At 63.4% G+C, this 115,343-nt stretch carries 102 protein-coding genes and 1 pseudogene (2 of these 103 cut by a window edge); 49 read left to right on the top strand and 54 right to left on the bottom strand.

All coding sequences use genetic code 11. The features are described 5' to 3' along the window. A protein-coding gene (locus tag JLZ96_RS24245) for a GlxA family transcriptional regulator (protein ID WP_201011527.1) crosses the window boundary here: on the bottom strand, positions 1 to 49 show its 5' end (the start). The gene continues 932 nt to the left of window position 1, outside the view; the window shows 49 of its 981 coding nt (coding positions 1–49); it begins with the start codon at positions 47 to 49; its stop codon lies beyond the left edge, outside the window. 122 nt (positions 50 to 171) lie between these two features. Between JLZ96_RS24245 and JLZ96_RS24240 the strand changes: the two genes are divergently transcribed. Then, entirely contained in the window at positions 172 to 810 is a 639-nt protein-coding gene (locus tag JLZ96_RS24240) for an isochorismatase family protein (RefSeq protein ID WP_201011496.1), read from the top strand. Positions 811 to 855: 45 nt separating this feature from the next. On the opposite strand, the gene JLZ96_RS24235 is transcribed toward JLZ96_RS24240, so the two are convergent. After that, a complete protein-coding gene (locus JLZ96_RS24235; RefSeq protein WP_032388556.1) occupies positions 856 to 2,058 on the bottom strand; it encodes a VWA domain-containing protein in 1,203 nt (400 codons plus the stop codon). Between the two features lie 219 nt (positions 2,059 to 2,277). Here JLZ96_RS24235 and JLZ96_RS24230 point away from each other — a divergent pair, with 219 nt between their 5' ends. Genes JLZ96_RS24230 through JLZ96_RS24220 form a run of 3 tightly spaced genes read left to right on the top strand, consistent with a single transcriptional unit; the run spans position 2,278 to position 4,360 of the window. Beyond that, positions 2,278 to 2,697, top strand: coding sequence for an EVE domain-containing protein (locus JLZ96_RS24230; protein ID WP_230591500.1), 420 nt, complete (start codon positions 2,278 to 2,280; stop codon positions 2,695 to 2,697). Positions 2,698 to 2,709: 12 nt separating this feature from the next. Continuing rightward, on the top strand, positions 2,710 to 3,696 hold the full coding sequence (locus JLZ96_RS24225) for an alpha/beta fold hydrolase (protein WP_201011495.1): 987 nt from the start codon (positions 2,710 to 2,712) through the stop codon (positions 3,694 to 3,696). Between the two features lie 7 nt (positions 3,697 to 3,703). Next, positions 3,704 to 4,360, top strand: coding sequence for a nitroreductase family protein (locus JLZ96_RS24220; protein WP_201011494.1), 657 nt, complete (start codon positions 3,704 to 3,706; stop codon positions 4,358 to 4,360). Positions 4,361 to 4,369: 9 nt separating this feature from the next. On the opposite strand, the gene JLZ96_RS24215 is transcribed toward JLZ96_RS24220, so the two are convergent. Further along, on the bottom strand, positions 4,370 to 5,014 hold the full coding sequence (locus tag JLZ96_RS24215) for a response regulator transcription factor (RefSeq protein ID WP_032388499.1): 645 nt from the start codon (positions 5,012 to 5,014) through the stop codon (positions 4,370 to 4,372). After that, the gene (locus JLZ96_RS24210) at positions 5,005 to 6,225 is read right to left on the bottom strand and encodes a sensor histidine kinase (RefSeq protein ID WP_236254233.1); all 1,221 of its coding nucleotides are present in this window, start codon (positions 6,223 to 6,225) and stop codon (positions 5,005 to 5,007) included. Before JLZ96_RS24210 ends, JLZ96_RS24215 begins: the two co-directional genes overlap by 10 nt. 170 nt (positions 6,226 to 6,395) lie before the next feature. On the opposite strand from JLZ96_RS24210, the gene JLZ96_RS24205 reads away from it, so the two are divergent. Continuing rightward, a complete protein-coding gene (locus tag JLZ96_RS24205) occupies positions 6,396 to 7,052 on the top strand; it encodes a DedA family protein (RefSeq protein WP_201011492.1) in 657 nt (218 codons plus the stop codon). Between the two features lie 29 nt (positions 7,053 to 7,081). Here the strand turns inward: JLZ96_RS24205 and JLZ96_RS24200 are convergent, their stop codons facing one another. Continuing rightward, positions 7,082 to 8,149 (bottom strand): ParB/Srx family N-terminal domain-containing protein, encoded by a 1,068-nt coding sequence (locus JLZ96_RS24200; protein WP_201011491.1) that lies wholly within the window; start codon positions 8,147 to 8,149, stop codon positions 7,082 to 7,084. Positions 8,150 to 8,257: 108 nt separating this feature from the next. Further along, positions 8,258 to 8,788, bottom strand: a complete 531-nt coding sequence (locus JLZ96_RS24195) for a GNAT family N-acetyltransferase (protein ID WP_201011490.1) — start codon at positions 8,786 to 8,788, stop codon at positions 8,258 to 8,260. A 116-nt stretch (positions 8,789 to 8,904) separates the two neighbouring features. Here JLZ96_RS24195 and JLZ96_RS24190 point away from each other — a divergent pair, with 116 nt between their 5' ends. Genes JLZ96_RS24190 through JLZ96_RS24175 form a run of 4 tightly spaced genes read left to right on the top strand, consistent with a single transcriptional unit; the run spans position 8,905 to position 12,694 of the window. Then, the gene (locus JLZ96_RS24190) at positions 8,905 to 9,756 is read left to right on the top strand and encodes an ABC transporter permease (RefSeq protein ID WP_374758067.1); all 852 of its coding nucleotides are present in this window, start codon (positions 8,905 to 8,907) and stop codon (positions 9,754 to 9,756) included. Between the two features lie 3 nt (positions 9,757 to 9,759). Further along, the gene (locus JLZ96_RS24185; RefSeq protein WP_094718747.1) at positions 9,760 to 10,479 is read left to right on the top strand and encodes an ABC transporter ATP-binding protein; all 720 of its coding nucleotides are present in this window, start codon (positions 9,760 to 9,762) and stop codon (positions 10,477 to 10,479) included. A 36-nt stretch (positions 10,480 to 10,515) separates the two neighbouring features. Further along, positions 10,516 to 11,562, top strand: coding sequence for an ABC transporter substrate-binding protein (locus JLZ96_RS24180; protein WP_094718748.1), 1,047 nt, complete (start codon positions 10,516 to 10,518; stop codon positions 11,560 to 11,562). 28 nt (positions 11,563 to 11,590) lie between these two features. After that, complete coding sequence (locus JLZ96_RS24175) at positions 11,591 to 12,694, top strand: LLM class flavin-dependent oxidoreductase (RefSeq protein WP_032393124.1); 1,104 nt, start codon at positions 11,591 to 11,593, stop codon at positions 12,692 to 12,694. Between the two features lie 108 nt (positions 12,695 to 12,802). Here JLZ96_RS24175 and ribA read toward each other — a convergent pair whose 3' ends face one another. The 4 genes from ribA to JLZ96_RS24155 all read right to left on the bottom strand — a co-directional run bounded on the left by ribA (position 12,803) and on the right by JLZ96_RS24155 (position 16,478). Then, a complete protein-coding gene (ribA, locus tag JLZ96_RS24170; protein WP_094718750.1) occupies positions 12,803 to 14,029 on the bottom strand; it encodes a GTP cyclohydrolase II in 1,227 nt (408 codons plus the stop codon). Continuing rightward, the gene (locus JLZ96_RS24165) at positions 14,029 to 14,526 is read right to left on the bottom strand and encodes a flavin reductase family protein (protein WP_094718751.1); all 498 of its coding nucleotides are present in this window, start codon (positions 14,524 to 14,526) and stop codon (positions 14,029 to 14,031) included. Before JLZ96_RS24165 ends, ribA begins: the two co-directional genes overlap by 1 nt. Then, a complete protein-coding gene (locus JLZ96_RS24160) occupies positions 14,523 to 15,029 on the bottom strand; it encodes an NADPH-dependent FMN reductase (protein WP_201011488.1) in 507 nt (168 codons plus the stop codon). Before JLZ96_RS24160 ends, JLZ96_RS24165 begins: the two co-directional genes overlap by 4 nt. Positions 15,030 to 15,185: 156 nt before the next feature. Next, on the bottom strand, positions 15,186 to 16,478 hold the full coding sequence (locus JLZ96_RS24155; RefSeq protein WP_201011487.1) for an NtaA/DmoA family FMN-dependent monooxygenase: 1,293 nt from the start codon (positions 16,476 to 16,478) through the stop codon (positions 15,186 to 15,188). Between the two features lie 417 nt (positions 16,479 to 16,895). Between JLZ96_RS24155 and JLZ96_RS24150 the strand changes: the two genes are divergently transcribed. The 12 genes from JLZ96_RS24150 (at position 16,896) to JLZ96_RS24100 (ending at position 32,312) form a co-directional block, all read left to right on the top strand. Beyond that, positions 16,896 to 17,723, top strand: coding sequence for an ABC transporter ATP-binding protein (locus JLZ96_RS24150; protein ID WP_032384811.1), 828 nt, complete (start codon positions 16,896 to 16,898; stop codon positions 17,721 to 17,723). Next, a complete protein-coding gene (locus JLZ96_RS24145) occupies positions 17,720 to 18,763 on the top strand; it encodes an ABC transporter permease (RefSeq protein WP_032384812.1) in 1,044 nt (347 codons plus the stop codon). Before JLZ96_RS24150 ends, JLZ96_RS24145 begins: the two co-directional genes overlap by 4 nt. Then, complete coding sequence (locus JLZ96_RS24140; RefSeq protein WP_032388509.1) at positions 18,763 to 19,644, top strand: ABC transporter permease; 882 nt, start codon at positions 18,763 to 18,765, stop codon at positions 19,642 to 19,644. The genes JLZ96_RS24145 and JLZ96_RS24140 overlap by 1 nt, the downstream gene beginning before the upstream one ends. 122 nt (positions 19,645 to 19,766) lie before the next feature. Then, entirely contained in the window at positions 19,767 to 21,425 is a 1,659-nt protein-coding gene (locus JLZ96_RS24135; RefSeq protein ID WP_201011486.1) for an ABC transporter substrate-binding protein, read from the top strand. A gap of 184 nt (positions 21,426 to 21,609) precedes the next feature. Next, positions 21,610 to 22,917: an NtaA/DmoA family FMN-dependent monooxygenase gene (locus tag JLZ96_RS24130; RefSeq protein WP_201011485.1), complete on the top strand. Its 1,308-nt coding sequence runs from the start codon at positions 21,610 to 21,612 to the stop codon at positions 22,915 to 22,917. A gap of 32 nt (positions 22,918 to 22,949) precedes the next feature. Further along, the gene (locus tag JLZ96_RS24125; protein ID WP_201011484.1) at positions 22,950 to 24,263 is read left to right on the top strand and encodes an NtaA/DmoA family FMN-dependent monooxygenase; all 1,314 of its coding nucleotides are present in this window, start codon (positions 22,950 to 22,952) and stop codon (positions 24,261 to 24,263) included. A gap of 29 nt (positions 24,264 to 24,292) precedes the next feature. After that, entirely contained in the window at positions 24,293 to 25,582 is a 1,290-nt protein-coding gene (locus tag JLZ96_RS24120) for an NtaA/DmoA family FMN-dependent monooxygenase (RefSeq protein WP_201011483.1), read from the top strand. A 59-nt stretch (positions 25,583 to 25,641) separates the two neighbouring features. Continuing rightward, the gene (locus JLZ96_RS24115; protein WP_201011482.1) at positions 25,642 to 27,102 is read left to right on the top strand and encodes an MFS transporter; all 1,461 of its coding nucleotides are present in this window, start codon (positions 25,642 to 25,644) and stop codon (positions 27,100 to 27,102) included. After that, positions 27,099 to 28,388: an NtaA/DmoA family FMN-dependent monooxygenase gene (locus tag JLZ96_RS24110; RefSeq protein WP_094718756.1), complete on the top strand. Its 1,290-nt coding sequence runs from the start codon at positions 27,099 to 27,101 to the stop codon at positions 28,386 to 28,388. The genes JLZ96_RS24115 and JLZ96_RS24110 overlap by 4 nt, the downstream gene beginning before the upstream one ends. Then, the gene (locus tag JLZ96_RS25080) at positions 28,388 to 29,818 is read left to right on the top strand and encodes an MFS transporter (protein WP_236254232.1); all 1,431 of its coding nucleotides are present in this window, start codon (positions 28,388 to 28,390) and stop codon (positions 29,816 to 29,818) included. Before JLZ96_RS24110 ends, JLZ96_RS25080 begins: the two co-directional genes overlap by 1 nt. Continuing rightward, positions 29,716 to 30,987, top strand: a complete 1,272-nt coding sequence (locus JLZ96_RS24105; RefSeq protein ID WP_236254231.1) for an NtaA/DmoA family FMN-dependent monooxygenase — start codon at positions 29,716 to 29,718, stop codon at positions 30,985 to 30,987. Before JLZ96_RS25080 ends, JLZ96_RS24105 begins: the two co-directional genes overlap by 103 nt. Then, positions 30,984 to 32,312, top strand: coding sequence for an NtaA/DmoA family FMN-dependent monooxygenase (locus tag JLZ96_RS24100; protein WP_201011481.1), 1,329 nt, complete (start codon positions 30,984 to 30,986; stop codon positions 32,310 to 32,312). The genes JLZ96_RS24105 and JLZ96_RS24100 overlap by 4 nt, the downstream gene beginning before the upstream one ends. 24 nt (positions 32,313 to 32,336) lie before the next feature. On the opposite strand, the gene JLZ96_RS24095 is transcribed toward JLZ96_RS24100, so the two are convergent. Next, positions 32,337 to 33,188 (bottom strand): GntR family transcriptional regulator, encoded by an 852-nt coding sequence (locus JLZ96_RS24095; RefSeq protein WP_032384821.1) that lies wholly within the window; start codon positions 33,186 to 33,188, stop codon positions 32,337 to 32,339. Positions 33,189 to 33,468: 280 nt separating this feature from the next. On the opposite strand from JLZ96_RS24095, the gene JLZ96_RS24090 reads away from it, so the two are divergent. Then, complete coding sequence (locus JLZ96_RS24090; RefSeq protein WP_201011480.1) at positions 33,469 to 34,386, top strand: ABC transporter ATP-binding protein; 918 nt, start codon at positions 33,469 to 33,471, stop codon at positions 34,384 to 34,386. 121 nt (positions 34,387 to 34,507) lie between these two features. Here the strand turns inward: JLZ96_RS24090 and JLZ96_RS24085 are convergent, their stop codons facing one another. Genes JLZ96_RS24085 through JLZ96_RS24075 form a run of 3 tightly spaced genes read right to left on the bottom strand, consistent with a single transcriptional unit; the run spans position 34,508 to position 36,916 of the window. Further along, complete coding sequence (locus JLZ96_RS24085) at positions 34,508 to 35,407, bottom strand: dioxygenase (RefSeq protein ID WP_201011479.1); 900 nt, start codon at positions 35,405 to 35,407, stop codon at positions 34,508 to 34,510. Position 35,408: 1 nt separating this feature from the next. After that, the gene (locus tag JLZ96_RS24080; protein WP_201011525.1) at positions 35,409 to 36,479 is read right to left on the bottom strand and encodes a maleylacetate reductase; all 1,071 of its coding nucleotides are present in this window, start codon (positions 36,477 to 36,479) and stop codon (positions 35,409 to 35,411) included. 35 nt (positions 36,480 to 36,514) lie between these two features. After that, complete coding sequence (locus JLZ96_RS24075; protein ID WP_201011478.1) at positions 36,515 to 36,916, bottom strand: nuclear transport factor 2 family protein; 402 nt, start codon at positions 36,914 to 36,916, stop codon at positions 36,515 to 36,517. 382 nt (positions 36,917 to 37,298) lie between these two features. On the opposite strand from JLZ96_RS24075, the gene JLZ96_RS24070 reads away from it, so the two are divergent. From JLZ96_RS24070 to JLZ96_RS24050, 5 genes are all read left to right on the top strand, one after another. Continuing rightward, positions 37,299 to 38,384: an ABC transporter permease gene (locus tag JLZ96_RS24070; RefSeq protein WP_201011477.1), complete on the top strand. Its 1,086-nt coding sequence runs from the start codon at positions 37,299 to 37,301 to the stop codon at positions 38,382 to 38,384. Positions 38,385 to 38,451: 67 nt separating this feature from the next. Then, the gene (locus tag JLZ96_RS24065) at positions 38,452 to 39,537 is read left to right on the top strand and encodes an ABC transporter substrate-binding protein (RefSeq protein ID WP_201011476.1); all 1,086 of its coding nucleotides are present in this window, start codon (positions 38,452 to 38,454) and stop codon (positions 39,535 to 39,537) included. 41 nt (positions 39,538 to 39,578) lie between these two features. Then, positions 39,579 to 42,089: an ATP-binding cassette domain-containing protein gene (locus tag JLZ96_RS24060; protein WP_201011475.1), complete on the top strand. Its 2,511-nt coding sequence runs from the start codon at positions 39,579 to 39,581 to the stop codon at positions 42,087 to 42,089. 36 nt (positions 42,090 to 42,125) lie between these two features. Further along, positions 42,126 to 43,100 (top strand): zinc-binding dehydrogenase, encoded by a 975-nt coding sequence (locus JLZ96_RS24055; RefSeq protein WP_094718766.1) that lies wholly within the window; start codon positions 42,126 to 42,128, stop codon positions 43,098 to 43,100. A 34-nt stretch (positions 43,101 to 43,134) separates the two neighbouring features. Beyond that, a complete protein-coding gene (locus tag JLZ96_RS24050) occupies positions 43,135 to 43,905 on the top strand; it encodes an SDR family NAD(P)-dependent oxidoreductase (protein ID WP_201011474.1) in 771 nt (256 codons plus the stop codon). A gap of 7 nt (positions 43,906 to 43,912) precedes the next feature. On the opposite strand, the gene JLZ96_RS24045 is transcribed toward JLZ96_RS24050, so the two are convergent. Next, on the bottom strand, positions 43,913 to 44,635 hold the full coding sequence (locus tag JLZ96_RS24045; RefSeq protein ID WP_201011473.1) for a helix-turn-helix domain-containing protein: 723 nt from the start codon (positions 44,633 to 44,635) through the stop codon (positions 43,913 to 43,915). A 229-nt stretch (positions 44,636 to 44,864) separates the two neighbouring features. Here JLZ96_RS24045 and JLZ96_RS24040 point away from each other — a divergent pair, with 229 nt between their 5' ends. The 5 genes from JLZ96_RS24040 to JLZ96_RS24020 are packed head-to-tail and all read left to right on the top strand — an operon-like array spanning position 44,865 to position 49,832. Continuing rightward, positions 44,865 to 45,929: a zinc-binding dehydrogenase gene (locus JLZ96_RS24040; protein ID WP_201011472.1), complete on the top strand. Its 1,065-nt coding sequence runs from the start codon at positions 44,865 to 44,867 to the stop codon at positions 45,927 to 45,929. Continuing rightward, positions 45,926 to 47,011, top strand: a complete 1,086-nt coding sequence (locus tag JLZ96_RS24035) for an SDR family oxidoreductase (protein ID WP_201011471.1) — start codon at positions 45,926 to 45,928, stop codon at positions 47,009 to 47,011. Before JLZ96_RS24040 ends, JLZ96_RS24035 begins: the two co-directional genes overlap by 4 nt. Continuing rightward, positions 47,008 to 47,781: an SDR family NAD(P)-dependent oxidoreductase gene (locus tag JLZ96_RS24030; RefSeq protein ID WP_201011470.1), complete on the top strand. Its 774-nt coding sequence runs from the start codon at positions 47,008 to 47,010 to the stop codon at positions 47,779 to 47,781. The genes JLZ96_RS24035 and JLZ96_RS24030 overlap by 4 nt, the downstream gene beginning before the upstream one ends. Positions 47,782 to 47,830: 49 nt before the next feature. Then, positions 47,831 to 48,904 (top strand): 2,3-butanediol dehydrogenase, encoded by a 1,074-nt coding sequence (locus JLZ96_RS24025; protein ID WP_032384831.1) that lies wholly within the window; start codon positions 47,831 to 47,833, stop codon positions 48,902 to 48,904. 49 nt (positions 48,905 to 48,953) lie between these two features. Then, positions 48,954 to 49,832 (top strand): NAD(P)-dependent oxidoreductase, encoded by an 879-nt coding sequence (locus tag JLZ96_RS24020; protein WP_201011469.1) that lies wholly within the window; start codon positions 48,954 to 48,956, stop codon positions 49,830 to 49,832. A gap of 3 nt (positions 49,833 to 49,835) precedes the next feature. Here the strand turns inward: JLZ96_RS24020 and JLZ96_RS24015 are convergent, their stop codons facing one another. Genes JLZ96_RS24015 through JLZ96_RS24000 form a run of 4 tightly spaced genes read right to left on the bottom strand, consistent with a single transcriptional unit; the run spans position 49,836 to position 53,833 of the window. Then, positions 49,836 to 50,969: a serine hydrolase gene (locus JLZ96_RS24015; RefSeq protein WP_201011468.1), complete on the bottom strand. Its 1,134-nt coding sequence runs from the start codon at positions 50,967 to 50,969 to the stop codon at positions 49,836 to 49,838. Then, the gene (locus tag JLZ96_RS24010; RefSeq protein WP_201011467.1) at positions 50,959 to 51,585 is read right to left on the bottom strand and encodes a TetR/AcrR family transcriptional regulator; all 627 of its coding nucleotides are present in this window, start codon (positions 51,583 to 51,585) and stop codon (positions 50,959 to 50,961) included. The genes JLZ96_RS24015 and JLZ96_RS24010 overlap by 11 nt, the downstream gene beginning before the upstream one ends. After that, positions 51,582 to 53,144, bottom strand: coding sequence for a class I adenylate-forming enzyme family protein (locus tag JLZ96_RS24005; protein WP_201011466.1), 1,563 nt, complete (start codon positions 53,142 to 53,144; stop codon positions 51,582 to 51,584). Before JLZ96_RS24005 ends, JLZ96_RS24010 begins: the two co-directional genes overlap by 4 nt. A gap of 26 nt (positions 53,145 to 53,170) precedes the next feature. After that, on the bottom strand, positions 53,171 to 53,833 hold the full coding sequence (locus JLZ96_RS24000) for a nitroreductase family protein (RefSeq protein WP_201011465.1): 663 nt from the start codon (positions 53,831 to 53,833) through the stop codon (positions 53,171 to 53,173). Between the two features lie 176 nt (positions 53,834 to 54,009). Here JLZ96_RS24000 and JLZ96_RS23995 point away from each other — a divergent pair, with 176 nt between their 5' ends. Further along, a complete protein-coding gene (locus JLZ96_RS23995) occupies positions 54,010 to 55,935 on the top strand; it encodes an NAD(P)/FAD-dependent oxidoreductase (RefSeq protein WP_236254230.1) in 1,926 nt (641 codons plus the stop codon). 9 nt (positions 55,936 to 55,944) lie between these two features. Here the strand turns inward: JLZ96_RS23995 and JLZ96_RS23990 are convergent, their stop codons facing one another. Then, complete coding sequence (locus tag JLZ96_RS23990; protein WP_201011464.1) at positions 55,945 to 56,616, bottom strand: hypothetical protein; 672 nt, start codon at positions 56,614 to 56,616, stop codon at positions 55,945 to 55,947. Between the two features lie 263 nt (positions 56,617 to 56,879). On the opposite strand from JLZ96_RS23990, the gene JLZ96_RS23985 reads away from it, so the two are divergent. Together JLZ96_RS23985 and JLZ96_RS23980 are read left to right on the top strand one after the other, a co-directional pair. Beyond that, positions 56,880 to 57,404 carry a hypothetical protein gene (locus JLZ96_RS23985; protein WP_236254229.1) on the top strand — a complete coding sequence of 175 codons (525 nt, stop codon included), beginning with the start codon at positions 56,880 to 56,882 and terminating at the stop codon, positions 57,402 to 57,404. A gap of 23 nt (positions 57,405 to 57,427) precedes the next feature. Next, on the top strand, positions 57,428 to 57,943 hold the full coding sequence (locus JLZ96_RS23980) for a hypothetical protein (protein WP_236254228.1): 516 nt from the start codon (positions 57,428 to 57,430) through the stop codon (positions 57,941 to 57,943). A gap of 187 nt (positions 57,944 to 58,130) precedes the next feature. Here JLZ96_RS23980 and JLZ96_RS23975 read toward each other — a convergent pair whose 3' ends face one another. After that, the gene (locus JLZ96_RS23975; protein ID WP_201011463.1) at positions 58,131 to 59,312 is read right to left on the bottom strand and encodes a hypothetical protein; all 1,182 of its coding nucleotides are present in this window, start codon (positions 59,310 to 59,312) and stop codon (positions 58,131 to 58,133) included. A 176-nt stretch (positions 59,313 to 59,488) separates the two neighbouring features. Then, positions 59,489 to 60,262, bottom strand: coding sequence for a hypothetical protein (locus JLZ96_RS23970; protein ID WP_201011462.1), 774 nt, complete (start codon positions 60,260 to 60,262; stop codon positions 59,489 to 59,491). A 606-nt stretch (positions 60,263 to 60,868) separates the two neighbouring features. Between JLZ96_RS23970 and JLZ96_RS23965 the strand changes: the two genes are divergently transcribed. Next, a complete protein-coding gene (locus JLZ96_RS23965) occupies positions 60,869 to 61,681 on the top strand; it encodes a hypothetical protein (RefSeq protein ID WP_201011461.1) in 813 nt (270 codons plus the stop codon). Further along, positions 61,678 to 63,810 carry a DNA methyltransferase gene (locus JLZ96_RS23960; RefSeq protein ID WP_201011460.1) on the top strand — a complete coding sequence of 711 codons (2,133 nt, stop codon included), beginning with the start codon at positions 61,678 to 61,680 and terminating at the stop codon, positions 63,808 to 63,810. The genes JLZ96_RS23965 and JLZ96_RS23960 overlap by 4 nt, the downstream gene beginning before the upstream one ends. Positions 63,811 to 64,964: 1,154 nt before the next feature. Here JLZ96_RS23960 and JLZ96_RS23955 read toward each other — a convergent pair. Then, positions 64,965 to 65,767, bottom strand: a pseudogene (locus tag JLZ96_RS23955) (ATP-binding protein). 1,370 nt (positions 65,768 to 67,137) lie between these two features. On the opposite strand from JLZ96_RS23955, the gene JLZ96_RS23950 reads away from it, so the two are divergent. Both JLZ96_RS23950 and JLZ96_RS23945 read left to right on the top strand, forming a co-directional pair. After that, entirely contained in the window at positions 67,138 to 67,980 is an 843-nt protein-coding gene (locus JLZ96_RS23950; RefSeq protein ID WP_201011459.1) for a bis-aminopropyl spermidine synthase family protein, read from the top strand. Continuing rightward, positions 67,973 to 68,527: a hypothetical protein gene (locus tag JLZ96_RS23945; RefSeq protein ID WP_201011458.1), complete on the top strand. Its 555-nt coding sequence runs from the start codon at positions 67,973 to 67,975 to the stop codon at positions 68,525 to 68,527. Before JLZ96_RS23950 ends, JLZ96_RS23945 begins: the two co-directional genes overlap by 8 nt. Here JLZ96_RS23945 and JLZ96_RS23940 read toward each other — a convergent pair. Continuing rightward, positions 68,524 to 69,186 (bottom strand): hypothetical protein, encoded by a 663-nt coding sequence (locus JLZ96_RS23940; protein WP_201011457.1) that lies wholly within the window; start codon positions 69,184 to 69,186, stop codon positions 68,524 to 68,526. The genes JLZ96_RS23945 and JLZ96_RS23940 overlap by 4 nt on opposite strands. Beyond that, positions 69,183 to 69,983 (bottom strand): ImmA/IrrE family metallo-endopeptidase, encoded by an 801-nt coding sequence (locus JLZ96_RS23935; protein ID WP_201011456.1) that lies wholly within the window; start codon positions 69,981 to 69,983, stop codon positions 69,183 to 69,185. The genes JLZ96_RS23940 and JLZ96_RS23935 overlap by 4 nt, the downstream gene beginning before the upstream one ends. A gap of 308 nt (positions 69,984 to 70,291) precedes the next feature. On the opposite strand from JLZ96_RS23935, the gene JLZ96_RS23930 reads away from it, so the two are divergent. Continuing rightward, positions 70,292 to 71,002 (top strand): hypothetical protein, encoded by a 711-nt coding sequence (locus JLZ96_RS23930; protein ID WP_201011455.1) that lies wholly within the window; start codon positions 70,292 to 70,294, stop codon positions 71,000 to 71,002. Between the two features lie 164 nt (positions 71,003 to 71,166). Here JLZ96_RS23930 and JLZ96_RS23925 read toward each other — a convergent pair whose 3' ends face one another. From JLZ96_RS23925 to JLZ96_RS23835, 19 genes are all read right to left on the bottom strand, one after another. Next, positions 71,167 to 71,544 carry a DUF6941 family protein gene (locus tag JLZ96_RS23925; RefSeq protein WP_201011454.1) on the bottom strand — a complete coding sequence of 126 codons (378 nt, stop codon included), beginning with the start codon at positions 71,542 to 71,544 and terminating at the stop codon, positions 71,167 to 71,169. A 61-nt stretch (positions 71,545 to 71,605) separates the two neighbouring features. After that, entirely contained in the window at positions 71,606 to 72,916 is a 1,311-nt protein-coding gene (gene codB, locus JLZ96_RS23920; protein WP_201011453.1) for a cytosine permease, read from the bottom strand. Next, positions 72,913 to 73,377: a nucleoside deaminase gene (locus JLZ96_RS23915; RefSeq protein WP_236254227.1), complete on the bottom strand. Its 465-nt coding sequence runs from the start codon at positions 73,375 to 73,377 to the stop codon at positions 72,913 to 72,915. Before JLZ96_RS23915 ends, codB begins: the two co-directional genes overlap by 4 nt. An 87-nt stretch (positions 73,378 to 73,464) precedes the next feature. Beyond that, positions 73,465 to 74,301 (bottom strand): SDR family oxidoreductase, encoded by an 837-nt coding sequence (locus JLZ96_RS23910; RefSeq protein WP_201011451.1) that lies wholly within the window; start codon positions 74,299 to 74,301, stop codon positions 73,465 to 73,467. A 9-nt stretch (positions 74,302 to 74,310) separates the two neighbouring features. Continuing rightward, positions 74,311 to 76,242, bottom strand: coding sequence for a hydantoinase B/oxoprolinase family protein (locus JLZ96_RS23905; RefSeq protein WP_201011450.1), 1,932 nt, complete (start codon positions 76,240 to 76,242; stop codon positions 74,311 to 74,313). After that, positions 76,242 to 78,341 (bottom strand): hydantoinase/oxoprolinase family protein, encoded by a 2,100-nt coding sequence (locus JLZ96_RS23900; RefSeq protein WP_048320133.1) that lies wholly within the window; start codon positions 78,339 to 78,341, stop codon positions 76,242 to 76,244. The genes JLZ96_RS23905 and JLZ96_RS23900 overlap by 1 nt, the downstream gene beginning before the upstream one ends. A gap of 249 nt (positions 78,342 to 78,590) precedes the next feature. Beyond that, complete coding sequence (locus tag JLZ96_RS23895) at positions 78,591 to 79,253, bottom strand: carbon monoxide dehydrogenase subunit G (RefSeq protein ID WP_032399123.1); 663 nt, start codon at positions 79,251 to 79,253, stop codon at positions 78,591 to 78,593. Then, complete coding sequence (cutA, locus tag JLZ96_RS23890) at positions 79,250 to 81,730, bottom strand: aerobic carbon-monoxide dehydrogenase large subunit (protein ID WP_201011449.1); 2,481 nt, start codon at positions 81,728 to 81,730, stop codon at positions 79,250 to 79,252. The genes JLZ96_RS23895 and cutA overlap by 4 nt, the downstream gene beginning before the upstream one ends. Then, positions 81,727 to 82,365 (bottom strand): (2Fe-2S)-binding protein, encoded by a 639-nt coding sequence (locus JLZ96_RS23885; protein WP_027497753.1) that lies wholly within the window; start codon positions 82,363 to 82,365, stop codon positions 81,727 to 81,729. The genes cutA and JLZ96_RS23885 overlap by 4 nt, the downstream gene beginning before the upstream one ends. Next, on the bottom strand, positions 82,365 to 83,279 hold the full coding sequence (locus tag JLZ96_RS23880; protein WP_201011448.1) for a xanthine dehydrogenase family protein subunit M: 915 nt from the start codon (positions 83,277 to 83,279) through the stop codon (positions 82,365 to 82,367). Before JLZ96_RS23880 ends, JLZ96_RS23885 begins: the two co-directional genes overlap by 1 nt. An 80-nt stretch (positions 83,280 to 83,359) precedes the next feature. Then, on the bottom strand, positions 83,360 to 84,820 hold the full coding sequence (locus JLZ96_RS23875; protein WP_045840797.1) for a uracil-xanthine permease family protein: 1,461 nt from the start codon (positions 84,818 to 84,820) through the stop codon (positions 83,360 to 83,362). A 129-nt stretch (positions 84,821 to 84,949) separates the two neighbouring features. Further along, a complete protein-coding gene (locus JLZ96_RS23870) occupies positions 84,950 to 86,554 on the bottom strand; it encodes a helix-turn-helix domain-containing protein (protein WP_236254226.1) in 1,605 nt (534 codons plus the stop codon). Between the two features lie 56 nt (positions 86,555 to 86,610). Beyond that, a complete protein-coding gene (locus JLZ96_RS23865) occupies positions 86,611 to 87,753 on the bottom strand; it encodes an XdhC family protein (RefSeq protein WP_201011446.1) in 1,143 nt (380 codons plus the stop codon). A 141-nt stretch (positions 87,754 to 87,894) separates the two neighbouring features. Beyond that, the gene (locus tag JLZ96_RS23860; RefSeq protein ID WP_201011445.1) at positions 87,895 to 89,271 is read right to left on the bottom strand and encodes an amidase; all 1,377 of its coding nucleotides are present in this window, start codon (positions 89,269 to 89,271) and stop codon (positions 87,895 to 87,897) included. 21 nt (positions 89,272 to 89,292) lie between these two features. Further along, a complete protein-coding gene (locus tag JLZ96_RS23855; protein ID WP_201011444.1) occupies positions 89,293 to 91,011 on the bottom strand; it encodes a PucR family transcriptional regulator in 1,719 nt (572 codons plus the stop codon). 42 nt (positions 91,012 to 91,053) lie between these two features. Beyond that, the gene (locus JLZ96_RS23850) at positions 91,054 to 92,502 is read right to left on the bottom strand and encodes an amidase (RefSeq protein WP_032384967.1); all 1,449 of its coding nucleotides are present in this window, start codon (positions 92,500 to 92,502) and stop codon (positions 91,054 to 91,056) included. 103 nt (positions 92,503 to 92,605) lie between these two features. Next, the gene (locus tag JLZ96_RS23845) at positions 92,606 to 93,712 is read right to left on the bottom strand and encodes a ring-opening amidohydrolase (RefSeq protein ID WP_032375321.1); all 1,107 of its coding nucleotides are present in this window, start codon (positions 93,710 to 93,712) and stop codon (positions 92,606 to 92,608) included. 78 nt (positions 93,713 to 93,790) lie between these two features. Then, on the bottom strand, positions 93,791 to 95,371 hold the full coding sequence (locus JLZ96_RS23840) for a carboxyl transferase domain-containing protein (RefSeq protein ID WP_201011443.1): 1,581 nt from the start codon (positions 95,369 to 95,371) through the stop codon (positions 93,791 to 93,793). Further along, on the bottom strand, positions 95,368 to 96,540 hold the full coding sequence (locus JLZ96_RS23835) for a CaiB/BaiF CoA-transferase family protein (protein WP_201011442.1): 1,173 nt from the start codon (positions 96,538 to 96,540) through the stop codon (positions 95,368 to 95,370). Before JLZ96_RS23835 ends, JLZ96_RS23840 begins: the two co-directional genes overlap by 4 nt. Positions 96,541 to 96,743: 203 nt before the next feature. On the opposite strand from JLZ96_RS23835, the gene upp reads away from it, so the two are divergent. Further along, positions 96,744 to 97,367, top strand: coding sequence for a uracil phosphoribosyltransferase (gene upp, locus JLZ96_RS23830; RefSeq protein WP_201011441.1), 624 nt, complete (start codon positions 96,744 to 96,746; stop codon positions 97,365 to 97,367). A gap of 145 nt (positions 97,368 to 97,512) precedes the next feature. On the opposite strand, the gene JLZ96_RS23825 is transcribed toward upp, so the two are convergent. Further along, the gene (locus JLZ96_RS23825; protein WP_201011440.1) at positions 97,513 to 97,773 is read right to left on the bottom strand and encodes a helix-turn-helix domain-containing protein; all 261 of its coding nucleotides are present in this window, start codon (positions 97,771 to 97,773) and stop codon (positions 97,513 to 97,515) included. A gap of 296 nt (positions 97,774 to 98,069) precedes the next feature. Here JLZ96_RS23825 and JLZ96_RS23820 point away from each other — a divergent pair, with 296 nt between their 5' ends. Continuing rightward, entirely contained in the window at positions 98,070 to 99,815 is a 1,746-nt protein-coding gene (locus JLZ96_RS23820; protein ID WP_201011439.1) for a TerD family protein, read from the top strand. Positions 99,816 to 99,945: 130 nt separating this feature from the next. Beyond that, positions 99,946 to 100,233, top strand: coding sequence for a hypothetical protein (locus JLZ96_RS23815; RefSeq protein WP_057474857.1), 288 nt, complete (start codon positions 99,946 to 99,948; stop codon positions 100,231 to 100,233). Positions 100,234 to 100,235: 2 nt separating this feature from the next. Here JLZ96_RS23815 and JLZ96_RS23810 read toward each other — a convergent pair whose 3' ends face one another. Further along, positions 100,236 to 101,861: a long-chain fatty acid--CoA ligase gene (locus tag JLZ96_RS23810; protein ID WP_167325976.1), complete on the bottom strand. Its 1,626-nt coding sequence runs from the start codon at positions 101,859 to 101,861 to the stop codon at positions 100,236 to 100,238. Positions 101,862 to 101,967: 106 nt separating this feature from the next. Here JLZ96_RS23810 and JLZ96_RS23805 point away from each other — a divergent pair, with 106 nt between their 5' ends. Continuing rightward, positions 101,968 to 102,366: a PPOX class F420-dependent oxidoreductase gene (locus JLZ96_RS23805; RefSeq protein WP_167325977.1), complete on the top strand. Its 399-nt coding sequence runs from the start codon at positions 101,968 to 101,970 to the stop codon at positions 102,364 to 102,366. A gap of 7 nt (positions 102,367 to 102,373) precedes the next feature. On the opposite strand, the gene JLZ96_RS23800 is transcribed toward JLZ96_RS23805, so the two are convergent. From JLZ96_RS23800 to JLZ96_RS23785, 4 genes are all read right to left on the bottom strand, one after another. After that, the gene (locus tag JLZ96_RS23800; RefSeq protein ID WP_201011438.1) at positions 102,374 to 103,429 is read right to left on the bottom strand and encodes an alpha/beta hydrolase; all 1,056 of its coding nucleotides are present in this window, start codon (positions 103,427 to 103,429) and stop codon (positions 102,374 to 102,376) included. A 69-nt stretch (positions 103,430 to 103,498) separates the two neighbouring features. Next, a complete protein-coding gene (locus JLZ96_RS23795) occupies positions 103,499 to 104,383 on the bottom strand; it encodes a hypothetical protein (RefSeq protein WP_201011437.1) in 885 nt (294 codons plus the stop codon). Between the two features lie 71 nt (positions 104,384 to 104,454). Further along, positions 104,455 to 105,810, bottom strand: a complete 1,356-nt coding sequence (locus JLZ96_RS23790; RefSeq protein ID WP_201011436.1) for an L-fuculokinase — start codon at positions 105,808 to 105,810, stop codon at positions 104,455 to 104,457. 10 nt (positions 105,811 to 105,820) lie between these two features. Further along, complete coding sequence (locus JLZ96_RS23785; RefSeq protein ID WP_032384887.1) at positions 105,821 to 106,825, bottom strand: LacI family DNA-binding transcriptional regulator; 1,005 nt, start codon at positions 106,823 to 106,825, stop codon at positions 105,821 to 105,823. Positions 106,826 to 106,899: 74 nt separating this feature from the next. Between JLZ96_RS23785 and JLZ96_RS23780 the strand changes: the two genes are divergently transcribed. Continuing rightward, the gene (locus tag JLZ96_RS23780) at positions 106,900 to 107,472 is read left to right on the top strand and encodes an AAA family ATPase (RefSeq protein ID WP_201011435.1); all 573 of its coding nucleotides are present in this window, start codon (positions 106,900 to 106,902) and stop codon (positions 107,470 to 107,472) included. On the opposite strand, the gene JLZ96_RS23775 is transcribed toward JLZ96_RS23780, so the two are convergent. Together JLZ96_RS23775 and JLZ96_RS23770 are read right to left on the bottom strand one after the other, a co-directional pair. Then, complete coding sequence (locus tag JLZ96_RS23775) at positions 107,465 to 108,472, bottom strand: LacI family DNA-binding transcriptional regulator (RefSeq protein WP_048319986.1); 1,008 nt, start codon at positions 108,470 to 108,472, stop codon at positions 107,465 to 107,467. The two genes, JLZ96_RS23780 and JLZ96_RS23775, sit on opposite strands and share 8 nt — an antisense overlap. 30 nt (positions 108,473 to 108,502) lie before the next feature. Beyond that, the gene (locus JLZ96_RS23770; protein ID WP_201011434.1) at positions 108,503 to 109,225 is read right to left on the bottom strand and encodes an SDR family oxidoreductase; all 723 of its coding nucleotides are present in this window, start codon (positions 109,223 to 109,225) and stop codon (positions 108,503 to 108,505) included. A 406-nt stretch (positions 109,226 to 109,631) separates the two neighbouring features. Between JLZ96_RS23770 and JLZ96_RS23765 the strand changes: the two genes are divergently transcribed. The 4 genes from JLZ96_RS23765 (at position 109,632) to JLZ96_RS23750 (ending at position 114,113) form a co-directional block, all read left to right on the top strand. Continuing rightward, complete coding sequence (locus JLZ96_RS23765; protein WP_032364377.1) at positions 109,632 to 110,411, top strand: ATP-binding cassette domain-containing protein; 780 nt, start codon at positions 109,632 to 109,634, stop codon at positions 110,409 to 110,411. Beyond that, positions 110,408 to 111,505 (top strand): ABC transporter permease, encoded by a 1,098-nt coding sequence (locus JLZ96_RS23760; protein ID WP_032364378.1) that lies wholly within the window; start codon positions 110,408 to 110,410, stop codon positions 111,503 to 111,505. Before JLZ96_RS23765 ends, JLZ96_RS23760 begins: the two co-directional genes overlap by 4 nt. A gap of 54 nt (positions 111,506 to 111,559) precedes the next feature. Beyond that, positions 111,560 to 112,531, top strand: coding sequence for an ABC transporter substrate-binding protein (locus JLZ96_RS23755; protein WP_032364379.1), 972 nt, complete (start codon positions 111,560 to 111,562; stop codon positions 112,529 to 112,531). Positions 112,532 to 112,634: 103 nt separating this feature from the next. Beyond that, a complete protein-coding gene (locus tag JLZ96_RS23750; RefSeq protein WP_201011433.1) occupies positions 112,635 to 114,113 on the top strand; it encodes a mannitol dehydrogenase family protein in 1,479 nt (492 codons plus the stop codon). Here the strand turns inward: JLZ96_RS23750 and JLZ96_RS23745 are convergent. Together JLZ96_RS23745 and JLZ96_RS23740 are read right to left on the bottom strand one after the other, a co-directional pair. After that, positions 114,101 to 114,892: an acyl-CoA thioesterase II gene (locus tag JLZ96_RS23745; protein WP_057474863.1), complete on the bottom strand. Its 792-nt coding sequence runs from the start codon at positions 114,890 to 114,892 to the stop codon at positions 114,101 to 114,103. The two genes, JLZ96_RS23750 and JLZ96_RS23745, sit on opposite strands and share 13 nt — an antisense overlap. Before the next feature lie 54 nt (positions 114,893 to 114,946). After that, positions 114,947 to 115,343, bottom strand: partial view of an MFS transporter gene (locus JLZ96_RS23740; protein ID WP_032368944.1) — the 3' end only. 893 nt of this gene lie beyond the right edge of the window; only the last 397 of its 1,290 coding nucleotides appear in the window; the start codon falls outside the window, past its right edge — the gene reads right to left on this strand; the stop codon is at positions 114,947 to 114,949.

Here is a 115,343-nt window from a genome sequence, read left to right as displayed (position 1 = left end):
CGAGGTGGAACATGGTGATGCCGTCGAACACGTACAGCGCGATGCGCATGAATCTCCGATCGATGAATTGGCGCAATTTCATCGAAAGTATGCATCCGTGCCACTCGTGAACGCAAGGTCGGTGCCGAAGTATGGGTATCGACCGAGTACGCCACCTGAAGGAGAACGTCCATGACCGCACCGCGTAGAGCCCTCATCGTCATCGATGTACAGCAGGAATACTTCGAGGGAGTGCTGAAGATCCAGTACCCGCCTCGCGACGAGTCGTTGGCCAACATCGTTCGTACCATCGAAGCGGCTGTGACGCAGGATGTTCCGGTGGCCATCGTGCAGCACGAGATGCCCGAAGGCTCGCCGGCATTCGTCAAGGGAACCCCGACGTACGAGCTTCATCCCGACATTCAGGCCGTCGTGCAGCCGTCCTTCGAGCGAGTCGAGAAGCAGTACAGCAGCGTCTTCGCTGGCACCGACGTGGCGAAGTGGTTGCAGGGCAACAATGTCGACACCGTCACGATCGTCGGATACATGACCAACAACTGCGATCTCGCCACCAGCGCCGACGCCGAAGCACTAAACCTGACCGTCGAGATCCTGTCCGACGCCACTGGCTCGATCAACCTTTCGAACGAGGCGGGGACAGTCTCAGCCGAACAACTCCACAAGGCGCTGATGGTGCTTTACCAGTCCAATTTCGCAGCGGTGGCGACGACCGACCAGTGGATCGACGCGGTCAAGAACGGAAACGGCCTCACGGCAAACAATCTGGTGGTCTCGGCTGCGCAGGGCAACGACGCGGTCGGTACCGCCTGAGCCCACGACAGGCGGTCTGACTTCTATCAGGTCGGGTGTCCGTCGTCAGTCGATTATCTTCGCCGCCCGGGCTGCACGTATCCAATCCGGGAATTCGCTGAGGATTCGTTCGTACAGCTCGGCGTCGGAGACTTTGTCGATGTCGTCGAGCGCGAAGAACCCGGCGTTGTCGATGAGCCGGCCTTCCATGGTGTCCAGCTTTTCGAGAACGCCGTAGTTCGCTTTGCCGACACCGATGAACTGCCAAAAGATGGGCGCGCTCGACGCCGTCCGCATGAAGCTCGCGATCGGCCCGCGTTTGGTGAAGCCACCGTCGGTGAAGAACAGCACCAACGTGGGCTGACGCGAGGCCACCGTGGACAGGATCTGATTCATGATCGGCAGTTCGTCGTTGGTGCCGCCGATCGACGAGTAGTCGATTCCGCCATGGTGGCCGTACAGGTGGAGGTAGGTGTCGGCCCAGGAATCGGTGCCTGCGACGGTGATGACTGGTAGCTGCGCGTACCACGAGCCGTAGAGGTAGGGTTCGAGCTCGCCGTCGTCGTCGAGCTGGGTCGCAACCGGAACCATTCGTTCGACGACTCTGTGCACTACGCGCGTCGAGTACTGCTTGCTCATGCTGCCGGTTTTGTCGATGACAAGAATGATCCGAGCCCGCAGTCCCACGGCATTCTTCGTCAGCAACACCTTGTGTACATGTTTCTTGCGGAGATCGAGCTTCTCGCGTTTGACCATCGAGAGCTTTTCCTCGCCCGCTACGGAACGCACTGTCGGGGTATCGTTGTCCTCGACGTCGACACCGTGTTCGCGGACGAGATCGGCAAAGCCCGCGTCCCAGCCGGCGCTCACATTGCGCACCTTCCAGTCGCCGCCGCGGCGATAAATTTCGACCAGAACTGCTGCAGTTTCCGTCGTCAAACCCGATGCTGGACTGACGATGTCGCTCGACCTTACGGTCATTCCGGCGCGAGTCGACAGTGCGCTGTCCGACGCAACCGCGACGACGATGGCGTCGACGTCGGTAGGCACGAGACGCAGGTCGATGCTCAACGAACGCGTCGATGACAGCCGAACCGCGCCCTCGGGCGACGATGGCTGATTGAAGAACACGAAGTCGTCGTCGCTGCGTACTTTTCGACCCGTGTTCACTTGGAACGCAAGTAGGTCGACACCGTTGGCGTCGTCGACGGTGACCTCGAACGCTCGTGCCTCGATCAGGGCATTCCCGCCTCGGGTCAGGGTCGTCATGGTGTCCTTTCGGTGTCGCTGGAACACATGAGGCCAGAGTAATGGCGGCACGAAATGGTGCACGAGCTGGTGCGAAAGCCGCCGCCTGAATGGATGACCGACCGGCGTCGCCGGCGAGTGGGAGATCCCAACGAGCTGCCATCCACACCAGGTGGGTTGGTAATTGTCCCTGCGCAGGGCAACGACGCTGTCGCCCAGTTTGTCATTACGATGGCGAGTGTGACGGCACGGGCGATAACGGACCAGACGCTCGGCGCATGGGTGATCAAGTGCAATCCGCACAAGACCGACCTTGCACCGATGGTCGAAGCTGCACGTGCGCACGAGAATTGGTGCGTCGCGAACAACTATCGAACTCGTCTGATGGCACCTGGGCAACCTGTGTTGTTCTGGGTCAGCAGCCACCCGCGACGCGGGATCTGGGGTGCGGGTCGATTGACCGGCACCCCGGTCCCCGGCTCCCAGTGGAAGGTCTCGACGAACATCACGCTGTTCGATGAGCCGGTCCTCGCATCGGATCTGCATGCCGTTGCGGAACTGTCGATGCTCGAGGTGTTCCGGTCGCCGCAGCAGTCCAATCCCTCATGGGTCGACGCGTCCGCATGGGCAGTGATCCGACAGATGCTGCCTCTCGAATGATGTGATGGCGCTATGACACCGGAGGACGAACCGACACTGCACGGAATGCTGGATGTCGGGGACGGGCAGCGCGTCTACTGGGAGCAATGGGGTCCGTCCGACGGCGTCCCGGCGGTGTACCTGCACGGCGGACCGGGCGGGACCCTGAACTCCAGTCAGTTTCGTCGCCACTTCGACCTGTCCCGTGTTCGCGCAATCGGATTCGAGCAGCGCGGGTGCGGACGGTCGACCCCGCACGCGTCGGATCCCTCGACGTCGTTGACTACCAACACCACTGCGCATCTGATCGCCGATATCGAAGCGCTGCGTGTGCTCCTCGGCGTCGAGGCGTGGATCGTCAACGGCGCGTCCTGGGGATCCACTCTTGCTCTTGCCTACGCTCTCGCGCATCCGACGAGGGTTCTCGGCATGGTGCTCGTGTCGGTGACGACGACCAGCCGCGCGGAGGTCGTTTGGATCACCGAGGGCGTCGGTGCGGTCTTCCCGGAGGCGTGGGATCGGTTCGCCACCTTCGCCGAGCAGGCCGGCGTTGGCTATCGACGCGGTGAGGGCCGCACAGTCGACGCGTACGACCGCCTGTTCAATTCGGCCGATTTACATCTGCGGGACAAAGCATCTCGCGAGTGGGCACTGTGGGAAGACGTGCACATCTCGATCGGTACCGATGGCGTTCGGCGCAATCCGCGGTGGGACGACGACCGGTTCCGACTCGCCTTCGTGCGGCTGACCGCGCACTACTGGTCGCACGACGGGTTCTGTGATCCGCCTCTGCTCGATCGTGCCGACGGTCTGCGAGATGTTCCGGGCGTCCTGATCCATGGCCGAAAGGACGTTTCCGGACCGGCTGTCACGCCGTGGCATCTACACCGACGTTGGCCCGGGTCGACACTCGTCATCGATGAGGGCGACGGGCATGGGGGACTGTCCATGGCGGCGCGCTGGGACGCTGCGAACGAAGAATTGACCGACCGGGCCCTGCAGAGGCCGAATGGTGCATGATCGAAGGGTGACTTCTTTCCCGATCGTTGATCTGACTCCCGACGAGCTGCTGACTACGACGCGTACGGTCCGCAAGCGCCTGGACCTGACGCGGCCGGTGCCAATGGAGCTGATCAAGGAATGTCTCGAGATCGCGCTGCAGGCCCCGTCCGGCTCGAACAAGCAGGGGTGGCAGTGGATCGTCGTCACCGATCCTGATCTTCGTGCCCGCATCGGTGCGATCTACGGCGAACTGTTCGCCGAGTACCAGGCATCGAAGCAATCCGCTTCGGCCTTTTTCGCGGACGATCCCGAACGCGCATCGGTTCAGAAGCGCGTCGGCGACAGTGCCGGTTGGCTCGGCGAGCACATGGGTGAAGTTCCCGTGCTGCTGATTCCGTGCATCAAGGCAGGGAAGACTCTTCCAGCCGGCAATCAGGCCGGTTTATGGGGCTCGTTGTTGCCTGCGGTGTGGAACTACGCGCTGGCTGCTCGGGCGCGTGGACTCGGAACAGCGTGGACGACAATCCATCTCGCGAAGGAAGCCGAGATCTCCGAACTGCTCGGCATTCCCGAAGGCTTCCATCAAGGCGCACTGATTCCGACTGCCTACTACACGGGGGAGACCTTCAAGGTCGCGCCCAGGGATCCGATCGAGACAGTGCTGCACGTCGATCGGTGGTAGTCGGCCCGGCTAGGTGCGCAGGTAGGCCACCACCGCCATCACGCGTCGGCTCATACCAGTCGAGTTCGCCAATCCGAGTTTGTCGAACACGGCGTTGATGTGTTTCTCGACCGAGCTCACCGAAATGAACAGACCAGCGGCGATTCTGGCGTTCGTGAGACCTTGCGCCATCAGCTCGAGCACATCGCGCTCGCGCGGCGTCAGTCGTTCGAGGGGATTGGATCGGGTGGTGCGAGACAACAGCTGGCGCACCACCTCCGGGTCGAAGGCAGTCCCGCCGCCGGCAACTCTGTCGAGGGCGTCCAGGAACTCGTCGACCTGCGCGACTCGGTCCTTCAGCAGGTACCCGACCTTGCCTCCTGGCCCACTGATCAGCTCTGCCGCGTAGCGGTTTTCGACGTACTGGGAGAGCACGAGCACTGCCACCTCCGGCCATCGACTGCGAATGGTCAATGCTGCCCGCAGCCCCTCGTCGCTGTTGCCTGGAGGCATCCGAACGTCGGTGACGACGATGTCGGGATGATCCAGTTCCACGGCAGCCAGGAGCGCGTCGGCGTCGCCCACGGACGCGATCACGTCATGGCCTTCGTCGACCAGCAGACGGACCAGGCCCTCACGCAGCAACGTCGAGTCCTCCGCGACGATCACGCGCATGGGATGCTCGCAGTCACAACGGTCGGGCCGCCGACCGGGCTGTCCACGGTGAGGGTGCCATCCATGGCAGCGACGCGGCGGGCCAGTCCGGACAATCCGGTGCCGGACGGATCGGCGCCACCGGACCCGTCGTCGGTGATGGTTGCCAGTACGCGATCGAACTTTTGTTGAGTGACGTCGACCTCCAACGATCTCGGGGAGGCATGCTTGGCTGCGTTGGTCACCGCCTCCGAGATGACGAAGTAGACGGCTGTTTCCACAGCGGGGCGCAACCTCTCTGTCAGTTCGTACGAGAGTCGAACGGGCACACCGGACCGCTCGGCCAGCGCCTCGAGAGCTGGGCGCAGGCCGTCCTTGTCGAGTGCGATCGGATACACCCGGTTGGCAACCTCGCGCAGCTCGTCTATCGCTCCCTGCGAGGCGACCTGGGCTTGGCGGAGGAGTTCGTGCACCTTGTCGGGATCTTCAGCGCGGCGAGCCCGGCCGACGAGCATTCCCAAAGCAACCAGGTGCTGTTGCACGCCGTCGTGCAGGTCACGCTCGATGCGTCGGCGTTCGTCGTCGATAGCGTCCACGACATGATCGCGGGTGCTCGTCAGCTCGGCAACCCGGTGGTGCAGCAACCGATCCGACTGCCGGCCGAGTACCTGGATGATGAACCAGCGATCGAGATATCCCACCCCCGCCACTCCGACTGCCGCGACGAAAATCAGCAGGACTCCGGGTAGTGCGGCTGTGGCGATGAGTCCGCCGTCGACGCGGTTCGAGTCCTCGATCAAGCCCCAGTCGCCGCTGACAGTCCATGCCGAGACCATCGATCCGGCGACGACGAGACACAGCGTCAGGAGGAGAATCACGCCGAGCCCGAGCAGCCCGATAGGCCAACGAATTCCGAGATACCAGCGGCAGCGACGAGGGGCCGCCGCATCCGTGGAGAACGCGCCGTGAAAGCGTGTGATCCGCCGGATCTCGAAGTCGGACAGCATCAATGCAGTCTCGTCTACGGCCGTCCGTATTGGGTCTCCCCACCGGCCGAGGAGACGCACCAGTGCTAGGGCGAGTAAAGCCGCCACGGAGAACAACAGAGCCGCGATCGCGGTGAAGATTCCGAGCAGAACTCCGGAAAGTGCCGTGAGCCAGCGCCGTAGAAGTGAGCCGATCGACGCGCGATCAGCCTGCTCGGGTGAGTAGACGTCACGGTTGGCCAGCACACGAGCAGCGTATCCGAGCAAGTGGCCGCTGACACTGCGGTAAACCACACACATCCGTGCAGATAGCCCCGCGGCAGGCGACGGTTTTCCTCGATGTCCCGCATCCACATAGTTCGTAGCGTTTTCCGTGTCCTTCACGACCGGAAACATAGACGAACAAGGGAATTGCCATGTCCAACATATTGATTGCTACAGCAGCAGAAACCAGCACTCTCGACGGACTGGCCGGGTGGGCGGTCGGCGTCATGGATGCCCTTGGCGGCCCCGGCGCAGCGGTCGTCGTCGGTGCCGACAATCTGTTCCCGCCGATCCCGAGCGAACTCGTTCTCCCACTTGCCGGGTTCTCGGCCAGTCAGGGAGCGTTCTCTTTCGGTGCTGCGCTCTTCTGGACGACGCTCGGCTCGGTACTGGGCGCGGTCATCGTCTACGCGGTGGGTGCGCTCATCGGACGCGAGCGCACACGGGCATTGGTAGCGCGAATTCCCCTGATCAAGGCCAGCGACTTCGACCGCTCGGAGGCATGGTTCGCCAAGCACGGCTCGAAGGCAGTTCTGCTCGGCCGAATGATCCCGCTCTTTCGTAGCTTCATCTCCCTGCCGGCCGGGATCGAGCGGATGGGAATGGCGAAGTTCCTTCTACTCACCACCATTGGGAGTCTCATCTGGAACACCATTTTCGTCACCGCGGGATACAAGCTAGGCGAGAACTGGCACCTGGTCGACTCGTACGCCGAGATCCTGCAGAAAATCGTTATCGTGACGGTCGCCATGGCTTTCGTCGTCTTCGTGGCCCTGCGATTGCGGTCTCGCCGCCAGGCTGGTGTGTGACAACGCCGGCCCGGCGACCTGACATGCACCTATCGGGGCAGCCCCATTTTGTATTGCAAGGCGTAGGCCAGTTTGCCGGGCTTGTCGCCCGAGTACGGTTCCGAAAGCTTTCCGAATTCGCCCTTACCAGCAGCCTTGCCGTCGTTCCAGGAAGCCAGTGCGCCGAGTTCCGCTGCGGTGCGGCCGCTGTCGATGACTGTGTCTTTCGGGGCCGCCACCTGAGCGCGCGAGACCGATTCGACGGTGCTCAGGTAGCTCGCCAGGTTGTTGCTGTCCCAGCCGCTGATGTCGACTTCCGCCGAGTCGCGAACCCATGCACCCCAATAGAATTCCTGGAACGGGATCGTGCCGGGTGTGAAGCCGATATCGCGAGCGAAGTACATCAGGCTGCGGTACTTGTCGTTCTGGAACTTGGCGAGGCCGACTCCCGACGGAAGCTGCTCCACCGGAACCTCGTTGCCGTCGACGTCGTAGTTCCACACCCACTTCTCGGCCTTCATCCGTGCCCAGAAATCCGCCGGGCTCAGATCGCTGAGATTGGCCACCACCCGCAGACGAAGATGCAGATTCGGTCCACCGTCGGCCGTTTCGTAGAACGAGGTGAGCGTGTGGTGTCCGTCGGTCAGGTACGGCACGCCGCCCGGTCCGATGACGACTGTCTTCATGGGCGCGATCGTGTCGGGTGTTTCCTGGCCGACGGCAACGGTGCAGGTGAACGACGACGGATTGTCCAGTCGTGCATCGGGTAACGCGGAGGCGGCCTCTTCCTGCCCGTTGGCCTCGCACCAGTCGTCGAATTTCTTGTTGATCTCGTCCTTGCCGAGTGTGTATCGACCGAGCTTGTAGTACACCTCGTCGTATCCGAGTGAGGGTTGCGTCGCGCGGACATCACCGATCGGCAGATCGAGAAGCTCACCCGCTTCGGCACATCGGTAGCCGAGGCCCGAGGACGATCCACTGGGAAGCAGGTCCGCAACCTGACACAGCGGCGACGCCGTCCGTGCCGGGACGGCAGTGGCAACGCCGCCCATCGACGTGGAGACGATCGAGATCAAAGCGAGCGTGCCCAGTAGAGCAGCTCTGCGACGCGATGCCATTCGTGAAACTCCCAGAGTTCGGAAAGTGAAGTTTTCCGAGACTGTCGCACCGCGGTCACCGGCCGGTGTCGGGGAACCGACGGGGAGGTGAACGTCGCGTGATGTGCGTCAGCGATCCTCGCGCAACAGTGCGTAGACGAGCGTGTCGGTCCACTCGCCCTTGCACCACCAGTTTTGGCGGAAGTGCGCTTCCTGACGCATCCCGACCCGGGCGGCCAACCGGGCCGACGCGTCGTTGCGTCCATCCATCTGTGCGCTGACCCGGTGGATCTGGGGCAGTGAGAACACGTGCTCGATCAACGCATCGACCGCCTCGGTCGCGTAACCACGACCGGCCACGGCAGGGGAGAACGTCCAGCCGAGTTCGACGAGTGCCGGCGAACCGTCAACGAGCCATGCTTCGACGTTGCCCACCACCGTCCCGTCGTGTTCGACGACCATCGCGAGCGCCTGGGTGTGCAGCCCGCTTCGCTTCATCCGTTTGCTCACCGCCGCAACAGCATCGGCGTGCGTCCACGCTTCGTGCAGGAGGTAGCGGCACACTTCCGGGTCGCTGTAGTAGGCGGGAATCCGGTCTGCGTCGTCGGGTTCGTACAGACGCAGCGTCAGGCGTTCGGTGTGAATGGGCTCGACGTTCATGACAGCGATTCTGCCCGACCTAGATTCACGCTGATTCGAACCCTGTTCTCGGACCCGCATCGTGACGGAGGGTGGTGAATTGAACCTGCTCCTCATTAACCGGAAGGCACGTGAACATGGTCGTCACGTCGTACGCCCCACCCGCTGGGCCCGTGCACATGCGCGTCAGCGACGCCGGCCCCGCACCCGCGTCACCGAAGCAGTCTGTGTGGCAGCGCTACCGATGGACCGTCGTCCGCAGTCTGTCGCCCCTCGCGCTCCTCGTTCTGTGGCAGATCGCCAGCGCTGCCGGAGTTCTCTCCGAGCGAGTGCTGCCCGCACCATCCTTGGTCTTCGACGCGGGTGTGCAGTTGCTGCGCAACGGTCAGCTGGTCGAGGCACTCGCCGTCTCCGGCACCCGTGTTGTTCAGGGACTCGTGCTGGGCGGGGTGATCGGGGTGGTGCTCGGCGCGCTCGTCGGACTGTCGAAGCTCGCCGAAGCAACCGTCGATCCACCGTTGCAGATGCTGCGTGCACTGCCGCACCTCGGACTCATCCCGCTGTTCATCCTGTGGTTCGGGATCGGCGAGACTCCCAAAATTCTGCTCATCGCTCTGGGAGTTGCATTTCCGCTGTACCTCAACACGTACTCGGCCATCCGTCAGATCGATCGCGACTTCCTCGACACCGCCGTCGTACTGGGTTTCTCGTGGCGTCAACGCTTCACCACGATCATCCTGCCCAGCATTGCTCCACAGCTGCTGGTGGGATTGCGACAGTCGTTGGCTATCGCCTGGCTGTCCTTGATCGTGGCCGAGCAGATCAACGGCGAATCAGGACTGGGCCACATCATCAACGATGCCCGAGACTTTCTGCGCTTGGACACCATCATCTTCGGACTGGTCGTCTACGCGCTGATGGGAATCGGCACCGACGGAATCGTACGAATCCTCGAAAAGCGTGCCCTCCGTTATCGATTGGATGCGTGATTCATGACTACGACGACGACTTCCGTCGCCACCCTGCACGGCATCGACAAGTTCTACGGATTCAGCCACGTGCTGAAGGGTGTCGACCTGTCCATCGAGCGCGGCGAAATCGTCTCGCTGGTCGGACGTTCCGGCTCCGGAAAGTCGACCATCCTGCGTGTCCTGGCCGGACTGTCCACGGACCACACAGGAGAGCGGCACGTCGCCGGGCATCCTGCGGTCGCGTTCCAGGAACCACGCCTGTTTCCGTGGCGGTCGGTTCGCCAGAACGTGTCCTACGGTCTGAACACCGCAGGGGTCACCGGCACCGAGGCATCGACTGCTGCGGACGCGACGCTCGACGAGGTGGGGCTGGCCGAGAAGCGAGACGCATGGCCACTCACGTTGTCCGGTGGGCAAGCTCAGCGCGCTGCGCTGGCGCGGGCATTGGTGGGGGAGCCCGAACTGCTGCTCCTCGACGAACCGTTCGGAGCGCTCGACGCACTCACACGACTGACCATGCAGTCACTTCTGCTCGACCTGTGGGGACGGCACCGCTTCGGCATCCTCCTGGTCACGCACGATGTCGACGAGGCGATCGCGCTGGCCGATCGGGTTGTAGTGCTCGAGAACGGCGCAGTCTCGGACACCGTCACCGTCGATCTGCCCCGCCCCCGCGATCGCGGAACGCCGGGCTTTTCCCGCCTTCGCACCCATCTGCTCGGAGCTCTCGGAGTTCACTGACCGTCCAATTCGGCAAATGACAAGGATCTTTCACACATGTCGTCACATGCTCGTCCTCGATCTCTGCGCGCACTCGGTGTGCTCACTGCCCTGTCCTTGACGGTCGTCGGACTCACCGGTTGCGTCTCGCGTGGTAGCGATACCACCAACACCCAAGCCCCGGAATTGGTCTCGAACGACCAACTCGCCACGGTCACCCTCGATGTCGGCGACCAGAAGGGTGGCACCGAAGCCCTACTGCGCGCATCGGGTGAGCTGGACTCCGCTCCCTACGATGTTGCGTTCTCCACCTTCACTTCCGGCCCGCCTCAGGTGGAGGCGGCAACGGCCGGCCAGATCGACTTCGCGGTCACCGGCAACACGCCCCCCGTCTTCGGGGTTGCAGCAAATGCACGCATCAAGGTCGTCTCCGCCTACACCAACGATGCGAGCGGCGATCAGATTCTCGTGCCACCGGATTCGACTCTGGCGTCGTTCGCCGACCTGCGCGGTAAGAAGATCGCGGTGGGCAAGGGAAGTTCGGCGCACGGACACGTGCTGCTGCAGTTACAGAAGGCCGGCTTGACCACCGACGACGTTCAGCTGGTGTTCCTTCAGCCTGCCGATGCGCTGACGGCATTCACCTCGGGCGAGGTCGATGCCTGGGCGATCTGGGATCCGTTCACCGCCATCGCGCAGGTGCAGAACGGCTCGAAGACGCTGACCACTGCCGAGGGTGTGGCCAACGGTTATGGCTTCGGTATCGCGTCTCAGCAGGCTCTGGACGATCCCGCGAAGAACACTGCGCTGCAGGACTTCGTGGTTCGTCTGGCCAAGGCGTCCGCATGGGCGGACGCACACCCGGCAGAGTGGGCGTCGGCGTACTCGACGGCCGTCGGCATCGACCCGGCCGCGGGTGAATTGGCGCAGGGGCGAAGCCAGCGACCCGCAATTGCTCTGGACGACAACGTGATCGAATCCGAGCAGACGCTCTTCGATGTATTCGTCGAGAGCGGAAGCATCCCTGGCGGCAACACGTTCGCAGACTTCGTCGACACGCGTTACAACGACGCCATCGCCGCCGCGACCGCCTCCACCAACTGATCACCCACCACGTCGTAGGAGTTCACTCGTGACCGCACGCATTTTCTGGTTCCTCCCCACCGCTGGCGACGGCCGCTCCATCGTCGGTGCATCTCACGCGTCGGCCAACATCGTCGAACCTGCCGGGTTCCGTCGTCCGTCGCTGCGGTACCTCACGGAGGTGGCTCAGGCCGCGGACCGCCTCGGCTACGAGGGAGTGTTGACACCGACCGGAACCTGGTGCGAGGACGCCTGGTTGACCACCGCCGCGCTACTGCAGAGCACCCGACGGTTGAAGTTCCTTGTCGCCTTCCGTCCCGGCCTCACGCCGCCCACGTTGGCGGCGCAACAGGCAGCGACGCTGCAGCGGTTCTCGGAAGGTCGGGTGCTGTTCAACATCGTCACCGGGGGCGACGACGTCGAGCAGCGTCGTTTCGGGGATTGGATCGATCACGATCGGCGATACGCCCGCACCGACGAATTCCTCGGACTGGTGCATCGGATCTGGACGGAGACGTCGGTCGATCACGAAGGCGAATTCTTCAAGGTGGCCGATGCGCGTGTTTCGGAGGCACCGGACCCGTTGCCCGAGTTCTGGTTCGGCGGCTCGTCGGATCCCGCACTCGCCGTCGCCGCCAAGCATGTCCAGACGTATCTGACGTGGGGTGAGCCTCCTGCCGACGCCCGCGCCAAGATCGAGAAGGTGCAGGCGCTCGCGGACGCCGAGGGCCGCAAGCTCACCTATGGCATTCGCCTGCACACCATCAGCCGCGACACCTCCGAAGAGGCCTGGGCCGTCGCACAAAAGTTGCTCGACGAGCTTCCCGAGGAACAGGTGTCTGCGGCGCACGCGCTGCACTCGTCGTCGCAGTCCGAGGGACAGCGCCGGATGGCCGCATTGCACGGGGGCAGCAAGGATTCGCTCGAGATCTACCCGAACCTCTGGGCCGGAGTCGGTCTCGTTCGAGGCGGTGCCGGCACCGCGCTGGTTGGTTCGCACGAGGAAGTTGCCAACCTGATCGGGGAGTACCACGACGCCGGATTCGACGAGTTCATTCTGTCCGGCTACCCGCACCTCGAGGAGTCCTACCACTTCGCCGAAGGTGTTCGACCCATCCTCGACGCGCGAGGAATCACGGTCCCCGCACGCTAGGGCACGTGGGATCGAACCACCGGGTGTGCTGGTTATGGGAAATCTGTCCAGTAGAGCTTGTGAAAAATGGATGATAGAAGGCTACGATGGCCTCGATCGCTCGGCCGTTCACCAACCCTGAGCCACGCTGTGCGGCAAAAAATGTCCCATCTGGGAGCGCTTGGTCTCGAGGTAGTGGATGTTGGCCTGCGCGGCACCCACGACGATAGGCAACCGTGAACTGACGTCGACGCCGTGCGCTTCCAGGCCACGAATCTTGTCGGGGTTGTTGGTCAACAAACGAACCGTGGTCAGACCCAGGTCTTTCAAAATAGCAGCGGCACCACCGTACTCACGTCCGTCGGCCGGTTCGTCGAGTTCGAGGTTGGCCTGCACGGTGTCGAAGCCCTCGTCCTGCAGGCGATAGGCCGCGAGCTTCTTCAGCAAACCGATTCCGCGGCCCTCGTGACCACGCATGTACACGAGTACACCGCCGTCGGCCGCGATCCGTTCGAGTGCGGTGTTCAGCTGTGGACCGCATTCGCACCGCTGCGACAGAAACGATTCTCCGGTCAGGCACTCCGAGTGCACGCGAACCATGGCGTTGTCTCGGACGTCACCCGACACCAGCGCAACGTGTTCGGCCCCGGTCTTGTGATCGAGGTAGCCGAACATCTTGAAATCGCCGTGCGGGGTCGCGAGGACTGTCTCCACCATTCGCTCGACCCGAGCGGGACCGGCCACCGGTGCCGGATCGCGAAGCTGCCGATAGGCGATGAGTTCCTCGATGGTGAGCACCGGAAGCTGCATCCGCGCACCGAGATTCTCGATCTCGTGGAACTGCATCATCGAACCGTCGTCGGCAACCAGCTCGGCGATGACGCCGACAGCGGGAAGTCCGGCGAGGGCACACAGGTCGACGGCTGCTTCGGTATGACCCGGCCGCTCCAGGACACCGCCGGGTCGCGCACGCAGGGGAAGCACGTGGCCGGGACGGATGATGTCGGTGGCGACGGAACCGGGATGGGCGAGTACCTGCAGTGTCCGGGCGCGATCCGCAGCGCTGATACCGGTGGTGATGCCCACAGCTGCATCGACGGTGACGGTGTACGCGGTCCTCTTCGGATCCTGATTGTTCGACACCATCGGCGGTAGTTCGAGAGCGTCCGCCCTGGCGTCGCTCATCGGAGCGCACAGCAGCCCCGAGGTGTTGCGGACCGTCCATGCCGTCCATGCGGGAGTGATCCGGTCGGCCGCCATGATGACGTCGCCCTCGTTCTCCCGATCGGCGGAATCGGTGACGAACACCGGCTTTCCGGCGCGGAGCGCTTCGAGCGCATTTTCGACGGCGCTCATCAGAGATCAACCGCCAACCGACGAAACTTACTGCCATGAAACACGATCGGGGCAACACCGTCCTTGACCTCGAGTTCGTTGATGCGCAGCAGGACGATGTCGTGATCACCGGCCGTGACCTGTTCGGTGACACTGGCATCCAGCCACATGCTCGCACCGTCGATGAAGACTGCACCGTCCTCGGTGGTGGTGGTCGTCAATCCTTCGAATCGGTTGCCCGTCTTCGCGGCGAGTGTGCGAGCCGCGACGTCGTGCAGTTCGCCGAGCACACTGATGCCGATTCGTGAGGCTGCAGCGAATTTCGGCCACGTGGTCGAGGTGTCCTGAACGCAGAAGGCGACGAGGGGCGGGTCGATCGACACTGCAACGAAACTGCTTGCGGCCATGCCGATCTTGACTCCGTCGATCTCGGCGCAGACGGCGACGACCCCACTGGGGAACTGTCCGAACGCGTTTCGCAGCACGGACTGGTCGAGGCTGGTGGTGCTCAGGGTCATGATGCATCCGTTCGTGTTCGAGCCGCGGCGAGTATGGTCTCGCCCCAGCGGGTGACGTAGTCGGCGATCCGAGTATCGGTGGTGTACGTCGAATCGATGAGGTACAGGCCAGGGGCCGGGGCGACCGCCCCGAGTTCGACGAGAACGTGCTTCAGAAACAGATCCGGTGCCATTGCGTGCGCCGGACCACCGCCGAGCATGAGCGGTACGGCGACGACATTCTTCAGTCCGGTATCGCCGGCGAATTGATCGAGGAACAACTTCAAGACGCCGGTGTAGGTGGCCTTGAACGTCGGGCTTGCGAAGACGACGAAATCGGACGACGCAACGGTCCCGACTGCGGCCTGCACGGCCGAGTCGCCCCAGCCGAGCAGTCCGGCACCGAGCGTGATCACGTCGATCGTCTCACCGGGCTCACCGGTCAGTGCGGTGGCGAGGACTCGCGCGGCGTCGAGTGTCCGCGACTCCGGCTTCGGATTGCCCGCTACAACAGTAATTTTCATTCGTTGGCGCTTTCTACGAGGCGATGGCACCAGCCAACACGAGGAGCGTGACGGCCGTGAGACTCGAACGTTGCGCGGCCATTGCGCTGGTTCCGGCGGATGCGTCAGGGGTTCTGAACTGGGGCACTATCGAATTTCTGGTGATACAACGCCGGTTCAGAAGGCGGCGAGGTTCTCGCGGAACGTGGTTCGGGAGTAGCCGTCGCGAATTGCTCCACGCCGACGCAGCGCGGGTGCGAGTCCGTCGGCGATCTCGGAGATCACTTTGCGGGTGACGGGGGAGGCGATGAGGAACCCGTCGCCGCCGACGAACTCCATTGCCTCGTCCATCTTCTGCGCGACGGTCTCGGTCGTTCCGACGAGTTCCATCGACTCGACCGTCGGATAGTTGGCGATGATCTCGCGCAGCGTCTTACCCGATTTGGCCATGTCCTCGAGGGTGCTCTTGTGGCCGTTGTATTTGGTCAGGTCGGGAACCGGGGCGTCGATGTCGAATTGCGAGAAGTCGGTGCTGCTGAGATACGACATTGCGGCCAGGACACCGTCGATGTTGTTCTTCTGCACCTCACGCATCCGGTCGCGCTTGACGATGGCTTCCTCGTCGGTGTCGGCCATGATGGGACTGACGAGGAAGAGCACCTTCACGTCGTCGGGCTTGCGGCCGTAGTCGACCAGCCGCCGGCTGATGTCCTCGCGGTATTCCTTCATCGCGTCCAGTCCGCGAACATTGGCGATGATGGTGTCTGCGTGTTTGGCCCCGAACGCGCGCCCGGCGGGGGAGCCGCCGGCCTGACAGATGACCGGCCGACCCTGGGGACCGCGGGGAATGTTCAACGGTCCACGGGACGCGTAGTACTTGCCCTCGAATTCGATCTTGTGGATCTTCTCGTGATCCGCGAAAACACCTGACGCCGGGTCTAGAACCAGCGCGTCCTCGTCCCACGAATCCCACAGTTGCGATACGACGTCGACCCATTCGTCGGCCATCTCGTAGCGAAGGTCGTGTTCGATCTGTTTGGGCAGTCCGTAGTTCTGTGCGGCACCGTCGGCGCTTGCGGTGACGAGGTTGATTCCGACCCGGCCCTCGGTGACGTGATCGAGCGTGGACATCAGGCGGGCGGCAAGGAACGGCGGATAGAAAGTGGTTGCGACAGTGGCGATTATGCCGATTCGCTCGGTGGCGTCGGCCATCAGTGGAACGAGTGGCATGGGATCGAAACGCACGGTGGTTCCGCGACGAACCGAGCTCTCGAACGTTCCGCGATACACGTCGGATAGCACCGAGGAATCCTCGAGCATGATGTAGTCGAATCCGGCGCGCTCCAGGCTTTTTGCCGCGTCGACGAACAGATCGGGGCGGCCGATGTCCGACGCGACGTTTCCGGACCACGGTTGGTTCCAGCCGTAGACACCGAATCCTGTGGTGAAGAACCAGCCGAGATGCATCATGCTGCAACGCCTTTCGTCGGCGATGACGTCGAATGCCGATGTGGCCGAGGTACGTCGGTGCGAGCGCGTTCGTACATGTCACTCCTGTCGTGATGGTGGGCAATGCAGCGATTGCAGATAGGTGAAGCCTGCTGCAACTGCATTACCGAACATGGCGCAGGAGTAAATGAGCTATTACGCCGCAGACAAGGCCTGCTGGAGCGCCTGTAGAGCCGGATAACGCCGCCCACGTCGGCAGCGGTAGCTGATCGAGACCTACGTCACTGTGGCGTTTAGCCCCATTCCATGCCCTTTGAGCTGCATGTTTGCTCGGCGTAATACTTCAGTTACGCCGAGGGTCGCTTTCAGTAACGCGTCGCGAGAAAGCTGTGCAGTCAAGCAGCAGATCTGCTGGAGACAACCGCCTGGAGGATCTTGATGAGTGGCAATTCGCGCACAGCGTACGCCGAGATCGACGTCGAACAGCTGGGCAAGACTTTCGTTCGCTCGGGATCCGGCACACCGGCTGTCGACGACATCAGCATGAAAATCACGTCGAGCTCGGCCGTCGGCATCGTCGGTGAGTCCGGCTCCGGGAAATCGACGTTGGTCCGGATGATGTGCGGCCTGTTGTCGCCGACTACAGGGTCGGTGTCGTACAACGGCACCGAACTGAACGGGGTGTTGTCCTCACGGGCAGGGCGACGCGATTTCAGATCCAAGGTGCAATACGTCGCGCAGGACACGACGTCGTCGTTCGATCCGCGTCGAACGTTGCGTGACGCCGTGCGGTTGCCCGCCATGCGTCTGCTGGGGATGAATGCCAAGACCGCCGATGCCCGCGTGGACGAGACGCTCGCGTCGCTCGAGCTGGACCCGGCGATGGCCGATCGGTTCCCCACCGAGGTGTCGGGCGGACAACGGCAACGCTTCTCGATCGCACGAGCTCTGGTCGTCGAACCTCGCATTCTGTTGTGCGACGAAGTGGTGTCCGCCTTGGACGTCTCCGTTCAAGGAGCAATTCTGAACATGCTGCGGCAGTACTGCATCGACTCGGACTGCGGCCTGGTGTTCGTTTCCCACGGGTTGCCGGCCACCGCATTCATCGCGAGTGAACTCGTTGTCATGAGAAACGGTGTGATCGTGGAACAGGGCACAACAGACGATGTGGTCGAACGGCCCCAGGATCCCTATACCGTCGAACTGCTCGACGCGTATCGCGGGGACGAACAGGTCGAGCAACTCGCCGTGGCGGCTGCGCGATGACGGGCTTTCTCGGACGTAACCGGTGGTGGATAGGCCGGATCGCCGTCCTGCCAGTGCACCTGTTGGTGTTCGCTGTTGCGGCCTTCTTCCTGGTGCGAGCCATCCCGGGCGATCCTGCACGTGAGGTTGTCGGTCCCGAGGCCACCGAGGCGGACTATCTGGCAACGAAAGCGGAACTCGGTCTGGACGGAAGTTTGTGGTCGCAGTTGATGACCTATCTGGGAAATCTTCTCCACTTCGATCTGGGCAACGCGATCATGACCGGCAGACCGGTCACGACCGACATCGCAGACCGGCTGCCCGGCACGGTGGAACTGGCGGGAATTGCCTTCACCGTTCTCATCACCGTGACGCTCGCCCTGTCAGCGGTGGTGGTCGCCAAGCCCCGGTCGGTCGCGGCGCGAGTGGTGCGTTGGTACGGCCAAGCTGCCGGTGCGGTCCCCGAATTCGTCGTCGGTGTGGTCGGGATCTTCCTGTTCTACGCCACCCTGCAGGTGGTGCCGGCACCCTCGGGCCGGATCAGGGCAGGGCTCACCGAACCCGAGCCGATCACGTCCTTCCCTCTGCTCGACGCCCTTCTTCGCGGTGACTCCGTCGTCGTGTCCTCGATGTTCTCGCATCTGCTTCTTCCCATCGGAGTACTCGTCGTGTCGGTGACGCCGATTCTGCTCAAGCAGCTGCTGACTGCACTCGATTCCAGCCTGACCGCGCAGCCGACACTGTTCAAGGTCGCCACCGGATCGGCACGAAAGTACATCTACGCCAGCGCATATCGCCGCGCGCTGCCTCCCACCGTCGCATTGTTCGGCCTGGTGTTCGGGTCGCTCCTCGGCGGCGCGGTCATCCTCGAGACCCTCTTCGGCCTCGGCGGAATGGGGCGGTACGCAGTGGAGGCAGTGGCTGCGACGGATCTCATTGCGCTGCAGGGCTTTCTGCTCGTGGTCGCGGCGATCTCACTGCTCGTCTTCCTGTGCGTCGACCTGATCAACATGTTGCTCGATCCCCGGCGCAAGCCGGGTCGAGCAGGAGGTGGTTCCTGATGGTTGCCCTGATACCGAAGAAAGCCGGCACAGACTCGGCGACGCCGTCGAAGCGGCGACGCCCGGCCGCGATCGGCACGGTTGCGCTGGCGGTGCCGTTGGCGTTGATTCTGCTCGTCACGTTGATCGGCCCGTGGATCGTGCCGTTCGATCCGACCAAAGTTGTGGGCGCGCCGTCGCTGTCGCCGGATTCACAGTTCTTACTGGGAACCGATTCCAACGGTCTCGATGTCTTCTCGCGGACCATTGCCGGCGCACGAATCGACGTCACCATCGCTCTCGCAGTGACCATTGCTGCCACGATGGGAGGCATCCTGATCGGGTTGATAATTGGGATGAACGAGGCGGGCCGCGGTCTCGGCGGCTTCCTGGCCCGCGCCGCCGCTCGTTTCCTGGACCTGCTCGAAGCCGTCCCGACGGTGATTGTCGCCCTGGTGGTGGTCTCGTTCTTCGGGACGTCGTCGATCACGATGATCTTCACGTTGTCGATCATTCTCGCGCCGATTCAAGCCCGGCTCGTCCGCACCGAGGTGCTCCGAGTGCGCGGCGACGCATACCTCGACGCGGCTCGTCAGGCGGGACTGTCCGAGACACAACTGGTGTTCCGTCACGTCCTGCCCAACTCGTCGGTTCCAGCGCTGCAGAACGCATCGGTGGTGTTCGGCATGACGATCATCCTCACTGCGGCACTCGGCTTCCTCGGTGTCGGACTGCCGCCGCCCACCCCGGAATGGGGCTCGATGATCACCCGCGGCGCAGGCGACGCCGCGATCGGCAAGTTGTGGTCGGCGGGCGCACCTGCCCTCGCCCTGTGCCTGACAGTGGCCTCCGTTGCCGTCGTCGGCCGCCGACTGACCAAGGGCACCCGCCGCTCTCACTGACAGCCGTAACGGACAGCGACGTCCGCATATCTCTCTCGTCCACGACCTCCCGCGATCGAAGCCGTCGGCTCGACCGGTGATGACACCTGCATTCGTGCACTCAGCAAGGAGAACGAACCCACGTGAAAATCTCTCATCGATTGTCGGTCGGAATCCGATGGACAGTGCCGTTGCTCGTCGGCGCGCTCGCGCTCAGCGCGTGCTCGGACGGTGGCGGCAGCCAGGCCTCGGCATCGACCTCGGGCGAGATCGTCGTCGTCACCCCAGATCAGGCGTCGAATGTGGTGCGCGACTACGGCTACACCGCCGGCACCGACAATCAGGACGTCACCAACAACATGCACGCCCAGTTGATCCGTAAGCCGTACGTGGAGGAAGACGGCTCGGATGCGCTCGTGCAGGATTACTACAATTTCGAGCCGTACCTCGCGGACAGTTACGAGGTGAGCCCGGATCAGCTCGTCTACACGTTCCATCTGCGTCAGGGAGTGATGAGCGAGCACGGAAACGAGCTCGATGCCGACGACGTTCTGTGGTCCTTCGAGCGTAAGTTCGCGACCCCGGGCGGCGGTATGGCCGGCTACTTCAAGCCGATGTTGGTCGACCCGGCGACCCAGTTGAAGAAGATCGATCCGTACACGGTCAGCTTCACGGTCGAGAAGGCCGGTTACGGTTTGACCCTGCTGGCCAACCTTGCCGAGAACATCGGATCGATCTACGACAGCAACTATCTGATCGAGAATTCCACTCCCGAGGATCCGTACGCGGTCGCGTGGGGTGCGGCAGACATGATGCGCGGCAACTTCGGTTACGGCGCATACATGTTGGAGTCGGTGACGCCGGGTCAGGAAATCGTCATGCGAGCGAACCCCAACTTCGTTCTGGGTGAACCCGAGATCAAGCGCATGATTCGGCGTGTGGTGGCCGACCCGGCGACCAGAGCCAACATGGTCACGCGCGGCGACGCGGATGTGGCACTGGCGCTGCGCTCTTCGGATCAGGCGACCCTGGAGAGCAACGACGCCGTGACCGTCCCGACGACGACGTCCAATCAATACTTGCTGTTCTCGATGAACACCACCACTGCTCCGTTCGCCGATGCGCGTGTGCGTCAGGCGATGGCCTACGCGATCCCGTACGACCAGATCATGTCCGACGTGTTCTTCGGCCGGGCGTACAAGTACAACCACGTTCTCGACGACAAGGCACCGAACTGGGACGGCAGCGACCTTCCGAAGTTCGACAGCGACCCGGAACGTGCGAAGTCGCTGTTGGCCGAGGCTGGACTACCAGACGGCCTTGCCTTCACCCTCAGTGTCAACAATCAGCTTCCGGCCGCTCAGGACACCGCGATCCAGATTCAGTCGTTCGCCTCCGAAGCCGGCATCGATGTGACGATTGCGGAACTACCTGCAGCGCAACTCAATGCCGACACGCTCGACGGTAAGGTGCAGGCCAGCTTGAGTATCGGCGCATCGGTCACGATGACTCCGCCGTACTCACTCCAGTTGCTCACTCAGCCCGGTGGCGGTTCCAATGTCGCTCTCTGGAACGACCCCGAGTTCCTCGGAATGGTGCAGCAGGGTCTCGACGCAGGCGACGCCCTGAGCCCCGAGGCCGGCGTGTTCTGGAACGAGGCAGAGCTCCGCATGACCGAGCAGGCCCCGTACATCTTCATCGCCCGAGTACGGCCGTCGGTGGCGCTGAAGGCGGGCATCGACGGCTTCGTGCAGCGCACCGACTTCCGAATCGACTACTCGAATCTGACCCTCGGCACCTAGAAATCGTTGCACCGTAGGTAGTTCGGTCGGCGGTCATATCCCGATCGCCGACCGAGCTACCGGGACCGATGCAGCGAAACGGCGGCGAAATCAGACGGCTACCGAGAACGCGGTTCGTCGAAACATGAACACGGTGTAGTCGACCACGACGCAACGCGGACGAATTATCAGCGAGGACTTTCACATGACAGACAACAGATTTCATCTCGGTTGGTTCGGCAGCTTCGTGCCGACGACCTGGAACACCGCATTCGAGGGCAGCGACAGTGGAGACTGGCTCAACGGAGACTTCTACGTCGACTTCGCCAAGACGCTCGAGCGCGCGTGCTTCGACTTCCTGCTGTTGGAAGACTCGTCGATGGTCTCGGATACCTACGGCGGAAGTTCGGAAGCGACCTTGAAGACCGGCGGTTGGGCGCCCAAGGGTGATCCGATTGCTCTGGCTCCCCTGCTCACTCGCGCGACGAGCCGATTGGGCGTCGCGCTGACGGCGTCCACGTCGTTCTACCCGCCCTACATGCTCGCTCGGTCCATTTCGTCACTCGATCACCTGTCTTCGGGGCGAATCGGCTGGAACGTGGTGACCTCGAGCGAGGATCGAGCCGCGCAGAACTTCGGAATGGACGCACTCCCGCCGCACGACGAGCGGTATGCACGAGCAGACGAGTACGTGCAGTTGGTCGAGCAGCTCTGGGATTCGTGGGACGCGGACGCGGTGGTGATGGATCGCGAGACGTCGACGTACGTGGACCACACCAAGGTCCACACCATCGACTTCCAGGGCAAGTACTACTCCTCGCGTGGTCCGCTCAACACCATGCCGTCACCGCAGGGCCGGCCGGTCATCACGCAAGCCGGGGGCTCACCCGCAGGCCGCGACTTCGCGGCCAAACACGCCGACATGATCATGGCCCTTCCCAAAGGCGTTGCCGCGATGAAGGAGTACCGGGCCGACATCAGGCGTCGCATGGAGCTGCACGGGCGGGACCCCGACTCGGCGAAGGTGATGTACGTGGTCTCACCCATTCTCGGTGAGACACACGAGGATGCACTGGCCCGCCAGGAGCGCAAAGCCGATGCGGTGCGCGCCAACCCGGCGGGTGTCCTCATCGGTTGGTCGGCGAGCATGGAGATCGACTTCTCGACGTTCGACCTGGACAAGCCGATGCCCGACGACGTACACACCAACGGGCACCAGTCCACGCTGGAGAACTTCCGCAACTGGGCCGATGGCCGAACACTGCGCGAGGCATGTGTCGCGTACCGAACCGAGTCCATGGAACTGGTCGGGACCCCGGATGCCGTTGCCGCGCAGATGGGTGACGCCATGGCCGAGGTCGGCGGCGACGGGTTCCTGATCTGGAGCCAGCCGCACAACCGGCGCTACATCGGCGAGATCGCCGACGGCCTCGTTCCGGCCCTGCAACGACGCGGGCTGATGCGCACCGAGTACACCGGCGAATATCTGCGCGATCACCTGCTCGAGTTCTGAGCACCCATAGCTCCCACGACTGGAGAAACGTCATGACTGCCAAAAAATTTCACCTGGGATGGTTTCTCGGGGCCGGTTTCGGTGTCCAGTCCTGGAACCAACCATGGTCCGGTACCGGCGCCACCGACTGGATGATGCCCGATCAGTACGTCGACCTGGCCTCCTCGCTCGAGCGGGCCTGCTTCGACTTCCTCATCATGGAGGATTCGGTTCAGGTCTCCGATACCTACAAGGGCTCCATGGAGTACTACCTGGCGACGGCTACCGCTGCGCCCAAACATGATCCAGCGGTTCTGGCGGGCATCCTGTCCTACACCACCAAGCACCTCGGTATCGTGCCGACGCTCACCACGACGTTCTACCACCCGTACACGGTCGCCCGGTTGATGTCGACACTCGACCACATCGCTGCCGGGCGAATCGGCTGGAACATCGTCACCGGCAGCAACACTCGTGCCGCGCAGAATTACGGCTTCGACATGCCCGAGCACGATCTTCGGTACGACATGGCCGACGAGTTCGTCGAGCTCGCCTGCAAGCTCTGGGACTCCTGGGAAGACGGTGCGGTGCATGCGGACACCTCGGCAGGCGGCATCTACGCCGACCACGAGAAGGTCAATCGTATCGACTTCGAGGGCAAGTTCTTCAAGTCCCGTGGTCCGCTGAACACCATTCCGAGCCCGCAGCGTCGGCCGGTGTTCCTCCAGGCCGGGGGATCGGACAAGGGTAAGGAGTTCGCAGCCAAACACGCGGACGCGATCATCTCCAATCCTCATGGCACCGAGAAGATGCGGCGCTACCGCGAGGACATTCGCCAGGGAGCGATCGAGGCGGGTCGAAATCCCGACGACGTCAAGGTCATGTACCTCATTTCCCCGATCCTGGGGGAGACGACGGCGGAGGCCAAGGCCAAGCAGCAACGTCGGGCAGATGCGGCATCGAAGAACATCGACGGCCTGCTCGCCGGACGCTCACACCTGTCCGGCATCGATCTGAGCCAGTTCGATCTCGACGCGCCGTTGCCGGCCGATCTCGAGAGCAACGGACATCGCAGCAGTTTCGCCGAGTTCAGGGGAGACGGCACCCAGACTCTGCGGGACCGCATCACCGCCCACAGTGCCATCGACACACTGGAATTCGTCGGAACCCCCGACGACGTCGCAGACATGATGGACGGCGTCATGCAGGAGGTCGGCGGCGACGGCTTCCTGATCGCGGGCGCACCCATGAATCGCCGTTACGTCGCGGAGATCACCGACGGACTCGTACCTGCGCTCAAGCGTCGCGGACTGACCCGAACGTCGTACGAGCACACACACTTCCGCGAGAACCTTCGCGCCTTCTAGTCACACTTCGGATCTGGAAAGAGGAAGCTATGTTCCACCTTGGTTGGTTCTTGAGCTGGCAGGTCCAGTCGTGGAACCAGATGTGGTCGGGTGAGGGCGGCACCGAATGGAACCACCCCGAGCTGTACATCGACATGACGCGGTCACTCGAACGCGCCGGATTCGACTACATCATGTTCGAGGACGGCGCGTTCGTCCCCGACTCGTTCGGTGGATCCTCGAAGTGGTGGCTCGCCAACGCCCGGTCGGTACCCAAGCAGGACCCGAATTCGCTGCTGCCCATTCTGAGTCAGCACACCGAGCGTCTGGGCTTGATCGCCACGATGACCACCTCGTTCCATCCGCCATACATGGCGGCACGAACCTCGGCCACTCTGGACCATCTCAGTAACGGCCGGGCAGGCGTCAATCTGGTCACCTCGCACAATGTTCGGACGGCACAGAACTTCGGCTACGAGGAGATGTTCGAGCACGATCACCGCTACGAGATGGCCGACGAATGGATCGAACTCGTCAAGCAGTTGTGGTCGTCGTGGGAACCGGACTCGGTTCGGCTCGACCGCGAGGCGGGTGTCTTCGCCGACTTCACGAAGGTGCACAACATCGACTTCGAGGGCAAGTATCACTCCTCCCGCGGTCCACTGAACACCACACCGACTCCCCAAGGCCGACCGGTGATCTGCCAGGCCGGTGGGTCGCCTGCGGGCCGCGGGTTCGCGGCGAAACATGCCGAGACGATTCTCGCTCAGGTCGAGAGTGTCGAGGCCATGAAGGCGTACCGCGACGACGTCCGCGCTCGGATGGTCATCGAGAGGCGGGACCCCGATTCGTGCAAGATCATGTTCATCGTCAACCCGGTCCTGGGTGAAACCGACCGCGAAGCGCAGGACAAGCACGAGCGAACACTGGCCGGCTTTCGGAACGATATCGATGTCAACCTCGCGTCGATGTCGTACGCGAGTGGTATCGACTTCTCGAAGTTCGATCTCGACGCCCCGATTCCTGCAGTCGAAACCAACGCCGGTAGGGCCACGATGGCATTGATCGGTGCCAACACGGCCGGGATGACGCTTCGAGAGGCGGCCAGCTCGGACATCAGGAAGTCTGTTCCCCTGATCGGTACCGCCGACGCAGTCGCCGAACAGATGGGCGACATCGCCGCGGAGGTCGGCGGCGACGGATTCCTCATCGCCGGCAACGTACATCGCCGCTACATCAGCGAAATCACGGACGGTCTCGCGCCCGAACTGCGCAAGCGCGGTCTCATTCGAGACGGATACGCACACACGCTGTTCCGCGACAACCTGATGGACTTCTGATCGTCACGTCGACGACAGACGCCTCCACGGAGATACGACCGAACTCCTACCCGTGGCGCGTGCTGTCGGTCACCGGACTGGGCATGAGCATCACGTTCGTGTCGGTCTCGATGCTCCCCGTGGCGCTGCCGGACATGAGCGACGGACTGGGAGCTACTGCAGCGCAGACAGATTGGTTCATGCTCGCCTATCTGCTCACCACGGCAGTGTTCATTCTGGTCCTCGGCAAGGTTGCCGACCTCGTCGGAAGGCGTCCCGTCTATCTGCTCGGGTTGGCCTGCCTGACGGTCAGTGCCGCCGCCATCACAGCCGCAGGCGACCCGACCCTGGTCATCGTCCTGCGCGTCGTGCAGGGCGTGGGCGCTGCTGCGGTGATCACCAACACCACCGCCCTGCTCGTCGAGGCGTTCGAGCCGCGAATGCTCTCGATCGGCATCGGCTGGAACATCACCATCATGTCGCTGGCGATATCCGTCGGCCCACTGCTGGGCGGTGTGCTGACCGAAACAGTCGGCTGGCGCGGAGTATTCGGTGTGGTGGTTCCCCTCGGAGTGGCCGGAACCGTGTGGGCTGCGATCACGCTGCGCCGGACGGCGCGTCCGGCACGCGGGGTGCCCTTCGACTACGCGGGCGCGGCCGGCTCGATGGTGATTCTCGGTGGACTCGTCTACGGGGTGAATCGCGGAGGCAGCGTCGGATTCGGCGACTGGGCGTCCGTGATCCCGTTGGTCGGTGTTGTTCTCGCCCTTCCTGTGTTCTGGTGGTGGGAGAAGCGCGCTGCCGATCCGATCGTGGATCCAGCGTTGCTGATCGATCGCTTTCGGGGCAGCGCGTACACGGCGTCGTTCCTGGTCACCATGGCCGAAGGTGCCGTCGCAGTGACGATGTCGCTGTACCTGCAGAGCGTCGAGGGCCAGAGCCCCATCCGTGCGGGCCTGCAGATCACTGCCCTCGCGGTGGGGACCACTGTGATGTCGCCGATAGCGGGGATGCTGGCGACCCGGGTGTCGACGCGAGTGCTGACGACGGTCTCGACACTCGGCACCGCTCTGGTTCTGACGGTGCTCGCGGTGCACATCGCCGGCCCGGCGCGCGGCGTACCCCTCGTGGTGATCCTGTTCCTCCTGGGGATCAGTGGCGGACTCTTCAAGACCGCGAACGCGTCGGCCATCAACGTGGGTGTGGCCGAGAACCGCTCGGGGATGGCCAACGGTCTTCGAGTGTCTCTCGACAACACCGCCGTCACGCTCAGTACCGCGCTGGCCCTCGTGCTGGTGGTCTCCGCATTGCCGCCTGCCTTGCGCGAGCTGGTGTATTCCGGCGGCGCACAGAGTGTGTCGCCCAGCGAGTCCGATTCCTTGGCAATGGGATTCACGGTGGCCGTGGCTGCGATGGCGGTGGCCGCTCTGGTCGCCAGCGTGCCGTCGGGGTGGCGCGGCGTGCACCCGAACGAACCTGCCGAGCTTTCTCGGCCGCACAGAAGTACCCGATCCGTATCGAGAACAAGGAGCACGGCATGACCAAATTTCATCTGGGGTGGTTCACCAACTTCTCCAACCCGCCGTGGAATTCGGCCTGGGCGGGCGACGAAGGACGCACCTGGGCCAACGGAGAATTGCACGTGGATTTCGCACGGTCGCTCGAACGTGCCTGCTTCGACTACATCATGCTCGAGGATTCCTCGATGGTGTCCGACGCCTACGAGCAGTCCTCGAGGGTGGACCTCAAGTACGGCCTGTACGCACCCAAGCACGACCCGGTCACCCTCGTGCCGATGCTGACGGCCGCGACGAAGCACATCGGCGTCATCGCTACCTGCTCCACGTCCTTCTACCCGCCCTGGCTGCTGGCTCGACGGTTCTCGACGCTCGATCACCTGAGCAGAGGCCGCGTCGGCTGGAACGTGGTGACCTCCAGTGAGGATCGCGCGGCCCAGAACTACGGGATGGACAAACTCGCCGAGCACGACCAACGGTACGAGCGGGCAGACGAATTCGTCGACGTGGTCAAGCAGTTGTGGGCGTCGTGGGACGACGACGCCATGGTGCTCGACCGGGACAACGGCACTTACGTCGACCACACCAAGGTGCACGTCACGGACTTTCGCGGTAAGTACCACGCGTCGCGTGGGCCGCTGAACGTTCCGCGGTCGCCGCAGGGCGAGCCGGTGATCTGTCAGGCCGGTGGATCGCCGCGTGGGCGTGAGTTCGCGGCGCGCAACGCCGAGACGATTCTCAGCGCCGCGAAGGACCCGGCCGCGATGAAGGCATTCCGCGACGACATCAGGATGCGGATGGAGAAGGCCGGTCGGGATCCGGACAGCTGCAAGATCATGTTCATCACGCAGCCGGTGTTGGCCGATACCGAATCCGATGCCCGCGCCAAGGTGGAGCGGATGTCCGCCGACGTCGATTCGCGCATCGAGTCTGCGCTGGGCCACATCTCGGCGTTGACCGAGATAGATCTGTCGACGTACGAGCTGGACGAGGAGTTCCCCGAACTGTCCACCAACGGGCACCGGACGACCCTCGGCGACTTCCTGTCCTACGGAAACACACCGCGCACAGCGGCACTGGGTTGGACCATGAAGAACGTCCACTACGTCGGCACTCCCGATTCCGTCGCGGAACAGATGGGCGAGACGATGGACTTCGTCGGTGGCGACGGATTCCTGATCACGGGCAACATCGGTCGCCGCTACGTCGGTGAGATCACCGAAGGCCTCGTCCCTGCACTGCAACGACGTGGCCTGGTCCGCACCGAATACGAGCACGACATGTTTCGTGAGAATCTCATGTCCTTCTGATGCGGTTGCTGCGCAGAGATTCGGTGGTGCCGGGGCCGGTGTATGCGTTGGCGTTCGTCAACGTGTGCATCGGGCTCGGGTACGGCGTTGTGGCACCGGTCATTCCGGTGTTCGCCAGAGATTTCGGAGTAACGGATCTCGCTGCCTCGTCGGTGGTGAGTATCTATGCTTTCACCCGCGTGCTGGCGTCGTTCGGAGCATCGCGACTGCTGCTGCGGTTCGACGAACGGACGATTCTCACCGCCGGCCTGTTGATGGCGGCGACGTCCTCCCTGGCGGCGGCCTTCGCTCCGACGTTTCTCTCGCTTCTACTGCTCCGAGCAGTCGGGGGTGTCGGGACCGCAATGTTCACCGTTGCCGGCCAGCAACTGCTCTTTCGCTACAGCACTCCGGACACCGGAGGCAGAACTGCGTCGGTCTTCCAGTCCGGCTTCCTCATCGGGGGAGTGCTGGGACCGGTCATCGGCGGCGCGGTTGCCCTCGTCTCGTTGCGGGCCCCGTTCCTCACCCACGCTGTGACGCTCGTCGTCGGGGTTGCCGTGGTCTGGTTCGCGTTCCGGTCCAGCGACAGGACGGACGTCGCGAACGGAGTCGTGCACGATACGAGTACCCGGCCGGAACCGATGACGCTGCGAGCCGCGCTCGGTGAACGGGGATTTCGGGCCTCGATCGCGTCGAACTTCGCCAACGGCTGGGTGGGCAACGGGGTGCGGTTCACCCTCGTTCCGTTGTTCGTCGCGACGGTGATCGGCGGCAGCCCGTTCGTGTCAGGTCTCGTACTCGTGGTCGGGGCCGTTGTTCAGATCGTGGTCGTCAAGCCTGCGGGTCGGCTCGTCGACAGCTGGGGTCGACGACCGATGCTGGCGTTCGGGTCGGGATCGATACTGCTCGGCATCGTGGTCCTCGCCATCGTTCCCACGTTGCCGATTCTGGTGCTGACGATGGTGCTCTGGGGCGTGGGTGGCACCTGTGCGATGGTCGCCAGTGCGGCCACCGTCGGTGACGTACTGGCCGGACGCGGAGGAAGCCCTATCGCCGTGTACCAGGTCACCTTCGACGTGGGCACCATGCTCGGCCCACTGGTCGCCGGAGCCGTCGCCGCCCAGGCGTCCTACTCGCTCGCCTTCACCGCCAGCATTCCCGTTGCGGCACTGGCAGTTCTACTCGCACTTCGACCCTGGCGGACCGTGGCGATGTCGACTCCCGAATCGAAGGTGGTCGTCACCGAGGAATCCGCCGTACCCACACCGACCATTCACGACCACCACTATGGAAAAGAGGACCGATGTCACAACCGTTCACACTCGGCTGGTTCACCAATTACCTCGTGCCCGACTGGACCGGTCCCTTCGCCGGGACCGGCGGAACAGACTGGGCCGACGGCACTTTCGCTGTCGACACCGTCCGGGCGTTCGAGCGAGCAGGAATAGACTTCGTGATGCTCGAAGATTCGACGGCATTGACCGACATCTTCGGGGGCACGTTCGAGTCCGAGCTCAAGTGGACACCACGCGCGCCGAAGCACGACCCGATGGCGTTGGCTTCGCGTCTGGCGTTCGAGACCGACAGAATCGGCATTGTCGTCACCGCGTCCACCAGCTTCTATCCGCCCTTCCTGCTCACCCGTTTGCTGTCGACCCTCGACCATCTCAGTCGTGGCCGCATGGGGTGGAACATCGTGACCTCCACGGGCGATCGCGCCGCACAGAACTTCGGCCGAGACACGTTGCCGACGCACGATGCCCGATACGAGATCGCCGAGGAATTCGTCGACGTCGCAAACCAATTGTGGGCATCCTGGGACGCCGATGCCGCGTCACCGATCGTTCCCGGTCTCGAGTCGTACGTCGACCACACCAAGGTCAGAACTATCGACCATGTGGGAGAACATTTCTCGGTGCGTGGTCCGCTCAATACGCTCCCGAGCCCACAGGGCAAGCCAGTGTTGTGCCAGGCGGGTGCATCGAAGTCCGGTATCGATCTCGCTGCTCGCGTAGCCGATCTGGTGGTCGCTGCGCCCAAGGGCCGGGATGCGATGCGCGAGTACCGCAAGACCGTGCGGGCGCGCGCGGAAGAATTCGGGCGCAACCCCGACGACATCAAGGTCCTCTACATGGTGACGCCCATTCTGGGGGAGACCGAGGACGACGCCAAGCGCAAGGCCGAGCGCTACTACGAGCCGACCGACGCGGCGATCGCTCGCCGCCTGATCATGTTGTCCGGAGACATCGACTTCTCGACTCTCGATGTGGATCAGCCGATTCCGGACGATCTGAAGACCGAGGGGAGCACCAGTATCTTGGACAATCTTCGTAAGTGGGCAGCCGGACGCAGCATTCGGGAAACCGTCGCCACTGAACGGACCGAATCGTTGCGGTTGGTCGGCACTCCTGCCAGCGTGGCGGACGAGATGGAGAGCGTGATCGACGAGGTCGGCGGCGACGGCTTCCTGTTCTTCGGTGGTGGCGGCGGGGTACTGAACCGCCGGTACGTCGACGACGTGTGCGATGGGCTGATGCCCGAGCTCTCGCGCCGTGGTGTCGCCGGCACCGGGTACCGGGGTCGCAACCTCCGTGAGCACCTGGCAGGTGCACGATGAGCACACCACGCATGCATCTGGGGTGGTTCACCAGCTTCCGCCCGCCGGTGTGGAGTTCGCACTGGACCGGGTCGGATTCCGATACGTGGGCCGACGGGCGGTTCCACGTCGATATGGCCAGGGCGCTCGAACGCGCGGGATTCGACTATCTGATGCTCGAGGACTCCTCGATGGTCTCGGATATCTACGGCGGCACGACCGAATTCGACTTGGCCAAGGCGCAATACGCACCCAAGCACGATCCCGTTGCCCTGGTGCCGATGTTGGCCGCCGCCACGTCTCGACTCGGGATCATCACGACGATGTCGACCAGCTTCTATCCGCCGTACCTGCTGGCGCGGGTGGTCTCGACCCTCGATCACATGTCTCACGGACGGGTCGGATGGAACGTGGTGACCTCGAGCGAGGACCGCGCCGCACAGAACTTCGGCATGGATGCTCTACCGCCCCATGACGAACGGTACGAGCGGGCAGAGGAGTTCGTCGAGGCCGTGGATGCGCTGTGGAACTCGTGGGAACCGGACGCCCTGGTGATGGATGCCGCGTCGAACACGTACGTCGATCACACGAAGGTGCACGACGCCAACTACGTGGGCAAGTTCCATCGCACCCGCGGCCCGCTCAACACGCTCCCGATGCCGCAGGGCAGGCCGGTCATCTGCCAGGCCGGCGGATCGCCGCGCGGACGCGCCTTCGCCGCCCGCAATGCCGACACCATCATCTGTCAGGCTCAGGGGCTCGAGGCGATGAAGGCCTATCGCGACAACGTTCGAGCCATGGCCTCGGACGCAGGCCGCGATCCGGATTCGATCAAGATTCTCTACATCGTGTCCCCGGTTCTCGGTGAGACCGACACCGAGGCGCGCGAACTCGACGCACGGTCACGTGAAGCAACCGATGCGCGGGTGCATGCTGCACTGGCGCACATTTCTGCGGTGACGGGTAACGACCTGTCGACCATGGACATCGATGCCCCGCCGCCTGAGCTCACCACCAATGGTCACCGTACGACCCTCGCGGACTTCCTCGCCGGGTCCGGTAGCAGCAAGACCAACGACGACGGCACTCCGAAGACGCTGCGACAGTTGGCTGCTACGTGGTCGATCACGTCGGTCCCTTTGGTGGGGACACCCGATACCGTCGCCGAGCAGATGGAGGATGTCATCGATGCGGTCGGTGGAGACGGCTTTCTGATGACCGGGAAGCTCGGACGCCGCTACTACACCGAGGTCACCGACGGGCTGATACCGGCGCTGCGTCGGCGTGGCCTGGTTCGCAGCGGCTATGCGCACGAACAGTTGCGAGACAACCTGCTGGACTTCTGAACTACCACCGTCGCGGCGGTCACCTCAGCCCAGGGCCGAGGTGGCCGCCGTTTCGGTCGATCCGATGATGGCGACACGGTCTGCCCGAAAGTGCGTGAAGCTCAGTTCGGACGGGCGACCATCGGTGTCGCGAGTGATCAACTCGCGCAGCAATACCGGCGCACCCACCTGCATGTCCAGCAGTTCGGCCGCCCGTTCCTGGCAGGAGATCGCTTCGACGACCGAGCTGCTCCCGCCGTAGGTGGTGCCGAAGATTCGTCGATGAGCGACGGCGATTGGCGGATACTCCGAGTGGTTGCTCTCGATGCGTTCGGTGAATTCGTCGATCTCGAAATCCGTGATGCAGTAGCCGACACGCAGATACAGAGGCTTTCCACCCATGCGGCCGATCTGCTCGAGGAGAATCACCGAATCGACCTCGGTGCCGATGAATTCTTGAATGACGGTGGGCGCGGCAATACGTCTGCACTCCAACGTTTCGACCGTCAAGCGGCCCTCGTCCGGCATTCCGGCCCAGGCCCTCGGCCCCACCTCGCCTTCTCGCACCGCCACGATGTCGTGGGCGATCGACGTACCGGCACGGCGCGCGCGGAGCACGACACCATCGTCTGCGAGCATCTGAAGTGCTTTTCGCACAGCGTTTCTCGTTGCGCCGAGCGACTGGATGAGATGCTGCTCGGACAGAATCTCGTCGTGGGGCATCGTGCCTCGGCGGATCCCCGACCTGATCAGCTCGTACACGCGGCGGGGTGAGGTGACGAACTTCTCGGAGCGGTTCGTCTGGGCGCGGAGATATCGTGCTCGTTGTTCGTCGGCTTGTCTGCGTAGATGAGCTGCGACAGAACCGGATTCGTCATCGAAGAAGGGGCGGGTCATTTGTCATCGCCTTTCGGGGATGCGCATGGGAGAGCCGAGGTGGCCGCGACGTCGAGATCACCAGTGATGACTGCGAGCATATCGGACATCGGTGCTGGTTTCGCTGCCTGCGCTGCGGCCTTAACCAAGAAACTTATGAAGAAATCCCTGCTCAGGCCGCTGTGAGGGCGGCGCATGGGCTGCGTAATGTGCTGTTTACCGTCGACGAGGCTCTGGGAAACACCGAACCGCGACCATGGACACCGTCCTCGAATCGACAGCGTATCGGCAGGAGTTATCTATGACGACAACCGCAGAGCCAGAATCGCTTTCGCTCACCCATCGCGATCATGACACCGATGACTACTCGCCGGTAACCGGCCGACCGGTCCTCGATGTCCAAGACCTCACCGTGACGTACGGAACCGGTGACTCGGCTGTGGTCGCGGTGGACAAGGCATCGTTCGAGATCGCACCCGGTGAGAGGGTGGCGCTGGTGGGCGAGTCGGGCTCGGGTAAGTCGACGCTGGCCATGACAATCGCGGGTTTGATCGATGTATCCGCGGGTGCCACCATCGAATCGACGCTCCTCGAATTCGAGGGAAAGCCGGCGCAGCCGTCGACCGGCCGCAGTGTGCCGCGCAGAACCGACGGCATCGCGATGGTGTTCCAGGATGCGATGACTGCGCTGGATCCCGTATGGACCATCGGGGGACAGTTCAAGCACGTCCTCGCCGGAGTGGGCGTCACCCGGAAACGCGAACGAGTGGGCCTGACCGAGCACTGGCTGAACAAAGTCGGGCTTTCCGATACCCGTCGCGTGATGCGCAGTCGGCCCTACGAGCTGTCCGGCGGTATGCGCCAGCGAGTGATGACGGCCCTGGCGCTGTGCGGATCACCCCGACTGCTCATTGCCGACGAACCGACCAGTGCACTCGACGCGTCGCTGGCCCGCGGAACGATGGAATTGCTGCAGAACCTGACCCAGGAGCAGGGGACTGCACTGCTCATCGTCAGTCACGACATCAAGCTGTGTCTCGAATTCTCCGACACCATGTTGGTGATGTACCGCGGTGAGCTGGTGGAGCAGAAGGCGTCCGCCGACATAGCAACGACCGCGACGCATCCGTACACCAAGGGACTGCTGGGTTGTGTGCCCACGCTCGCGAATCGCTCGGCGACGAGGCTTCCCGTGCTCCGGGATTTCATTCCTGCCTGAGCCCCGTGGGGATCAGTTCCACGGCGCGCGCTGCTCGACAGCACAAATCCGTGTGCTGTGCCGGTTCAGCAGGAGCTGTCTCCCCACGGAGCGGCGAGCGCCGCCCGGGTTGGCGTGGCCTTTACAGCTCCGGCGCGAGAACAATGTCGAATTCGACCCTCGACCAGGTGTTTTCGCCTAGTTCACGACCGTCGGGAGTGGGGGTGCCCGCAGGCAGTTCCACGAAGTCCTTGATGAGCGAGTCCTTGACCCCGAACACCGAATCGCGATCGAGCAGTTCGTCGCCGCGCACGAAGATGTGGGTGATCAGAGTCCGTTTGCCGTCGGCGGTGACCATGAAGTGCAGGTGCGATGCCCGCATCGGTGAGCGTCCGGCGGCGTCTAGCATCCGTCCGACGGGGCCGTCGAAGGGAATCGGGTACGGGGTCGGAGTGAGGCCCCAGAACGCGAACTTCCCGTTGTCGTCCGAGAACAGGTGACCGCGAGCGGCGACCCGTCCGTCGGAGTACTGGACGTCGTAGAAACCGTCGTCGTCGGCTTCCCACACCTCGATCCGGGCATTCGCAATGGGTTCACCTGCGATATCGGTGACCGTCCCCTCGACCCAACACGCCTGGCCGGGTGCGCCCTGGGAGATGTCTCCGCCCGACTCGATGGCGGGGGCGTCGTCGACGAAGAACGGACCGAACACCGTCGACTCCGTTTCACCGGCGATCGCTTCGTTGTTGACGGTCACGGTCTGCATCGAGGCACCGAAAACATCGGACAGCAGGATGAATTCCTGACGCCGGTCATCTGTGATGTGACCGACTTCGGTGAGGAACTCGATGGCCTTGGCCCACTCGTCCTCCGTCAGTCGGACTTCTCGAATGAACGCATGGAGATGCTCGGTCAACCCGGTGAGGAGTTCTCGCAATCGCGGATCGGGGGTGTCGGCGAAGCTGGCGACGACCTTGTCGGTCAGCGCACGCTCTCGGCCGCTCTGCTCGGAGGAGACGTCGGCGCGGTTGCCGATACCCATGTCAGCGGTCCTCGTTCTCGGAAGTCGTTCCTGCCCAAGCATTACGGAGCAAAACCATGAGCGATTCAGCAGTGACGGGCCGCGGATTGGACGCGGGAGCTGCTTCGAGAACGAGCGCAACGGCCTCCTCGAGATCGGACTCCTTCAGACCGTAGTCGCGCAGCGCGGTCGGTGCCTCGAGTTCGGTGCGGAGCGACCACAGTCCCTCCACCGCAGTGGAGGTCCCGAAAGCAGCCGCGATGCGTTGCTCGGCGGCGGGCGCGTACGGAGCGTTGTACTCGAGTACGTGGGGCAGCACGATCGCATGCGTCTGGGCATGCGGCATGTTGTACGTGCCACCGAGAACATGGCAGATCTTGTGATGCAATCCGGACCCCGCGGACGCGAAGGCGACCGCGGAAAGGTAAGCGCCGTACAGGGTTTGCTCATGGCCGGATTGGCTGGCGGAATCTCGCTTGATGTCTCGAAGTCCGCTGGAGAGAGCCGTGATGGCCTCCACTGCGAGAGTCGAATTGATCGGATCCGCCCGAGGAGCCCACATCGAGTCGACGGAATGCGCCAGGGCGTTGAGTCCGGACGCCACACTCAATTCCACCGGAAGGGTCAGCAGCGAGAGCACGTCGTAGATCACGGTGGTCGGGAGCACTCGCGCGTCGACGCCGGTGGTCTTGCGCGACGCCTCGGTCAGTCCCCACACATTCGTGGCCTCCGAGCCCGCGTACGTGGTGGGAATGGCGACGATGGGAATGCCACTGGTCAGGGCGACGGCTTTCGCCAGACCGGTGGTCGAACCGCCGCCGACGGAGACCAGCAGATCCACCTCGTGTTCGCGGGCTGCAGCGCGTGCTTTCTCCGCTGTCTCGATCGGAACATGCTGTACCACTTCGGAGTACATCAGGCGAGGCTCGATCTCGCTGCACACCGATGTTGCCAGCTCGGTTTCGGCGGGGCCTGCGATCACCATGACCGACGTCGCGCCGAGTCGACCGACCTCGGCAGCGAGGTTGGATGCGGCCTTACCTGCTCCGAACAGAACGCGTTGTGCGAGTGTGTCGTGCTCGAATTCGAGCATCCGTGCCTCCGGTGTGTCGGTGAGTCGAGTGTGCGTCAGTGCGCGGGGCGCGGAGTGGGCTGGTAGGCGAGCAGCAGCCACTGGTCGTTCTCCTTGACCCACACCGCAATCGAGTTGTTCACCAGCTCTTTTTCTTTGCCGTTGGCGGTGATGCTCGCGTTCATTTCGCCGACGACGACTGCGGTGTCGCCCGAGACGAGAATGTCGTCGGTGGGGTGATCGATGCGGTGGTAGACGTAGAAGCCCAAGGTGACCTTGTTCAGGTACGAGTCGATCGTGTCGCGGCTGCCGTCGGAGTGGGTGTACACGAGGTTCGGGTGGCAGCAGCTCACGAAGGCGTCGAGATCGCCGTCGACGATTGCCGCGTAGCGCTTGTTCTCGAGCTCGGAGATCGTGGCCTTGATGGCGTCGATATCGAGTTCCTGTGCCTGTGTCATGGATTCTCCTGGAAAGTCGAGCGGCCGCAGGTGTGCCGGTAAGTGATGACGGTAGGGAGCTGAATGGCAAGTGTCAACTGTCACAGAACACTCTCTACTTCGCCCGATCAGCGTTCGCATGGCCTCGGCGGCCACTTGCGGGCATGGTTCGAGTTTCAGTATCCGCAGTTGAGAGACCCCTTATGACCCCTGAAAGTGGCGTAGCGCATGAGCTGCTTGACAAAGTGACCCACTGCACAGTTCAATCAGGACAGGACATTCATGCAGCAGTGGTGGACATTCTGACGCGATGTGCCGCGTGCGACGCGCACAGCTGACTTTTTCGCTGCAGAACCTGCCGCCGGCTCCACCACCCTCATCGCCCGATCAACGGAGAACTCTCGTGACATCACATGGTCAATCGGTTGGAGGACCGGCTCCCTCGACGGGCGTCGAGCCCACTCCAGGAAGCGAACGATCGTCGGCAGGCGTAGTGGGGACGGCCCTGAGCGGACGAGCTCGAGGCGCTGTCGCCATCGGAATTGCCACCGTAGTTCTGTTCCTGATCAGCGCCCTGCTCGCGCCGCAGAGCGTCAGCAGTGGCGCGATATCGGCGATGTTGCCGTTCGCGGCGATCCTCGCGGTCGTCGCGATCGGACAGACCCTGGTCGTGCAACAGGGCGGTATCGATCTTTCGGTACCGGGCGTGTTCTCACTGTCGGTCGTCGTGGTCACCAAGCTCGCCAGTAGCGGTACGACCGGTGCCATCGTCATGGCCGTGATCGCAGCACTGCTCATCTCCGCAGTGGCCGGAGCGGTCTCGGGCTTCGTCGTCGCGCGATTGAATGTTGCTCCGATCGTCGCGACTCTGGGTATGAATGCACTGCTCATCGGCGCGACCTGGGCGGTCTCCGAGGGCGCCGCACGTCGTACCCCGACCGGACTGTCCGATGTCATCGGATCGACGGTGTTCGGAGTCCCGGTGACCGTCGTCGTCGCGGTCGTCCTGACGATCATCGTCGGGGTCGTCGTACGCCTCACCCCGACCGGACGCATCTTCGAGGCCGTCGGAGCCAATCCGCGGGTGGCCGTCGCGGCAGGCATCGCACCGCTGCGCTACACGTTGAGCGCGTATTCCGTGGCTGCCGTGCTCTACGCCGTCGCAGGCGTGTTGTTGACCGGCATCGTCAACACTCCTGGAATCAGCGAGGGCAACACCTACCTTCTGCCGTCGGTGGCCGCAGTGGTTCTCGGTGGCACATCGCTGCTCGGCGGTAAGGGCAGTGTGCTCGCCTCGTTGATCGCCGCAGTCTTCTTCACCCAGGTCGACCGTTTGGCGTCGACTCTGGGACTCGCGTACGGCTGGCAGATCCTCATTCAGGCTCTCGCGCTCGGCCTCGGTGTGGCCTTCCACAGCGGTTTCCGGCCCGGACGCACCCGTCGCACGGCTGCCGTCGAGGAACCCGGGAAGCCGGTCGAGGTGTCATGACCGCCGGCACACGGCACCTGCCCCGCCACGACATTCGTTCTTCCCCCTTGACTCGAGGACACCATCGATGAAGCTCAAGACCTACACCCTGCGGATGATGACGCTGTTGCCTGTCGCCGCCCTGATCGCGGGCTGCTCGGTGGGCGGCTTCGAGACCGTCTCCAGCAGCGAGCCGCGGCCGGACTGGTGCGGCCCCAACCCTGCCGTCATCGGATTCGCCGACGGCAGCGGTGGAAACAGTTGGAAGCGAACCAACTTCGCCGAACTGCAGGACGAACTCGCCAAGTGCTCGTCCGTCACGGACTTCATCACCACCGATGCCCAGGGTGACACGCAGAAGGCGATCGCCGACATCAAGAGCCTCGGCGCTCAGGGCGTCGACGGAATGCTCGTGTTCCCCGACTCGGGCAAGGCCGTTCTTCCGGCGCTGCGCTACGAGTACAAGGCCGGCGTCGCCGTCGTTCCGTACCGAATTTCTCCCGGTGGCTCCGAGGGCTCGGAGTACACCACCTTCGTGGCCGCGGACTTCGGCGCGATCGGCCGCCTGTATGCCGAGTGGCTGGTGAAGTCGCTGCCCAACGGTGAGGGCAACGTTCTGTTCCTCGGCGGACCGCCCGCGAACTCTCAGGATCTCGCGGAATACGAAGGCATGCAGGCAGTCCTGGCCGATCATCCGGGTATCAAATTAATCGGCGACCAGCCGTTCACCGTCACCAACTGGACGCCCGCGGAAACCCAGCAGGCCACCTCGACGATGCTGTCGCGCTTCCCGCAGATCGATGCGGTCATGACGGACTTCGCCGCGACCAGCATCATGACGGCATTTCAGCAGGCCGGCCGTCCGCTTCCGCTGATCGCCTCGGCCGATTCCAACGGATTGTCCTGCCAGTACGAGCAATTGAAGGACGCCAATCCGGGGTTCGAGCTGTTCACGGTCACCTCGCAGACCTACATGGTCCGGTTGGCCGTCCAGCATGTCGTGGCCGAGGCCACCGGAGGCGTTGCACCCGAGTCGAAAGTCGATGTGCCGGTTGCCTTCGAGGATTCGATCAGTGGTGCACCGAGCGCACCGATCTGCGAGCCGAATCTGCCCGAGGACGCGCTCCTGTCGAGCACGCTCGATCCGCAGCGCATCGGAGAGGTACTGCAATGACACGTCCGATCACACCGCAGCCAGTGCTGTCAGGAGCTTCGATGAACGAGAGATCCACGTCCACAGCCACTCTCGCCGAGCCGTACCTTCAGGTCCGCGGAATCGGCATGACGTTCGGCCCGGTGACCGCACTGGCCGGTGTCGACATCGACATCAGGCCGGGGCAGGTGCACGCGCTGCTGGGGGAGAACGGCGCAGGCAAGTCCACGCTGATGTCGATCATCTCCGGAACACTGAGCCCGACATCGGGATCGGTGGTCGTCGCGGGCGACGAGCGGACCGGCCTGACGCCTGCCGACGCCCTCGCACTCGGCATCTCCATCGTCCATCAGACTCCCGCGTTGTTGCCGGACCTGACGGTCGCCGAGAATCTCGTTCTCGCCATTCCCCGCCATCTGCACCCCTCGGTCTTCGAGATGGGGCCGTGGGTCACCGAGAAGCTGGCGGTGGTGGGATGCACGGTCCACCCGGACACCAAGTGCGCCGACCTCCCCATCGCTGAGCGTCAACTGATCGAGATCGCCAAGGCACTCGCGATCGACACCAAGGTGCTCATTCTCGACGAGCCGACGGCACCACTGGTGCAGGACAAAGTGGATCTGCTCTTCGAGCAGGTTCGTCGGTTCGCTGCAGCCGGGGTTGCGGTTGTCTACATCACCCACCGCATTCCCGAGGTCCGGGAGCTGGCGGACACGATGACCATTCTTCGCGACGGCCGGGTGCGAGGCTCCTACGATCCGCAGTCGCTCACCGACGACGAGATCATCACGCTCATCGCAGGCCGCGACGTCGACGCCGTGTTCCCGCCCAAGGGCACCGGCCCGAGTGCGGAGGGCCTCGTCGTCGAGAATCTGTCGAGCCCCGATTTCGAGGACATCTCGTTCACGGTCGGTGCGGGAGAGATCGTCGGTCTCGCCGGTGTCGCGGGCAACGGCCAGGTCGCGTTGCTCCGTGCCCTGGCCGGTCTCTCCGAATCCACCGGCACCGTTCGGTTGGGCGGTGATCGGTTGACGCTGAAGTCGTCCGCCGACGCACACCGCGCCGGAATCGCGTTCATGCCTGCCGATCGCGCAGGAGAAGGCGTATTGCCGGAATTCTCGATCCGGGAGAATTCCGCCCTTGGCGCGTTCGGGCGATTCGTGTCCAACGGCATCATCGACAAGAGCCGCGAAAGTCGACTCACGACGGCGATGGCCAAGGCCCTGACCGTCAAGGCACCGAGCGTCGAGACCTCGGTGGGGAACCTCTCCGGAGGCAACCAGCAGAAGGTGGTACTGGCCCGAGCGTTGCTGTCCGAGCCCACGCTCATTCTGGCCGAGGAGCCGACGCAGGGCGTCGACGCCGGGGCCCGCGCCGAGATCTATTCGCAGCTACGAGCGGCCGCGGACGACGGTATGGCGATTGTCGTCCTGTCCTCCGACGCCGTCGAACTCGAGGGATTGTGCGACCGGGTTCTGGTCGTCTCCCGCGGTGCCGTCGTCGAGTCCCTCAGTGGTGACGCGGTGACCGAGCACAACATGATGCAAGCCATGGTGTCGGCCACCGGACACCGAAGTGCTGCGGCGGCAACGGGAGTCGGGGCGGTGGACAAGCCTCCGAGCAAAATCGCTCGATCACTGCCCGCGTACACATTGCTCGGGGCCATCGTGCTGCTGTCCCTGATCGCCACGACGCAGAACGCACGATTCCTCGGTGAAGCCAACCTCGTATCGGTACTGCTCACCACCACGGCACTCGGTTTCATCGCGCTCGGCCAGATGCTGGTGGTGATGACCGGCGGCATCGATCTGTCGGTGGGTCCTCTCACCGGGCTGGTGTTGGTGATCATGTCGTTCTTCTGGTTCGACGGGGCGTCGGTGGGGAGTCTGGTGGCCGGTGTTGCGGTCGCCGTCGCCGCCGCGATCATCGTCGGCGCAATCAACGGCGGATTGATCCGCGGCCTCGGCTTCACTGCTGTGGCAGCGACACTGGTGACCTACATCGGAATTCAGGGAATCTCGCTGCTGCTCCGACCCGAGATCGACGGATACGTCGACTTCGCCATTCTCGATGTCATCAACTACAGCGTCGGTCCGGTTCCCGTGGCCTTCGTGGTCGCTGTACTCGCTGCCGTGGCGCTCGGTGCCGTTCTGCGCTTCGCTCGGCCCGGAATAGCGCTTCGCGCTTCGGGATCGGACAGCGTCATCGCCGAAAAGATGGGCGTCCGCACCGGCCTCACCGTCACCGCGGCCTACATCGGCTGCTCGTTGATGACGATGCTGGGCGGCATCATGCTGGTCGGTCAGGTGGGGGTCGGTGACCCGAACCAGGGGATCGGTTTCACTCTGTCGGCCATCACCGCGGTCGTCGTGGCCGGAACGCTGCTGCGCGGCGGTAGCGGTTCGCCGATCGCAGTACTGCTCGGAGCGCTTCTGCTGCAGGTGATTCTGGCCCTGGCCAACTTCCTGCGCCTCGATACGGCCTGGCAGTACTGGCTGCAGGGTGCCATCGTTATCGTGGCCGCCGTCCTGTACATCGCTCTGCAGCAGCGCAATTCGGCCCGCAAGCACTGACCGTCCGCACAAGCACGTCACACAGAGGAGACAGCAGTGAAAGCACTCAGATTCGTCGCAGAGAACAAGGCCGAGGTTGCCGACCTCGACATCCCGACCATCGCGGCGGACGAGGTTCTGATCGCCGCACGGTCGGTCGGCGTCTGCCATTCCGATATCGAACTGCTCGAGGGCCGCTACATCATCCCGTTCGAGTACCCGATCATCCCCGGCCACGAGTGGTCCGGTGAGGTGGCGAAGGTGGGTGCCGACGTCGACGGCTTTCAGGTGGGCGACCGTGTCGTCGGAGAATGCGTCATCGGCGAGGACCATTTCGGGTTCTCCATCAGCGGCGCAGCGGCGGAGTTCTTCGTCGTCAAACCCGCATGGCTGCACAAGCTTCCCGACGAGGTCTCGTTCACCAGCGGCGCACTCGTCGAACCGTTCAGCTGCGGTTACTACGGGTTGATGCGCGCCGGAAACGTCAACGCGAGCGACGTACTCGTCGTGCTCGGAGCCGGACCGATCGGGCTCGGGGTGGTTGCCGGTGGCGCCGCGCTCGGGGCGACGACCATCGTGGTCGAACCTTCCGAGGGCCGCCGGCAGGCGGCGTTGAAACTCGGTGCTGCACATGCGGTCACCCCGGACGAGGTGGACGAACTGCTCGGCAAGGTGAGCAGCGGCCGAGGTGCCGATGTCGTCGTCGAGGCAACGGGCCGTCCTGAGGTGATGGCCAGTGCACTCGAACTCGCTGGGCATCGCGCCCGAGTGGTGTACATCGGTATCGACGTCGGACGATCGGCACCGGCGAAACTGGGGCTCATCCAGTCCAAGGAACTCGACATCCGCGGCGCGATCGGCTCGCCGGGCGTGTGGCCGGCGACGCTGCGTTTCATCGCCAGGAGCGGGCTCGATCTCGGTGGACTGGTGACCCGTGAAATCGCGGCCGACGATGCCGTGACCGCTCTCGACGAGGCACAGAAGCCGGCCGAGAACATCAAGGTGCACATCACCTTCGACGCAACTCTCTGAAATCCCGAAACCCATACGACACCGAGGACCTTTCATGTCTCGTCTGACCGACAAAGTCGCCATCGTCACCGGATCCGGCAAGGGGATGGGGCGTGCCATGGCAACGCTGTTCGCTGCGCAAGGAGCCGCTGTCGCCGTCACCGACGTCTCCGAGAAGGACGGAGTGGAGACCGTCCGACTGATCGAGGAACAGGGCGGCCGGGCGGCGTTCTGGCGATTGGATGTCAGTGACGAAGCCGAGGTGTCCTCGGTGTTCGAGCAGGTGTCCGAGGAGTTCGGGAAGCTCGACATCCTCGTCAACAACGCCGGCATCTCCGGTGTCGACAAGCCCACCCACGAGGTCACCGAGGCAGAGTGGGACGCAGTCTTCGCGGTCGATGTGAAGGGTGTCTTCTTCTGCACCAAGCATGCGATCGGGCACCTACGGGCCAACGGCGGCGGCAGCATCGTCAACATCTCGTCGATCTACGGACTCGTCGGATCGCACGAGATGGCCCCGTATCACGCCGCCAAAGGCGCGGTCACGATCATGACGAAGAAGGACGCGGTGACGTACGGACGCGACGGCATCAGGGTGAACTCCGTCCACCCCGGCACCATCCTGACTCCGTTCGTGCGTGAACTGGCTGAACGTAGCGAGGGTGGACTGCGCGGCTACCTCGACATCATGGAGCCCAAGCATCCGATCGGTCACGTCGGTGAGCCGGAGGACGTCGCCAACGCCGTGCTGTTCCTGGCGAGCGACGAGGCCCGCTTCGTGCACGGCGCGGCACTGGTGGTCGACGGCGGTTACACGGCGGTGTGAGACCGCATCATTTCTGCCGACCGACCACGAACCAGATTGCGACACAGGTCTCGTCGTGCGGGTTGCTCAGTCGATGCGGAATGGACGAGTCGAAATGGAGACTGTCACCCGGGCCGAGCACCTGCCGGGCGAAGGCCACCTGAATCTCCAATCGTCCGGACAGGATGTGGATGTACTCCTTGCCGCCGTGGTTCATCAGATTGTCTGCGGGGCAGGATTCGGTTCCGGCCGGGTAGGTGACTCGGAGGAACTCCACGTCCGGGTCGTCGTCCGGCGTCAGGCGTTCCCAACGCACACCTCCGAGATACAACTCGGGTCGTTCGTCGGCCCGCTGCAGGCCGGGAAGCGCTCCCACCTCCGGGAGCGGCTGAACCGAGGACGCTCGCGCACTGCCGTTCGCGTGGGCTACCTCGGTTCGGTCCGTGAGCTTCGGCCGAGTCGACGGTGTGGGCCGCGGGGATTCGAGGTCATGCGGTGCTACGTCCTCGGCCATCAGAGAGTCGAGCGAGAGACCCAACTCGGTGACCATGGCGTACAGCGTGCCCACCGAGGGTGCCGTCCGTCCGAGCTCGACCTGAGAGATGAAGCTGGGGGACAGATGAACTCGACGTGCCATCTCCCGCAACGACATGTTCGCCTTCTCGCGCGCTCCACGCAGTCGCAAGCCCATTTGCGCGTTCATCTGAACGGCTGTTTCGGCCGATTCGACCTCGACGCTCTCTTCGGTCATTCTTCCGTCGCCTCCCACCTCTGCATTCAACGTCGCCCCCCTGATACCGGGTGTACGCACCCACTGGACGGACCGTAGTGCATCGATTGTCTCATTGCTCGGTCATTCCGCTGTTCCACGTTCTCGCACAGGTTTTCGTGCCGTAACCGCTTTGCGCTGAACATGTGCAGTGTTACTCTACACTTAAGAAGTAGCGTGCATCACATTCGAAATTCGTCCAGGAGGAATTGTGCCCGACACCATGCAAGCGGCCGTGTACCACGGCGCGCGCGACATCCGCGTCGAGGAGGTTCCGGTTCCGCGACGCGCGTCGGGTGAAGCGCTCGTCCGTGTTCTGCGCTCGGGTATCTGCGGCACCGACGCCTCGGAATGGGTGGCCGGACCCAAGACCTTCCCGGTGCTGCGGCGGCACCCCAACAGTGGACATCAGGGCCCGTTGATCCTCGGCCACGAATTCGTCGGCGAGGTGGTCGAAGCAGACCCCGACTCCGAGAACAAGATCGGAGATCTGGTGGCTACCGGGGCCGGAATCTGGTGTGGCACATGCCGACGATGCAAAGAAGGCCGCACCAACCAGTGCGCGACCTACAAGACCCTCGGACTCAACGTCGACGGCGGCATGGCGGAGTTCGCGAGCGTCCCGTCGAAGACGCTGCGAGCGTTGCCCGAAGGACTGTCCGTCGACTACGCCGGACTCGCCCAGCCCTTGGCCGTCGGAATTCATGCTGCGCGGCGCTCGGGTGCCCGTGACGGTGACAACGTCGTCGTCATCGGTGCCGGTGCCATCGGTTCGTTCGTCCTCGCCGGCCTGAAGCACCTGGTGGATGTCGATGTCACCGTCGTCGACTTCCCGGGGAAGCGGCTCGATCGTGCGACGCGCCTCGGAGCGCACCGCACGCTGACTCCGTCCGAGGACCTCGGCGCGCAGATCATCGAGGCACTGGGCGGAAAGAAGCCGGACGTCGTCATCGAAGCAAGTGGAGCGCCCGGCCAATTGGTCTCGGCGCTGACCATGGTGGCCGATGGCGGCCGCGTACTCGCAGTAGGAATTCCCAAAGAGAAACCGGAGCTGGACGTGCATTCGCTCGTTTTCCGAGAGATCACTCTCGAGACCACCCTCGCGCACGTGTGCGACACCGATCTACCTGCCGCACTGGACATTCTGAACACCGGACCGCTCGGCCAGGAGCTGGCCGAAGCGCCCGTGGGGCTGGCAGATCTGCCCGCGGCGCTGGAGCGGCTCTCGACCGGCAAGGTCGAAGGCAAGGTCCTCATCGATCCGGCGCTCCGATGAGCGCGCCCAGTAAGGCGGCGCTCGTCATCGGCGCCACCGGGATTGCCGGCCAGACGATCTCGCGTCAGCTCGTCGACGCAGGATGGACCACCTACGGTCTGGCCCGCGGCACGACCAATCCGGTCGAGGGCGTGGTGCCGGTCTCGGCGAATCTGCTCGATCCGGAGTCGTTGGCTGCAGCACTCGACGGCGTCGACCCGGAGATCGTGCTCATCACGGCCTGGATGAAGCAGGACTCGGAGGCCGAGAACATCGAGGTCAACGGCAGCATCATCCGCAACGTCCTCGGTGCGATGAAGGGCAAGTCCGCGCTGCGTCACGTCGCGCTGATGACCGGCCTGAAGCACTATCTCGGCCCATTCGACGATTACGCGACCGGTGTCATGGCCGAAACTCCGTTCCACGAGAGCGAACCCAGGCTGCCGAACCCGAACTTCTACTACACCCAAGAGGACGAACTGTTCTCGGCGTCGGAAGCGCAGGGGTTCACCTGGAGTGTGCACCGAGCGCATACCGTCTTCGGTTACGCGGTGGGGAACGCGATGAACATGGCTCTCACGCTGGGCGTGTACGCCGAGATCTGCCGCGAGACCGGTGCGCCGTTCGTGTTCCCCGGTTCGGATACCCAGTGGAACGGCTTGACCGACATCACCGATGCGGACCTGCTCGCCGAGCAGATGATTTGGGCGGCAACACATGTCGAGGGTGAGAACGAAGCCTTCAACATCGCGAACGGTGACGTGTTCCGATGGCGCTGGATGTGGCCACAGATCGCGGAGGCGTTCGGCGTCGAACCTGTCGGTTTCGCCGATGCCCCCAAGCCGCTCGCCGAACGAATGGGTGATGCCCCGAAGGTGTGGGCCGAGATCGCGGCGAAGCACGATCTGGTCGAAGCAGATGTCGATCGTCTGGCGTCCTGGTGGCATACGGACGGCGACCTGGGCCGCGACATCGAATGCTTGACCGATATGACGAAGAGCCGCAAGGCCGGTTTCCTCGGGTTCCGATCCACGTTCGAGAGTTTCATGGACAAGACCGAGAGTTACCGCGCGGCCGGAATTCTCCCAAGGAGTCAGCGATGAACGAACAGTCTCAGTTCACGAACAAGGGTGCGATCGTCACCGGCGCCGGCAGCGGCATCGGCCGGGCAGTGGCGCATCGGCTGGCGTCGTTGGGTGCCCGAGTGCTCGCCGTCGACATGAACATGGCGGCCGCAGAGCGCACGGCTGCGGAGTCGGAGGGCGAGATCCATCCGTTCGCCGCCGATGTGTCCGTTCACGATCAGGTGAAGGCGTATGCGGACGCCGCGACCTCGCTGATCGGCGAACCGCGACTGTTCTTCAACAACGCCGGGGTCGAGGGAGTGCACAAGTCCATCGTCGATACCACCGAGAGCGAATGGCGATCGGTGGTGGACGTCAACCTCAACGGAATGTTCTTCGGGCTCAAGAACGTGCTCCCGCTGCTGCAGCGGTCCGGGGGTGGAGCGGTGGTCAACACCGGTTCGATTCTCAGCCTCAAGGGCGCTCCTGATCGCTCCGACTACGTGGTGACCAAGCACGCCGTTCTGGGGCTGACGCGCAGTGCTGCAGCCGAATCCGCGGCCCACGGCATTCGGGTGAACTGCATCTGCCCCGGACCGGTCGACACTCCGTTGATGTCGAGGTCCGAAAGTCTGGTCAACCCGGACGATCCGAACTTCGAGCGCGACCGGTTCATCGAAGGCACACCGCTTCGGCGGTACGGATCTCCCGAGGAGATCGCCGAGCTGGTGGTCTTCCTGCTGCGCGAGGACGTCGGCTATCAGACCGGTTCCGCGGTCACCATCGACGGCGGAATCACCGCGGTCTGACGCAGGACCTCGCCCCTTCACACAGATTTTTCGACTTCAGGAGAAAGCTATGCGCGCTGCGGTATTTCACGACCGACACGATGTACGGGTAGAAGACGTTCCGGCCCCGAAGGTGGGCCCGGGCGAGGTTCTGCTTCGACCGTTCTTCTGCGGCATCTGCGGAACGGACCTGCACGAGTACGCCTTCGGTCCGATCGTCATTCCGACCGAACCCCACGCACTCACCGGTGCGAAAGCGCCGCAGGTGTTCGGACACGAATTCTCGGCGCGCGTAGTCGAGATCGGCTCCGACGTCGAGTCGGTCGCGGTGGGCGATCGCGTGTCGGTGATGCCGCTCGTCACCTGCGGTAAGTGCTACTACTGCCGACGCGGACTGAACCATCTGTGTGTGATCATGGCCTGCACCGGTCTGAGCTGGGGCGGCGGCGGAATCTCCGAACTGGTTGCGGTGCAGGAACAACAGGTGTCGGTGCTACCGGACAGCGTCAGTGATGTCCAGGGCGCGCTGATCGAGCCGGCAGCGGTGGCCGCCTACGGCGTCGACTGCACCGGGTTGCGCGCCGGGGACACCATTCTCATCACCGGTGCGGGACCGATCGGTGCCCTGTCCGCTCTGTACGCGCATGCGTCGGGCGCGGCAAAGATCATCGTCTCGGAGCCGAATGCCAAGCGCCGCGCGCTGATCGAGGCATTCGGTATCGCAGAGGTACTGGATCCGACGGTGCAGGACGTGCCCGCCGCCGTTCGCGCCCTCACCGGCGGTATCGGAGTCGACGCCGCAGCGGAATGCTCGGGTCACCAGCACGGATTGACGGCCGCACTCGACAGCGTCCGCTCCGGAGGAACCGTCGCGCAGGTCGGTCTGCACGTCAAGCCCGCGACAATCGATCCCATGGCCATGTCCAACAAGGACCTGACTCTGGTGGGCACCTGGTGCTACCCGGTATACGACTGGCCGCGCATCATCGCGCTGGTCGCCTCCGGACGCTACCCGGTGGAGAAAGTGGTCAGCGAGATCATCGACGTCGAGAACATCGTCGCCGACGGATTCGAGCGGCTGCTGGATCCGAACGGTGACGCGCAGAAGCTTCTGGTGCGAGTCGGCGACGCACCGACGTCCTGATCGACACCGAAGAGCACACTTTATGGCCCGCCCCACGCTAGGAGAGACAATGCACATCGGATTCGCCGGAGTCGGCCGCATGGGTACCCACATGGTGCGCCGCTTCCTCGAGGCGGGCCACACGGTCACCGCCTACGACCTGTACCTGACGCCCGATACCGCGCCGGCCGAACTGGTCGATCTGGGAATGACGATCACCACGACGCCCGCCGATCTGGCGCGAGCCGAGATTTCCTTCAGCATGTTGCCCGACGCGGCAGCAACCGAGGAGGTGCTGTTCGGTGAGCACGGAATTGCGACAGCCGGTGCGGCCGAGCACCTTCATGTGGTGATGGGAACGGTAGGACCGACCGCCGTGCGCGAGTTCGCCGAGCGCGCAGCAGGATCGGGCACCGCGGTGGTCGACGCCCCGGTATCGGGCAGTGTGAGCCTGGCCGAGACCGGGCAGATCACGACGATGGTCGGGTGCAACGACGAACAGTTCACCTACCTGAAGCCGATCCTCGAGGCCGTGACGCGCGCGCAGTTCCACACCGGTGCGGCCGGTACTGCTTCGGTGGCCAAGCTTGCCGTCAATTCGGTTCTCGCTGCATTGAACCAGGCCGTTGCCGAAGCACTGATTCTCGGTGAGTCGGCTGGTTTGGCACCGGCCGCCCTGTACGAGGTGTTGGGTTCGAGCGCGGTGGCTGCGCCGTACGTCGGCTACAAGAAGGAACACTTCCTCGACCCGTCCGCGGCTGGTGTGGCATTTCCGTTGTCGCTCTTGCACAAGGACGTGGGCCTCGGCCTCGCGGTGGCCCGCGACCACGCCCTCGATCTACCTCAGGCCACGACCGTCGGGAACGTTCTCGACCGGGCGCTGGACTCAGGACTCGGGGCCAAGGACATGGCTGCGGTGCTCGAGTTCTTGACGCCGTCCGAGCGCTGACCGTCAGACCATTACCTCGTATACCGCCCGAACGTACTGCTCCGCCCGGTCCGAGCCGATGATTCCGGGCCCCATTCGGTTCATGACGTAGGAGATGGTCAGCTTCGACTCCGGGTGCAGAACGGTGAGCGATCCGCCCCAACCTCCCCAGAAGCAGATCTTGCCGTCGGGGATATAGGGAATCGATTCGTGCTGTGGGAGGGCATAGCCCAGGCCGAAGCGCAACGGAATGCCCAGGGCCAGATCGATTCCGTTGGACTGCTCCTCGAAGATCGTGTCGATCGTCTCCGGGCTGAGCAGCCGTACGCCGTCCACGGTGCCGCCGCGGGAGATGACCGACACGATTCTCGCGACCGATCGTGCGTTGCCGTGCCCGTTGAGTGCACCCATGTCCGCGGCACGCCATGCCGGGGTATTCGCGGACGAGGCCTGCACCAACGGTCCGAGAAAGGTCTTGCGACGCACCATCGTCGGATCGGGCACGGCATCATCGGTCGGCGGGGGCGGCGGAACCACATCGGCGATCCGGGCCCAGTCGCTATCGGCGGCACCGATCTGGAAGTCGGCTCCGAGAGGACCGGCAATCTCGTCGGCGACGAACTGCCGCAACGGCTTTCCGGTGACGCGGCGGACGACTTCGCCGATCAGGTGGCCCTGACTGGCCGCGTGATACCCCGATGTGGTGCGCGAATCCCACCATGGAGCCTGCTCGGCCAGACGTGAGGTCGAGAGTTCCCAGTCGTAGAGGTCCTCTTCGCTGAACGGTCTGTCCCATCCCGAGACTCCGGAGGTGTGCGACAGCAGGTTCCGGACCGCGATGTTCTGCTTGCCTGCGGCTGCGAACTCGGGCCAGTAGGTCGCGACCGGCGCATCGGGATCGAGCACACCACGGTCGATCAGCATCAGCGCGGCCAGGCAGGTCACCATTTTCGTGGTCGACCACACGTTGGTGATCGTGTCCAACTCCCACGGTGAGCGGCGCTCGGTGTCGCGATAGCCGCCCCAGAGGTCGACAGCGGTATGGCCGTCGATGTCGACCACAATCGACGCGCCGAGTTCGGCTCCGCTCTCGACGTTGGCGGCGAGTGCGTCGCGCACCGCCGCGAATTCGGGGTCGCAGTGACCGTCAATTGTCATGTGATGCCCCCAGAATGCGGTGAACGGCCAATTCGACGTAGTTGTCGGCAACGTCCTCGATGCTCAGCTCGCCGCCGTCGTGGAACCAGTTGCTGATGCCGTTGAGCATGTCGGTCAGCGCGAACGACGCCAGACGCGCATCCGGGACGGTGAATTCACCGCTGCGCATTCCGGCGGTGATCACGTCGCGGACGCGTCGTTGATACTGGCGGCGGTAGTCCTCGATGACAGTGCGGTGCTCGGGGGTGAGTGAGGCCAACTCGTGCAGACCGACGATGTACTCCACCCGTCGCCGGTTCAGATGCACCAAGTGGGCACGCACCAGAGATGACAGGCGTTCGGTCGGGGTTCCGGCCGCGTCGAGCAGCGGTAGGTTCTCCTCGGCCGGTTCCTGCGTGACCGTCAGGCAGATCGCGAAGAGGATGTCTTCCTTGGACGGGAAGTGGTGGTAGAGGCTGGCACCCTTGATGCCAACGGCGTCGGCGATGTCGCGCATGCCGACGTTCGAGTAGCCCTCGCGCGCAAAGATATTGGCGGCATTGGCGACGATGTCGTCTCGGCGTTGCCGGGTACGTATCTGCCGAGGGAGTGGAGTCGCAGCATCGGGTTGAGTCATACAGTCTCCTCGACCGCCGCCAGCAGTCGCAGCTCACGCTTGAGGATCTTGCCCTGCGGGTCGACGGGCAGTTCGGCCACGATGTGTACCGACTTCGGGGCCTTGTACGACGCCAACTCGGTGCGGCAGTACTCGATGATCGCGGCCGGGTCGGCGGTCACTCCGTCGCGTGCAATGACGAAGGCCGTGACGGCCTCGGACCAGTACGGGTCGGGAACTCCGACGACGGCGGCACGCAGCACGTCCGGGTGAGTGTGAATGGTGCGTTCCACTTCCTGCGACGACACGTTCATCCCTCCCGATTTGATCATGTCCTTCATCCGATCGTAGAAGAACAAGTTGCCGTCGGTGTCGATGCGCACCATGTCGCCGGTATGCACCCACCCGTCTCGGAACACCTCGGCGGTGCGTTCGGGGTCCTTGAAGTAACCGAGCATCACCGACGGAGTGCGACAGAGCAATTCACCGATCTCGCTCTCGTTTCCCGCGGGGTCGACGACCTTGATCTCGAGGTGCGTGACGGGCTTGCCGATCCACGACGCGTCGCCGTCGGGAATGTCGTCGAGGGTCGTGAACCAGCCGACCGAGCCGAGCTGCGAGAGTTCCGACTGTCCCCAGTAGGTGCCCCAGATGGCCTCGGGTGCCGCGGCGGCCCAGGCGCTGATCGTGTGCGGTGACACCTGGCCACCGTAGGTGAGGCAGCGCCGAACCTGGCTCACGGTCTCGGGTCCGAACTGCTGATCACGGGCCAAGGCCAAATAGAACGTCGGCGTCTGCGCGATGACGGAGATCTTCTCGGCGGCGATGATGCGAAGCGACTGAGTCGGATCCACTGTTGCGGGCAGCACGAGGGTGGCACCCATCAACGTCAAGGTCGTCATCGAGCCGAGTCCGGCGATGGTGTGGAAGGGCATGACGAACAGCCAGGTGTCCTCCGGTCCGGTGCGCAGGCCCCAGCTCCATGCGGGCGCGGTGGAGATGAGGAAGTTGCGGTGCGGAATCATCACGCCCTTCGGAGCCGCTTCGGTTCCCGAGGTGTAGATGACCATCGCGACGTCGTTCTCGTCCATCTCGACGTCCGGCTCGGTGGACGGGGTGTTCGCGGTCAGTGCGGCGTATTCGGGGCCGAACGTCACCAGGGTGGTGGTGTCCGGCTTCACCGAGGAGATGATCTCGGCGTAGGCCGGGTCGGCCACCACCACAGTCGGTTCCGCGTGTTCGAGTTGGTGCTTCACCTCGGCCGCGCGATACATCACGTTGATGCCGGTGAAGGCTGCGCCCGCTTTGAGGGTTCCGTAGTACGCCACCACCACATCGACACTGTTACGAGCCATCGATGCGACGCGGTCACCCGAGCGCACCCCGAGATCGACCAGCAGATTGGCGAACTGGTTTGCCCGCGAGTCGAGTTCGCCGTACGTGGTGACCTCGCGAGTGCCGTCCGCCGCGTAGCTGATGAACGCAACCTTGTTCGGCTGAGTCCGCGCATGGCGACGAAGCTGATCGCCGATGGTGGCGCGGCCGATGGGGGAGCGGTGGTGGATGGCGGTACCGGGCACGGCGGACTCCTTCAGATGCTGTGGTTTTACAGTGCAGGCGAGAGGGCAGCGGAGTCGAACATCGGCTGCGAGAACGTCTCTGCCGCAACGATCTGCTCCACCGGATCACGGGTGAGCCTGCGCGGGAACGACTTCTCGGGATACCCGACCGCGATGTGTGCGGCGGTGATGTAGTCGTCCGGGATGCCGAGCAGTTCGCGAATGGCGGGTTCCTCGTGGCACAGCAACGTCGTCACCGCGGTTGCGACGCCCTGATCGCGCAGGCTCAGGCACAGGTTCTGGACCGTCGGGTAGATGGATGCGCCGCCGACGACGGAGAGCCGGCCGAGTTCGTGATCGGTGGGGTGCAGTCCGTCCAGCGCGGCGCAGACCACCACGATGGCGGGTACCTCGGCGAGGTGGCGGGCAAAGTAGTCGGCGTCCTGCACGGTCTTGGGCAGTGCTCCGACGGCGACCGTTCCTCCGGTGATGCCGGCGAAGTAGGCGTCCCACATCGGGAGGTAGAGGTCGGCGAGGGCCTGCTTGCGGGCGGCGTCGCGCACGACGATCCACCGCACGGGCTGACGGTTGCCGCCCTGCGGGCCGAAGCGGGCGACGTCGAACGCGGCCTTGAACACCTCGTCGGGAACAGGATCGCTGAGGTACCGCCTGCAGGTGCCGGTGGTGCGCATCGCCTCGGTGAGTTCCATGGGTGTTTCCCTTCGCCTGTCCGCTGTTAGGTAGTGCCATGAAGCATCATGTGGCGTGGGCCACATTGTCAAGGGTTGAAGTGCAGTGAATCTTGAGATCGCGAAACCCTTGCGGCAAATTACCTAACCGTGGTTAGTTGAGCTGTCGGAGTTGGTTGAAGCAGTAGGAGGTACCGGTGTCCACAGGCGCAGCAACGGCAGCGGAGACCGTGGGCCGGATCGATCGAGACCGGCTCTCGCGCGCTCTCACCGCATCCAACCTGCCCACGCTGGTGGCGGTGCTCTATCAGTTGACCGGCGATCCCACGTGGCTCGCAGATCCGTATCGCCCCACGCGTAGTCGAGGCATGGACAACAACGACACAGGCGGATTCGACGACGCAGTTGCCGACCGCATCCGTTCCGCAGCGCTCGACGCGATCTGCGCGTTCCACGAGGGTGCGCCCATGGCGGTGCCGTCACCCGATTCGGAGCACCTGGTCGAGATGATCAGCGTGGCCGTCGGTGAGCAGGTTCCTCCCGAGTTCGGCGTCATGGTCGCCGAGGATATGGGCTTCACCGCCTCGGGCACTCCGGTGGCCGCGCCGAACGATCTGTCGGTCATCGTGATCGGTGCCGGCGTCTCCGGAATGCTCGCCGCCATCAAGCTGCGCGAGGCGGGCATCAGTCATGTAGTGCTGGAGAAGAACTCCGACGTGGGCGGTGGTTGGTTCGAGAACACCTACCCCGGTGCGGGCGTCGACACGCCCAGTCACCTGTACTCCTACTCTTTCGCGCCGCGGGCGTGGAGCACCCACTTCGGCAAGCGCGACGAGGTGTGGCAGTACCTCAGCGATGTCGCCTCCGAACACGATCTGCGGCAACGTATTCGATTCGACACCGAGGTGGCGACCGCCGAGTACGACGCGCAGCGACAGGGCTGGACCGTCACGACGGTCGACGGCGAAACGCTGACCGCCGATGTGGTGATCACCGCTACCGGTCAGCTCAATCGGCCGAAGGTGCCGAATATCCCTGGCCTGGAGTCGTTCGACGGCCCGATCTTCCACACCGCGAACTGGCCGGCCGATCTGGATTTGACCGGTAAGCGCGTCGCCATCGTCGGTACCGGGGCCAGCGCCATGCAGGTGCTGCCGGCCATCGCGTCGACGGTGGGGCACGCGACGGTCTTCCAACGCTCACCTCAGTGGGTTGCGTCGAGTGACGTCTATTTCACCGAGATGAGCGACGACGCCAACTACCTCATGAATGTCGTTCCGCTGTATCGACTCTGGTACCGAACGCGGTTGGCCTGGAACTTCAACGATCGTGTGCACAGCTCGCTGCAGGTCGATCCCGAATGGGAGCATCCGCAGCGCTCGATCAACCCGATGAACGACGCGCATCGACGCGTCTTCACCCGCTACATAGAAGCCGAGCTCGAGGGTCGCCCCGACCTGATCGAGAAGTCGCTTCCCGATTACCCGCCCTTCGGGAAGCGGATGCTTCTCGACAACGGCTGGTACGCCGCGCTCAAGCGCGACAACGTCACGCTCATCGCCGACGCCGTCGCGTCTATAACCTCGAATTCAGTTGTTGCGCGGGATGGTTCGGAGACCGAGGTCGATGTGGTGATCCTCGCGACGGGGTTCGAGACCCACAAGCTGTTGACGCCGATCGACGTGCGCGGACGATCGGGGGAGTCCATCCGCGATATCTGGGGCCCGGAGGATGCGCACGCGTATCTCGGCATCACCGTCCCGGACTTCCCGAACTTCCTCATCACCTGCGGCCCCGGAACGGTACTGGGCCACGGCGGCAGCTACATCACCATCGCCGAATGCCAGGTGCGCTACATCGTCGATGTGCTGATCGACATGGTGGACAAGAGAATCGGAGCCATCGAGTGCAAAGCCGACGTGGAGGCGGAGTACGTCCGCAAGCACGACGAGGCGCACGCGAAGATGATCTGGTCGCACGGCGGCATGGACAACTGGTACCGCAACGACGCCGGACGCGTGGTCTCGACGTTGCCGTGGCGCATCGTCGACTACTGGGAAATGACGCGGCGGGCCGATCTGGACGACTTCGTCACCGAGCCCCGTCGGAACCAGCTCGCGTGAAAGCCGTTCTCAGAACGCGATGTTGACGTCGCGGGAAATAACGAAGCCGTGGTCGCCGCTGTAGCAGGCAATGCCGCCCTCGGTGGAGCGGCAGAAGGTGCCGGTCACGCCGATGACCTGGCCGTACTCGAGTACTCGAGGCTCTCCGCTGCTCGGATCTCCTACGAAGATGCCTTGGTTGGTGCAGATCTGTTCGACGGTGTCGTCTTGGTTGATCTTCACCCCGTAGGTGTTGTTCGCAGCGTTGGCGCACTCGCGTCCGGTGTTTCCCGGCACCGAGTAGCGCACCTGACAGCCCACGATGGTTCCGGGTGCGTTGAATGAGTTGAAGCCGCAGAACACGTTGCCGCTGGGGGACTGGAAGAAGTATTGGCCGCCGGGTTGTTCGTAATCGCGGGCATCGACGTTGACATCGTCGTGGTTCGGGGCAGGTGGCACAGCGGGGATGCCTTCCTCGACGGGTATGGCTGGCACTGGGGCAGCGTCGGGGATCTCTCCCGTGGGGCCGGGGCCGCTGCCGCCGTCGGAGTCGGTGTAGCCGTTGGCCGACGGAGCTGCGGCTGCACTGGTAGTGGGCGGTGACGCGGTTCCTGTGGGTTCCTCGGATCCGCAAGCGATGGCTGCGAAACCGGTAGCGGCGATCAGTGCGCACGTGGCCACGACTCTGCGGACTCGACTCATATTGTTCGTCCTCACCGGCGTCTGCACAGTGCATCACCTCTGATCAGAGAATCGAACGGGCCAAGTGGTCTGTTAACGTCTTTCGTGTCACGACCCCGTCACGAATCGGTATACGAGTGGTCCTTTTGTCGTGATTGCTGCGAGGGTGGGTCGGGAAACGAACCCAGAAGCGCTCGATGCTTCAGGTTCGACCTCGAGTGCTTGGTCCGGTGTCGCAAGCGAACCCGGTATTCCATTGTGCGACGTATCGGAAGGCGTGCTGTATGCGAAAGACGTTGCGGCGAGCGGTTGTATCGATCGCACTGACCGTTCCCTCGATTCTTGGCATCGGCGCAGGAACGGCTGCGGCAGCGCCGCAGACCACGCTGCTCCAGATTCCGGTGGTCACCGGTTTCCAGATCGCACCGGGAGCAGTGCCCGGTGGGCTGTTCCAGACAATTCCGATGAAGGCCACGGTCGGTACCGAGCCGGGTGTTCTGCTGTTGTCCGCGGCGAACATCGCACCGTATGCAGACCAGTATCCGTACCGAAGTCTCGGTGTGACCTGGCGGAACTGGGACATCGGGTTTCGTGGAACCGTGGGACTGAGGCACTGGCAGGAGAACCCCAACCCGGGCCCGCCGAACGACCTGCCACCACTACAAGGCGAGCAGTACCCGCTCGAAGTCGCTCTACCCACGGGGAGTGGGTGGGTCGAAATCACGGTGACGCACTACCGCGATTACTACGACGGCGAGCCCTACGCCGACACGCTGATCCCGGGCAAAGGCCTGATCTACGTGCCCTGATCGTCCACCCGAAAGGAAACTCGATGCGGAAATCGATCCGATGCGGAGTCGCCGCCCTGGCGCTGTCCGTCCCCCTGGCCTTCGGCGTAGGTGCCGGAACTGCAACCGCTGCGCCGCAAGAGTCGGTACTTCAGGTGCCTGTCGTCACCGGGCCGGAATCTGTCCCCGCGGGCGTTCCCGGTGGACTTATTCAGACAATTCCGATTCGCGCGGTGGTCGGAGAGAAGCCGGGTGAGGTGCGGTTCTCGGCCGCCGACATCCGGCCGTACTACTACCAGTTCGCTTACCGGCACCTGACGGTCAACTGGCGCAACCTATCCAGCGGTGAGGCTGGCTCCGCCGGCTTGCGACACTGGAACGACGAGATCGATCGGACTCAGCCGGCCAATCAGGGTGGTCCGCAGGCCTACCGCCTGCCGACCGAGGTAACGGCTCGAACGGGTGCGGGTCCGGTGTTCGTGACGGTCACCCATGACCGAGAGAATCCTGATGCGTCTAATGCCCTCATCCCCGGTCTGGGAGTGGTGCTCGTTCCGTGATTCGTATCGACGCTCAGCCGGCACACTGATACAGACGTTAACCGCCCGAATAGGCTGTGCGGCAACCGAATTGGACCGGTCTGGTGCGCGACATGATGTTGGTTAAGCCGTCGCCAGTTGCGCTCTCGGATAGTTTCGACGCTGTTGTTGTCCATCAACAACGCGTCGACGGTTTGGTTCTGGAGTTTCAGTGTCCGAAGAACTCTTCCTTGAGTCGGGCATGTAGGTCAGCCACGGTGACGGAGTACGTGGCTGATGCGTGGTGCAAGGTCTCCAGCGCGGCGCGGTAGGGGTCGGAGTCCTGCGCACTGTAGAGCGCCGGTATCGCCATGTGTCGCGGGCTTGTCGGATAGTCGTAGGGGTTCCCCGGCGTTGTCGAAAGAGAGCTTCGTCCGACGAAACTGGCAGAGCTAAAGACGATTTCGTCGCCGCCTTCCTGGTCGGGCGAATCCAGCTGGGCGAACGCCAGACCGATATTGGATATCTCGTCGAACGGCGCGGGCATCGCGCGGCCTTCGCGAAGTGCGGCAAAAGCGGGACTCACCCACGATGCGGTAGACAGACGAGCGTGGTCGGTGGCTGCTTCGGCGCACCACACGGCAATGGAGCGCGCGGTAGTCTCCGATGCTTCGAGAATGTCGACGATCAGATCCCTGTCGAGCCGAACCAGGCCCTGGCCACCGTTGTAGGTCGAGACCTGCGGGATCGGGTCACCACCCCACTCGGCCGCGCGGCGTTCTGCGGCGCGGGCGTCGAGTTCGCTGCGCTCGATCAACCGACCGGGCTCACTGTCACTGGCGAATTGCCAGATGAATGCGGGACGGTCGTCGTCCGGCTCGGGTTCCGGGGGAGGTTCGGTGTCAGGGGGGACTCCGTAACCGGGCATGTTCCAGCGAACGGCGGGGCGTGGTTCCACGCCGTCGTCCGGCCACAAGCGGACGCGCCACTCGTCACCGGGCGTCATACTGCCCGGCCAGCCGTAGTTCACGAAATTGCGACCTGCGATCTGCACCAGGTACCGGCCGGGCGGGACGGAACAATCGACGGAACTCATCGGAGTCGAGTCGATCTGCAATACGCCATCAGGTCCGATTTCGATCCGTTCTTCGCAGACCTGCTGCCAGCCGGCCTCGTCGCCGTGCGGGCGGGTACCGAACACTTCGATGTCGATGGGCATCTCGAAGTTGTTCTGGTGTGGACTGAGCACCACTACCGTCGAACCGTCACCGGCACTGGGTTGAATGGCCATTGCCCGCTCCAGAAGTGCCATTTCACTCGGATCGGCCTCGCCGCCACGGAGATAGAACTGACCGTCATCCATGGCCAGCACCACATGCTGGGTATTGGCTGGCTTGTCGGGAGCATCCACCCCTGCACAGTGCCATAGGCCGCACCCGCCGAGAACGGTTTTGTCTGACGAGCCGTGTGTCGGCCTCTCTTCACGTAGCCGACGACCGAGGTCGTCCTACTGCGCTGAGAGACTCGCGCACCTACGTTGGGAAAAAGATTGCCCCGGTCGAGGGTCATCGATCCGGGCACGGCCGTTCAGAACAATGTGGGTGCGGTGTATCGCCCGTGTCGTGCTTCGCTCAATCGGGCGCTCCACCGCTGCACGAGCCACATTTCGACGAGCTCAGGGCTGGTGCCGATGTCGGTGGCCCATGCGGTGATGAGTTCGACGTAGCGGTCGTAGCGGCGACGAGTGAATCCGGTGACGGACGGGTCTTCGAGCCATCCTTCGTGGATGAGTGTCGAGACTCCGTATTGGTCGATCAGCTGCGCCGGGCCGCCGTAGACCGACGCCTTCACCGCCCATAGGAACGTGGCCATCAGAGATGTTCCGACGCCTGGTGCGTCGGGCCAGCCGGACCAGGTCGAGCTCGGATGCTCGGGCACTACGCGGTTGCGGACACAGCTGTCGAGCACAGCGAGAGTCTTGGCGACCGGGTTCTCGTCGGGACGGCTGAGGTGAGGGTTCATGACGTCGGGAAAACGACGCTTGGATCTGCGGTGTTTGTGGCTGCCCTGCCAGGCCGCGCAGAGAAACAGCAGTCCGAGCGAATAGTGTTCGCCTACAGCCAGATCGGTGCCGATTCGGAGATCGTTGCGCTGCACGGTGGCGCCGCCGTACTCGACAATTTCGCCGTCGAGGTTGCGGCCGCGGAGCCGAAGATCATGACCGGCTCGGTCGAGGTGGCCGTTCCACCAATCCAGGTCGACCTCCACGCCGTCGTCGAGGACATGCAGGTCGTAGCTGCGGTGCTGACACCACTGCACACAGGCCGTGGGCGGCGGGAACCCCTCGTCGAGTCGTGACATATCGCCATCGAAGCATTGGGTACCGACAGACTTCGCCACCCAGAATGTCGAGGCACTTCGCTCTTTTTCGTGAAGCCCAAGAGCCTTCGTTTTGGCCCCGATGCCACTGCTTGAGGACGACGACCGCGGCTTGGCTCTCATGCCGTTGCCCGGCAGGCACCCCGCCGCGCTAATTAAGGCGGCATCGGCGCCAACAATTTGATGTCGGGGCGAATAGGAGATTGGCTTTGGTTGGGTCCCGCAGCTGCGAAACCAGCTCCCGACCGGACCTCCCTATGGCCCTTGGGACATTTCTTGGGTCTACTGCCACCGTGATCGGCGGACGAACATCCCGCAAGCGCACTGGGTCCGTTGGCAGCGCAAACGAGTCCGACTGTTGTATCGAGTGCAACCTTCGGCACTAATCGGGCGCGCCGGAGACGGGCTAACATTCATGGGGAAACCCACTAACGGCCCTATGGCTGCGGTCTTAAGGCCGGGGTCGTTCCCCGCTGGTCTGGTTGTACCGTGAGCCGGGTTGGGCAGCAAGGGTTAGAGCAATATGCTTGCAGGGCTGTTTAGCGACACCGCCAAGTTCGACCGCTACCACCAAACTACGACCAAGGGATGCTGACCACGTTGAGTGATCCAGTCCATAGCACTGCCGTCGATGCCTTCCTCTCTTGCACCTTGGCGATGCGTAACGCGGTCCTGATCGATAGGGTGAGCGCTTCGGACAAGGAGTTTCACTTTCAAAACTGGGTTGGTGACCGACTCACGGAAGCTGGGCTCGCCCACGACTCAATCGGCCGAAACAGTTACCCGGACTACACCTTGGTCCACCATCCCGAAGGCTACGAAGTCAAAGGGTTGCAGTGGCCGGGCCGGGAATCGAACTACGACAGCAACAGTCGTGTACCGACTGGCGAGCACAACGGTCGTCAGGTGTTCTACGTCTTCGGTCGTTACCCGGCTGGCACCTCCGAGCGGGAGTATCCCGTAGTCGATCTCGTGATTTGTCATGGCGATTTCCTTAACGCCGACCACACCTACGTCCACAAGAACAAGAACTTCCGTGGGTTCGGTAGTTATGGAGACCTGATGGTCAGAGACCGCAAGATGTATGTCGCACCCACACCGTTTGCGCTCGCCGAAGGCACAACTGGCCAGGCGACATTGATCGTGCCAGCTGGCTTTGCTTCTGACAGCCGCCTGGAGCAGGTAGGTCATTTGGTGCGGACGGAGACTGAGAAGGTCGTTACGGGCTACACCTTCGACCTCCGCGCTAACACCCTGACACCTGAGACCATGCCTAATCCCTCAGCCGGCAAGCAGCACGTCTTCGTTGCCTACCGGCGGAACGGCATGGGCAGTGGCGAGGTAAGGATGCGCGACCTACCCGCGAGCGACGCTGTCGCTGTGGAGACCGAGTCTGAATGACCCTGTTCGATCTGGCACCTAAGGCTGGGACCCTGACGGGCCAAGCCGTCGCCGATGTCTCTGCGCTTGAAGTGGACTTTCCAGCAGATGTGTTGAGCGCGGTCGCTGAGCAGGAATCGTGGCGCAAGGAGGTTCACCGGCCAGCTACTGCTACTCACAAGTGGTGGGCTAAAAGACTAGGCAGTGTCTTTCGGGGCATCCTTACCTCCGCAGTCTCAACGGATCGAGCGTCTAGCCTCGCGGCGTACGAAGCCTCGACCGCCCTGCAGGGGCTCACAGTTTTCGACCCCTTCGCCGGATCAGGGACGACCATAGTCGAGACCCTCAAGCTGGGTGGTCGAGCGATCGGATGGGACATCAATCCAGTCGCAACGTTAGTCCAGCGGCAGGCCGTTCAGAGGTGGGATCTAGCCGAGCTTCAGAGGGGATATGACCAGATCGAAGCTAATTGCCGGGCTGAAATAGATCGTGTCCACAGAACAAGCTCGGGGGAAACGGTCCTGTACTACTTTTGGGTTGCTGTCGCTGACTGTCTAGACTGCGGTGCCACGACGCGACTCTTTTCGCGTCATGTCTTCTCCCAGAACGCGTATCCAGGCAAGGTTCCCAAAGCCCGGATCGTATGTCCCAAGTGTTTGGACGTTTTCGAGGGTCGGTACGACTTCGTCACCGCGACGTGCGCTAACGGTCACTGCTTCACCAACGTCGGTGCGGTATCGGCTAGTACAGTCACGTGCGAAAACGGACACTCGAAAAAGGTCATTGAGTCACTCCGGTCACAGCCCCCACGTCGCGAAATGTTCGCGAAAATTGTGCTGGGGGCGGACGGAAAGAAGCGGTACGAGGGCATCGACGACTTCGACCGTTCGCTCTACGCAGAGACCTCCAGCCTGCTTGACGTCGGCGCAGCACGCCTCGTGCGGCCGTACGGGCGGCTTGAAACCGGTGAGAACACCAAGCAGGCAATTCGGTGGAACTACCGCACCTGGGATCAATTTTTCAACGACCGGCAGCTGTACTCGTTGGGTCTGCTGGGGGCGAGTATTCGGGACCTCGACGTCCGAGGTCCCGAGCGTGAAGCCCTTGCGGCATTGTTCTCGGGGGTACTGGAGTTCAACAACGTCTTTTGCTCGTTCAAGGGGGAGGGCACTGGTGCGGTCCGTCACATGTTTAGTAATCACGTGCTGAAGCCAGAACGCACCCCGCTTGAGGCTCACCCTTGGGGAACGCCGTCGTCGTCGGGGTCTTTCTCGACGCTGTTCAAGAGTCGTATCCAGCGTGCTCATGGGTACAAAGTTGGACCGACCGACCAGGTCCTGGTCAATGGGAAAGTTGCCAAAACCGGCAACATCTCGCAGCCCCTAGAGGCAAAGCTCAAGTCATCGTGGGGCGAAGGGCTCGGCGACGGTGAGGTCTACCTGACCACAGGAAACTCGGCCAAAACGGATCTTCCTGACGGAAGCGTCGATCTTGTCGTAACCGATCCGCCATACATGGACAACGTCCACTACTCCGAGCTTGCGGACTTCTTTCATGCCTGGCTAACTCAGCTCAGGCCCTTCTCTGAGTATCCGCACACATCGGAGTCGACCCGCGCGCAGGGCGAGGTGCAGAGCGCGTCGCCCGAGGAGTTTCAAATCGCGATTCAAAATGTATGGACTGAATGCGCAAGAGTTCTAAAACAGTCCGGCTTACTCGCGTTCACGTTCCACCAGGCCAGACTTTCTGGTTGGGTTGCGCTGGTTGAGGCCCTAGCCAACGCGGGGCTGACCGTGACCGCTGTCCAGCCAATTAAAGGCGAGATGAGCACGAGCGTAACTAAGGGCGGGAAGGAACCATCGAACCTGGACTCGATCATTGTCTGCCGGAAGCGGGCACTAGGGGCCGGACGCGTCGACGCTGCGCGGGCAGCTGACCTAGCCCTAGAGACGTTGGTCTACCTCGCGAGCCGAGGGCTGAAGGTGGGCGCGGGCGACGTGCGCTCGGTTGTGAGGGGGTCCGTACTCGCTGAGTACACCTCCGACCCGGCTGGGACAGACCTTGACAAGCTGGCCGCGCAGGCGGACGAGCTCGCTACGGCCCGAATTGCAGCGTTTGCGGAACAGTCTGCTACCGGGCGAGCGCTGTAACTGGGCTCCATCGTAGGGATTGGATCAATCGGTCAGGGAATGTCGGGCCATCAAAGCGTTTGTGTACGGGGCTCGTGTATTGCGTCCAACGCGATGGGTGTCTAGTGCCTGGGCCGACATGGGCGACGTGGGAATGACCCGCGTTGGATAGCCCTGTGAGGGTGGAGTTCACAACGTCGGCCCAGTGCCGTACTCGCCAACCGGATGGCGCGTTGGTGCCCCACGCTGCGACTGCTACCGACGACCCGTCGGCCGCAGCTTTGATACGCCGGGAAAGGTCCTCGGTGTCGACAGTGCCAGTCAAGTGCCCAAGCTCCTCCGACGATCGACTCTGTACCTCGATGAGGTTGCAGATTGTGACAGTTCGCGCGTTAAGCGCGTCCCGCAGTATCGCGAGGTTTGCCCAGGACCTAGTCAGAGAGGGGTCCCTCATGGGTGGGTTGCAGAGGATGGCGACAAGGTCCGCATTTTTGCAGCGGTCGATCAGTTCGAGCATTATTTTGACTTCTCAATCGGTTGTGTGGATACGAGGGACCAGACGTGAGCAATCGACGGGGCTCGGCTGCGATCGGGTAACAAACCGCCATGCGTTAGTCCGTGTGGGCCGGCTCGCATGCTGTAATTGCCGGCGGTCTCACCGGACAGCTGTCTTATACCGCGGTTCGCTCCGAGCGCGCACCATGGTGCGGACTTGCCGCGGTGATCCGGGATCGGAGGTCTGTGGACGAGGGGCGACGTGCACAGGTATCCGTGTCCCGAAAGCTACGACAGGAATTTGGGATCGTGCTGGCGTGCCAAGATTTCATCCACTGACCGCCTGCCACGAGACGCTTTCGCGTACCGGGTCGGATCCGAGTCGGCATTCTTGTCCATTTTGGGAGGGTACAACTGGGGCTCGTTCTCGTTTACTTGCGGAGTACTTAGCGGCCAGCGCAGGGTATTCGGTTGGGGCGTTCATCTCAGCTGTCGACCGGAGTGGTGCGTTTGGTCATTGCCGAGCTTGAAATGGGTGAGTAGGGGCTACAGACAATCGTCGAGGGTAGTTGTGCCTAGGGCACACCTACGGCTCGCGGTGGACCAAATTGGTCCACGTGACGGCGCTCATCGAAAATGCTCAACTTCGCTCAGCGAAAGTGCTCACCCGGTAGCGGTGATCACTGTAGCGGTTGACGGGTTCCGGTGACGGCTTTGCGGAGTTTCTCCGAGCGTGCGTTGTGGTCTCGCAGGCGGTAGGAGTCGCCGTCGAGGTTGTGCACGACGGAGCGATGAAGGAGCCGGCCGAGCACTGCCGCTGCGATAGCGTTGCCACCGAGTACTTCACCCCACGGTCCGACACCGCGGTCGATGGTCATCACGATCAGTGTCTCCCTATACCGTTGCGAGACAACCTGAGACGGTGCCGACTCAGCCTCATCGGGCAATGGAACACAGCCGAGCAGCAGTGTCGGGCCTGGCGTAGAACCGCATCGTCGTCGACCACCGACTCTCCAGCGCAGCTCGATGGCAGCGGGCAGCGAGATCGGCCGCGGTAGTGAAATACGTCCGGTATCCGGCATGCGGCGCGGCTCACGCGAGCCCGACGGGCCGATGCAATTTTCCCGACCCCGGGCGGGCCAATGAGCAGCACCTTCGTGCGGTATCCAGGTATCGGCAGGTCGCGAACTCATCGATGAGCTCGCGGTCGACACCCGCGGCGGCGTGCTGGTCGAAATCCTCCGCAGTCGCCGGCGTCGCCAAGCCTCCGAACCGGAACTGCACGGTCAACGGTCGTGCTTCGTTGGCCTCGACTTCGATCGAGAGCGCCGATACCACGCCGCGGTCATCGGCATTGCCTCCGCTGCTGCTTGGTCGAGGACCGAGGGCTCGCTTCGGCTGTATGGTGCAGTTGTAGGCCCGCGAGATGGGCACCCAGACGCTGGTAGAGACTGGCTGCTTCTGCCGTGTTCAGTGCCGCTATCCGGTCGCCGGCTTTTTGTCGTCCATTAGAGGGTGTTGCTTCTGCGGGAGGCGCGTTGATAGACCGAAAGGGCCGTAGAGCACCGTCCGTGCGCCGGTGACTCGGTTGTATGCATCCCGATTTCGGTTTTGACGTGTTGGGAGGCCGGTGTTGATCCTGTTGGCGTTCGGAGTTTCTCTGCGGCAGCGAGGGCGTCGGGTCCGAGCCTCCGGGGAGTCCTATGGCGCATCAGTTCGCTGGAACGTTGGCTTGCTCAAGGGAGTGGCACGTGGTTCTCGCCCCGAACCTGACGCAAACGCATGACGTCGACGGACTCGACCCATCTGTTGAGGCATCGGGCGAGTCAGCCGTGTGTGGCGCTCCAATCAAATGGCGATGGTCTGCCACCCGGAGTCCGGTCGCAGCACGGCCAGTTTCGCCGACGTTGCCAGATTGCACGGCGTCCCTGTGGCGATCTGTCCGCACCAACCGCAAAGGTGGGTGGACAAGTCCATCCACCCTGCCGCGCGGCGGTGGTGTATCGACATCGTCGCAACCACGGACACGTCTGCGCCCTCGAACAACTAGCAACGGCGGGTGCGAACACTGGCCGGTCGCACCGCCGCAAAGAACTGGACCCAACCCGGACCCTGCTCCTTCGATGCCGGAAAGGACTTGAGCGGTTCTGGAGAAGACAAGTGAAACTTTATTCGGAATTGGTTGAGCGTCACGCATGCGCTGATGACGCTCCACAAGAGGTGCGTTGAACTTACACGAGAGATGTGGCTGAAACACCATTGGGTAAACCTACGGTCCGCGTCGCCGTCGTGATTGGGGTCCAGAGCCAATCCGCATGTTTATGGTGATTGCGTCGGCACAGGGGACAGCTTCCCTACAGTTGGGACCATCGCTAGGCAGTTCGCAGCGAACTAAGATTCCGGATGTTGAGAACACGACGCGAGCCCTGACCTGCCCACCGTAACTCAACATTCGAGGCCCTTAACCGGCGGAAGGTAATGCCCTTGAGTAAACCAGCACCTGGGCAGGTTTCTACCCACGTCGCTTTCGTCAACGGCTGCCTCTCCCGAGCGATCGTCGGTTGGCGCGTTTCGTCGCCCAAGGAAGCGAACGTGGCCGGGCCATCCGGCCGTCACGAACGAGTAGATCCACTGTTCGAGCACGGCGGCACAGTCCTTTCTGATGACCCAAGTCATGTACGACTTCGGTGGCGAACCGGCTTCCCGGTGGTCCAGTTGAATGACGATCTGGAGCGTCCTGCTTCCAGATGTCGTCAAACCGACTACGGTGGACCTCACGTGCAGAGCGCCCAGCCGTTGCATTGGATGGCGAGCTTGAACTGAGCTGGAAAATAGAGAGCATGGTGGACGTTTATGCATAACGAGATCGACTTAAAAGCTGCTATAAACGCGATTTCAGACGTAATCCAAAATCGACCCCGGCCAATCCGTGAATTTGATCAGATTTACATGAAGGCTGGAGACATGGTCATGCAGAGCGAGTTCGTTGCCAGCTGGGCCAATGGGAGGAAACTTGCCTTCCTAGGCGATGGTGATGCTGTTAGCGTCTGTGTTGCTTATTTAAGGGCACGAGAAATAATTGGGTACGGCCCGTCTGAGATCAAGGTATTCGACTTCGACGAGCGAATTGTCGGTGCAGTGAACCGCTTTGCAGAAAGGGAGGGTTTAACAGCGCTATCGGCCACCTTATATAACTGTATCGACCCATTCGAGAGTGTGGGTGAGTTCGATTGCTTCTACACTAATCCCCCCTGGGGTGCGAGCAATGGCGGTGCAAGTGTCAACGCGTTTGTGCAGCGCGGTATCGAATCAATAAATTATGAAGGCCACGGATTGGTGGTGATCGCTGATGACCCTGGTCTGAAATGGCCGAAGGTTGTCTTATCCAACGTGCAGAAGTATGCTGCTGAAAGAGGATTCTACGTGAGCAGAATGGCTCCAGAGCTCCACTCGTATCACTTAGATGATAACCCAACTCTTAAATCCTGCAATCTGGTCTTGTCTTCCGTCCCCGGGAATGAGGACAGATCCGCGTCAAGCGTAAAGCTGGTATCTGCTGAAAGGCTCAAGAATTTCTACGGACGGTCGGCGGAGCCGCGTGTTCGATATGTGAAGGAAAAGTCTAGGGTGGACTATGGCAAGGCTCATGATTCCGAGTACGCATTCGTAGGTTTCGAGGAGGAAAATAATGTTTGACCAGGGCGATCATGTTCTTTACATGAAAGTGGGTATACACGCAAAGGAAACGTTGGCGGATATAATTGAGCGTAAAAGGCGAGAGATCGACGATGCTGGGATGGCAATGTGGGGATATGGCGGTAATACATGTCACCCCGCAACTATGGTGCAACCTTTTGCGCACGCTGCATTAAGCGCGGGTAAGCCGGTAGTTCTAGCCATGCAACCTATTAATTCGAAGCATTTTGCTGACCCTATCAGGGCTGAGATGTACTCACGCGACGGAACTATTTGGGACAAGATCCCACCTTCCATAAATGTTCTGGGCTCCCGTTATGCCCTGTGTCTATCGTCTCTTGAAATGGTAGACGCCGAGTTGGATCTCGGTGAAACTCAGGTTGCAGTGGGGAACAGTTCTGGACGGTCAGGAGATAGATACATACAGGGCCGCGTGGACAAGGCGTGCCTGACTATCGACCCAACCTCGTTTGAGGCTAGCAAAATTGTAAAAATTGGCTTTGCGGCGAAATTGACTGAGCCGTTCGCTGTTTTCTTAAAGTCTTAGGGAAAATGGGCACCGTCCACAAGCAAGTTTGGCGAGTGTGCCCTGAGGTGTTCAATATATGACTTTAGTGCAGGTGCTGGTTCTGCGGTAGTTTCCGGACTCCAGCACGAAAAGCATATCGAGATTGCTTTGTCGACTTGATCCTCGTTGCAAATCGCTTGTCGCAAATCCTCGACATTTGACAACCCGGCCATTTTAAGAATTACTTGCTCAAGGCAGGCGACTCGATCGATGAGTTTTTGCAACTCTACTACTCGATGCTGTATGTCGGATGCCTTCTGGATGGCGCGCTTATCACCGGTGAGAAGTAGTGGAAGCTCTCGGTGAATTACTATCGCACACAATAAGCTTTCCCCGGTGTCAAGCCCCGATCCGTACGTGTTCGCAGCCTCCTCAATAAGGTCCGCTGTCTGGATCTCGGCCTCAGTGGGTTCCAAAGTCGCCACCGATGATAGGAATACTCCAGCGTTTTCCTTTGCAAAATCTTTATTTTTCACCCGGGCACCCCGAGAAATAGCCTTGGGGACAACCCACTTGGCCGCGCCCAGGACGCCCAGCCGGTGAACGTCCGTGCCGAGCACGTTCGCTAAGTCTTTCAATATACCGTACGAGGCAAGTTTAATTATCACGTCGTTGTCGACAACGGCCTGCAGTTTCACTGAATTACGCCAAGTACGGTTGCAAGAAATTCTGCTCGATCGTCGTCGATGGCACCGAGGTCAAATTGAGCTTGAGCTAGTGGGTTGATTATTTGGTCACCTACGTCGAACTCGGAATGTTGACGTGGAAGCATCTTCAATGCTGAGTAACTTTCTTTCCATTTTTGGTTTTTAAAGGCTGTGCATAACGCTACGACTCCTGAGTCAACACCGGGAACGGGGTGGTCCATTAACGATCTCGCCAGCATCGTACCGTTGTATTCGGGTAACTGAGGAATGAAGTCGGGTCGTTCCGAGCCGGTCAGCAACTGTAAGGCATATCGGTCGGCTTCCCTTTCCTCGTGGTCGGGATTGTCGACGTCGGTCGGATCAACGATATCGAACAATGCACCAGATTCCTCTAGGTGTCCAAGTGCTATGTGCCCCAATTCGTGCGCGACAGTAAAAGAAATCTTTGCAGGATATTTGGAATATAGCCCAATTATAATGCAGTAACGGTTGTCGAGTCTTACTGACATCGCGTGCATTGACTTTTTTGCAAGAGGGAATATTTTGGTGCTGAGAACTGGAATTCCTATCGCCCAGCATGTACTAATAAGTTCTGATATCCCCACGCTTTGACTCGATGAAAGAATCGCCTCTCGCAACTCAAGAGCAGACGCGGGTATAGGCCAGAAATTCCCAGGTGTGGCCGATATGGCCGTTCTGCCGACGGCCATGCCGAACCCTGTCAATACTTGCTGCTCGGCTTCGGTGACCGTTCCAAGATTCTTGAAGCGAGCCTCGTCCCGCCACACGAACTTCAGTGGATCATCTGACAAAGGGCCTGGCGAGATGCCTAAACGACGGGCTACTGTATAACGCAGCTCGGCCCGAGCGGATGCGGAATGTTCTGCTTCGTCGCTCCACCAGGTTGGCCAGATCGCGTCTACGGCAGATCGAGTTAGCCCAGCATCGCTGAGCTGCTGCCGGATTCGATTTTCGGAGCTGGCGGTCGTTGACCTCACCCCTCTAGCTGGAACGGTGCGCTGATCCGTCTTGACGTGGCGTTCACGTCCGTAATGTAGCGTACTGCAGCGGTCTGCTAGTGCGAAAGGGGTAGGTTGTGAACGTGCCGTCTTGTTTCTGTTGGTCTAAATTTGGTGCTGAGTCTGGTGAGCAGGTCTCCGCGATTCGATCGCGCAAGGAAGCTGAGCGTGTACTCAACGGCGGAATATTCCTTTGGGGTATAGGCAACAGCATCCGGCCGTCCCTCGATGTTTTGCTCCGGCAAGTTGAATCGCCGGAAGTCCTCTTCAGTCCGATGTTGTCTGCGCCGGCGAAACGGGACGTCGATCCAGGTCGGGTAGTCGCTTGGGCCCAAGCTCGCGGAATCGACGGTAACAATTATGAGCTTCCGGAATATTCGATCGTGACTAGTAGAATGTTCGACGCGAAGAAGGCTCACTATGCTCTGGTTTGTCAGAGCGCTGAAAGTCTATTCGGGCGATGCTCGGAGGTGGGGCTTAGTTACGCTAATCTATACAACCTGTCCAGCGGTAACAAGTTGGGTTCGTCCCAGGTGACCTCCGTTGTCGGATACAAAGACGGTCATATTGCCGGCCGCGAATACCAAGTCGCGTTTCGCGCGAGCTTGGTATTCCCCTATTTCCTGTCGCTGAGTCAACCGATAGATGTTCCGCCCGAGTTTAGTTTGGGTGACGTGGCTGAGTCGGAGGCCACTTCGAAGGTTGCAAATCTGCGAGAGTATTGTTTAGGGAAATTGAGCACAGCCAGTTCAGGTCAGCACGAGCAGCAGCTGTCGTTGATCGACTGACAAGGACCGCATTTTCAGATAACCGGGATAGATCCGCAATGTCTATATCTAGCAGCACGGATCTGACACGGCAACGACAAGTCGATGGTTTCAAGGTTGATGATGGTTTCAAACTTAATTTGGAGCCGGCGCGGGTTTGTATCGGTTAGCGGTGTGATTTTCTCCTAGCCGAATGCGATACGAAGCCCGACGCTCGCGGTGGCCCCACCGGCGCTGAGGATGAAGTTGTGTCGTCCTTCGTTGCGGAAGACCATCTGCATCGGCAGGAACCAGAATCGATTCTCGCCTGTGAAGCCGGCACCGGGGATCTGCAGGCCACGTTGATTGACGATGTGTTCGCCGTTCGCGTCGAGCACCTCGAGCGTCGCAGGGAAGTCCTTGCCGATGTCGTCGGGTCCCGTCTGCAACAGCGCGACCAGACGGCATTCGAGCATGCGGGTGTCGCGAGGAACGGTGCAGGTATCCCAGACGCCGCCGAGAATGTCGAGCATGTCTTCGCTGACTCGCGCGTACTCGGCGAAGAACAGCCCGGTGATGATCATCGGCTTTGGCCACCTCTTTCGACCAACACTGGCGTCGGGGTTGACAGTCGTGTCGACAACCCTAAGCGGCCAGGGAGCCATCTGCTGACGCAGCGCCGCGTCGATGCAGAACAACCGTCAGTGCGATGGCGACGATGATGCCGATCAAGGGCGGAATTCCGATCTCGAGTTCCCCGGACAACCATGCGAGGAATGCGGCAAAGGCGTAGACCGCGAGATGCCGCCAGTGCACGAGCGGGGGAGTGTGTCCTTCAGGGATGCCCTGACGCCAGCGGCACAGGAAGTCTCCGATGAGAACACCGCCCAACGGAGGAATGAAGGTGCCGAGCAGGCTCAGGTAGTCGACCAGATGGTTGTGCACACCGACGAGCGCGAGCAGGGTCCCGATGACACAGCCGCCGATGATGAACGGTGCCTTGCGGGGATGCCGAAACATTTCTGCGCCGGCGACGCCGAAGGCATATGCGGTGTCGGCGTTGCTCTTCCACAGGTTGCCGAATAGCAGGATCAAGCCCCAGCCGACGAGTCCCAGGTTGTAGAGAACCAGAACGAAGTCGCCCTCACCGAAGGTGATCGCTCCGATCGCCCCGAAGAGAATCATCATTCCGTTGCCGACGAGAAACCCGATGATGCACGCCCACGCTGCTTGCGACCCGGATCGCGCGAACCGAGTCCAGTTGGGTGCCTGTGTCCCCGCGGAAACGAAGGTGCCGACGACCGTCGTGATGGCGAGGGTGACCGTCATGGTCGTCGTGGGTGCGATGGAGGTCAGACCGGAGAACCCACCGACCTCGTCGAGAGATCTAGAGACCACCCAACACGCCAGGGCGATGATCAACGGCGTCGACACGACCGAGACCCAATACATCCCGCGGTATCCGTAGCACGCAGTGATGCACATCAGAATGCTCGCGCCGATCATCACGGCCGCCCGCGCGGCATACGACTCCCAGCCCAACGCCTGCGAGGTGAGCTCACCGATGGTGCCGATGATGACGCCGTACCAACCCACCTGAGTGCCACCGAGGAGCAACGACGCGAGCTCCGACCCGCGAGTGCCGAAGCTGTACCGAGCCATGAGTACGGTCGTCAAACCTGTACGCGCTCCGGCGAATCCCATCATGGCCACGTACGCGCCCAGGATTGCCGATCCGGCGGCGATGACCACGATGAGTGTCCAGAAACTGAACGCCGTGCCGAGTGCGGCACCGGCCAACATCGTCGGTGTGAAGATCGTGAAGCCCAACAGCACGATGGCCAACGAGAAGAACGGCTTACGGGCACTGTGGGGCACGGGCGTGACGGGATAATCCAGGTCGACCGGTTCGTCGGCCTTCTGTGCGGTGGACTCGTGATCGGCTCGGTTGCTCATGCCTCCTCGCCGATGTCTTCGAGCCACAGGCCTGGTCGCTCGTCCAACATGCGTTCCATGAGCTGCAGACAGGCGGGGTCGTCCACGACGTCGAGCTGTACCCCATGCTTCCGCAACAAGCTTTCCGACATCTCGAACGAGCGGTTCTCACCGATGACAATTCGCGGAATCTCGTACAGCAGCGCGGTTCCCGCACACATGAAACACGGGGACAACGTGGTGTACAGGACGGACTTGCGGTACACCGACGCCGGCAGCCGTCCCGCTCGCTCGATACAGTCGGTCTCTCCATGACGGATTGCGCTGTCCATCTGGACCCGGCGGTTCCGTCCCACCGCCAGTACTTCACCGTCGTGGATGAGTGCCGCGCCGATCGGAACGCCGCCTTCCTCCCAGCCGATCTGGGCCTGCTCGATGGCGAGGCCGAGAAAGTACTCATCGGTGCGTGCGGTGTCGGTCACGGTTCCTCCTAGGCGTCTACGAACTGTGAACATTGTGCGCGTCGACAGTCGATCACGCGGCGCAAGATTGCCGAGGGGCGATGCGTCCTAGCGAATCAGAGCGCGCATCGGCGTCGGCGACCTGCCCAGCAGAGCAGCGGTGACAACCCCGCTGGCGAGAAAATCGCGGTCGTTGTAGTACTCGAACATCGCCGAGAGACGCTGTTGTGCATCGGTCCCCAATCCGGTGCTGTGAAGGTTCATCCACTCGTCGACACCGATGGACTCCACCGACACCGCCCGACCCGTCATCGTCTCGACCAAACGAACCGTGTCTCGGACGCTCAGTATCTCCGGTCCGCCGAGTTCGTAGGACGATCCGTGGTGAATGTCCGCACCCTCGACCAGAATCCGGGCTGCCACCTCGGCCACATCGTCGAGGCTGACGAACGAGAACTTACTGTCCAGGCTGTACGGCACAGCAAGATCGCTACTGCTCCCGTCCAGAACCGCCTCGAAGTTCTGCGCATAGGCGCAGGGCTGCAGGATGGTCCAGTGCATTCCGTGCGCACTGCAGAAGGCACGAAGGTCCTCCTCGCTGCGGGCCTTGTCCATGTGATGCGGCATCCGCGGGCTGTAGGGCCAGGCCACCGAGTGATAGACGACGTGGTCCACTCCGGCGGACGCCGCCGCGTCCAGCGCCCGCAAGACTAGAGCCGGTTCGTCCGGATGCACATTGGGCGCAATGAAATACACCCCACGGCACCCGGTGAAGGCCTCGACAAGGCCTGCACCGGTCTCCAGGTCCACCGGATAGTCCTGCGCTGAACGGCTCAGCCGCCGCACCAGCGCAATGCCGTCGAGTGCATCTGCGACGGCTCGTCCGGTCTTGCCCGTGGCACCGACGATCGCGATGTCGGTGCCACGGGAAACATCAAGCGCCATCAGTGAATCTCAGCGATCGATGAAGTCGTACTCGGCGAACTTCGCGCCACCGGAGAGGCGTTCGTAACCGGGCCCACGATCGAAGAACGGCTCATCGAGGCCGCGTGCATTGCGCATCTCCGCGCGGAGCTTCTCCGATGCCTCGACATCCGCGGTCGCTGTGCCGTCGGCAATCACGACGCCGTAGTCCGTGGCCGCGAACTCGCGAGAGACTTTGCCCCACAGCACGTCCTGCTCGACGGATTCGATGGGACGCTCGAGCGGATCGCCCCAGCCGCCGCCACCCGTCGTGCGGATACGGATGGTGTCGCCCGCCAGGATCGGCTCGGCATCGGTCAACGCGTCGAATTCACGCTCGTTGGGCTGACCCGGATTCAGCGTCACCGAGAACGATCCGCCGGCCTTGCCGCCCTTGACACCCCAGCACGCGAGAATCGAACGGTCGGCGATGGACATGAAATGCGCATCCTTGAGCATCCGGATGTGCTTCTCGTAACCGAGGCCGCCGCGGTAGCGTCCGGCACCGCCGGAATCCTTGGCGAGACCCAGCTTTTCGACGATGAATGGGAATCGGCTCTCGGTGAACTCGGTGGGCAGGTTCCGCGAATCGGGCACGACGTGGATGGTGTCCTCACCGTCCGCGTAATGCCGTCCACCGGAGCCGCCGCCGAGCACCTCACGCATGAGGTACGAGTTGCCGTCGAAGTCGTCGCCGTAGACGCCCGTGTAGCGGATGGTCTCCTGATCGGCAGGCATGTTGCCGTCCACAGCCTTTGCCACCACACCGGCGAGCACACCGAGCAGACGCAGGATGACGAACGTCCGCGCGTTGGTCGGAGCCGGGAAGATCGGGGTGATGAGCGTGCCCTTTTCGGGGAACTTCATCTCGATCAGCGGGATGACACCCTCGTTGACGTCGAGCTCGGCCATGCGCTCGGGGGAGTCCGCGAGGTTGCGCAACACCGGCGCAAGCCATTTGGCCAGGAAGTTGCCGTCCGCGTAATCACCGCAGTGGTTGATCGGGCCCTTGGCCTGCGGCCCGGTGCCGGTGAAGTCGAGAATGAGACGCTCGCCGCGCTCGTCCTCGGGGCCGGTCTTGGTCAACGTAATGCGCTGAACGTGCAACATCGGCTCGTCGACGCCGTCGTGCTCGGCGTAGTCCTCCCAGGTGTATTCACCCTTCGGGATCTTGCTCAGGATCTCGCGACGGTAGATCTCGGTGGTGGCATCCATCATCGAGTCGAAGCACGCCTCGACGGTGTCGATGCCGTAGCGCTCGTACAGCTCCGTCATCCGCCGCGCACCCATGAGGCACGCCGAGCACTCGGCGTCGAGATCGGCGGCCAACGCGTCGGGCATGCGCGAGTTGCGCGTCATGATCGTCAACGCAGCCTGGTTGGGTACGCCCTGATCCCACAGCTTGATCGGCGGAACCATCAGGCCCTCTTCGTACACGGTGGTCGCACCGGACGGCATGGAGCCGGGGCAGCAGCCGCCGATGTCGTCGTGATGGCCGAAGGCCTGGACGAAGGCAACGACCGACGGCTCGGTGTCGCCGGGCTTGGTAGCGAACACCGGCACCGTGACGCAGAGATCGGGCAGGTGGCCGATGCCACCCTCGGAGAGGTAGACGTCGTTGTGGAAGTAGACGTCACCCGGCTTCATGGTCCCGAGCGGGAAGTCGCGGGCAACCGGATGCACCAGCGCGGAGTACGACCGGCCGGTGAGCTTGCGCAGATTGCGGTCGTGGATTCCGGCGCGGAAATCGTGGGCGTCACGAATCATCGGGGATCGCGACGTCCGCGAAATAGCCGTCTCCACTTCCATTTCGACGCTGGCGAGGTAGCCGGCCACGATCTCGACGAGAACGGGATCAGGCGCAGGCGCGTCGACCGGAGAGAGCCGGTAGGGCTTGTTGTTCACCATGTCGATGACGGTCATCAGTTCGCTCCGTTCGAGTCGAGAGTGCGGGTGATGCGGACGTTGCCGAACGTGTCGATGCGGGCGGAGAAGCCCGGATCGATCGGCACGGTGGAGCTGAATTCTTCGATGACGGCCGGTCCGGTGATCGTGTCACCGGCACCGAGATCCGCACGGCTGTAGATCGCAGTCTCGTGCCAGCCGTCGAAGTACGCCTGACGCGTTCCGGTGCGGGCACTTTCGGCTCCGGTGCCGGCGGCGATCTCCGACAGTACGGGGCGCTTGATGGGGCCGATACCGCTGACCCGCAGGTTGACCCACTCGACGAACTGACTCTGATCGCCGCGGAAGTCGTAGCCGTACAGCTCACGGTGCGCTTCGTGGAAGGCCTCGGCGGCCTGATCGATGCTCGCCTGGGTGATCTCGCCGTCGGCGATCGGGACACGCACCTCGAAGGCCTGACCGAAGTAGCGCAGGTCGGCCGAGCGTGCGTAGCGACGATCCTCGGCAGCGAAGCCTTCACCGGCGAGTGCCTCGTCGGCCCGAGATGCCAGCACTGCCAGCTCCGACTCCAGATCCTCGGCACGTAGACGGTCATGGCGGCTGACGTGCGTCTGCACGTAGTCGTTGCGCACATCGACGGTCAGCAAACCGAAGGCGGACACGTTGCCCGGGTTGAGCGGTACCAGAACATCTTTCAGACCCAGGATGTCCACCAGGCGGCAGGCGAGCAACGACCCGGAGCCGCCGAACGTGACGAGCGTGAAGTCGCGAACGTCGAGGCCACGCTTGACCGAGATCTGCCGCAGCGCATTCGCCTGGTTCCAGGCCGACACCTCGAGGATGCCGGTACCGCAGGCCTCGACCTCGAGCGAGAGCTGATGCGCGAGGTCTTCGATGCCCTTGCGCGCCAGGTCGGTATCGAGGGGGATCTCGCCGCCGAGCAGGTGGGGAGGAATGCGGCCGAGCAGGACGTGGGCATCGGTGATGGTGGGAGCGGAGCCGCCGTTGCCGTAACACATGGGACCGGGATCGGCTCCGGCAGAATGCGGCCCGACGCGCAGCGTGCCCTCGGGTGTCATCCAAGCGATCGAGCCGCCGCCCGCGCCGACGGTGACGACGTCGATCATCGGGATCTTCGACGGGTAGTTGCCGACGCGTCCCTCGGTGGTGAGCGCGGGCTCGCCGCGGACCACGACGGTCACGTCGGTGGAGGTGCCGCCGCCGTCGCAGGTCAACACCTGTTCGACGCCTGCAGCGCTGGCCACCAGGGCCGCACCCAGCGCGCCGGCGGCCGGCCCGGAGAGCACGGTGGTGATGGGCTGGTGCACAACCTCTTTGGCGGACAGGACGCCGCCGTTGGACTTCATCACGTAGAACGGCACGTCGCGTGCGTCACCGGATTCGGTGGCGAACTCCCGCAGCCGGTTCGCGATGTTGTTGACGTAGCTGCGAATGTTCGGCTTGACGGCCGCGTCGACCAATGTGGTGATGGCGCGCTCGAATTCGCGGTACTCACGCAGTACTTCGGTGGAGATGGAGACCGTCGCCTCGGGGTATTCCTCGAGAAGGATGTCGCGGACACGCTGTTCGTGGTCCGGGTTGGCGTAGGAGTGCACTAGGCAGACGCCGAGGGTCTTGACGCCCTCGGCCTTGAAGAATGCTGCGGCTGCGCGTACGTCGTCGTCGTTGAGGGGGCGGATCTCGTTGCCGTCGAACGAGAGCCGGCCGCGGATGGTGCGCACGCGGTGCGCGGGCACGATGCGATCGGGCTTGACCCAGAAGTAGGAGTTGCCGTAGCCGTCGGGTACCGACTGCCGCGCGATCTCGAGTACATGCTCGTAGCCCTCGGTGGTGATGAACCCCAGGTTCTCCACCTTGCCTTCGAGCAGCTTGTTGGTTGCGACGGTGGTGCCGTGGCTGACGGCGCTGAGCGAATCGCCGGATACGCCGAGCTGGCGAAGTACCTTGTCGATGCCGGTCAGGAATCCCTCCGCCGGATCACTCGGCGTCGACGGAGTCTTGGTGGTCACCATGGCTCCCGACTCCTCGTCCACTGCCACGACGTCGGTGAATGTGCCACCGGTGTCGATACCGACCCGAATCTTTCGTGGTTCCACGCTTCCTCCTCGATATGGTTCGTAGGCCACGCGTCCGTTGATCGGATCGGCGGGTACCTGACGTGTACTCACATTCGACCCGTTCTGCGTCTCAGTATCTTTGGCACAAGGTGCCAAACTCCGGCCGAGCATTTGAGCTCCGCGCGCCCTGCACCGGCGTCGAATTGGCAGTACTTGCAACGACAAAGGCCGCTCACCCCCGATTGCTGGGGATGAGCGGCCTTTGTCGCGAGCCGCGACGGTGCGAAGCTACCGGTGACAGGACGAGCGCGTGAGCAGTCCGCCCAACACGACTCCGGCCAGTGCGAAGCCTGCGCCGGCTGCGGCGGCCAGCAGTGTGCCGCGGACGGACTGCGCAGCGACGGGTGCGCCGGCACTCACAGCGCGTCCGGCCGCGACAGGCAGAGCAGTGGGGGTGCTGCCGGAATCGCTGGCTGATACCTCCGCGGGCGCAGCAGCGGCCTCCGGCACCCCGTTGGCGATGACGCCATCGAGACCGTTGAAGAACACTCCGGCCATCTTCTTTGCGACGCCGGTGATCATGCGCTGACCGACCCCGCCGACCATGCCGCCGACCACGGCATCGGCGTCGTAGCTGAGCATCGTGCCGCCGCCTTCGGTGGGCTCGAGCTTGATGGTGACGTCGGCGCGCACCGTGCCCGGTGCGCCGGCACCGGAGGCGGTCATGACGAACGACTCGGGCCGATTCTGCTGCGAGAGCACCACTTCACCGTCGTACGTGCCCTTGATGGCCGCGACGCCTGCGGTGATCGAAAGCTTGTAGTGATCGTCGCTCAACTGCTCGAGCGATTGCACTCCGGGGATGGTCGCGGCCAGTACTCGGCCGTCCTGCATGCTGTCGTACACCTCGGCGGGAGGTGCGGCCAGCGTGGCGGTTCCTGCGATTCTCATGAAATCTCCTCGGTTGTCTGAGCGACCGCGTGGGTCAGCCGCAGCTCGTACAGGTCGGACGGTGAAATGGGCATCGAGGTGATCGAAAAGCCTTCGGCGTCTTCGACGGCGGCCGCGATGACGGCGCTGGTGGGGATGACGCCGGCTTCGCCGGCACCCTTCATGCCCAACGGGTTGAGCCCGGACGGGGTGACGGTGTGGTCCATCTCGATGGTCTCGGGAACTTCGGTGACGAACGGCATCAGGAAGTCCATGAACGAGGCGTTCAGTAGTTGCCCGTGCTCGTCGTAGGCAATCTTCTCGTACAACGCGCCGCCGATTCCCTGGGCGACCCCGCCGTGAATCTGGCCCTCGACGATGCGGGGGTTGATGACGTTGCCGCAGTCGTGGACCACCGCGTACCGCTCGACGTGGATCTCGGCCGTCACCGGATCGGTCTCGACGATCGCCGCGTGGATGCCCGACGCGAACGTCGAGCGCGGGGGAGAGTAGTAACCGGTGGCTTCCAGGCCCGGCTGTTCGCCCTCCGGCACCGGCGGGATCGTCATGTCGGTGTCCATCTTCGCGAACCCGGTGGCCTGCCTAGACTCCTTGTCGAAGGCATAGCGCAGCGGATTGGACAGTACGGCAACGACACCGAGGGAGATGGACGTGCCCTCTGCTCCGGGTTCGGTGCCGATCTTGCAGACGTAGCCCCCGCGCAGTTCGAGCTCGATGGGGTCGAGATCGAGGGCGCGCCCGGCGATGACCTTCGCTTTCTCGGCGACCATCTGCGCGGCCACGTGGAATGCCGAACCGGACATCACCGCACCACGCGAGGCGAATGTGCCGACGGCATAACCGAATCGACGAGTGTCGCCGGTGGTGATCTCGACGTCGGCGATGGAGACACCCAGGTCATCGGCGACGATCTGCGCGAACGTCGTCTGATGGCCCTGGCCCTGCGTCGTCAACCCCGTTGCGCCCTTGATCTTTCCCGAGTTCTCGATGAGCACGTGCGCGCCCTCGTACGGCCCGGGGCCGGTGCCCTCGACGTAGGCACCGACACCGATACCGACGGTGCGGCCCTGCGCGGCTGCCTGCTTCTTGTATTCGGGGAATCCGTCCCAGTCGATCAGGGCCTTGAGCTTGTCGATCCCGGCCTGGTAGTCGCCGGTGTCGTAGATCAACGGTCGACCGTCCTGGAACATCAATCCGAAGTCGTAGGGCATCTCCTCGGGCCTGATCAGGTTCTTCTCGCGGACCTCGAGCCGGTCCTTGCCGAGGTACGCGGCGATGGCGTCCATCGAGCGTTCCATCGCGAACACACCCTGCGGGCGGCCTGCTCCTCGATACGGAATGACGATGACGGTGTTGGTGTACAACGAATAACCGTTGCAGCGGAACGAGACCGGCTTGTAGGGCCCCAGCACCTGCGTCGCAGTGTTGATCAGCACGATGATGCCGTACGGCAGGTATGCGCCGTTGTCGTGCCAGACGGTGAAGTCGAACGCCAGCAGCCGCCCCTCGTCGTCGAACCCCAGAGTGACCTCTTGGACCTGTGCACGTTCGTGCGCACTCGAGATGAAGTGCTCGCGGCGGTCCTCGACCCACTTGACCTCGTTGGAGATGCCGGCGCGACCGAGCTGTCGAGCTGCCCACGTCACCATCACCTCCTCCGGCCACGGGTGCATGATCTTGACGCCGAAGCCGCCACCGACGTCCGGGGCGATGCAGTGAATCTTGTTCATCGCCATGCCGAGTCGCGCCGCGACGGCCGCGCGCACCGACGTGGAGGTCTGCGTGGACGACCAGAAGGTCAGGGTCTCCTCGTCACTGTCCCAGCGCGCGTAGACGCCCTTGCCCTCCATCGGCATCGCCGCCGAACGCTCGATATTCAGGTCGAGGGTGATGCGGTGTGGCGCAGCGGCAAGTTCGGCGTCGATGTCTCCGAAACCGTGCTGCAGATGCGCGGCCACGTTGTCCGGCACGTCGTCGTGTACTCGCCGGGCCGCGACGCGCGCGGTGTCGATGCCCACGACGGGGTCGAGGATGTCGTAGCGGACGTCGATGACCGCGCAGGCATCTTCGGCCACGTAACGGTTCGTTGCGATGACCATGACGATGGCCTCACCGACGTGGTTGACCTCGTCCTTGGCGAGCGGGAAGCCGTTGCGCGGAGCGATGATTGCGGGATGGGGGATCAGCAGCGGTAGCCCTTCGGCCATCTCGGCCGAGTCCGCTTCGAGATCGTCGTAGGTGTACACCGCGTGCACGCCCGGCATGGCCAGCGCGTCGTCGATATCGATGGCCGTGATGCGTGCATGTGCGTGTGGGGAGCGCACGAAGGCGGCTATCAGTGCGCCGTGACCGAGATCGTCGAGATACTTGCCCTTGCCGCTGAGCAGGCGCTCGTCCTCCGAACGCGACAGCGGCTGGCCGAACAGGGGAGCAGTGTTGGTGGGAGTGTGCGGCGGGGCGGTGCGCGTGGTGCTCATGCTCGGCCCATCCGTCCGCCGACGGGACTGGTGGATCCTCGTACCTTCCGGTCGAGTGCGGCACGACTCGACTCGTCGTCGGGGCCGAGCGGAAACTCGCCCGCCCGTTCGCGTTTGATCTCGGCAGCGCGCAGCACCGAGGCCTTGATGTTCTGATAGCCCGTACACCGACAGATGTTGCCGGCGATGGCCTCGGTGGCCTCCTCCTGCGTCGGTGAATCGTTTTCGTCGAGGAACGCGGCGATGGTGGTGACGAATCCCGGTGTGCAGAAACCGCACTGCAGACCGTGGCAGTCCTTGAAGGCCTGCTGCACGGGATGCAGGGTGCCGTCCGGCTCGACGAGGCCTTCGACCGTGGTAACGGTCTGCCCTTCGAGGCTGGCGGCGAGCATCAGGCAGGCGCGGACCGGCTTGCCGTCGAGGAGCACCGTGCACGCGCCGCACACGCCGTGCTCGCATCCGACGTGGGTGCCGGTCTGACGAAGGTCGTGGCGGATGGCGTCCGACGCGAGGGTGCGGGCCGGGACGACGATCGTCTGCTTGGTTGCGTTGAGGGTGAACGTCACCTGTACGTGTTGTTCACCGGTCTCCGCCATCAGATCGTCCAACTGCTGTTCGATATCTGTTGTCTTCATCAGTGGTTCACTCCGGAATCGGCGTGCTGCGGGTGAGTGGACTTGGATGACGCGCCGTCGACTGCGGCGGCCATCACCACCCGTGCGGTCAGTGCGGCGACGAGTTGGGATCGGTACGCCGCGGTTGCATGAATATCGGACTCGGTCTCGACACGTCGACGTGCGTCCTCCGACAACGCGTTCCACTTCGGATCACGTGCGTCGGACACGGCGGCCCCACCGATGACGTCGGTGTAGTCGACGACCTCGCCGAATTCGCCGGCGGACACATAGGTGACGTGCGCGGTGCGTACTGCGTTGTCGGCAACGGTGACACGGGCCGCGACTCCGACGAGCGCGTAGTCACCGTGTCGGCGGGCAACCTCGTCGATGGCCGTGCCCTCGCCGGACTTGGCGGCGGGAACCGTTGCGGCGATCGCGATCTCGTCGGTTTCGAGCGAGGACTCCAGCGGCCCGAGGAACAGATCTTTCGCCGCGATCTCTCGGCGGCCGCGGACGGACTGCACCGTGACCGAACCTTCGAGCAACCGTATGACCGCGGGCATCTCGGCCGACGGGTCGGCATGCACGATGGATCCAACGGTGGTCCCACGGTTCCGGATGGTCGCGTGGGCCACCAGATGCAGTGCCCGTCCGAGCAACGGCTGCGTCCGGGCGGCAGCCCGGTTCGACGCGAGCGACGCGTGCGTGGCCAGAGCCGCGAACGTGACGCCCGAGTCGGTCGACCCGGTGATGTCGTCGAGACCGTCGATACCGGTGATGTCGATCAGGTTCCCGGGGGCGGCCAGGCGCATCGACAGCATCGGAATGAGGGACTGACCGCCGGCCAGCACCTTGCCGTCGACCTCGGCCAGGATGCGGCACGCCTCCTCGATCGACCGCGGCCGATGGTATTTCAATGGAGAAGGTTTCATATCCCGATCCTGCCTGCCTGTGCCTGGAAGTGTTTCGTCAAGAGGTGACAAACGTCACGCCCCAGTGTTGCAATCGCTCGTTACCGCAACGGCTTCAGGGTGTCGACCTCGCCGGCAACCCCGTCTCCGTCGCTGCCGTCGGAACGTGCTGTGGTAGAGGAGGATCGATGCCGAGGTGACGCGTCGACCGGTGTCTTCATGTGGGCCGGGGCAATGCGAGCGCACAGGTGGTAGAGCCCTATGACGACGATCGTGCCGAGGGAGATACCGCTCAACGAGAACGAATCGCTGAAGACGAGCGAGGTGTCGCCGATCGCGATGATCAGACCCGCGGCAACCGGCATCATGTTGAGCGGGTTGCCGAAGTCGACACCGTTCTCGCGCCAGATCTTGGCACCCAGCAGACCGATCATGCCGTAGAGGACGACGGTGATACCGCCGAGTACGCCGCCGGGGGTGGCCGAGATCAGCGCGCCGAACTTCGGCGAGAATCCGAGGATCATGGCGATGATTCCGGCCGCCGTGTATGCCGCCGTCGAATAGACCTTGGTCGCCGCCATGACGCCGATGTTCTCGGCGTAGGTCGTCGTCGGTGAACCACCGACCGAGCTGGCCATGACCGTCGCGATACCGTCGGCAGCGAGTGCCCGGCCCATCATCGGGTCGAGATCGTCACCGGTCATTTCCGCGACAGCCTTGACGTGCCCTGCATTTTCGGCGATCAGAGCGATGACACCGGGGAGGACGAGAACGATGAAGGCGAGACTGAACGACGGTGCGTGAATGCCGACGATGCCGTTGGCCTCGTCGCTGAACGGCGGGAGTCCGAACCATTGCGACGCCTCGACACCCGACCAGTTGACGCGGAAGTGCTCGGTGACCTCGCCGGCCGTGGCGTCGTAGGACGTGATGGGTCCGGATACGAGGTCGAGGATCCAGGACAGCGCGTACCCGAACACCAGCGACAGCAGAATCGCGATCCGTCCGAGGAACCCGCGCAACGCCACGCTCATGACGATGAGCACGAACATCACTGCGAGAGCGACCCATTGGTCCTGTGGCCAGTAGGTGCTGGCCACGACAGGCGCGAGATTGAAGCCGATCAACATGACCACCGCACCGGTGACGACCGGGGGCAGCACCCGCACCACGACGCCGCCGCCCATGAAGTGGATGGCGAGTCCGGCCAGTGCCAGGACGAGACCCGATACCAGGATGGCACCGGTGACCTCCGCTGACGTTCCACCCTGCGCTCGGATGGCGGCGACGCCGCCGACGAACACCGCGGACGTGCCGAGGTAGCTGGGGATGCGGCCCTTGACCATGAGCAGGAAGAAGATGGTGCAGAAGCCCGACATCAGAATGGCGAGTTGGGGATTGAGCCCCATGATGATGGGGAAGACGAATGTGGCCCCGAACATCGACACCACATGTTGGCCGCCGAGACTGATGGTGCGGCCCCAGTTCAATCGTTCGTTCGGCGCGACGACGTCACCCGGTCGAACATTCTTTCCGTCTCCGTGAATCTTCCAGATAGGCATGTCGAGCCTTTCTCCAACGTATCGAACCGGGGTGGTTCGCGGGATGGGTAAAGCATTGTCCTGCAACGTTACTGACGCATTTCCAAATCGCTACGAGCGCAATTTGCCAAGCGCTCGATGGCGGGTCCGTCACATGTGGTGGTCGGTTCCGCGCATGGCCATGATTTTCAGCGCAAGGGAAAGATCCAGGCGTAGATCGGCGCGATCGGTGAAGGGGCCCAGTATCTTTTCGAGTTTCGTTATTCGGTATCGCAAGGTGTTGTAGTGAAAGTGCAGTGCCCGAGCAGTTTCGGCGATGTTGATGTTGGTGGCCAGCAACGTCTCCAGGGTTCTGCGCATGTCGCGTGCTTCGTCGTCGTGCCCGGCGAGGTCGTGCAGGGTTTCCCGGGTGAACGATTCGAGCTCGTCGACGTTGTCCACCAGGCTCAGTAGTCGAAACACGCCGAGTTCGTCGAACGTGGTGACGGCCCAGTCCCCGGATACCTGGCGGCCGACCTTCAACGCGGTACGCGCCTGGCCGTACCTACTGGGGATGTCGGCCACCGTGGTGCACGGACGCGAGATCCCGACCGTGAACGGTTGCCGACCACCGCCGCCGTCTCCGTGTACTCGTTCGACGATTTCGTGCACGTCCGCGACCGTCGTGGGACGTTCGCCCATGATGATGACGGTTTCGGTGCCGAGGGCGGCGATGGCGGCCTGCGGATCTCGTTGTGCCAGAGCCCCTGCGAAAGCCGACATCTGCCGATCGACGAGTGGCCTGCGGCCGGGCGTCGGTTCGTCGTCGAGGTGTGGGATCGGTTCGATCGCGACGATCACCACCGGCCTGCCGAGATTCCAGCCGAAGCGTCGTGCATGCGCCACCGCGTGTGCGTGCTCGCCGCCTCGGCCCAGGAGAAGATCGCGCAGAAAATTCGATCGGTGTTTCTCCTCGACTGCCGACAGCGCGAGATCGCGAGTGACGACCATCGCCAACACACCCGCGGCCGCGTCGGCAGTGTGCAGGTCCGATTCCGTCAGAGGGCGACGTGAGGAGAACAGGACGATGCGTCCATGGTCGATTCCGTTGGCCGTGATGGCGCATACCGCGATCGAATTGCCCTGTTGCGAACGCAGACCGAGGCCGCCGTCGACGGAGTCGGTGCGCAGTCTTCCGGTGGGATCGAGGGCGGTACTGGCGCGGAGGGCGGACAGTTCGTCGTCACTGCCTGCCGAGGCAAGTTCGCGTCCGTCCACCGTGGTGATCGACACTGCCACATCGCATTCGACCGAGGTTGCGAATGCCAGTTGTGCTACCCCGCCGCCGGCGAGCGTGATATCGGTCAATGCCCGGCGCAGGCGCTCGGACCGAAACATCGCTCGTGCCTGCGTCTTTGCGTTGTCGCGTAGGCCCGCGGTGAGATCGTGCTTGGGGTCGAGTTCGCCGCAGACCTGAACCAGCGGCAGGCCCAGTGTCTCGGCACTCACGCCGACGCAGTCCGGAACGGCGATGTCGTCGTCCACCCGCACCAGAATCCCGGCAACGCCGAGGGAATGGGCTCGGGACAGCAGCGCGGCCGTCGGCTCCGTCAGGTGCGTGAGGGCCTCGCTCGTCGTGGACAACAGGTCGCCCGGTCGAATCCAGAACCGAATGCCGGCGGGGTCGTCGACATGATTGATTCTGCGTACCGGCCGGCCGAGGCCGGCGCGACCGGCGAGCAACGTGGCGTGCGCCAGCAGGTCCGAGCTCAGCACGGTCTCGACGGTATGCGGTACCTCCGTGGTGGGCGAGCGTCGCTCGTCGTGCAGTGTCAGCACCTGACGGCCGATCGAACGGGTGATGTCGCGTCGATCTCGGCAGCGGCATCGCGGTGGATCGGCCCACTGAGACTTCGCAATTCGAGGCCGGTCGTCTGCCGTGAGACCTTGAGGATCTCGGCCACGATGGAGATCGCCGTTTCCGGTGGAGTGGAAGCACCGAGATCCAGCCCGATGGGGGAGTGCAGCCGCGCCAGCTCGCTGTCGGTCACCCCGCGCTCGCCGAGCAGTTCCACCCGGCGGCGGTGGGTAGACCGACTGCCCAGCGCGCCCACGTAGGCGGCACCACTGCGCAGCGCAACCTCGAGCAACGGGATATCGAACTTCTCGTCATGGGTGAGAACGGTGATGACGGTGCGCTCGTCCACCGGCGCAGTAGCGAGGAACGTGTGCGGCCACGCCACCACGACGTCGTGCGCGTCGGGGAATCGGGCCCGGGTGGCGAACACCGGGCGGGCGTCGACGACGGTGACGGCGAAGCCGGCGAACGTGCCCAGGCGGCACATCGCGGCGGCGAAATCGATGGCACCGAACACGTACATCCGGGGCGGTGGTCCGAACAACTCGACCATGACGGACCGCGCGCCGTCGTCGGCGATGCGAATGTCCAAGCCGGACTCGCCGCGGTGCAGTCGGTCGAGAACGGCGAGACTCACGCTCGAACCGTCGGACTCGATGTCGGTGAGACCGTCGGAATCGACGGTTGCCTCCGTTCCCAGAACCGCCAGCCGCGTCGGGGCCCCGGTGGTGAGATCGGTGAGCACGGCCACCGGCTCGCCGCTCGAGACCAGACGAGCGACGTCTTCGAGTACCGCGCACGCGTCGCTGTCGATGAGACGAACGAACACCTCGATGGTGCCGCCGCACGTGAGGCCGACGCCGATCGCGTCGTCGTCCGCTACCCGGTAGGTCTCGCTCCTGGCCATGCCGTGGGCGAGGACGTCGTTCGCCAGCTCGTACAGGGCACCTTCGATGCAGCCGCCGGAGACGCTGCCGACGACCTGACCGGACGTAGCCACTGCCATGGCCGCACCCGCGGGGCGCGGCGACGACTGCCACGTACGTACCACCGTGGCCAGGGCGAACGGCTCACGTTCGCGCAGCCACGGGGCCACGTCGTCGAGAATGTCGCGCATGCCGCCGCCTTTCGACCGGATGAGTGATGCCCATCACGCTAGTTGCTGGCGCGGGCCGGCCATGAAACACATTTCGACCAAATCGACAGCGGGTCGTTGTAAGAACCTGCCGTCGCGGTACGGATGGACGGACCGCGAGGGCTACGTCAGAGCGGCGGCGACGGCAAGAGCGTGATGCTCGTGCCACGGCTTGGCGATGATCTGCACTCCGATCGGCAGACCGCTGCTGGAGGTGGCAACGGGAATCACCACCGAGGGCACCCCGAGGATGCTGATCGCTCGGCTACTCGCCAGCGCCTGCGACCACGACAGAGAGGCACCGTCGACCTCGAAGCTCGTCTCACCGAGCGGAGGGGCGAGAATCGATGCAACGGGAAGTATCAGGACGTCGCCCATCGTGGACACCAGCTGGTGCTGCATCTCGGCGCGTCGAGCCCACAGTGCCTCGACGTCTGCGGCCGTGGTGGTTCGGACGCCGGCAAGGATGGCCCTGATGTTGGCGCTGAACTCGGCGGGGCCGTACTGCTCGATGTCCGTTTGGGTTTCGCAGCCCCGCATCCGAGTGAACAGCTCATGAGCTTCTAGTAGTGCGGTGCCCTCGTACGGCGTCACCGATCCGACGAACGGACCGGTGCGCAGTGCCGCGGATTCGGTGGCGGCGCGGATCTCCGCATCGACCGGAAACGTGCCTTCTCCTGTGGCCCAACGAATATCGAGCTCGCGGAGGTCCACGCTCGCAGGGTCAGTCCAGGTGTACTGCGGCGACGACAGCACGCGCAGCAACAGGATCACGTCGCCGAGAGTGCGGGCCATGGGGCCGATGGTCTGCACAGTGCCGTGCATGGTCGCCGGATTCGTCAGCACTCGGTTGTCGCTCATGACACCGGGATACTGCCCCTCGGAGTCGATTCGGCCCGGTGTCGGCCTGATCGAGCACAGACCGGTGCAGTGCGCGGGCCACCGCACCGAGCCACCGAAATCGGTGCCCAGTCCCACCACGCTCATGCCCGACGCGATGGCCGCCGACTCACCGCCGCTGCTCCCGCCCGGTGACAGCTTCGTTCCGGCAGGGGAGAGCGGGTTGACGGTGTAGCCGAACAGGTCGTTGTGCGTGAGTCCGCTGGCACCGAACTCCGGTGTGTTGGTCTTACCGATCAGGATTGCGCCCTCGGCGCGCATCCGGGCAACGGCGGGAGCGTCGACGCGAGGGACGTTGTCCGCGAGCGCATGTGAGCCCGCCGTGGTGCGAACTCCGGCGGTGGCGATCAGGTCCTTGACCGTGAACGGCACTCCGGCGAGGTCGCCGACCCGCTCGCCGCGGGCGATGCGGGCATCGATTCCGTCGGCTGCCAGCAGTGCCGATTCGGCTGCGACGGTGACGATCGCATTCAGCTCGGTGTTGATTCGGCCGATGTGTTCGAGGTGCTGCTCGGTCACCTCGCGCGCGAACACGGTGCCGGCGCGCACTGCTGCCGCGAGTGCGACGGCGTCGGTTCCGATCGAATTGCCCTCAGGCACTGGGTGTCTCCTCGGGTGGTGTCACAGCCCCTTCATCTCCGCGACCCGCAGCGCCAGCGCTACATCCAGGCGCAGAATCGGATCGGTGGTGAACGGGCCGACGATGGACTCCAGCTTGCCGATGCGGTAGCGGAGCGTGTTGTAGTGGAAATGCAAGACGCGGGCGGTCTCTGCGACGTTGCAGTTGGTGTCGAGCAGCGCCTGCAACGTCTGGCGCAGGTCGACGGCATCGGCGTCGTCGCCGGCGAGTGAGCCCAACACCTCGGTTGCGAAGGCCTGCAGCTCGGCTCCGTCGGTGACCAGTGACAGCAGTCGATGCACGCCGAGGCCGTCGAAATGCGCTACCGATCCGTTTCCGCGCATGCGGCGTCCTACGACGACTGCTTTGCGGGCTTGATCGTAGGCGCGCGGAATGTCGGCAACGGAGTCGATGACGCGGCTCACGCCTGCGCCGAACGAGTTTCGTCCGCCGCCCTTGTCTCCGGCGACGGAGGCGATCAGATCCTCGACGACGTCCCGTTCGGTGCCGGGTTCGGCCGGCATGAGCGTGACGACCTCGTTGCTGAACCCGACGACGGGAGCCCGTCGATCGCGCCTGCGCACCACCTGCTGCCATGCCGCGGTCAGGCGCTCCTGCGGCAGGCGGCCGGACACGGCCGGCTTCGCCGAATTGCTTACGGCCACTTCGGCAATCTCGTCCAATTGGGCCACGATGACCACCATGCTCCGGTTCACGTCCCAGTCGAGCTGGGCGCAGTACTCGATGATTTGTTCGGGGGATTCGGTTGCGCCGTTGAGGACGTCACGCAGGAAATCGCCCCGAAACTTGGACTCGACGGCAGAGACAGCAAGTTTCTTGATGACCGCCAACGCCACGACGGTGGCCGCGCGTTCAAGGGATTGCATCGTGACGGGACCGAGTCGTTCGGCGGCCGCCACAGCCACGATCAGTCCGTGGTCGGTGCCGCCCGCGATGATCGGTGCGACGGCAATGCGGTGCCCGCTGTCGCCCGGTACCGGTTGCAGGCCTTCGTGGAGTCGTTCGGTGAGCAGACGACCGGACGGGTCGAACAGGGGCATCTCTTCCAAGGCAGCAACATCTGCGTCTGCTCCTGCTGTGGCCTGGACTCGACCGTCCGGAGTGCAGATGAGCACCGATGCCTCGAAGAGCGTGGCGACCTCATCGGCGATCTGCGGTAGATCGCCGCCTTCGAGCACGATCGAGGTCAGTGCTCGATGCATGCGATCGGCAATATCCAACGCCCACGCCTGCCGGTCGACGAGGTGGGTGAACACCTCGGAGATGACCTCGTCGAAGCCGACATCTCGGCGAATGAGGAAGAGCGGCAGGCCGAGTCGATCTGCTGCCTCGATCATCGCAGCGGGCACGTCTCCGAAGTAGCGTCCTTCTTTGACTCCGAGCGCTGCCGCGCCGCGTTCGGCGAGTCCTTCGACCAGCTCCACCAGGGCACCGGCATCGAACGGGCGGCCCGAATCTGCATGCCGCAGTGGGAAACCCGTCGTCAACAGCAGTTCGTTCGGTTTCACCCACGGCAGGATGTCGGGAACTTCGATGACGTTGACGCGTCGAACCACATTCTCGAGTCCCTGCTCGCCTGCGACAAGAGTGGACCCCGAGAGGCTGGGGAGCGCAAGCAATTCTGCGACGGTGAGCGCGTAACTCGCCGAGGCCGGGAAGTCTCGTACTCGTGGCCGAAGCGCACCGACCATGTCATCCATTGTTCAACAATACTGTGTAGGGCATGTCGCGACGGCAGGGGATCAGCCGACGTGCAGTGCCGGCGGGAGGACGCGCTCGACCCACCGCGAGGCCTGCTCGTAGGCGTAGGCGAGCTGCAGAACCGCGCGGTCGGCACCGTGCCTGCCGATGATCTGAACACCCATCGGCAGACCCCGATCGTCGAATCCGACCGGGACGGCGGCGGCAGGAACGCCGGTCATCGTCCAGGGCACCACCGTCTCCATCCACCGGTGATAGGTGTCCATGGGTCGACCCGCGATGGACTGCGGCCAGTGTTGGTCCTTGTCGAACGGGAACACCTGAGCGGTGGGCGCGAGAACGAAGTCGTAGGTCTCGAACAAGGTCGTCAGTGCGCTCTGCCAGTCGTTGCGAGCCTGCGCTGCCTTGGTGACGTCGAGTGCGGTCAATGCGACGGCATGCTCCATCTCCCACAGCATTTCGGGCTTCATCAGCTCCCTCGTGCGCGGGTTCTCGTACAGATCGGCCATCCCGAGCTGCGCCCACCACCGCCACGTCAGGAACGAGTCCCAGATTTTCGCCGGGTCGTACGACGGCACGGTGCTCTCCACTGCGCAGCCGAGGTCCTCGAAGACGGTGAACGACGACTCGCACAGATCGAGGACACCGGGTTCGGTCGCCAGGTGGCCGTTCCAGTCTCCGACCCACGCGATGCGGGCACCGCGGAAGCTGCGTTCGAGAGTGCGGGTGAAGATCTCCGGGTCCTCGTCGATTCCGAGGGGCGCGTTGGCATCCGGGCCCGCCATCGTCGACAGCAGGTGCGCGACGTCGGTGACCGATCGTCCCATCGGCCCGGCGACCGCACCCTGAGCGATGAAGCCGGGCTCGGGAATTCGTCCCCACGACGGGCGAAAGCCGACCACGTTGTTGAAGGCCGCCGGGTTGCGCAGCGATCCCATGTAGTCGGTGCCGTCGGCGACGGGCAGCATGCGTAGCGCCAAGGCTGCCGCCGCACCTCCGCTGCTTCCGCCTGCAGTGCGCGAGGTGTCGTAGGGCGAGACCGTGGTTCCGTACACCGGGTTGTACGTCTGAGATCCGAACCCGAATTCCGGTGTGTTGGTCTTGCCGATCACGATGGCACCGGCCGCTTTCACGCGGGCGACGAACAGATCGTCCGCGTCGGCGATGCGATCGGCGAAGATCGGTGACCCCGATGTGAACGGTAGCCCTCGGGCTGCCGACAGATCCTTCACCGCATGGGGAAATCCGTGCATCCACCCGAGATACTGCCCGTCCGAGAGCTGCCGATCTCGCTCGCGTGCCTCGGCCAGCAGCTCGTCGCGATCACGCAGGGCGACAATGGCATTGACTGTCGGATTGTGTGCCTCGATGTGGTCGAGGTACGCCGTCATGGTCTCGACGCACGAGACCTCGCGGCGCTTGATCTTGCCGCTGAGCTCGACCGCGTCGGACATCAGAAGTTCGGCAGCGGGTCCGACGGTGGTTGCCATGGTGGTTCCTTCGTTCGAGAGAGACGCAGAAGCAGAGGGCCGGACGCCGCGCGAACCCGAGACTGTCGGGTTCGCGCGGCGCTGTTCGAGATCGAAACCGGCGCTATCCGAGGTCGACGATCGCGGCGACGGGGCCGCCACCTTCGGGGCCCTGGTGCGCTGCCGAGACCGACACGAAGACCGCTGGGTCGCCGGTCACTGCTGCGGTGACGCCGCCGACGCACGCCTTGATCTGGCGGTGCCAATGGACGTCGGAATCGTCGAGCATGGCGTTGCGTCGTCCACGGACCGTACCGTCCTGGCTTGCTTCGCATTTGAGGAAGACGTTGACGAGCTTGCCGCCCAGATCCTTGGTGTGCGGCCGCTCGGGAAGTTCGAGACCGGCATCCTTGATCGCGTTCCAGATGCCGTCCTGATCGAGCGCGTCGTTCATCACGCTGTGTCCGATGCGGTACCGGCCGCCGATTCCGCGAGTGTTACCCACGACGACGATCTGCGCACGGTCCAACTCGACGCCCGAGGAGCACGAGGCCACCGAGGAGTACAGCTCACGACTGTGCATGACGTCCTCGTCGGTCGGCATATCGATCTCACCGAGCGCGACAGCGATACCGAGAGCGGTGCCGCCGTTGGACAGATCCATCGACTCGTGCGTCTGTTCGGTCCAGACGGTCTTGCCGCGGCTCTTGGCGTCACGGATGGTGTGGATCGTCAGCAGCGGGGTCTTGGTCTGCACGTAGTGCACGTCTGCGGGATCGGTGATGCCGGCGTTGGCCATCGCATCCTTGACTGCCGCAGCCACTTTGGTGATCATCGCGGTGCGGCCGATGTCCTCGGGCATCAACTGCTCGCTCATCGCGACGCCGACCGTCAGGCGCGGCTCCTCGGTCTGCACTGCCTTGTCCGACGGTACGGTCGCGAAGATGGTGGCGTGGGGGCTGATGACTCCGTCGGTGCCACCGGACCAGACGATCGGAACCTCGCCGACGTCGTGTGCGCTGCGAGTTCCTTTCGCGGACAACACTTCGCGGAATGCTCGGTCGGCGATGATGCGGGTGTAGTCGTTGACTCCGCCGTTGCCTTCGGTCTTACCGATGACTGCAATGACCCGGTCGGCGTCGAGCACCCCGTCGTCGATGAGCTTCGCCAGCTCGCTGGCATCGGACACGTTGTGGAGCGGGACCTTGCGGACCTCGATTGCGTCGGGCACTGAAATCTCCTTCATCGGGATCTGTGGGTACTGCAGAGTCGGCCGGCGTTCGCGCGGCGGGGGCTCGCCCCACGAACGTTATCGACCGTTGGACAGGGGGTGCACTGGCAAGCTTTGCCCAATCAGCGCACTTTTTTGGTTATCGGACATCCCCAGGTAGCGGTAGCGCTGCAACCGTGAGGTCACCAGTTCGGCCGGGGCGGCGGCGAGGAGTACGGCCAACTCGTGTTCGAGCACGGTCCCGAGGCGTGACAGGAACGCCGCAGGTTCATCGGAGGCATCCGGCCGTTCGGCCACGATCCGGTCGATGACACCGTTACGCAGCAGGTCCAGGCTGCGCACGCCCTGCTCCTCTGCCATCTCGGCTGCGCGGTCGGTGGTGTGGAACTTGATCGCCGATGCACCCTCCGGCGGCAGTGGCGACAGCCAACCGTGCTGAGCACACAGCACCCGATCGGCCGGGAGCAGTGCGAGTGCGCCGCCGCCGGCTCCCTGGCCGAGCAGCAGGCAGATCGTCGGTGCCTTCAGTGTCGTGAGTTCGACCAAGCAGCGGGCGATCTCGCCCGCGAGGCCACCCTCTTCGGCCTCCTTGCTCAACGCGGCACCGGCAGTGTCGATGACGGTGACAAGGGGTAGTTGCAGCTCTTCCGCCAGCCGCATTCCGCGTCGTGCTTCCCGGAGGCCGGCGGGACCCAACGGCTGATCGGCGAAAGTGCGGTCCTGGCCGAGAAGTACACACGCCGAGGCCCCGAACTTGGCAAGGGCCAGAAACAATCCGGGCTCGATCTCACCGGCTCCGGTGCCCTGCAACGTCGTCACCGTGTTCGCGGCCGATCGCACGAGGTGGCGTACTCCCGGCCGTTCCGGCCGTCGAGAACGACGGATGGATTCCCATGCAGGCACATCGTCGAGGTGCTCCAACGGGATGTTCGGAACCGGCGGAGGTGGCTCGTGTGGCGCACACAGGACGGCGAGGGCCGAAATGGCAACCTCACGGAGTTGCTCGGGAGGGACCACCGCGTCGACGAGGCCACGGGCGGCGAGGTTTTCGGCTGTCTGCACTCCCTCCGGGAACTTCTCGCCGTACAGCGCCTGGTACACACGCGGACCGAGAAAGCCCAGGAGCGCACCCGGTTCGGCCGCAGTGACGTGGCCGAGTGAGCCCCACGAGGCAAGTGCTCCGCCGGTCGTGGGATGACGAAGGTAGACGGCGTAGGCGAGACCCGCCGACTTGTGCGCAGCGATAGCCGCCGAGATCTTGACCATCTGCAAGAAGGCGACCGTGCCCTCCTGCATCCGTGTTCCGCCGGAGGTCGGCGAGGCGAGCAGCGGAAGCTGTTCTGCTGTCGCCTTTTCGACGGCCTGTACCAATCGTTCGGCGGCCGCCGTTCCGATGGAGCCTGCGAGAAACCCGAACTCGCACAGGACGAGTGCCACCCGGCGCCCTGCGAGGGTGGCTTCGCCGGTCAACACCGACTCGTCGCAGCCGCTCGTTTCACGGGCCGCGACCAGCTCGTCGAGATAGCCCTGATCCGCCGGTCCGTGCACCCCGATCGGGGGAAGCGGGTCGGTGTCCCACCGGACGAAACTGCCGGCGTCGACGACCATCTCGACGAGTTCGATCGCGCCGAGCCGTGCCGGCGCGCCGGTGCGGGTCATGGCGTCGTCTCGAGCCAGGCGCGGATCGAGTCGCCGTGCTGGTCGAGGGTCGGCGGGGCCGCGTGTGTCGTGCGCATCGCGGCACCCTCGCAATCCTCGTCCATGCGCAGCGGTGGGCCGGGCAACGTGATGGTGCCCAGGGCCGAATGGTCGACGTCGATCATCAGTCCCTGCGACCGGGTCTGTTCCCAGGTGTAGACCTCGGCCAGATCGCGGACGCGTCCGGCCGGTATGCCGAGCTCACCGAGTAGTCCGAGAAGTTTGTCGGTCGGCCAGTCCGCGAAAACGGCATCGACAGCGGCGATGACGGCCTCTCGGTCGTCGACGCGTTGTGGGTTGGTGGCCCACTCCGGACGGTCCAATCCGAATGCGGGAGCGAAGCGTTGCCACAGTCCTTCACTGCCCACGGCAATCTGAACCAGCCCCTCGGATGAGTGGAACAGACCGTACGGGCAGATCGACGGGTGATGTCCGCCGGTGGGGCGGGGCACTTCGCCGGCCACGGTGTAGCGAGTGCCTTGGAATGCGTGCACCCCGACGATGGAGGCCAGCAGGCTGGTACGCACGACGCGGCCGCGTCCGGTGGTGTTGCGCTCGTGCAGTGCGGCCACGACGCCGTACGCGCCGTTCATTCCGGCGAGCAGATCGCCGATGGGAACGCCGACCCGAGTGGGCTCGTCCTTCGACGGCCCGGTGAGCGACATCAATCCTGCTTCACCCTGGGCGATCTGGTCGTAGCCGGGGCGGGTGCCTTCTGGGCCGTCGTGGCCGAAACCGGTGATGGACAGGATCACCAGACGCGGGTTCAGCTCGTGCAAGGCCTCCATGCCGTAGCCGAGGCGAGCGAGAACGCCGGGGCGAAAGTTCTCGACGAGCACATCGGCGCGGCGAATCAATGCGGTGAGCGTGTCTCGACCGTCGACAGCTTTCAGGTCCAGTGCAATGGATTCCTTGTTGCGATTGCACGAGAGGAAGTACGTCGAGTGCCGATCGCCCTCGTCGTCGGCGACGAAGGGTGGGCCCCAGCTGCGGGTGTCGTCACCGCCGCTGGGTGACTCGACCTTGATTACTCGCGCGCCGAGGTCCCCGAGCATCATCGCGGCATGGGGTCCGGCGAGTGCCCGCGACAGGTCGACGACCAGGCAGTCGGAGAGCGGTCCGACCGTCATCGGATTGCGTTCCGAGACAGGGGAGCGATGTCGGTATCGAACTCGAATCGATCGTTGCGAAGCGTCATGCGTCCGAGTCAACGTGCCGGTCGCGGCCCCGTCGTGGGCAAAAGTTGCCGACGCTGAGGGGTCGCTTTCGGACAGTTCGAGCGAGCGCGAGCCGTGTGGACGGATGGCCGACGAGGGGCCCATAATCTGCGACCATGGATACCCACGTAGTCGACCATCCCTTGACCGCAGCGCTTTTGACGACGATGCGCGACGTGCACAGTGACAACGCGACCTTCCGTTCGGCGCTGCGGCAGCTGACACACACGTTGGTGTACGAGGCTTTGCGTGATGCCCCGGTGGACACCTTCGAGGTCGACACCCCGGTTGCCCGCACCACGGGTGTTCGGTTGGCGAACCCACCTCTGCTCGTGCCGGTTCTGCGGGCCGGGCTGGGCATGGTGGAGCAGGCGAGTGCGCTCATTCCGCGATCCGGTGTGGGATTCATCGGCATGGCACGAGACGAGAAGACACTGCAGCCGGTGCCGTACCTCGAGTCTCTCCCCGCAGATCTCGCCGGCACACCGGTGTTCGTTCTCGACCCGATGTTGGCCACGGGCGGGTCCATGACCGCGACGATCGACTTGCTCGTCGCTCGCGGGGCAACCGAGGTGGTGGTCGTGTGCGTCGTCGTGACCCCCGAAGGCATTGCTGCGCTGGAGAAGTCAGAACATCCCGTCCGCGTGGTCTGTGCCGCCGTCGACGATGAGCTCAACGATCAGGGCATCATCGTGCCCGGACTGGGGGATGCGGGAGACCGTCAATTCGGGCCTCGGTGACGAGCCGGCGCAGAGGAGTCGTCGAGGTCAGTGCTGTCGTATCGAAACATCATGTCGTTTCCCGAGCGGGTCAGTTGATCGCGAAGAAGAGGTCTTCCCCAGTAGGCATCGGCTGCATCGAACTCTCGTAGCTCGAATGCTTGAATCATGTCGGATCCAGCGGCGGCACAAACGATCCGGCGCGCGTGAGCAGTGCGATATCGCACCCCAGAGCATCCGCGACCGCGATCACGCTGTCGAGCTGCACTGTGTTCTTTCCTCCTTCGAGTGCTTGAACGGTGGAACGACCCACCCCGGCGAGCAACGCCAACTCGGCTTGGGTCATGCGCAACTGATGGCGACGCGCGACGAACGTTTCGGCCAGTTCTCCCGAGTGCTTACGGGCTCGTCGTCGCGGTTCCGCCATCATCGCTCCTTGTGCTTGCCCTGGCATGCATATTGGAACTTCCCCGAAGGTTCTGCCGACAATGAGCCCCTATGCCTGCTTCAGCAGGCAGAAAATGTGGAAACGTCGTCTCGCAGGGGGAGGGCTCGCTATGCGTGCGTTGGCAAGCGCACTGATGGTCCGAGGTACGCCAATGTGCTGTGGAACGGCCGTCGGTGGCCAGGAACCGTAGGTGTTGGCCCGAAGTCGACTCGCGTGCAGCATCTCGTGCGGCATAGTGGCCTCCATTGTCCGATGCGGTCGAAAGCGGTAATCCTGTGAAGAATTCGGTTAAAACCGGCAGCGACAAATGGGTCGTCGTCGATGTCGAGACCTCGGGTCTGAAGGCATCCCGTGATCGAGTGCTCAGTGTGGCCGCTCTGACGGTCGACGAGGACGGACGTGTCGGACGCGAACTGTCGACTCTGGTCAACCCGGGTTGCGATCCTGGCCCGGTGCACATTCACAAACTGACGCCCGAACGGCTTGCCGGTGCGCCGACGTTCGACATGATCGCTCCGCAACTCATGGATCTGCTGGATGGTCGAACTTTGGTCGCGCACAACGCGAGTTTCGATCACGGGTTCTTGAAGCTCGAATCGATGCGTGCGGGCATCGACATGCCGACGAAGCAACGGTTGTGCACCGTGGCATTGTCGAGGCGACTACAACTCGATACTCCCAACCACAAGCTGTCCACCCTGGCCGCGCACTGGAAAGTGCTGCAGTCCAATGCGCACGACGCCTACGACGATGCCCTAGTGCTGGCGCAGGTGTTCACCCACAGCGCTCGGCTGGCCAGGTCGCTCGAACTTCCCCTTCCAGTCGTCACGTGCACCGAGCGTCTGACGCTGTATCCGGATACCGTTCCTCGCTCACATTGCGCGTGGGAGAACCCAGGTCCACTTGCCGAGGACGGCGGTCTCGTTCAGGGCATGCGAGTCGTGATCAGCGGCGACACGCGAATCCCGCGATTGCGCTTGGCCGCTCAGCTCACGGAAGCCGGACTGGACGTGATGAATTCCGTCAGTCGATTCACGAGTGTGGTGGTGTGTTCGGATCCCACAACGGAAAGCGGAAAAGTCGAAAGGGCGCGCGCCCATGGCCTTCGCATCATCTCGGAGTCGGAATTGCTCGACTTGCTCCGGAATGTGCAGCCAGGAACGCCGAAAGGTATTCGGCCGCAGACCCAGCCGAAACCAGCCGAGCAGCAGCCCGATCCAGTCGTCAAGCCCTGGCAGACAAGAAGGGTCTTGGTCATGGGCGGTTCGCACGCCGAGTCGGTACTCATGCGGTCGCGCCTGATCCAACTCGGTGCGACACCGGCTGTGAATCTCAGCGCCGGCGTGACCGACATCCTGATCTTGGACGGCGGCGATGGAGACCCGCGGATGCCGAAAGTGAAGGAACGGGATCTCACGTTGCTGACACCGGCAGCGATCGACCGAGAACTGAAGATCGAAGTTCCCGCGCCGCTCCCTGCTCGGCGGTCCCGAATCGCTCCGTTGGTGCCACGGGGTGGCGTCGTCGACCTCGACCCTGATCAGGCAGTGCTGACGGTCAACAGTTCCTGGCGTGCCGACGCCTCCGATCGGGTCGGTGTAGATGTAGTCGCGTTCTTGCTGTCCGCCGATGAATTGGTCGCCAGTGACGAGGATTTCGTGTTCTACAACGCTCCGGTCACCTCGGACGGTGCCGTCTCGATGTCGATCGATGGTGACAGCGAACAGGGTGTGCGGATCGACCTTTCGCTCGTTCCCGAGGATTGCGTACGTATCACCGTCGCCGCAGCAATCGACGGTGACCACACATTCGGTGACCTAGGCGCGGTATCGGTGTCGCTCGATGGACTCGATTCGGCGGTCGCGACAGCGGTGCTGGATGCCGCGACCACGGAACGATCGATGCTGCTCGCAGAGATCTACCGCCGCGGGAGTGGCTGGCGCTTCCGGCCGATCGGTCAGGGCTACGACGACGGATTGGCAGAATTGGCGGTGCGGTTCGGCGTGGAGGTCGATGAGTAGCCGCGCTGCGTCGCGTCGACCGGTAACGCGAGTCGGCCGTCGAGCGACGTCACCAATGAACGGATCGAGTCGGTGGCCGGACCACGGCCGGCGACGTTGTGCAGGACGTGCCGCCACGAAAGGCCCTCGAATGAACCGCATCAGCCGACGTATTGCCGTATTGACCGGACTTCTGGCGCTTCCGCTCGCCGCCGGTGCCACGATGGGAGTTGCAACCGCCAGTGCCGACGAATGGCATTACGGCCCTGTCTATCGCGCCGAGCAGTCCGGGGAAGGCGCGCAATACTTTTGCAACAAGGCGCTGTCACTCGAGAAGGCGTCGCAGTCGTACATCGTGGTGCCGTGCACCAACGTCGAGAACACCGATACCTGGTACCGAATCGTGGTGAACCCCTACAACTGGGGTTGGAGCGGATAGCCCTACACCAGTTCGATGACCTCCAACGCACCGTCGGCGTGGGAACTCCGCAGCCTTTTCTTGTCGTATTTGCCGACGCTCGTTTTCGGGACCTCGTCGATGAAGGTCCATCGTTCCGGCAACTGCCAATGCGCGACGCGGCTGTCGAGGAACTCTTTCAGTTCTTCGGCCGTCACCGACGCACCCTCGCGCACGACGACAGCGACCAGTGGCCGTTCGTCCCACTTCGGGTCGGGCACACCGATGACCGCGGCCTCACGAACAGCCGGATGTCCCATCACCTGGTTCTCGAGTTCCACCGACGAGATCCATTCACCGCCGGACTTGATGATGTCCTTGGATCGATCGGTGAGCCGGAGGTAGCCGTTCTCGGAGATGGTGCCCACGTCACCGGTTCGCAGCCAACCGTCGTCGAACTTGTCGTCCGCGTCGGCGCGGTAGTAGCTGCCGGTGATCCACGGCCCGCGCACCTCGAGCTCGCCGACGGTCTTCCCGTCCCACGGCAGGACCGTTCCGGCGTCGTCGACGAGTCGTGCCCGAACGCCGGCAACGAATCTGCCTTGTGTGCAACGCAAGTCGAACTCGTCCTCTGGCGACAGTCCCGCGTCGGGCCTACCGGAGGTGCCGAGCGGTGACGTCTCGGTCATGCCCCATGCCTGCGAGATGTGGACGCCGTACTTCTCGTGGAAGGCTTTCATCAGACTCGGCGGGCATGCGGCACCACCGACCACCACATCACGCAGACTCGACAGATCCGCCGGATGCTCGTCCAGATGAGCGAGCAGGGCCTGCCAGATCGTCGGGACAGCAGCCGCCGCCGTCGGACGAAGCGTCGACATCATCTCTGCCAACGGAGCCGGCTGCAGAAACCTGTCGGGCATGATCAGTGACGCACCGACCATCAGCGCCGCATACGGGAGCCCCCACGACATCGCGTGGAACATCGGCACGATGGCCAACACCTTGTCGGACTGCGCAATTGCCATCGCGTCGGTCATGCACGCCTGCATCGAATGCAGGTAGATCGAGCGATGCGAGTACACGACCCCTTTGGGATCACCGGTGGTGCCCGATGTGTAACACATTGCGGCAGCTGATCGTTCGTCGAGTTCGGGCCAATCGAACTCCTCCGGGCTGCCCGCCAGCAGGTCCTCGTAGCCGAGCACCTCGATACCGTCGGGTGCAGTGACCTGTGTCGGATCGACCCCGACGACCACGAGATGTCGCACGGTCTCGAACGTCGGCAGCAACGGCGTCAGCAGGGGGAGCAGACTGGCGTCGGCAATGATCACTTGATCTTCTGCGTGGTTGACGATGTAGGTGAGCTGCTCGGGGAAGAGTCGGATGTTCAGAGTGTGCAGCACTGCGCCCATCGCCGGAATCGCCATGTAGGCCTCCATGTGCGGGGCGTTGTTCCACATGAACGTCGCGACTCGTTGATCGTCGTCGATCCCTATCGACCGCAGGCCGTGAGCCAATTGTGCTGCTCGCCTGCCCAACTCCCCGAATGTCACCGTGGTGGGGCCGGTGTCGGTCCACGTGGTGATCTCGGCCGAGGAGTGGATGGACGTCCCGAATCGAACCAGCTGGCCGATGGACAGTGGGGTGTCCTGCATGGTGCTCTTCACGACGATCTCGCTTTCGATGTCCCGGCGCGGCTGCACGTCGTTGTGCTCCGCGTCACAACATGCACACTACGGACTCGACGCGAGGAGGGTGCGTAACTTGGTACTCATGGCCACTACTTCGAATGACGCTCGTGCCCTCGGCGACGAGGCATTCGTTTCGCTCACCACCTTCCGTCGATCCGGTGCGCCGGTATCGACGCCGGTGTGGATCGCCCGAGACGGCGACAACCTGGTCGTCATCACTCCCGCGGACAGCGGCAAGGTCAAGCGCATCAGGAACTCCGATCGCGTGGAGCTCCGCCCGTGCAGTCGGCGCGGATCGGTGCCCGATGACGCTGTGGCGGTGACCGGCTCGGCAACCATCGTCACCGGAGACGCCGCCTCGAGACCGACATCGGTACTGAAGAAGAAATACGGCATCGAATACCGCATCGTCATGCTCGTCGAACTGATCATTGCTCGACGCCGCAAGCCGCGGGTGATTCTGTCGATCACCACCGGCTGAGGTCTAGCTACTTCAGGGCCGCGTCTACCGCCGCAACGATGTCGACCCAGATCTCTGACGTGGGATCGACGACGGCGAAGTGCCCGCCCGGTCCTTCGACCGAAGCAACGGAATCGGAACTCGCGGATGCGGCAGCGTAGTACGCGCGGCTGATCTCGAGGAGATTGGGATCGTCGGCCACTGCGGACACCACCAGCTGTGGAACGCCGAGGGGCAGTCGAGACATCGGTGACGACTCCTCGTAGATGCGCTGGGCCTCGCCATAGCGGGCACCGATGGCGTTCGATACCGCACCTTCCCCGAGCCACCGCTCGTCGCCGACTTTCAGGTCGAGCACCCCGGCCAGACTCACCGCCAGGGCAGGGGCCACTCGTTCGCCGACAGAATCGGCCGCAAGTCGCAGGGCCAGTTGGCCTCCCGCGGAATGACCCATCAGGACGATTCGAGACAGATCCAGCGAGGCGGGTGCCGTCTCCAGCGCGGCGAGAGCAGCCGCGACATCTTCGGTAGTCGCATCCCACCCGTGTTCGTCGGGTCGGCGGTATTTGACATTCCAGGTGGCGTAGCCGCGTGCGGTCAGATCGACCGCCATCGCATCCATCAGGTCGAATTCCCACCTCGAACGCCAGTATCCGCCGTGAATCAGTACGGCGACGGGGAACGGGCCATCGCCTTCGGGCACCCGCAGTTCGACGCGTTGCTCGGGGTGATCTCCGTACGTCACGATCGTGCCGGGGTGGAAGCGATGGAAGTAGACACTGTCGATCGCGAACCGGAGACCGTCGAGACCGCGGCCCCGGATATGTGCGCGAATACCCTCGGACCTATCAGGTGCGCACTGGCCGAAGTCGACGCGAACAACGCTGCTGTACAACGACGAATCGACCTGCGCTCCATCGCCGGGAACGACGACGACCTCGCCGGAACCGGTTGCAGCGTCGACAATTCCGCCCGACAGACCGCGGGCGGACAGGGCCCGTGCGACCAGCTCCTGTGCGGTCTGCAGATCGGCGAACACCCCGGGCGCGGCAACGATATCGATGTGCTTCGAGTCTTCCGTCATGGGTTCACGCTACCCAGAGGGCGTCGACCGAGCCCGCGTTGGCGCACGGGCTCGGTCGAAAAACGCCGATCAGGCGTCGACGGCCGCGTTCAGCTCACGCAGTCGGGGGAGTGCGCGGTTGGTGAGCAGATCCTCGCGGGTGTCGGCAGAGACAGCCATGCTGTCCTTCCACAGGGACCGGCCTGCCATCGCTCCCCGTGCACCGTTGGCGACGGCGATGCGGACCTGTTCGATGAACGTCTCGTGGTCGACGCCCGCCGACAGCACGGCCCACGGAACACCCTGTGCCGCTTCGGTAACGGCAGCGCAGGCCTCGGCAGAACCGGGGTAGGGGAGCTTGAGCACCTTGGCACCGCACTCGACCGAAATGCGTGTGGAGTCGGCAATGATCTTTCCGAAGCCGGCCTTGTAGTCCTCGTCCGACTCGCCTTCGAGCTGGTAGGTCAAGATCTCGACGATGAGCAGCAGACCCTCGGCCGAGCAGGCCTTGACGAGGTCGCGGATCTCCTCGGCAACACGGGAATCGACGCCCTGCTGCTCGGGGCGCATGTAGAACAGCATCTTGGCGACGTCGCCGCCGAGATCACGCACGACGCGCGGGGTCACGCCGTCGACGAAACGGGTGTAGCGCAGACCGTCGGTCTCCTCGAAGCCCGACGCATCCATGCCGACCACCAAAGCGGTGCCCCGCGAGAGCACACCGTCGTCGACGATCTTCGGCAGTGCCACCTCCGGGTCCAGCAGGATCGCCGGCGCGTGATTGCCGAGGTAGCGAACAAGGTCGGCCTTGGCCTCGGCGAGCTGCTCGACGGTGATCGAGCCCGGCCCGTCGACGGCGTCCTTCATGACGGCCTTCATGCCGTTGCGCTGATCGCCAGCGACGATGAGCATGTTGCCGCTTTCGGTGGAGATAGCAGCCATTCCGCGACGTTCGAGGGTGGTGAGTTCGTTCATCTTCTTCTCCTGGTGGGGTGTTGGGGTCGAGCGCAGCAGAGACAACGTTGTCTCACTGCAGAAATGTGGGCTCAGATTTCTATGAGCGTCAGTAGTCTTGCCGCGAACAGTGCTGCGCCGTAGGCAGTGTCCTGGGATCTGGTCGAGACCGAGACATTGGGCAGCACCTGAGCCCGGGCATCTCGTACGCTGGCCATGCCGGCCCAGCCGCCGGTGAGCAATGTCGTCCTGGCGGGCGGCACCTCGGCGTCGAGTGCCTCGATAAGGCGAGCCACTTCGTCGTTGCCGTGCAACAGAATCGAGCGGAACAGCTCGGCCGAATCGATTCCGTCGGTACGGACCGTGATGGACAGAACGCCGTCGTCGTTGCGGGCGCCGGCGATGTCGATACCGCCGTCGGTGAACGGTCCACCTGGAGGCAGTGCGCACACTCGCTGGTCCAGTAGGTCGCGACCGGCACGATCGCCGATGTCGCACAGCTGCAACGCTCGTCGCATCAGCAAGCCGGTCTTCACTCCCGCGACGAGTACATGTTGGCCCGGAACCACGTGGCGCACCGAGTTGATGAGGTGCTCGGCCAGCCTGCTCCGCGCGTCGGTCGTCAATGGAGTGTCGAGCACACGCAGTAGAACCTCGGCAGTGCCCATCGACACGTGGTATCGGTCGGGCGGGATAGCTCCGCCGGACACCGCGGAGACGAGATGATCGTGACCGGCGACGGTCAATCGAGCTCCGGCAATTGTCTCGGGAAGTGTTGATGCGTCGGCAGTTCCGAGATCGGTTCCGGCGTCGACCAGTGGTGGCATGAAGTCGGTGCCGACACCCAAGTGCGCCAGCATCTCCGACCACGGCTCGCCGCTGTCCTGATCGAGTAGTCCGGTGCGCGAACTCAGTGAGTAATCGGCCACGGCACGACCGCCGAGGGACAGGACGACGAACTCCGGCAGATTGAACCAGCGAAGCCCGTCGAGGCTCAGTCCGTTGTCTCGTAGGTGGGCGATCTTGACGACGGAGACCTGAACGCCGACGGGAAGTCCGGTCTTGCCGGCGAACTGATCGCGCAATTCGGCCGGCAGGTTGTCGACCTGCTGCTGACCACGCGGATCGAACCACGCGAAGGCCGGTGCCCGGACAACGTTGTCTTCATCGAGAAGAAAGCCCGTCTCACCCATCCCGGACACCGCGATGGCGTCGATCCGGGCGGCTGGGTCACCGGTTGCCTCGGGCAGTCGGCGAGCGACCGCATCGAGTAGGTGCCCGATGGTGGACAACAGATCCTCGGCGGCCAGGTCGGTGGTTCCGCCCGGTCCGTGCCGCCACGGTGTGGGACTCTGCTCGATGAGCAGCTCGGTGCCTGCATCGTCGGTGACGAGTACTTTGACGCCGGTGCTCCCGAGGTCCAGTCCCGCAACAAGTCTGGGGTTCACGGAGTAGTTCTCATTTCTCTACGGGTAGGGGGAGTGCGTGTGAAAGTCGTTCCACGAGAGTGGTCGGCGCTATCTGCTGCTCGGGTTCGAGATAGGGATCGTCGAACCGCTGCACCAGGCGGTCGAATGCGAGGGTGCCGATGCGATACGGGTCTTGGTCGATACAGGTCACCGACGGGCTGACGGCATCGGCGAGCGAGAAATTGCCGAACGACACCATGGCTACGTCGGTGCGACCGATCTCGTGCAGAACCGACACCACGGCGGTCGCGTGTCGTGCGTTGGCGACGAAGAACGCAGTCGGTGGATTGCGCTGCGCCAGTAGCGTCTTCACTACAGGCCGCACCGAATCTGCGGCGTGGGATACCGGAGGGGCGAGCGCGGCTTCCGGCTCTTGGCCGAGATCGGCGAGAACGTCGAGATACGCCTGCCTGCGCAACTGCGCGGTCTGCAGGCGATCGTCGAAGCCGAGCAGAGCAATTCGCGTGTGCCCGCTTGCCACCAACTTCTCGACGGCTCGCTTGGCGGCACCGTAATCGTCCACGATGACAGAATCGAAACCGGCGATCGAGCGGTCGATGGTAACGGTGGGCAGTGTGCGACGCCGAGGTACGAGGAAGTCACTGTGGTCGCCTACCGGCGCGAGGATGATGCCCCGCACGTGTTGTCCGGCCAGGAGGGCCAGCTGATCCCGTTCGCGCTGGGCATCGAAGCCGGTGCTGCCGACGATGACGGCGAGCCCGTGTTCGAGTGCGCGATCTTCGACGGCACTGACCAGTGATGCGAAGAAGACGTCGTCGATGGAGTCGACGACGATCCCGATGGTGTTGCCCGACCCCGATTTCAGCGACCTGGCGGCGGAGTTCGGAACGTAGTTCAGTGTCTGCACCGCAGCCTCGACCCGCTCGCGCAGCTCCGGCAGGACCGTATCCACGCCGTTGACGACGCGTGAGACGGTCTTGAAGCTGACGCCCGCCAAGGCGGCGACGTCTTTGATGCTGGCGCGCTCGGTCACGTGAACTCTCGATCGGAGGAAGTGTGTCGCTGTAGCACGTATGCGAGACAACGTTGTCTTGTATGATTCCCGCTATGCCTCATGTCTGTCAAGACGTCCTCGGAACCGAACGGGAATCCCTGCCGGTCCTGGTGGTTGCAGGCGCGGCGGGGAGTGGCAAAACGACGCTGGGTAGGGAGCTGGCGCGCCGTCTCGGTACTGCTCTGCTCGACCTGGACACCCTCACCAATCCGCTACTGGACGAACTGGATTCGCTGATCGAAGGCCCGCACTGGAACAGTGCCGGTCCCCATTCGGAGCGGATTCGCGCCGGGCGCTACGCCGTGGTGCGCGCCGCTGCCCGGGATCTCGTACAACTCGGTCAGCGGCCCGTCCTCGTTGCGCCCTTCACCCGCGAGTTGACCGGTGCGCCCGAATGGGCGCTACTGGTGAACGAATTGTCCCCTGCTGCAACGAAGGTGATCCACGTCGACGGATCGCCGGAACTCCTGGCGCGACGCCGGGCCGCTCGTGGGGCGGATCGCGATGCCCACCGGCCGGTGGATCCGCCCGCTCGGACGCCGCGCATTCCGCACCTACGCGTCGACGCCGAACTGACGACCGCGCAGCAAGCCGATCTCGTGGCCCGAGAACTCGGGCTCAGCTGATGGTGTGAGTGGTTCCGGGAGTGCAGGATTCGCGCTCGATCAGCTCGACGCCGAGGATGTTGCGCCGTTTGTAACGGCGCCCGGGATTTTCGATTCGACCCAGCAGTCGTTCGATGGCCAGATGGCCGAGTCGAGCCGGGTTCTGATCGATCACCGTCACCGGTGGCATCACTGCATCGGCGAGGGGAAAGTCGCCGAATCCGACGAACGCCAGATGCAGCAAGTTCATCTGCTGTAGAACAGGCACGCAGGCCATTGCCACTCGCGCGTTCGACAGGAACAGTGCAGTAGGGGGACTGTCGAGTGCGGTCAAGTCGGTCAGTGCCACACGGGCGTCCTCGCGGTCCAGCACACCCAGAGCGACGAGAGCCTCGTCGAACTCGATTCCCCGGTCCTGCAACGACTCTCGATAACCGGCCAAGCGATTGCGGCTTGTCGGAATCCCCGCACTGTCGCCGATCACGGCGATGCGGGTATGACCCAGATCGAGAAGATGATCGGTGGCCAACACCGCCCCGCCGTGATCGTCGTCGACGAAGCTGTCGGCTTTGAGGCCGTCGGGTGCGCGGTCGACGAACACCGTCGGAGTCTTGTCGATCCAGCGCTCCAGATATGCGTGGTCCGCACCCGTCGGCGCGATGATCAAGCCGCTCAACTGCCTACGCAGCAGCGACTCCACCAACGCCTGTTCCTGATCTCCGTCGTGACCGAGGCTGGTGACGAGAACTGCCATGTCGTCCTGGCGGGCCCGTTCCTCCACTGCGCGTGCGATGGAGGAGAAGAAGGGGTCGTCGATGTCCGGTACGGCGACACCGATGGCCGCCGTCTGGCCGTTGCGAAAGGAGGTCGCCATCGTGTTCGGCACATAGTTGAGCGACTCGAGCGCTTCGGCAACGCGGGCACGAGTATCGGGATCGACGTGCGGGTCGTTGTTGTACACCCGTGAGACGGTCTTGGCACTGACCTTGGCCAGCGCCGCGACGTCTTGCATGGTGGTCATGATCTACCCCGTCTGCTCGTCCTCGTCCCGTCAGCGACTGGTGTAGCCGCCGTCCACCGGCAACGACACTCCGGTCACCATGGAAGCATCATCGCTCAGCAAGAAGGCAATCGGCGCGGCAATCTCGTCTTCGGTGGCCCAGCGTCCCAGCGGCATCTGCGCCAGGAACGGCTCCTCGATCTCCGGGCGACCCCAGTAGAACGCGGACATCTCCGTCATGACGACCGTCGGGTTCACACCGTTCACGCGGATGCCGTGGCGGCCGAGTTCGAGTGCGGAGACCCGAGTGATGTTGTCCAAGGCTGCTTTCGAGGATCCGTAGGAGATGTGTCCGGTCAGAGCGACGAGACTGGCCTGGCTCGAGACGTTGACGATGGCTCCGGTGCCCGCGGCGATCATGGCGGGGACGGTGTACTTGATGACCAACAGTGCGCCGCGTGCATTGATGGCGATGACCTTGTCGAAGACCGAGATGTCGGTGTCCTGAGGCGTGGCGATCTCGCCGCCGAATCCGGCGCAGTTGACGACGCCGTACAGCTCGAGGCCGGCGACGGCGTCGCGAACACTGTCCTCGGACGTCAGATCGAACGCGAGGGGCGTTGCCCCGGTTTCGTCGGCCAGCTTGTCGAGCGCGTCCACCGACTGGCCCGCCGCGACGACGTCGGCACCGTCGGCCACCAAGCGCCGAACTGTTGCCGAGCCGATGCCTCCGCTGGCACCTGTCACCAAGATCTTGCGGCCGTCGAACTTCATGGGGGTCTACCTTCACTGTTCCGAGTGGTCATGTCATCGGTGTCATCCGTCCCGGAGTGGACGCGTATGTCATCGGTGTCATGGACGGTACCGTAGCGCGTCGTTCCCGTCGCGAAAACGGTGTAGATCGTCCATTTGTCCAGTTCAGAGACGGTACTCCGTGGTCGGATATAGGCCTCGTGCTGCGGCGGAATGACTGCCGGGCCGACAGGCCATGTCACCGGTGACATGAATTTTCGCGAAACACGTGACAATGCGAGTTGTGTGGGTCACACTCGTTAACACAGCGAGCCCCGCAGGGAGCTCGACATGCCGCGCAGGCCCAGTTCTCGAACCGTGCTGCACCGGCGTCGGTGTGGGCGTCCTGTCCCACACCCGAACGTTTCCATTCGACCGAGGAGTACCCATGGCCACCGTTGCACCTGCTGCGACACCGATCCTCGAAGCGAGGGGATTGTCGAGGAGCTTCGGAAACGTGCGCGCCCTCGACGATGCAGACTTCGACATCTACCCGGGTGAGGTCGTCGCCCTCATCGGCGACAACGGCGCAGGCAAGTCCACGATGGTCAAGGCTCTTTCGGGCAGCCTGGCCGTCGACACCGGAGAGATCCTGTTCGACGGCACAGCAGTCGATCTCGACAGTCCGACGGTGGCAGCAGAGCTCGGAATCGAAACGGTGTTCCAGGATCTCGCGCTCGCTCCGCATCTCAACGCGCAACAGAACATGTTTCTCGGACGCGAACTGCCGGCCAAGGGGCCGCTCGGCCGCCTCGGTTTCCTCGACGTCTCCACGATGCGCAAGCAATCACAGGATGCGCTCGACGAACTCGGTGCCACCGTCCGCAGCCTCACCGTCCCGGTGGGATCGATGTCCGGCGGCCAGCAACAGGCCATCGCCATCGCGCGTGCCGTCGCCTGGGCCAAGGGCGTCGTCTTTCTCGACGAACCGACCGCCGCCCTCGGTGTGGTGCAGACGCGCAACGTCCTCGACACCATCCGTCGGGTCGCGGACAGGGGAGTGGCCGTGGTGTTCATCAGCCACTCCATGCCGCACGTGATGGAAGTAGCCGACCGCGTCCAGGTGCTGCGGATGGGCAAGCGCGTGGCCACCCTCGACGCCAAGAACACGACCATGGAAGAACTCGTCGGCGCGATGACCGGCGCAACCACCGGAGCAACACGATGAGCAACCAGACCATCTCCCCATCGCTCGAGCCGCTGCCTCCCGGCGACAGGCCGTCACGGCACACGTTCGATCTCGTCGAGTCGCTCGGAAAGCTGGCGCGAGTCCAGGTTTTTCAGATCGTGCTCGTGCTGGCGGCGATCTGCCTGGTGTTCTCGATCATGGCCCCCGGCAGCTTCCCCGAATGGGGCAACATCCGGCAGATCATCCAGAACGTCTCCATCCTGGCCGTCCTCGGTATCGGCATGACGTTCGTGATCGTCACCAGCGGCATCGACCTCTCGGTCGGCTCGGTGCTCGTCTTCTCCGGCGTGGTGTCGGCGAAGACGATGGCCGCGATCGGCGGCGACGGCTGGGGAGTGGCGGCCGTCGGCATCGTGGTGGCGCTGGGGTGCGGCTTGTGCTGGGGCCTGCTGAACGGATTTCTGATCGGTAAGGCGAAAGTGCCTCCGCTGATCGTCACACTCGGCACACTGGGCGGGGCGCTCGGTCTGTCGCAGGTCATCACCGGCGGCGTCGACATCCGCGACGTACCACCGGTTCTCGTCGACACGATCGGCTACGGAAACCTGCCTGCCACCACCATCCCGTTGATCTCGAGCATCGCCTTGGTGCTGGTCGTCATCTTCGGAATCGTTCTGCACCGCACCAAGTTCGGCCTCTACACCTTCGCCGTCGGCTCCAAGGAGCAGTCCGCTCGCCGCGTCGGCATCAAGGTGGACATGCATCTGGTCAAGATCTACGCGCTCTCCGGCACCCTCGCCGGATTGGCGGGCATACTGTCGCTGTCTCAGTACGGCACCACCGCGATCGCCGGCCAGTCCCAGACCAACCTCAATGTCATTGCGGCAGTGGTCATCGGTGGAACGAGCCTTTTCGGCGGCATCGGCACCATGTTCGGCACCGTCGTCGGATTGTTCATTCCGGCCGTACTGCAGAACGGCTTCGTCATCGTCGGAGTACAGCCCTTCTGGCAGCAGGTCGCCGTCGGTGCGGTTCTCATCGCCGCGGTGTACTTCGACCAACGTCGACGCGACGCCGCAAGTCGAGGCCAATCGCCCAGCTCCCTCAAGAGACTCTGGTCTCGAAGTCCCTAGCTTCGGACCGGCCCTGAACTCCCTCGCTCGCAACCCCTTACAAGAAAGTCGACCATGATCACATCACGCACCGCCGTCGTTGCACTGAGTGTCGCTTCGGTCTCCGCCATGTTCCTGGCGGGTTGTTCGTCCGACTCCGGAAGCGGTGGCGGCAGCGGCAAGATCGCCTTCATCCAGGGCGTCAGCGGCGACGAGTTCTACATCAGCATGCAGTGCGGAATCGAGGCCGCGGCCAAGGATGCAGGCGTCACCGTCGACACCCAGGGGCCGGTGAAGTTCGACCCGACGCTGCAGAAGCCGATCGTGGATTCGGTTGTGGCATCACGGCCGTCGGCCATTCTCATTGCGCCCACCGACGTCGCCGCCATGCAGGCCCCCCTTGAGGCAGCCTCCAAGGCCGGTATCAAGGTCGTCCTGGTCGACACCACTCTCGAAGATCCGTCCATCGCGGTGTCCTCCATCTCGTCCGACAACAAGGGCGGTGGCGCAGAGGCATTCAGTGCTATCGAGCGGCTCAGCCCGGCAGGCGGCAAGGTACTGGTGATCTCCACCGATCCGGGAGTCTCCACCGCCGACGCCCGAGTGGAGGGCTTCGAGGAAGCCGTCGGAGCGAACTCGGCCTTCGATTACCTGGGCGTGCAGTACAGCCACAACGATCCGGCCGAAGCCGCCCGGCTGGTCTCGGCCGCACTGGCCAAGGACCCCGACATCGTCGGCATCTTCGCTGCCAACACCTTTGCGGCCGAAGGCACCGCAACCGGAGTTCGGCAGGCGGGCAAGCAGGATCAGGTCAAGATTGTCGGCTTCGATGCGGGCCCGGCGCAGGTCAAGCAGCTTCGTGAGGGAACGGTGCAGGCCCTGATCGCTCAGCAGCCCGGCACCATCGGCACCGATGGCGTCGAGCAGGCCATGGCTGCCATCGACGACAAGCCGGTCACCGCCGACATCTCCACCGGTTTCCACGTCATCACCGCCGACAACATCGACGGCGAAGGCGCACAGTACGTCTACAAGTCGTCCTGCTGATTCACCCCTGAACTGCGGTGGTGCTCCTGGTGGCAGAACCTGCCCGGGAGCGCCACCGCTCACCACGTCCGTTTCATCTTCAGCCGACTCGAGGACCGAAGTCATGACCGAGCTTCGTCGCACCACGTTGGAACACCTACCGGCGACCGTCGCGAGGCCCGAGTACGACGCGGACGAACTGCACTGCGGTGTTGTTCATTTCGGTGTCGGTGCGTTTCACCGCGCACATCAAGCGGTCTACTTCGACAGATTGCTCGCGGCCGGGCACCTGGACTGGGCGCTGTGCGGGGTGGGAGTACTGCCCCAGGACAGGAGAATCGGAGACGTCCTCGATGCCCAGGACTACCTCTACACACTGGTGACCGTGGAACCCGACGGCATACGTGACGCCCGAATCGTCGGTTCCGTCGCCGATTTCGTCTTCGCACCCGACGATCCGCAGGCCGTCATCGATGTGCTCAGTTCACCGTCCACGATGATCGTGTCCCTGACCATTACCGAAGGCGGTTACGGCGTCGACGATCTGACGGGAGCGTTCGAGCCCACCGACCCGTCGGTGCTGGCGGATCTCGAGGATCTCTCCATACCGAAGAGCGTCTTCGGTTTTCTGACCGTGGCTCTCGCCACCCGTCGATTCCATGGAGTCCCGCCGTTCACCGTGATGTCGTGCGACAACATCGTCCACAACGGAGCGGTCACTCGCACCGCGCTGACGTCCTTCGCGCGCCACCACGACAGCGACTTGGCCGACTGGATCGATGCTACGACCGCGTTCCCCAATTCGATGGTCGACCGCATCACCCCGGCCACGACGCCCACCGTCATTGAGGATGCTCGACGTGATTTCGGCATCGACGACCGCTGGCCCGTTCAGTCGGAATCGTTCTCGCAGTGGGTACTCGAAGACACCTTCTCGTTCGGGCGGCCACCGTTCGACGAAGTAGGAGTGCAACTCGTCTCCGATGTCGCACCGTACGAGCACATGAAACTTCGGCTGCTCAACGGATCTCACCAGGCCATGAGTTACCTCGGAATCCTGGCCGGGTACACCCACGTTCACGAGGTGATGGCGGATCCGGACATGTGCGAATTCGTCGCGTCGTACATGCGTGCGGAGGCTGCCCCGACGCTCGCGCCGGTGCCGGGGATCGACCTGAATGCCTACATCGAGCAACTGCTGCAACGATTTTCGAGCCTGGCCGTTCGAGACACCCTCGAACGTCAGATCGTCGACGCCTCCGCGCGGATTCCGAAGTTCGTGTTGCCGGTCCTGCGAGATCGGTTGGCGCACGATCGGACCGTCGATCATTGCGCGTTGATACTCGCCGGATGGTGTGGGGTGTACGAGCGTGGGGACGTTCCCATGATCGACGCCGATGCGGAGCGTCTGCAGCGACTGTCGTGGGAGGACCACGACAATCCCGGAGCATTCCTGACCAATCGCGCAGTGTTCGGGGACCTCTCGGTTAGTCCGCGACTACGAGGTGCGTACCAGCGAGCCAAGCGTTCGCTGCAGGACAACGGTGCCAGGGGCGCGGTACGACGACTGCTGGAACAGTCGTCGGTGAGTCACACCTTGTAGTAGACCATCTGGTGACTGGTGGCCAGCAAAACCCCGCCCTCGGTCCACAATTCGGCAGTCTGGTCGAAGTAGCCCTGGTGAAATCGGCGTGCCCGTGCGGTGCCGAGGACGTATCCGTCGGAATGCTGCTCGAGATCCTCGGGCGTAGCGAAGTAATGGGTAGTCAACGAGATCGTCCCAGCCGGAACATACTTGCCGAGCCGCTGGAAGATCCGCGGATAGAACACATCGCTCAGCGAGGTCAGGGCCGCGAAGTCCATTGGCCGCGGTGGTGTATCGCGGATCCACAGAGTTTCGGTCGAGTCAGCGGACTCCTGATCGCTCAGTGCGCCGTGCACGAAACGCATCTCGTAGTTCTGTGCCCACGCGATGGCGTCGGGAAGACCGCCCTGCTTCGTGTCGGCGGGGGAGGGAACGTCAGGGACCGCCGCCTCGATGTTGTCCCAGGTCTCCCGACGCGAACCGAACACCGCGGTCGCGGTCGTCGCCACCGCACCGTTCTGAGTCAGTTCGAGATACCAGTGCTGGTTGCTTCGGTTGGTCCGCACAGGGCGAGCTGAGATCTCGAAATCACCCCCGGCGACAGGACCGGCGAAGTTCACCGTCAACGAGACCGGTGTTCCCTGGCCTTCTGGATGCAGTTCGACGGCCCGGATGAACGTGGCCGCGGTGATGCCACCGAACGGGCCGACCATGTTGTTGTACGACGGCGACGTACGTCCGGCGTACGTGCCCTCGCCGACACTCTCGAGTGCGACTGCTACGTCGAACGGGTGCATTGACTCTCCTACGGCCTCGGACGGTGTGCCATCCGATCGTAGTGTCGCCGAGAATCAGTCCAGGTCCTGGCCACGCTTCTCCGGCATCCACACCATCGTCAAGAACGAGATCACGGCTGCTGCAGCGAGATAGTAGAAGAACCAGTCGGCGTGGCCTGCGTCGGACAAGGCATTGACCAGTAGGGGAGCGGTGCCACCGAACAACGCAACCGTGAGGTTGTACCAGGCCCCGATACCTACACCTCGAAGCTCTGCCGGGAAGGCTTCGGCCAGAACGGCAGGAATGATGGCCGAGCACATCGCGAACAGCAGCAGGCCGACGCAGAAGACGATCAGCAGTTTGACGAACGACGGCCCGATCAGCTTGGAGAGCGGGACGATCAGAATCGCGAACAGTGCAGCGTAGGTGAGTAATTGCGGCTTGCGGCCGATTCGGTCCGCGAGAGCACCC

The organism is Rhodococcus sp. NKCM2511 (assembly GCF_014905595.1).
GTDB lineage: Bacteria > Actinomycetota > Actinomycetes > Mycobacteriales > Mycobacteriaceae > Rhodococcoides > Rhodococcoides fascians.
This window is presented reverse-complemented; position numbering and strand designations above follow the sequence as displayed.

Bases quoted from the DNA above. Each gene is read 5' to 3' on its own strand.
- JLZ96_RS24240 (WP_201011496.1), top strand. From the start codon at position 172: ATGACCGCACCGCGTAGAGCCCTCATCGTCATCGATGTACAGCAGGAA.
- JLZ96_RS24235 (WP_032388556.1), bottom strand. From the start codon at position 2,058: ATGACGACCCTGACCCGAGGCGGGAATGCCCTGATCGAGGCACGAGCG.
- JLZ96_RS24225 (WP_201011495.1), top strand. From the start codon at position 2,710: ATGACACCGGAGGACGAACCGACACTGCACGGAATGCTGGATGTCGGG.
- JLZ96_RS24215 (WP_032388499.1), bottom strand. From the start codon at position 5,014: ATGCGCGTGATCGTCGCGGAGGACTCGACGTTGCTGCGTGAGGGCCTG.
- JLZ96_RS24205 (WP_201011492.1), top strand. From the start codon at position 6,396: ATGTCCAACATATTGATTGCTACAGCAGCAGAAACCAGCACTCTCGAC.
- JLZ96_RS24200 (WP_201011491.1), bottom strand. From the start codon at position 8,149: ATGGCATCGCGTCGCAGAGCTGCTCTACTGGGCACGCTCGCTTTGATC.
- JLZ96_RS24195 (WP_201011490.1), bottom strand. From the start codon at position 8,788: ATGAACGTCGAGCCCATTCACACCGAACGCCTGACGCTGCGTCTGTAC.
- JLZ96_RS24190 (WP_374758067.1), top strand. From the start codon at position 8,905: ATGGTCGTCACGTCGTACGCCCCACCCGCTGGGCCCGTGCACATGCGC.
- JLZ96_RS24185 (WP_094718747.1), top strand. From the start codon at position 9,760: ATGACTACGACGACGACTTCCGTCGCCACCCTGCACGGCATCGACAAG.
- JLZ96_RS24180 (WP_094718748.1), top strand. From the start codon at position 10,516: ATGTCGTCACATGCTCGTCCTCGATCTCTGCGCGCACTCGGTGTGCTC.
- ribA (WP_094718750.1), bottom strand. From the start codon at position 14,029: ATGAGCGCCGTCGAAAATGCGCTCGAAGCGCTCCGCGCCGGAAAGCCG.
- JLZ96_RS24165 (WP_094718751.1), bottom strand. From the start codon at position 14,526: ATGACCCTGAGCACCACCAGCCTCGACCAGTCCGTGCTGCGAAACGCG.
- JLZ96_RS24160 (WP_201011488.1), bottom strand. From the start codon at position 15,029: ATGAAAATTACTGTTGTAGCGGGCAATCCGAAGCCGGAGTCGCGGACA.
- JLZ96_RS24155 (WP_201011487.1), bottom strand. From the start codon at position 16,478: ATGATGCATCTCGGCTGGTTCTTCACCACAGGATTCGGTGTCTACGGC.
- JLZ96_RS24150 (WP_032384811.1), top strand. From the start codon at position 16,896: ATGAGTGGCAATTCGCGCACAGCGTACGCCGAGATCGACGTCGAACAG.
- JLZ96_RS24145 (WP_032384812.1), top strand. From the start codon at position 17,720: ATGACGGGCTTTCTCGGACGTAACCGGTGGTGGATAGGCCGGATCGCC.
- JLZ96_RS24140 (WP_032388509.1), top strand. From the start codon at position 18,763: ATGGTTGCCCTGATACCGAAGAAAGCCGGCACAGACTCGGCGACGCCG.
- JLZ96_RS24130 (WP_201011485.1), top strand. From the start codon at position 21,610: ATGACAGACAACAGATTTCATCTCGGTTGGTTCGGCAGCTTCGTGCCG.
- JLZ96_RS24125 (WP_201011484.1), top strand. From the start codon at position 22,950: ATGACTGCCAAAAAATTTCACCTGGGATGGTTTCTCGGGGCCGGTTTC.
- JLZ96_RS24120 (WP_201011483.1), top strand. From the start codon at position 24,293: ATGTTCCACCTTGGTTGGTTCTTGAGCTGGCAGGTCCAGTCGTGGAAC.
- JLZ96_RS24110 (WP_094718756.1), top strand. From the start codon at position 27,099: ATGACCAAATTTCATCTGGGGTGGTTCACCAACTTCTCCAACCCGCCG.
- JLZ96_RS25080 (WP_236254232.1), top strand. From the start codon at position 28,388: ATGCGGTTGCTGCGCAGAGATTCGGTGGTGCCGGGGCCGGTGTATGCG.
- JLZ96_RS24100 (WP_201011481.1), top strand. From the start codon at position 30,984: ATGAGCACACCACGCATGCATCTGGGGTGGTTCACCAGCTTCCGCCCG.
- JLZ96_RS24095 (WP_032384821.1), bottom strand. From the start codon at position 33,188: ATGACCCGCCCCTTCTTCGATGACGAATCCGGTTCTGTCGCAGCTCAT.
- JLZ96_RS24090 (WP_201011480.1), top strand. From the start codon at position 33,469: ATGACGACAACCGCAGAGCCAGAATCGCTTTCGCTCACCCATCGCGAT.
- JLZ96_RS24085 (WP_201011479.1), bottom strand. From the start codon at position 35,407: ATGGGTATCGGCAACCGCGCCGACGTCTCCTCCGAGCAGAGCGGCCGA.
- JLZ96_RS24080 (WP_201011525.1), bottom strand. From the start codon at position 36,479: ATGCTCGAATTCGAGCACGACACACTCGCACAACGCGTTCTGTTCGGA.
- JLZ96_RS24075 (WP_201011478.1), bottom strand. From the start codon at position 36,916: ATGACACAGGCACAGGAACTCGATATCGACGCCATCAAGGCCACGATC.
- JLZ96_RS24065 (WP_201011476.1), top strand. From the start codon at position 38,452: ATGAAGCTCAAGACCTACACCCTGCGGATGATGACGCTGTTGCCTGTC.
- JLZ96_RS24060 (WP_201011475.1), top strand. From the start codon at position 39,579: ATGAACGAGAGATCCACGTCCACAGCCACTCTCGCCGAGCCGTACCTT.
- JLZ96_RS24050 (WP_201011474.1), top strand. From the start codon at position 43,135: ATGTCTCGTCTGACCGACAAAGTCGCCATCGTCACCGGATCCGGCAAG.
- JLZ96_RS24045 (WP_201011473.1), bottom strand. From the start codon at position 44,635: ATGACCGAAGAGAGCGTCGAGGTCGAATCGGCCGAAACAGCCGTTCAG.
- JLZ96_RS24035 (WP_201011471.1), top strand. From the start codon at position 45,926: ATGAGCGCGCCCAGTAAGGCGGCGCTCGTCATCGGCGCCACCGGGATT.
- JLZ96_RS24030 (WP_201011470.1), top strand. From the start codon at position 47,008: ATGAACGAACAGTCTCAGTTCACGAACAAGGGTGCGATCGTCACCGGC.
- JLZ96_RS24025 (WP_032384831.1), top strand. From the start codon at position 47,831: ATGCGCGCTGCGGTATTTCACGACCGACACGATGTACGGGTAGAAGAC.
- JLZ96_RS24020 (WP_201011469.1), top strand. From the start codon at position 48,954: ATGCACATCGGATTCGCCGGAGTCGGCCGCATGGGTACCCACATGGTG.
- JLZ96_RS24015 (WP_201011468.1), bottom strand. From the start codon at position 50,969: ATGACAATTGACGGTCACTGCGACCCCGAATTCGCGGCGGTGCGCGAC.
- JLZ96_RS24010 (WP_201011467.1), bottom strand. From the start codon at position 51,585: ATGACTCAACCCGATGCTGCGACTCCACTCCCTCGGCAGATACGTACC.
- JLZ96_RS24000 (WP_201011465.1), bottom strand. From the start codon at position 53,833: ATGGAACTCACCGAGGCGATGCGCACCACCGGCACCTGCAGGCGGTAC.
- JLZ96_RS23990 (WP_201011464.1), bottom strand. From the start codon at position 56,616: ATGAGTCGAGTCCGCAGAGTCGTGGCCACGTGCGCACTGATCGCCGCT.
- JLZ96_RS23985 (WP_236254229.1), top strand. From the start codon at position 56,880: ATGCGAAAGACGTTGCGGCGAGCGGTTGTATCGATCGCACTGACCGTT.
- JLZ96_RS23980 (WP_236254228.1), top strand. From the start codon at position 57,428: ATGCGGAAATCGATCCGATGCGGAGTCGCCGCCCTGGCGCTGTCCGTC.
- JLZ96_RS23970 (WP_201011462.1), bottom strand. From the start codon at position 60,262: ATGTCACGACTCGACGAGGGGTTCCCGCCGCCCACGGCCTGTGTGCAG.
- JLZ96_RS23965 (WP_201011461.1), top strand. From the start codon at position 60,869: ATGCTGACCACGTTGAGTGATCCAGTCCATAGCACTGCCGTCGATGCC.
- JLZ96_RS23960 (WP_201011460.1), top strand. From the start codon at position 61,678: ATGACCCTGTTCGATCTGGCACCTAAGGCTGGGACCCTGACGGGCCAA.
- JLZ96_RS23950 (WP_201011459.1), top strand. From the start codon at position 67,138: ATGCATAACGAGATCGACTTAAAAGCTGCTATAAACGCGATTTCAGAC.
- JLZ96_RS23945 (WP_201011458.1), top strand. From the start codon at position 67,973: ATGTTTGACCAGGGCGATCATGTTCTTTACATGAAAGTGGGTATACAC.
- JLZ96_RS23925 (WP_201011454.1), bottom strand. From the start codon at position 71,544: ATGATCATCACCGGGCTGTTCTTCGCCGAGTACGCGCGAGTCAGCGAA.
- codB (WP_201011453.1), bottom strand. From the start codon at position 72,916: ATGAGCAACCGAGCCGATCACGAGTCCACCGCACAGAAGGCCGACGAA.
- JLZ96_RS23910 (WP_201011451.1), bottom strand. From the start codon at position 74,301: ATGGCGCTTGATGTTTCCCGTGGCACCGACATCGCGATCGTCGGTGCC.
- JLZ96_RS23905 (WP_201011450.1), bottom strand. From the start codon at position 76,242: ATGACCGTCATCGACATGGTGAACAACAAGCCCTACCGGCTCTCTCCG.
- JLZ96_RS23895 (WP_032399123.1), bottom strand. From the start codon at position 79,253: ATGAGAATCGCAGGAACCGCCACGCTGGCCGCACCTCCCGCCGAGGTG.
- cutA (WP_201011449.1), bottom strand. From the start codon at position 81,730: ATGAGCACCACGCGCACCGCCCCGCCGCACACTCCCACCAACACTGCT.
- JLZ96_RS23885 (WP_027497753.1), bottom strand. From the start codon at position 82,365: ATGAAGACAACAGATATCGAACAGCAGTTGGACGATCTGATGGCGGAG.
- JLZ96_RS23880 (WP_201011448.1), bottom strand. From the start codon at position 83,279: ATGAAACCTTCTCCATTGAAATACCATCGGCCGCGGTCGATCGAGGAG.
- JLZ96_RS23875 (WP_045840797.1), bottom strand. From the start codon at position 84,820: ATGCCTATCTGGAAGATTCACGGAGACGGAAAGAATGTTCGACCGGGT.
- JLZ96_RS23865 (WP_201011446.1), bottom strand. From the start codon at position 87,753: ATGCGCGACATTCTCGACGACGTGGCCCCGTGGCTGCGCGAACGTGAG.
- JLZ96_RS23855 (WP_201011444.1), bottom strand. From the start codon at position 91,011: ATGGATGACATGGTCGGTGCGCTTCGGCCACGAGTACGAGACTTCCCG.
- JLZ96_RS23850 (WP_032384967.1), bottom strand. From the start codon at position 92,502: ATGGCAACCACCGTCGGACCCGCTGCCGAACTTCTGATGTCCGACGCG.
- JLZ96_RS23840 (WP_201011443.1), bottom strand. From the start codon at position 95,371: ATGACCCGCACCGGCGCGCCGGCACGGCTCGGCGCGATCGAACTCGTC.
- JLZ96_RS23835 (WP_201011442.1), bottom strand. From the start codon at position 96,540: ATGACGGTCGGACCGCTCTCCGACTGCCTGGTCGTCGACCTGTCGCGG.
- upp (WP_201011441.1), top strand. From the start codon at position 96,744: ATGGATACCCACGTAGTCGACCATCCCTTGACCGCAGCGCTTTTGACG.
- JLZ96_RS23825 (WP_201011440.1), bottom strand. From the start codon at position 97,773: ATGGCGGAACCGCGACGACGAGCCCGTAAGCACTCGGGAGAACTGGCC.
- JLZ96_RS23815 (WP_057474857.1), top strand. From the start codon at position 99,946: ATGAACCGCATCAGCCGACGTATTGCCGTATTGACCGGACTTCTGGCG.
- JLZ96_RS23805 (WP_167325977.1), top strand. From the start codon at position 101,968: ATGGCCACTACTTCGAATGACGCTCGTGCCCTCGGCGACGAGGCATTC.
- JLZ96_RS23800 (WP_201011438.1), bottom strand. From the start codon at position 103,429: ATGACGGAAGACTCGAAGCACATCGATATCGTTGCCGCGCCCGGGGTG.
- JLZ96_RS23795 (WP_201011437.1), bottom strand. From the start codon at position 104,383: ATGAACGAACTCACCACCCTCGAACGTCGCGGAATGGCTGCTATCTCC.
- JLZ96_RS23780 (WP_201011435.1), top strand. From the start codon at position 106,900: ATGCCTCATGTCTGTCAAGACGTCCTCGGAACCGAACGGGAATCCCTG.
- JLZ96_RS23775 (WP_048319986.1), bottom strand. From the start codon at position 108,472: ATGACCACCATGCAAGACGTCGCGGCGCTGGCCAAGGTCAGTGCCAAG.
- JLZ96_RS23770 (WP_201011434.1), bottom strand. From the start codon at position 109,225: ATGAAGTTCGACGGCCGCAAGATCTTGGTGACAGGTGCCAGCGGAGGC.
- JLZ96_RS23765 (WP_032364377.1), top strand. From the start codon at position 109,632: ATGGCCACCGTTGCACCTGCTGCGACACCGATCCTCGAAGCGAGGGGA.
- JLZ96_RS23760 (WP_032364378.1), top strand. From the start codon at position 110,408: ATGAGCAACCAGACCATCTCCCCATCGCTCGAGCCGCTGCCTCCCGGC.
- JLZ96_RS23755 (WP_032364379.1), top strand. From the start codon at position 111,560: ATGATCACATCACGCACCGCCGTCGTTGCACTGAGTGTCGCTTCGGTC.
- JLZ96_RS23750 (WP_201011433.1), top strand. From the start codon at position 112,635: ATGACCGAGCTTCGTCGCACCACGTTGGAACACCTACCGGCGACCGTC.
- JLZ96_RS23745 (WP_057474863.1), bottom strand. From the start codon at position 114,892: ATGCACCCGTTCGACGTAGCAGTCGCACTCGAGAGTGTCGGCGAGGGC.